Here is a 101,672-nt window from a genome sequence, read left to right as displayed (position 1 = left end):
GATATGATGCCGTCAATCCGATACTGACACCTATCATTGCAATAGGAAACCATGCTGGAGCAGAACCAGCAACAGCAATTCCAACACCTATCCCAACGATGCTTAGATTGCCACCAATAGCCAGATCTTGTGATACACCACCACTAACTTCTTCCACTTGCTCAAATGTTAACTCTTTCATGGTATTTATCCTTGAGTTAAGTAAAGCCTGCTTAACAGGTTTTTGACAGACCAAAACAACTCTGTTTTGGCTCCTTATCTGCGCTCTCCAACTCATGTCCGACGGCAATGGACTAAATCGACCATAAGCGCCGATTCCTTGCATCCGACAAATTAACTTTAAATTAAATATAATTTAACAATAAAAATTAACAAGCCATCTCTAAACCTAAAACCGGGATTGGTTTTAAAAGTTTGATGAATAAAGAAATTTAAATTTGAAAACTGTAGGGGATTAAGGCGTTTGGAGATCAGGGGGAGAAAATCAAGCAGGGACTCTTTGGCCCTGCTCGTTAAATCAGCATGGCCTACAGCACGTCCACTTTAATTTTCGCTATCACATCCAATGCTTTTTGTTTGGCGTGCTCGACGTTGCCGCCTAAAGCCAAAGCCACGCCCATACGGCGTTCGCCTTGCACTTCTGGTTTGCCAAACAGGCGCAGGTCGGTGTCGGGTTGCATTAATGCCTGGGCTAAATTGCCATAGCCAATTTGCTCCGAGTTGCCAGGAACCAGCAGTACAGCTGAAGCGGCTGGGCCGTATTGGCGAATGAGCGGAATAGGCAAACCTAAAATAGCGCGGGCATGCAAAGCAAATTCAGAGTAGTTTTGAGAAATTAAGGTCACCATGCCGGTATCGTGTGGCCGTGGTGAAACCTCACTAAACCAGACTTCGTCACCTTTGACAAAAAGCTCGACGCCAAATAAACCAAAACCACCTAAAGCTTCGGTCACTTTAGCTGCGTAATGTTGGGCTTTTTCTAAAGCAATAGCCGACATGGCCTGAGGTTGCCATGATTCGCGGTAATCACCTTTTTCCTGCCTATGACCAACAGGTTCACAGTACTGGGTGCCGGACACAGAACGTACTGTTAATAAAGTGATTTCATAATCGAAGTCGATAAAACCTTCCACTATCACCCGGCCTTTACCGGCACGGCCGCCTTCTTGTGCATAAGCCCAGGCGCTTTCTAAATCGGCATCGGATTTCAGTACAGACTGGCCTTTGCCCGAAGACGACATAATAGGTTTCACCACACAAGGGTAACCAATATGTGCCACTGCAGCTAAGTAGCTGGCTTTGTCATCGGCAAAACGGAAAGGTGAAGTTGGCAGTTGTAACTCTTCAGCCGCTAAACGGCGGATACCTTCGCGGTTCATAGTTAAATTGGCGGCTTTCGCGCTTGGGATCACAGTAAAACCTTGTTGCTCCAGCTCAACCAAAGTACTAGTCGCTATGGCTTCCAGCTCAGGTACGATCAACGCAGGCTTTTCTTTGATCACAATCTGGCGCAAAGTCGCACCATCCAGCATAGAAATCACATAACGACGGTCTGCAACCTGCATAGCGGGCGCATTGGCGTAACGGTCGACAGCTATCACTTCACAACCTAAACGTTTGAGTTCAATACATACTTCTTTACCTAGTTCACCGCTGCCTAATAACAGCACTTTGGTGGCGTTGGCGGCGCCCGGAGTTCCTATCTGGCTCATATTCTGCAATTCCTAACCCTGATCTGATGGCAAAGAGCATACCAAAAATCAGTTGCCAACACTTAATGATTTCAACCAGATCAGACTCACTGAGGTATAGTAAAAGGAAGTAAAAACAGAGAATTGTTATGTCTGAGCAACTATGCCCTTTATGCCAGCAAGCCAATTTATGCAAAGCCGGCACGGCAGAACAAAACCAATGTTGGTGTATGCAGCAGGAGTTTCCGGCTGAACTGCTGGCACAAGCGCCTGATCAAAGCAGCTGCATTTGTGCAGACTGTTTAGCTCGTTTTCAAAAACAAACAAAACCGGTGCAGCTGTTTAAACCCGCCTGACTTATTTGCTGTTTTGCCATTTACCTGAACGTTTCATCGTGCCCCAGGAACTTTTGCTATTGCGCGCCCACAGCCATAAACCTTTTAAACGCCACCAGGAATTCAGCTGGCGATAACCGAAGTTTTCCAGTACCGCCATTAAAAATAACCGCATAATGCTGCGCCCACCCGGATACACCGGATACGACATTTCTTCCAGTACCAGCGCCACTACTGAAATCAGTATGCCAAAACCTATAGTCACCACTAAAAAAGCCAATAAAGCTGCTGGGTCTAACCAACCGGCCAGCCAGGTAAATAACATAAACAAATACCCCAGCACTTCCAAGGCAGGCCCTAAAGCTTCAAATAACAAGGCAAAAGGAAATGCTAACCAGCCAACAGCGCCGGATTTTCGGTGGAACAACAACGACATATTTGCGCCTAAGCTTTCCAGCAAACCACGCTGCCAGCGCACCCTTTGCTGTGCCAAAGTGGCCAAATCTTCCGGCGCTTCAGTCCAGCAGACAGGGTCAGGAATAAAATAAATCCTGTATTTTCGGTTGTTCAGCCGCATATATTTATGCATCCGCACCACCAGCTCCATATCTTCGCCTATGGTTTTATGCCGATAGCCACCTACTTCAATCACCAAATCTTTTTTAAACAAACCAAAAGCACCACTGATGATCAGCAAAGCGTTTAGAGACGACCAGCCCAGTCGACCAAATAAGAAACCGCGCAGGTATTCGACTATTTGTAATTGCGGCAATAGTTTATTGGGTAAGGCCGCTTTTAATAACAAACCATCTTTTACCTGACAGCCGTTGGCGATGCGTACAGTGCCGCCGGCAGCAATAGCGTCAGGGTCTTCCAGAAAAGGCCGGATAATGCGCAATAAGCTGTCACGCTGCAAAATAGAGTCGGCGTCGACACCACAAAACAGCGGAAAACGCGATAAATTCACCCCGGCATTTAACGCATCGGCTTTACCGCCATTGGCTTTGTCTATCACTTTTAAATTCGGGTAACGGCTGGACTGATAAATACCGCGAATCTGCTGACAAGGTAAACGCAAAGGGCAAGTGGCTGAGGACAAAGTTAAAGAAAAACTGTCTTTGAGCACCTGTAAAGTATCGTCTTTTGAGCCATCGTTGATGACGATCACTTCGTATTCAGGGTAGGTCAGTTGCAATAAGGACAAGACCGAACTGGCAATAGTTTCCTGCTCGTTGTAGGCGGGCACCAGCACAGAAATAGGAGTTAAAAAGCTGGCATAACTGGCAGGTAACAGCTCAGTGCGGGCAGACTGAATATGACTGCGCATCACCAGCAAGGCGACTAAATTCAGTATCAGGTAGCCTGCAGATAAACAGACAAAATAGCCTACCAACAACCATTGCAAAGGCACCAGCCAGGGGGCCAGATCCAACTGCTGTATCCACTGATGTGTCAGATCTATCGTCTGCTGTAACCAGCCATTTTCCATCAGGTTCTCCCTTGCTGCTGACGCTGTTGTTCTTCCTGCACTTGCGACAAAATAGCAATAGCAAAAGGGTCTGTCAGTTGTTGCTGCCATAGCTGTAGCTGGTCAGCTTCAATGCCGGGCAAAGCCATCAGGCTTTGAGCTGCACGATAGCGCACCCACCAGTTGGAGTCCGATAACATCTTCAGTAATAAAGGCGCATCTGAACTGTCGCCCAATCGGGCCAGAGCTTTGGCAAGCTGCACCCTAACTTCCCACTGTGGGTTATTCACCTGCTGGCGTAATAATGGTAATAAGTCGGGGGACACAGCGCTGGCAAAAGCTGTAGTTAACAACTCCATTTCATCCGGGTATTGCATCAAGGCTTGCTGGATCAGCGGCTGACTGTCGATGGGCGATAAGATATGCATCAGCTTAATTAAACGTCTTAACTCTTTGGCTGTCGCCTTTTCGGCACAGTCTGTAATAGACCTTACCATCAGATCATGAGGCAAGCGCACCAGCAAACCAGCCAGGCGGCTGACAGACCAATCGTCCCGATGAATTTGGCTTAAGATCACGGGTAAACCCAATTTTGGATCTATGGCTAATAAAGCTCTGGCTGCCACCAGTGAGAAAATAGTCCGCTTGTCCAATACATGAGGGATCAAGTCAGAAAAAGCGGACTTTTCCTGCACTATCCCCAGCGCCATAATGGCGGTGAGTTTTTTATCTGTGCTATAGCCATGCAGCCATTGCTTCATGACCGGAATTAAATTCAGGCGTTGTGCCAGTTCAGCCAGCCGGTTAGATGCGCTGCCACGCACTGTTTGTTCCAGTTGTAACCATAACTGCACGACAAAACCAAAACCTTCAGCATTTAGCTCTGGCAAAGGCCCTGCATTTTCGTCCGGAGAGTAAATCCAGGAAAACAGAATAGGAGTCCACTGTTCCGTAGCCTGCTGGCGACTTTTGTCACGCTGCCGTCTTTCGTAATGCATAAACAAGGTCAGCACTAACAACAATAGTGTCATCAGCAATAACACAGCGCTGCTATACCAAACCAATTGCACTATCACATCAGAGTCTGTACCTGACACCTAAACCCACCTCAGTTTTTTCGTATAACACATCCTGTTCAGACCAGCTCAGGTTGTACAACAGGCTCCAATCCGTGGCAAAAGAAAATTGGCCAAATAAACCGATGCGGGTAACGTCCATGACCAGGACACGGTTGGGTAAACGTTCCAACTCTTTACCTTTGACGAACAAAGCAGTGAGCGAATCCGTATCGTTAAAGTAATAGCTAGTCTGCAATACATGAGTATTGGCTGAGCCCGTATCTTCAGGTCTGGAGTGGTACAAGGTATAAGCATAACGCCATGAACCGCTGTAATGCTCGTTCATCAGGCTGTAGCTGCGACTGTCCTGCTGATCATCATTGGAAATAGCTATTCCGGGAGTAACAACCCAGCCTTTGGTCCACTGCCAGGCTAATTGATTGCCAACAGATAATTCAGGACGCACTCTGTTTTGTGGGCTATAAGCGGCTTGCCCCAACCAGGTCAGATTATCACTGATTTTATAATAAGCATCTGTCAGCCATTCCTGATCTTTTAAATCAAAACGCTCGCTGCGCTGCCAGCGTGCACCCCAACCGTAATCTGTGCCCGCATGACGTAGCCCGGCATAATAAAATGAACCATCGGCAAAGCTGTCCGACAATTGCTCATATCCCGCCCCGGTTTCCAGTTGATAACTACCGGCAGCGAGACAAACAGTTGGCACTAAAGCTGCGAGCAGCAAGACAGAGTTTTTGATCATCCCTGCTTTCCTATAAGGCGGCGCAAACGGGCACTCAGCTCAGGCGGCTGAAATGGCTTGACTAAATAGTCATCTGCACCTTTTTTCAGCGCAAGGGCTATATCTTCTTCACCCATTTTGGACGTGAGAATTAGTACGGGTACTGTGGCCATGGCCGCTTGATTACGGATCAATTCGAGTAAAAATAATCCATCAAAAAATGGCAGCATTAAGTCCAGTACCACAGCACTAAAGTCGCGACCCGATAAAACCAATTCCTGAGCCTGCTGGCCGTCTTTCAGCCACTCCACCTGATAACCATCTCGCTGCAGAATAAATACTAACAACTTGCCAATCAGTTCATCGTCTTCAACCAGCAATACAGTTTTCGTGCCCATCAATACTCCATAACTCCGGCTGTCCTTGCTACTTTCTTAAGCTAATTCGCCAGCTTGTTCAAGTTGTAGAGAAAAAAAAGACATCACAGGACTATAAATTAAGCACCTGCCCTTGAAATTTGTATACAAATTAATTTAATGTATCCAAAAATATCTGTTCAGGTGACATCAGATGTGGCGCGACTTTAGCTTATCAGCCATAGCTGCTGGTTTTGTGGCTGTATTAGTGGGGTTTGCCAGCTCAGTGGCTATTGTATTTCAGGCCGCTGCTGCTGCGGGTGCCGATCAGGCTGTGATGGCCTCCTGGATTTTAGCCTTGGGTCTTGGCATGGGCCTGACCTGTATTGGCTTGTCTTTGTATTTTAAAGCACCTGTTCTCACAGCATGGTCAACTCCGGGTGCCGCACTTTTAGTCAGTAGTTTGCAGGGACTCAGTTTGGCCGAAGCTGTAGGTGTCTTTATCTTCGCTGCCGCTTTAAGTTTGTTGCTGGGCCTGACTGGCTGGTTTGAAAAACTCAGCAATAAAATTCCACTACAAATTGCCTCTGCCATGCTGGCCGGTATTTTATTTAACTTTGGTTTATCGATTTTCACCTCCTTACAGCAGGATTTATGGTTAGTGGGGCTAATGTGCGCTACTTATCTGGTGACTAAACAGTATCTACCCCGTTACGCTATTCCATTGGTGTTAGTGGTCGCTGTGCTTTATGCCAGCCTGCAAGGTCAACTCAGCCTGGCACAGGTGCATTTTGATTGGCCAGCTCCGGTCTGGGTTTGGCCAGAATGGTCCATCAGCGCTTTAATAGGTGTAGGTTTACCACTTTTTATTGTGACTTTAACCTCACAAAATATTCCGGGTTTAGCTGTATTTAAAAGCAGCGGTTACAACCTGCCAGTATCACCACTGATCAATGCCAGCGCCCTTACTACTATAGTGCTGGCACCACTGGGGGCTTTTTCTATCAATTTAGCTGCTATTACGGCAGCTATTTGTGCCAGCCCTGAAGCTCATGCTGACCCAGCCAAAAGATACAGCGCAGGTGTAGCTGCAGGTATTTTTTACGTGCTGACAGGTTTAGCTGGCGCAGCCGTTGTGGCTTTATTTGCCGCCTTTCCAACTACTTTGGTCACTGCTTTGGCAGGTTTAGCTTTGCTTGGCACTATAGGCACTAATTTAGCCTTGACCACACAAGCTGGCCCAGACAGAGAAGCGGCAATAGTCACTTTATTAGTGACAGTATCTGGCGTCAGCTTTTTTGGTATAGCATCAGCCTTTTGGGGTTTAGTGGCTGGATTAGTGTGCATGCTAGCGTTAAAACTGCCACAGAAAAAGGCGGCTTAATATGACCAAAGCCAGTTTGTATCAACAGTTAAAGCAGGATATTCGTCAGGGCCTTTGGCCAGCGGGTTCAGTGCTAAATCAGCAAAAGTTATCGGAATATTATCAGGTCAGCCGTATTCCGGTGCGGGATGCTTTGCAGCAACTCAAAGCTGAAGCCTTGCTGGTGATGGCAGGCAAAGCCAGTTTAATGGTGCCACCTTTAACGGCAGCAGAGGCCGAAGAGTTGTATCAAATCCGTTTGCAGTTGGAACCTATGGCGCTTCGCCGTGCTTTTCCCCATCTCACTTTTAGCCTGCTTGGCCAGGCTGAAGATTTATTGCATCGGATTGAACAGGATCAGAATTTATCAGCCGCAGACAGAGGCGCACTCAACTGGCAGTTTCACCTGATGTTATATCAGGCCAGCAATTGTCCGCATTTACTACGTTTACTACACAGCCTGCACCAGCAAGTGGAACGTTATTTAGGTTTTCAGGAAATCAGTATGAACTACGCAGATACCAGTCATCAGGAACACTGGCAGTTGCTGGAGTTATTAAGAGCCCAGCAACTGGATGCTGCCGTAGCTTTACTACAGCAGCATATTCAACAGGCAGGTGAGTTATTGGTGGCCCACCTGCGTCTCTTAACCAAATAGTTTTTACCCAAAGTAATTGATGTTGCAGCGAGGCGACAAGAGCGTAAGACCCCAGGAGCATAGTTTACCTATGTGACTGGGGCGAGAGCATGCAGTCAACAAAGCTGCAGCTTCAAGTACAAAGGGCTTATACCTTGCGACGACGCCAGAAAGCCAAACCAGCCAAAACCATCAATAAAGTTGGTGCTGAAGAGCCGCTGCTTGAACCTTCGTTTTTACCCACCAGAGTATTTGGCGTTGGATTTAAGCTAGCCGCTGTAGTGGGGCTGTCGTTAATCACAGTGATACGTTCAATGGTCACTATATTAGCTGCAGTCACCGGCACATTATTCGCCAGATCTGTAGCGCTGTAATTACGCAGCGGCGTTTCTCTAAAAAGCCCTGTTCCTCCAGGCACATACAAAGTGTTAATACTGTCAACAATAGACATACCAGTGCCAGTCACTACACCAAACACTGTATAACCCCCATTGTCTTTGTCCAGATTCGCTGAGTTATCTTTAACATTCACATACCAATGGGTTGTTGCACTGTTTGGGCTGTTTGGTTTTTTGGCCATAGCCACAGTACCACGCACATTCGATAATTTGGGTTCGTTATCGACTGGGCCCCGTGGTGTAATTTCAATAAAAGGTGCTGCATTATTACCGGTATAACGTTTGCCGCCTCCCTGTATCACAAAGTCTTTTAATGACCGGTGAAACACAGAATTGTCAAAAGTTCCGGCTTTAACGTAAGTTAAAAAATTAGTCACGGTTTCTGGTGTGGTCTGATCAAACAGGTTGATTTCAAAATCACCCATATTGGTTTCTACCAAAACAATAGTGGCAGCAGCGTTATGACTAACAGCTAAAGCAGCGGTAAAAGTGGCCGCAAGCACAGATTTTTTCAACATGGTATGGCTCTCTGATTTTAAAGTGCTCCGACTTTAATCTAAGAGCCGGACCTCAAGCCAGCGTCATTACAATTGGTAACGAACTAACTAACTTTGTTAACTCTTTTGCCCGCTGATCCAGCTGCTGAAAAACGTCTTTTTTTCTTATAGACTGGCTTTTGTTGAGGGGCAGTTTTAGCGATTTCAGCGGACACCTGTGCCTGCTGTACCAGACTGATAATTTCGGGCTGCAGCTGCGCCATAAAGTGCGGATAATCCTGCTGCTGATGACAAATTTGCTCTAGTTGGGCTTCCCATAAAGCTGTTAAATCAGGTGCAGTGATACGTTGTGGCAAACTTTGAATAAAAACACGCCCCAGCTGGCTGGCCCGAATTTGTTTGCCCTGACGCTGCAAATAACCCCGCTTAAACAACAACTCCAGAATACCAGCCCGGGTAGCTTCAGTGCCCAAACCGGCGGTTTCTTTTAAGATACGTTTTAATTCAGGATCAGTCACAAAACGGCTGATCCCCGTCATGGCTGCTAATAAAGTGGCATCCGTAAAATAAGCTGGTGGCTGAGTTTGCTTCGACAGTAATTCTGATTGACCCGACTGCAACTGCTGGCCTTTGGTTAAAGGCGGCAAACTTTGTTGCTCGTCAATATCCTCGTCTTGATCCTCTTTCTGACTGGCTTTATAAAAAGCCTTCCAGCCCTGAGACTGCACCAGCCTGGCCTGAGCTTTAAATAAACCTCCGGCAATTTTAATCAGCGCCTGCTGTTCCAGATAACAAAATGGCGGGAAAAACTGCCATAAAAACTGCCGCGCTATCAGCCAATAGAGTTTAGCTTCAGAGCTATTCAGGCTGGCTGATTTCAGCGCTTTATCTGTAGGAATAATAGCGTGGTGAGCGGTAATTTTGCTGTCATCCCAGGCTTTGTTGCGTTGGCTCATACTGGCTTGCTGCTGCATATCAGCAAGCTCCGGGCTATTGGCTACTATAGCCCGGCAGACAGCACCCGATTGGCTAAATTGTTGCTCTGGTAAATGCCTGCAATCCGAACGAGGATAAGTAATAAGCTGATGGCGTTCATACAATTGTTGGCAAGTATCCAGCACCTGCTGTGCTGTCATGCCATAAAGTTTTGCTGCTTCAATCTGCAAAGCTGACAAACTAAAAGGCAAAGGCGCATACTGCTTTTTCGGTAGCTGCTGCACTTGCTCTACCACCGCGGCTTGATGGCTGGTTTTGCGTTGTACTAGTTCAGCCAATTCACGATTGAGCACACGGCCTTCTTCGTCCTGATAAGGAGCACAAGCTTCACTGGATTGCCAGATAGCACTAAAAGGCCAGTCGGCACCTGTTAAATGCGCCTTCACCTGATAAAAATCACGGCTGACAAAGTTCTCGATGTGTAAGTCACGCTGCACTACTAAACCTAAGACCGGGGTTTGCACCCGGCCGACAGACAACACCCCCTGATAGCCTTGTTTCTGGCCATGTAAGGTATAAGCTCTGGTTAAGTTAATACCATATAACCAATCGGCTCTGCTGCGGGCCAAGGCGCTTTGCGACAAAGGCGCAAACTCAGAATTCTGCTTTAACTGCTGCAACGCCAGGCGCACAGCAGCTGGGGTTAAATCGTTTAACAGCAGTCTTTTAGTTTGCTTCAGTTTAGTTTGGCTGACTTTACTATGCTGCAACACTTCATCGACCAGCAACTGACCTTCCCGATCCGGATCGCCGGCATGCACCAGTTCTGTCGCCTCTTTAATCAGTTGGGTCAGAATTTTCAGCTGGGCTTTGCTTTGAGTTTTGGCCACCAGTTTCCACTGTTCAGGCAAAATAGGTAAATGCTCCAGCCGCCAGCTTTTAAATACCGGATCATAAGCTTCTGGTTCCGCCTGCTCTAACAAATGCCCAAGACACCAGCTGACTTTATCGCCATTACTAAGTTGCAGATAACCCTGCTGTTTTTGATGTGCCCCAAAGGCGTCGGCAATAGCACGAGCCATACTGGGCTTTTCGGCAATATACAATCTCATCGGCAGATCACTGTATGAAAAAACAGTTAATTTAACCGCAGTTTTCCTAAAAAAGCAAAGGCTGGAGCATTTGTTTTCTGTCAGGCACGGAGTAAGCTAAGGTTTTGCCGGGAAAAACCGGAACCTGCTTTGGTGAACTGTCAGCATTGATTAAAATTTCAGCTCCAAGTTTAACTCTGTTGCGGATCTTCCTGCTGGCTCTTGCCTATTTTGTGTTTGGTCAGTTGGCTATTTTGCTGGCTATAGCGCCAGGTATGGCAACATCTGTCTTTCCATCCTTAGGTGTAGCTATTGCCGCCGCCTTGTTATGGGGTTATCCCATGCTGGCAGGTGCCTTTTTAGGTTCACTGCTGTTTAAGCTGGTTCAGCCTGACTGGCCAGAAGATTTAACCTGGCCTGATAAAGTGATCTATAGCCTCAGCATGGCCACTATTACCGGCTTGACTGTCGCTTTTGCTTGCTGGTCCATTCGTCGTTTTGCCAACTTTCATAGCGCTCTGACCTTTGAAAAAAGCATTCTCTGGCTGTTTTTCCTGGCTGGCCCTTTGGCCTGCTTAATTAGCTCAGCCTTCTCCACTTTGGTGTTATATCGCTATGGCATAGTCACGACCCACACTGCCGGACTGAACTGGTTTACCTGGTGGGTTGGCGACATAATTGGGGTGATGATTGCCATCCCTCTGGTGTTTATGGTGTTCGCCAAACCTCGCCCTTTGTGGCGTGCACGTTGGCTGACCGTAGGTTTGCCTTTATTGGTCTGTACAGCTCTGGTGGTAGCTTTGTTTGTGCTGGCGCGCTTTCAGTACAATCAAAGTTTGCAGCAAAAGTTCTTTGATCAATCGGAACAAATCAGCGCGACCTTTCAATTTCGAGTCAGTAAAGTACTGCAACAGATGCAGATGCTTGAACGCTTGTTTTCCACTCAGCCTGAAGTCACAGACGTGATGTTTCAGCAGTTTTTGAAAGACTACCCATGGCAGGAAGCTGGTGTATTATTTTTTGATTGGATAGAACAAGTTCCGCATCAACAAAGGGCTGCAACAGAGGCTCAACTTCATACCAGCTTTAAAGAATATGCCAACCCAGGGGTCAGGCTTGCAGCACAACGCCCACATTACAGTGTGATCCGCTATATGGCCTCAGCCTCTGGCGATAAGTCTTTGGCTGGGCTGGATTTAGCTGCAGACCCAGCACGAAAAGAGGCCATGGATTATGCAGTAGATTCAGGCAGTATCAGCATTACAGCACCAGTACGGCTGGTCAGCGGAAATGCTGCTTTGATGTTTTTTATCCCTGTGTACCACCAGGGTATTATTCCAGAGAGTGTCGAAGATAAACGCAAACAAATCCGTGGTTTTATTTGTGGCATTTTTGAAACAGAGCAATTAGTACAGACCAGTTTAAGCCAATACGATACGTCAGAGTTTCATCTGCAAATCAGGGATTTAGGCACGGGATTGTCTTATTACGGCTCTTTGCCGGATCTACCTGCTCAGGCCCGTTATCTAACCTGGACCCGGCATTGGTCACATGCCGGACGCTCATTAGAGCTGCAACTGGTTCCCAGTAAATCGATGCTCAGTCTGAATTCAGGCCAACAAAGCTGGTATGTTTTAACTGGCGGTCTGGTGCTGTGTAGCTTGCTGGGGATTTTCTTGCTGGTACTGACAGGCCGCTCAGCACGCATTGAGCATTTAATCACTCAGCGTACCAAAGAGCTGAGCTCTATTCTGGATAACGCTATTGAATCTATTGTGATAGTGGATCAACAAGGGCTGATCGAACGGGTCAACAAAGAAACCTCCTTGTTGTTTGGCTATGCGATGCCAGCGCTTCTGCGCCAACCGGTCAGTAAGTTATTGGCGTGTTTGCCTGAACATAAAAATCATCAATTGCTGCAGCCTTTAACTGTAGAACAACTGAATTTATGGGTAGGTCATACAGTTGAAGTCACTGGACTGGGTGAAGATGGCCAACAAATTCCGCTGGAAATGGGCTTAAGCCGGGTGGATACCGCAGATAAACATTTATATACCCTGATGCTGCACGATTTACGTGAACGTAAAAAAATAGACAGAATGAAAAGTGAGTTTATCTCAACCGTCAGCCATGAACTGCGTACGCCACTGACTTCGATTAATGGCTCTTTAGGTTTATTGGCTGGTGGCGTAGTAGGTGAATTACCTTCGGCAGCACAACAATTGGTGCAAATAGCTAAAACCAATACAGACCGTTTGGTGCGGCTGGTAAACGATATTCTGGATATTGAAAAACTAGAGTTTGGCCAGTTGAAATTACAACCTTCAGAAGTAGAAGTTTCAGCCTTATTGCAGGAAGCCAAACTGCAAAATCAGGCTTATGCCGATAAGTACTTAGTACGGCTGGATTTGCTCACAGCACCAGAGGCTACACCTGTATTTTTGTATCAGGATAAATTCCGCTTGCTACAAATTCTGTCGAATTTAATCTCCAATGCTATTAAATTTTCACCCAGTCACTCTGTGGTGAAATTAAGTTATCAACTCAAAGATGGACAGCTGGTGATACAGGTCAAAGATCAGGGTGCCGGTATAGCCGAATCCTTTCGCAGCAAAATTTTCCAAAAGTTTGCTCAGGCCGACAGTTCAGACAGCCGCAGCAATCAGGGTTCTGGTTTGGGTTTAAATATCAGTAAAACCCTGGTAGAGATGATGCAAGGCACGATCGACTTTGAATCAGAAATGGGCAAAGGTACCTGCTTTAGCCTGACCTTTCCGTATTATCAGCAGCCGCATCGTCACGAAAAAAGTCAGGTGCAAGATTAAAGAGCTTGTTTATACTCAAAACCGCTGTATCCGGATAAAACTAAAACCAAACAAGGTAAATCCATGAAACCTATCTATAAACTCAGTCTGACCGCTATGCTGGTCAGTTCAGCCTTACTACTGACTGCTTGTGGCGAAAAAGCAGCAGCTCCGGCAGAAACCAAAGCTGTTGCAACTCAAGCTACAGCTGAAGAAGCCAAAGCTTTTGTCAAAACGGCCAGTGATGAATTCAGCACATTATTACTCGAAGTTAATCGCGCCGACTGGATAGCATCGAACTTTATTACCGAAGACACTGAAGCTTTATCTGCTGCTGCAGGCCAGAAGCTGACAGAAATGGTGGTGCGTTTAGCTAATCAGGCCGCCCGTTTTAATGACACTGAAGTGGATTACGACACCCGCCGTCAACTGGACAAATTAAAACAAGCTCTGACTTTAGCAGCGCCGCAAGACAAAGCCAAAACTGAAGAGTTATCCGGCATTGTCGCCAAATTGAATGCCATGTATGGCAAAGGTAAGTACTGTAAAACGCCGGATAATTGTCTGGATTTAGGTCAGATGTCCAGCACTATGGCAAGCTCACGCAGCTATGACGAGCAACTGGAAATGTGGACTGGCTGGCACAATACAGCGGCACCTATGAAGCCTATTTATGTACGACAGGTGGAACTGGCGAACGAAGGAGCCAAAGAGCTGGGTTATGCCGATACCGGAGCTATGTGGCGTTCGAAATACGATATGGATCCTAATGCCTTTGCGCTTGAGCTGGATAAACAATGGGGCGCAGTCAAACCTCTATACGACGCTTTACATTGCCATGTTCGGGCTAAGTTATCGGAAAAATACGGTGCCGACAAAGTGCCACTGAACAAGCCTATTCCAGCGCATTTATTGGGCAATATGTGGGCTCAGACCTGGGGCAATATTTATGATTTAGTCGCACCAGCAGATGCCGATCCGGGCTATGACGTCACCAAGCTGCTGGCTGACAAAGGTTATGACGAGCTAAAAATGGTCAAAGGGGCTGAAGGCTTTTTCACCTCGTTGGGTTTTGCGCCTTTACCTGAAACCTTCTGGACCCGATCCTTGTTTGTGCAGCCAAAAGATCGGGATGTGGTCTGCCATGCATCCGCCTGGGACTTAGACGCCAAAGACGATTTACGTATTAAAATGTGTATTCAGCGCACTGGTGAAGAGTTTTCAGTGATCCACCACGAGCTGGGACATAACTTCTATCAACGCGCCTATAAAAACCAGCCGGTGTTTTATCAGGAAAGTGCCAACGATGGTTTCCACGAAGCCATAGGTGACACCATAGCCTTGTCAGTCACGCCAAAATATTTACAACAAATTGGTTTGCTGGAGCAAATTCCGGACGAGTCAAAAGACATTGGTTTATTGCTGAAACTGGCGCTGGATAAAGTGGCTTTCCTGCCTTTTGGTTTATTAGTTGACCAATGGCGCTGGCAGGTATTTTCCGGCCAGGTGAAACCAGAGCAATACAATGAAGCCTGGTGGAAATTACGTGAACAGTATCAGGGTGTGGCCGCACCTGTTGCCCGTACTGAAGCCGACTTTGACGCTGGTGCTAAATACCATGTACCGGGCAATACACCTTATACCCGTTATTTCCTCGCTCATATTCTGCAGTTCCAGTTCCACAAAGCTTTATGTGAAAAAGCCGGTGACACAGGCGCAATTCACCGCTGTTCTATCTACAACAGCAAAGAAGCAGGTGCTGCATTAAACGAAATGCTGGAAATGGGTTCTAGCCGGCCCTGGCAGGAAGCTTTAGCCAAATTAACAGGCAAACCAGAAATGGATTCCAGCGCCATTCTGGCTTATTTTGCGCCGTTAAAAACCTGGCTGGATGAGCAAAACAAAGACAGACAGTGCGGCTGGTAACAGCACATTGATCGGATTGAAGGGTAGCGTTAGCTGCCCTTTTTTTAAAAAACATCTGTAGCTCTGAAATTTAAAAAAATTTCTTATCTGTTGTCGATTTTAATAAACCTGAACCGACTAAGCACAGAGACAGTGAAACAGGCATTGTCAGTTTATAGCCAACAGGAGGGCCCCATGGCCAAAATGCTTTTTGTGAACTTACCCTGCAGCAACTTAAACGCTGCTATCGAATTTTATCAGGCGCTGGGTTTTAGCCAGAATATGCAGTTCAGCGACGACACAGCGGCTTGTATGGTCTGGAGTGAGCATATTTTCGTCATGTTATTAACTCATGCCAAATGGCAAAGTTTTACCCAAAGACCAATACCTGATAAAGGCAGCAGTGAAGTGATGCTGGCTTTAAGTTGTGATGATAAAGAAGCAGTGGATCAAGTGTGTAATGCAGCGGCTAAAGCTGGTGGTACCGCCGACATCAATGCAAAGCAGGATTTAGGCTTTATGTATGGCCGCTCTGTGCTGGATTTAGATGGTCATATCTGGGAGTTTTTCTGGATGGATCCAACCGCAGTGGCTGGTTGATTCAAATCATAAGGCGATAACCTATCCCTGCCTCAGTTTTCAAGTACTTGGGTTCGGTGGGGTCGTCGCCTATTTTCTGCCGTAAGTGACTGATCACAATACGTAAATAATGGGTGTCCTGACCATGGGTTGGGCCCCAGATTTGTTCCAGCAGCTGTTTTTGTGTGATCACACATTGCCGATGCTGAGCCAAAGTAGCCAGCACCGCATATTCTTTTGGGGTGAGCTCCACTTCCTGCGTCTTGCAGGTCACCAGACGGCGGGCGAGGTCTATATGCAGATAGCCATCGTCCAGCACAGCCGGGGTTTTATCCGGCAAACGGTCGCGTAATTGTGCCCGCACCCGCGCCAGCAACTCTTCAACACTAAAAGGTTTAGTCACATAATCCTGAGCACCTATATCCAGCGCTTTGATTTTGTCGGAGTCACCATTACGCACAGACAAAACAATAACAGGAACCTTGGAAAAGCTGCGCAGTTCGCTTAATAAATCCAGACCGTCGCCATCGGGCAAACCTAAATCCAGCACCAATAAATCCGGCTGCTGGCGCACTAAAGCCGCCAGACCTGATTCGACTGAATCAGCTTCAGTCACGTCATAACCGACACTTTTTAACGCAATCCGCAGCATTTTGCGGATTTGCATTTCGTCATCAACAACCAGAATTCGAGCGGACAATAGGGTTAGTCTCCTGCTTGGATTTCAGGCAAAGGCAAGTCGACGATAAAACGTGAACCTGTGCCAACACGGGCTGAGGTGGCTTTAACCGAACCTCCGTGCGCACCAATCATGCCACGACAAATCGCCAGCCCCATGCCGGTATTGTGCCTTTTACTGTCGCCATCGGCCACCACATAAAACATATCAAAGACTTTTTCCCGCAGCGCTTCCGGAATACCAGGGCCACTGTCTTCAATTTCAATGCGGCAGACTTTGTCGTGCTGACTAACCCAAACCCGCACAGGTTCGCCGTCAGGGCTGTATTTAGCCGCATTTTCCAGAATATTGAACAGCCCTTGTTCCAACAAAGCGGCATGAGCATAAAGTAAAGGTAAATCCGGTGCAGCTTCGTATTCCACCTCCACTTGCGGGAAAAAGCGCTTTAAGCGTTGTTTGGCACTGCCAATAATATCGGCCACTGACACCCAATCCCGTTCCAGCTTTAAGGTGCCATGACCTAAACGCGTCATATCCAGCAGGTTTTGGATATATCAGTCCAGCCGCTGACTTTCCAGCAGGATAGTGCTTAACAGCTCATTCCGATCCTCTTTGGATAACTGCTGGTCCAGCACCTGTAAACTCTCAGCAGAGCCCATCATGGCGGCTAGCGGTGAGCGTAAGTCGTGCGACACAGAAGACAATAAAGCCGAACGCAATTGTTCCATTTCAGCTTTTAGTTTTGAGCTCTCCAGTTCCGTATTCAGACTAATGCGCTGCCAGACACTGACTGCCTGCTGGCTTAACGTCGCTATTAAATCTCTGTCGTCCGGCCTTAGTACCTGCACAGTGGCGGGAAACTGCAGCACTATGACGGCAATAGTTTTACCTTGCACAACCAATGGCAAAGCTGTCCACTGGCTGGCATTAAGGGTATCGCTAAAACGACCTGCCATTTGCTGATGTCGTCTGGACCAATCAATCATCGCCTGATCCAAGGTCAGCAACGGCTGATTTAGCGCAGGTAGAAGCTGTTGCTCTGAATCAAAACTAACCAGATGCACAGGACAGCGCAGCGCCTGAGTCAGCTGAGCAGCCAAAATAGTCCAGAGTTCATCGGTTTGGTGGATCACTGTCAGCTGCTGAGCAAAATCCCGTTGTAATTCTGAGTATCTGTTGGCTTCTTTCAGTAGCAATAATTGCTGCCGGATACGAGAAGCAGCCGGGCCGCAGGTCATACCTATCACCAGCATAAAAATCAGCGTGGCGACATCATCGTTTTTATTCACATTAAAGGTGAAATAAGGCTCGGTCAGGAAAAAGTTAAAGCTGAAAAACGACAACAAAGCGGTAAAAATAGCGGGGCGGGCGCCGTATTTCAGACCACAAAGCACCACAGCCAACACAAAAATTAATACCAGATTGCCACTTTGCAGCCATTGGTCCAAAGCCAATGCCAAAGCACTGGCGGCTGCGGTAAAAAGCACACCAAAAGCATAACCGGCTTTCTGGCCAAAGGTGCCTGAAGCGGGCGCTGACACTCTGGCTTGTTGGGTCGATTCGCCAGAGCGATAGACTGAAACTTCCAGTGGTAAACCGCTATTAATCAGTTGTTGGTACAAGGGTTTACGCCATGGCTGCATTACACGTTTTGTACCAGCACCAACCAGCACAGCGTTAATACGATGTTCTGTGATATAAGGTAAAATGGTCTGTAAAGTAGAAGGGCCACGTAAAATATCGGTCTGAGCGCCAAGTTCACGCGCCAGAGCAAAAGCCGACTGCAATCGTTGTTGTGTCGACTGATACTGCATCTGCCCCGTGTCGACCCAGACCACCACCCAAGGCATCTGACGTTTTTCGGCAACCCGGCGACCAATGCGGATCAGGTATTCATGGTCGCGGCGATTGGAGATCAGCACCAGCAATTTATCCTGGATCAGATAATCACTGCCACGGGCTTTGGCGTCCTGCTCCGTTTTTAACTGCGCATCCACATGGCTCATCACCAGCTTCATCGCCATTTCACGCAGCGCTGTTAAAGTTTCCAGCTGGAAAAACTGTTTCACCGCCAAAGCGGCATAATCAGCGACATAGACTTTGCCTTGCTGTAAACGCTCCAGCAGGTGATTGGGCGCTAAATCAACAAAAACTAATTGCTGTGCGCTGTCGATAAACTGATCAGGCACTGTTTCTTTCACCCGAATGCCACTGATTTGCAGCACTAAATCGTTCAGACTGGCGATATGCTGCACATTGATCGTGGTGTAGACATCTATGCCAGCGGCCAATAACTCAGCGATATCCTGATAACGCCTTTTATGCCGGCTGCCCGGAATATTACTGTGCGCCAGTTCGTCCACCAGCAACAGGGCTGGCTTAGCGGCTAACGCAGCATCTAAATCAAATTCGGTTAACTGTTGGCCCTGATAATCCAACTGACGCCGTGGTAACAACTCAAAGCCTTGCAGCAACGCTTCTGTGTCGGCGCGGCCATGAGTTTCCACCAGCCCCACCATCACTACTGTGCCTTGTTGCATGCGCTCGCGGGCAGCATTGAGCATGGCGCAGGTTTTACCTACACCAGGCGCAGCACCTAAAAAGATCTTTAGCTGGCCACCCTGCTGCTGTTGCAGGTTTTTTAACAGCGCATCAGCTTGTTGTCTGCGGGAGTCTGTTACCACGGATTCTTTCCTTTAGAAGTTTTTGCCGACGCTGATAAGCACACGATTATCACAAAGTTCGCTGCACGCCGCACTGCTGACGGACGTTCCTGCATAACCCACAGACCAATTCAGACCCAGCTGGGTGGTGTTTAGCCTGACACCCCAGTCGGTGTAGCCAGAACCATCTTCGCTTGCTGAAGCTAAAAAGTTTTTAAATTCCAATGCATTAGCAAACTTATTGTAGCCCAGATGCCATTGCAGCTGCAGCTGCTCTGTGAGTTGCTGATTCCAGTCCGCGCTTAAATACCAGAATTTACCCACACCGGCGCCAAAATAATCGTCGGTCAGTGCCAGCCCAAAAGTCCAGTCCTGATAAATCAACTTGCCGTAGCCTTCGATAAAGTTAAATTGATCGGTGCTGTTATCGCCCTTAGGGTAACGGTATTGCATCAGGCCCAGATCCACTGTCCAGTCCGGGGCTACAGCAAAGCTGCGGCCAGCAGAAATATCCAGCTCCATGCTGCCTTGACCAAATTTAATATTGGAACCCCAGGCACTGGCATACCAACCCGATTCGGTGGCCAACGTCAGGCTACCCTGCAACGCAGGACCTTCATCGGTTTGTGAAATACCGCGGTATAAATAATCTGAAATCAACAGCACAGAGCCCGTACTATTAACTGTTTCAGCCTGAAGCGGGCTGACGAATAACAGGCCTGAACTCAGAATGGCCGCACTAGCTACACGAACAGTCGATACTAGATAACGCATAATAGGTCCTGTTTATTTCGTTGGAAATTGCTGATCTAAAGCCAGATTAAGCAACAGCACATTCACTCGTGGCTGGCCAAAAATGCCCCACTGTGGCGCTTCAGTTTGTTGTTCCACTAATTTACTCAGCATATCTGCAGGGATGCTGCGTGCAGCGGCCACCCGCTTTAACTGCAAAGCTGCAGCTTCAGGCGAAATATGTGGGTCGACACCAGAGCCAGAGCTTGCCAGCAAGTCAACCGGCAGTTCAGTGGCAGAGAGCTGATAACGTTCTGTCAGTATTGCGCTTTCTGTCGCTACTCTGTCGCGCAAAGCAGGGTTTGAAGGTGCTAAGTTACTGCCACCAGTCGACATAGGGTCGGTATTGACGCTGCTTGGACGGCCATGGAAATATATATCGCCACTAAAAGGCTGGGCTACTAAAACCGAACCTACAGCTTTGCCGTCGACCAGTACCAAAGAGCCTGTAGCTTGCTGTGGAAATAACATTCCGCCTAAACCTGTGACAGTGGCGCTATAGACCAGACCACAAGTCACCAGCATCACAGCAGCTAAACCCAAAGCCGGACGCCAGATGGTGTGGTGTGACGAAAGGGCGGTGTCAGAACCAGCTCGGGAAACTCCAGAACGAGAAATTGAAGTAGTGTTCATAGTTAAAACATCCAGTTCAGTAAAACATCAATCAATTTGATCGCGGCAAAAGGCAATAGCACACCACCTAAACCGAAGATCAACATATTGTTGCGTAACAGTTTTTCAGCACTAATAGCACGGATTTTTACGCCTTTGAGTGCCAGCGGAATTAAGGCCGGAATAATCAGCGCATTAAATATCAGCGCAGATAACACCGCCATTTTTGGATCCGGCAGCTGCATAAAATTCAGAGCAGCAATACCAGGCATAGCGGCCGCAAAAACGGCTGGCACTATGACAAAGTACTTAGCGACATCATTGGCTAAAGAGAAGGTGGTTAAAGCGCCACGGGTGATCAGCAACTGTTTGCCTACTTCCACCACGGCCAGCAGCTTAGTTGGGTCTGAATCCAGATCCACCATATTGCCCGCCTCTTTGGCGGCCTGAGTACCGGAGTTCATGGCTAAGCCGACGTCGGCCTGAGCTAAAGCGGGCGCATCGTTGGTACCGTCACCAACCATAGCCACTAAGCGACCTAAAGCCTGCTCGCGACGAATAAGCGCCAGCTTGTCTTCAGGCCGGGCTTCAGCCACAAAGTCATCCACACCAGCAGCAGCGGCGATAGCACCAGCCGTAATAGGGTTATCTCCCGTGACCATAATGGTGCGTACACCTAAAGCACGCAGCTCGGCAAAACGTTGTGCTACACCAGGTTTAATCACATCAGATAACTGGATCACACCCAAAATACGTTGCTGATTAGCAACCACTAAAGGCGTTGCACCTTGTTGCGCCACCTTGGTGACTATAGGGTCCAGATTGTTGGGTACAGCCAGACCACGGCTTTGCGCCCATTTCTTTACCGCATCAGCAGCGCCTTTCACCCAATGTTCACCGTTATCCAGTTGCACACCTGATAAGCGGGTTTGAGCGCTGAATGGAATAAACTGAGCATTGTCTGGCAGAGTTTCAGCCGCAGCACCTTGCTCCTGCGCCAGACGCACCACAGACTTACCTTCAGGCGTTGGGTCTTGCACTGAGCAAAGCACAGCCCCCTTTACCAGTTCAGATTGAGCCACACCTGGCAGCGCAAAAAACGCAGTCGCCTGGCGGTCACCAAAAGTGATGGTGCCGGTTTTATCCAGTAATAAGGTATCGATATCGCCTGCGACTTCAACAGCTTTACCTGACTTGGCAATCACATTTGCGGCCAAAGCGCGGTTCATACCGGCAATACCTATGGCAGGCAATAAACCGGCAATAGTGGTTGGAATTAAACAGACCACCAGCGCTATCAGCATCAACAGGTCGAGTTCGATCCCAACAAAAGCGGCCATTGCTGGCAAGGTCGCTACAGCTATTAAGAACACTAAGGTCAAGGCAGCTAACAGCACTGTCAGCGCCAGCTCGTTGGGTGTTTTTTGTCTGTTGGTGCCTTCCACCAGGCTGATCATTTTATCAAGGAAACTATGACCAGCTTCTGCCGTCACCATCACAGTAATAGTACCGTTTAATACCTTGGTACCGGCTATGACACCTGAGTGATCGGTGCCAGCTTCACGCAGCACTGGCGCTGATTCGCCCGTTAAGGCCGATTCATTGATAGTGGCAACACCCACTACAATTTCACCATCTGCTGGTACAAACTGGCCAGCTTCAACCAGCACTTTGTCACCGGCTTTGAGCTGACTGGCGGATACTGCTATAGGTTCTTCGGATTCACGCAGCAACTGAGCTGTTAAATCTCGACGGGTGGCTTTTAAGCTGGCAGCCTGACCACGGCCACGGGCTTCGGCTATAGCTTCAGCAAAGTTAGCAAACCATAAGGTGAAAAACAGGATCAGACTGCTGGCCAGTTCAAAGCCATAGTCCAAGCTTTTGATTACACTGTTGGCTGTCATACCCAGCGCCAGCACTGTACCCACCCATACCACCAGCATCACAGGGCTTTTAATCGCCAGTTGTGGCTGTAGTTTTACAAAAGCCTGTACGCTGGCCTGAGCTAAGGCATTACTCATTTTAAATCACCTGCAATAGAAGTTAATTCCAGTGCTTCGCCAATTGGACCCAGCACCATCGAAGGTAAAAAGGACAGGAAATTCAGGATTAAAATCACTGTGACCAAAGTGACACCAAAGGTCAGGTTATGCAGAGGTAAGGTACCGTTGCTGACCGGGATCTGACGTTTTTTCGCCAATAAACCTGCAATCAACAGTGGGATCACCAGCGGTAAATAACGGCCCAGTAATAGCACTATCACACAGCTGATATTCCACCACGGCGTGTTATCACCTAAGCCTTCAAAACCGGAACCGTTGTTGGCAAAAGCTGAAGTGTATTCATAAAACACCTGGGCAATACCGTGCAAACCAGGGTTACTGTTGCCGGTAATAGCAGGGATAGCCACTGTGATAGCGGTAAAAGTTAAAATCACAGCACTAGGTAACACCAGTAATACACCCAGCCAACTGATTTCAGTTTTTTCCAGCTTACGGCCAAAGATTTCAGGCGTGCGGCCTATCATCAGACCGGCAATAAACACCGCTATCCAGACGTAGACAATAAAGTTCACGAAACCACAACCAATACCACCCCAGATAGCATTGATCAGCATGCCAGAACGGGTGACCAAACCAGCAACCGGATTTAGCGAATCGTGCATTGCATTGACTGAACCATTGGAGGTTTGAGTGGTAAGAGTTGCCCAGAGTGCAGATAAGTCGGTGCCAAAACGCACTTCCTTGCCTTCCATATTGCCCGCCTGCTCTGCTAAGCCACTAAAAGCAGCATTCGGCTGTTGTTCGCTGTAAATGGCTGCACCTACACAAAACAGACTTAAAAAGCCCATTACAGCCAAAGACATTCTGGCAAAACCACGTTGACGTAACAGACCACCGGCCATAAAAACGATAGCAATAGGGATCAGCACCAGCGCTATGGTTTCAATGGCATTGGCAACAGGAGTTGGGTTTTCCAGCGGGTTAGAACTGTTAGGGCCATACCAGCCACCACCATTGGTACCCAGTTGTTTAATAGCGACCATAGCGGCAACAGGGCCTAATGGGATTTTCTGCTCTGTAAGGCTCTGACCTTGTTCAACTACTGGTACTGTTGGGCTAGCTTGATAGGTAGAAGGCACACCCTGACTGGCTAATAACAGTGCCACCACAGCGGCTAAAGGCAACATCAAACGCAGCACGGCACGTACTGTGTCCTGATAGTAGTTACCTAAATCACGTTCTTCGCCTTCTGCTGCGTCCTTAGCGTTACGACCGCCCATCAAACCACGCAATACCGCCAGACAAACCGCCAAACCCATAGCTGGAGTGACAAACTGCAAAGTGACAATAACAAAACCCTGGCTTAAATAACTCAGTTGAGCCTGACCAGAATAGTGTTGCTGGTTGGTATTAGTTAAAAAGGACACTGCGGTATGCAGCGCTAAATCCCAACTTAATGGCCCAATGCCATCCGGGTTCATCGGCAATAGATGCTGAAACATCAACAACAAAAAGGCGATCACACCCAGCACCAGGTTACTGATTAAAAAAGCTATGCCATAACTTTTCCAGTTCATGCCTTCACTGGCCTTTACGCCCAGAATTTTAAAGATCCCGTTTTCAACAGGACCAAACACCTTGTCACTCCAATGCTTTTGACCGGAGAAAATCCCGGTCATATAAGCGCCCAAAGGCCATGCCAACAGCAAAGCCAAAGCTAAAATCAACATAACGTCCATCAATGGCTCCTCAGAACTTTTCCGGTGCCAACATGGCGTAAATCAACAAAGCGCTTAAGGCGCCAATCAACATCAATAACAACCAGCCCATCTCGGCATCCTCAGTGGTATAAATCCGCTGCAAAGCTTAGAAGCCAGAGGCGTAAAGTCTCCAGATGGATAAAAAGGAAGGGCGTAAAGAGATCGTAAAGATTGGGTTTGCTTGATATTCAACAAGACCAAACCGCGAGTTGTAGAGCTATGCAAGAGCATGGCACACTGAGGAAAAGTAAATCAGGGACAGACGATGGCAGAACATACAAAGTTAAATTTTGATTGGTCAAAAGCAGTGTGCTGGCCTACGGGTGAAACGCCGCAAATCATTAAAAATGATGGCTATACACCGACAGTAGGCATGTTAAAACGAGCAGAGGAATTACCTGTCGACCAGTTGGGACGGTCAGATATAGCGAGATTTCTTACTGGCTTAGCCGACCAAAAGAAAAATGGTTATGTGCTAAACCTGAACTGCCCTTGGGGCACGGGAAAAACCTGGTTTTTAAAACGCTGGTATTTAACGCTAAAAAGCCAACACCCTGTGGTTTATATAGACGCCTGGAAATATGACCACAACGACAGTCCTTTGCTGATTATTCTAAAACAGATCATTAACGAGCTTGAAAAACAATCGCCTCAAGCCACTCAAGGTTTTGCTCAAAAGATTAAGTCATCAAAACTTTTTGCAACGCTGAAAGTGTTAGGACCTGAATTTATCAAAGTCGCTCTGCGTGTTGACACTGAACAGCTAATGGAAAAAGCAGAGCTGGCTTTTGAAAAATCTCATATTGACGATTTGGCATCAAAAGCGACTACTTTACTGCTTGATAACATTGATAAAGAAACGCAAGCCGTTGAAGAGCTAAAAGAGGCCATGGCGACCTTGCTGGATGGCATAGTGGGAAGCACAGCTAAACCTAAACTCATTTATCCATTATTTATTTTTGTTGATGAATTAGACCGTTGCCGCCCAACATTTGCCATTGAAATGTTGGAGGCAATCAAACATGTATTTGGTATTCCTCAGATATTCTTTGTAATTGCCACCGACTCAGAACAACTGCAGCATTCGATTAATGCCGTTTATGGTGAAAAATTTGGTAGCTATAACTACTTAAAACGCTTTTTTGATGCCAGTTTTCAGTTATCTATACCAACAGCACAAAACTTTATTTTAGCGCAACCAGAATTTAGAACTGTATTTGATGCTTACAACTCTGATGATGATATTTACTGTAAGGCAGACGAGTCAGGTTATGCGGCAATTGTTGCGGATCTCGCGCACGATTTGTCATTCGACTTGAGAACCATAAAACAATGGTTATCCCGACTTGAAATCACACTTAAGCTTTCCGATGCGGAAAGTAAGAAACTTCCATTTATGCCAATCCTTCTAGCCTCTGCCATCCAAGCAAAAGATGCAATGGCCTACAGAAGCATAAGCAAGAGTAAGCTAGATGACGACTTGCTGGGGTCGCAATTAAATGAGCTGTTTGTAGGGTTCGCAAAATCAAGGACTATAAATCTTTCACCCAAGCAGGATATTTTTAAAAGAGCAGAAGGCTGGAATGATTCACTCACACAAAGTCACCGCTTAATTTTTAAGGACTTGGCTCGTCAAACACTTAAGCTTTCAATAAAGAAAACGGATATCAAGAAACTCCAGCACGAAGGTCAGAACTTTGCGAACTGGGAAAAAATCCAAGGCATTCACTACACACAATTCTTTGATGATAAGAAAACTCTGCTAGAAAAAATTGACACTATGCTGGAGCTTGCGGGCAAATTTAATTTGGAGGAAGGCTGAATAAGTAACCCCTCCCAGGGAGCTGATCTGACGGGTAGCTGGAGGGGTGTTGTTGCAGCTTAGTATAGCGGCAGTCAATTTATCAGCCAAGCACGAAAAACCACTCCTCACTCCCAACTCACATTACTATGCCCAGCAACCGCCTTTTGCAGTAGTTCCATTAACGGCAAAGCGCGATGATGCAGACTAACTGAGGAGTCCGGGCTATGGCCGGTTTTGGCCATAATGCTTTCTTCGGGCCAGTACTGCATTTTTTCCTGCAGGCTGGCCAAATGTTTAGCTACATCTTCAGCATACAAAGCACCTGGCACTTTGCCGCTGTGCCCCATCATATGCAGCAGCTGCACTGCGACCTGACCAAATAAAGTGACAGGGGCTGAATCTTTGGAATGGAAAGTCACTAACATAAGCTAACTCCTGACTGCGGCAACCTGACTTAAGTATATGCAACGACGTAGAAATTGCCTGTACATAAAGGCTGCTACTCCCAGCTGACGCCTTTTTGCTCCCTCACGGCCGCCTGCATTAATTGAATAAGTGGCAAGGCTCTGTTACGAAGCGGGATGGCTGCCGGATTGTCTCCCTGCAGATCGGCAGAGGCTGGTATTTGTTCTGTGGATTGTAACGCCAAACCCTGTTGCAGTTGGGCCAAAGCCGTTGCTACATCTTCGGCATACAAGGCGCCGGGAGCTTTAGGCTGGCGGCCCATCAGCTCTAACAACTGCAAAGCGACATGACCAAACATCTGTACTGGCGCGCTGGCGGTGGATTTAAATGTAATTAACATAACAATCTGATCTTCCGGAGAAATGAAGGTTCAGCATGCGCTGTTCAGCCACAAACTACAAGCAAATGCCGCAGAGCTAAACTGAGCCTATACAAAAGCCCCGTACCTCTTTAGAATTCAGTAAAATCTGCAAATTTTTACATAAGCTAACGATCTGGTTACAAGGATGATGTATGACAGTGTTGCCGCGTTTTTTGTCTGGTCTGTTTTTTGTTTTTTCTCTACTACTTTTATCTGCCTGTGGTGGTTCCAATAAAACTGAAGACGCTACTGCTGTGACAGTAGGCGCCAGCACGGCAAGTCTGGATATTGGTTTTCCAGAGCGTTTTACTACTATTTCGGCCACTGTCAGAGACGCTGACGGCGAACTGTTGCGTAATGCAACAGTGCAATTCAGCACTAGTTTAGGCAGCTTTAGTGCGACAGAAGTAGTGACCCAAACAACAGCTGAAACTGGCCGTGGTGGTTCTAACGATGCAGGCAATGGCGTGGCTGCAGTGCGTTTGTATCCAGGCCAAAGTGCCGGCACAGCCACTGTGACTGTTTATGTAAATGGAGTACAGACCACTACCACTGTCACTATCGCTGGTACTGCTGTGGAACCTGAACGACCAGTGCCTGCCAGTATCAGCATTGCCGCCAGTGAACGCGCCATTTATGTTGCTGGTGTAGGCCAAATGGAAAGCAGCACTATTACAGTGCGTTTACTGACATCTACTGGGGGCGCTGCACAGGATGCTCCAGCTGGCATAAATAATGTGCGGGTTAGTTTTGTTACCCAGCCTAATGGTGGTGAGTTGTTGCTGGGAACTCAGGCTTCTGGTCAGTTGGTGCAAAACACTAAAACTCTGGATGTAGCCACTTCAAATGGCGTTGCTACTTTAACCCTGAACTCAGGCCAGTTACCCGGAGTGGTAGAACTAACAGCTGAAGCTTTGGACAACACAGGAGCCAGTTATAGCCCTGCGATCCAGACAACAGCTTCGATACTGAGTATAGCCTCAGGTCCGGCTCACTCTATTGTATTCAGTTATCCTATCGAAGCCGGTATTCAGAATATGGGCAATGGCACCTACAGACGTGAGGGTGGTTTGCTGGTCACCGACAGATACGGCAACCCTGTGGCTGACGGTACTGTGATTAATCTGGGTGCGATCGACAGTGTCTTGTTATCTAACCGAGCTCCGCAAATTAACTACGGTTTTGGCAGTAGCATCATTGATGGCAATGCCTCTACTGCGGCTAATTCGACAGTCTTTACCGACCAAAGCAACTCCTTATTCCAAAGTGCGGTAATCACCCGTAACAACACCAACCGCTTTATCGAAGCCCAGGACAGGGTGTTGATTTTTAACGCCCAGGCTGAAGATAAAAGTCGTTTTGTCGCCGCCTTACCTAATCAGGCAAACAGTGTGACAGTGAATAAAAACTATCTGAATACAGAAACTAAGCTGGAGTACCTGATTGGAGCTTCACTTTTAGGTATGCAGGTTGCTGGTGTTGATCCTGCGAAAGAAGGTCTGGTTAGTGGTCAAGCTGTTACGCAAGACGGTGCAGCCAGCTTCTACCTGACTTATCCGGCTAATCAGGACACTATTTTAACCAGTTGTATTTCTTCCGGCATAGACACCCGCCATTCGCCTCAAGGCTCAGCTCAGGTCTTTGTTGTGGCAGAAGCCAGTGGCAGCAGTGCTACCACTATTGATGACAGAGCCTGTTTTTCCTATATAAGTCCGGCAGTTATCACATCAGGTATCACCAATATAAGTGGGGACACTATTCTAAGTTTAGAAATAAAAGACCAGGGTCTGGTGCGGTTACCTTTCCTTAACTTTGAAGCTGGAATTAATTACGATCAAGGCAATACCGGAAACCTGCAGGTGTCAGTTGGCAATTGCTTGGCTACAGGCAGCTTAAGAACAGATTTATATGGTCAATGTGAGCTACAAATCACCACCACCGGTGGTACTTCCGGAGACCTAGCCACTGTCACTTTAGGAGTTACAGATGGCACGCCTTTAGCTATAACAGTCACAGTACCTTAAGCTTTCAAATCCAGCGGTAAACTAATCACCGCCTGAAAACCACAGACTATACCTGAAGCTGCATAAAGGTTATGCAGCTTCATTTCTCCGTTACAACTTTCCACAGCTCTTTTGGCAATACTTAAGCCTAAGCCGACACCGTCCTTTTTGCTTTGACCACGAAAAAAGGGCGTAAAAAGTTTGGCTAAATCAGCATGAGCTACACCTGGGCCCTGATCGGAAATACAGATTTGTACTTGCTGCGCTTGCTGCTGTAACTCAACTGTCACCACTGTGTTTGCCGGAGTAAATTTGATGGCATTGCGGATCAGGTTTTCCAGCGCACGGTAGAGTAAATCAGGGTCAGCCAGCACACGCACTTTTGCATCTGCTTTTACCAGAAGTTGTTTTTGCTGAGACAGCGCCTCAAGCCGACCGTCTTCAGCGACGGACTCCAATAACTCCAACAGATCCACTTGCTGCAACTTCACTGCGGCTGCACCACTTTCCAAACGTGAATAAGTCAGAATTTCTTCCACCAAAGCATTGAGTTTCTGGGTTTCTGCTTCAACTTTATCCAACACCATAGCGCTTTCAGACGGTGTTTGCCGCGCCAGACCCACCAGTATTTGTAAACGGGCTAAGGGTGAGCGGAATTCGTGAGAGACATCATGTAATAAACGGCGCTGACCACTGATAGCTTGCTCGACACTTTTGGCCATGTCGTTAAAACTGCGGGCTACAGCACCAAACTCATCGCGCCGCCCTGTGACTTTAGGACCGAGTTGAGTCAGCCAGTGATCGGACGCCAGTGACTGCAAAGCTCGTTTTAATTGCCTTACCGGTGAAGCAAAATACCAGGCCAGCCACAAACTGACAGATAAGCTGGTGACCAGAATAGCAGCCAGTAAGAATGCCGGATGAAACCAGACCGGTGGCATAGCCATGGTGGCTCTTACCGCTATGCCACGCATTTCTGGAGGTGGACCTTTGTCACCAAAACCAGTGGGGCCAAAAGGCTGCACAGCCTCACCAGGAGGAGGACCATGGGGTCTTGCAGCTTGTGGATGTTGAACATCAATACGTTGTGCAGGCATGGATGCAGTCGCTATCAAGCCTCTGCCACTTCGCAGCCAGTCCAGTAAAAACTCGTGACGTGGTACCGCCAATAAAAACCAGCTTTGGCCAGATTTATCCTGCACCTTGTATTCAGGTTGGTCTTTCAGTAATTGTGCCCAGTCACCCGGCACATCTCGCTGTAAATAATCTTCACCCTGGTTATTCAGCAGCAGAATCTTGTCGCGGGACATAGGATCTTGTTCCCAGCGCTGCAATACATCGCCGAGCAACTTTATACCACCAGAGTCCATCATCAGTTGAGCTGAACCTAACACCAATCTGAGCTGCGGGCCTATCCAGACAGGTTTGGACTCATCGTCCGCAGAGCGACTGACTTCGTTGACAGCCCAGACTAAAGTGCCGGCCAGAATCAACGCGCCCCAAAAGGCTAATAAGAACTTCCAGAACACCTGACCCATAATGGATACCCAAATTAATTGAAGTTGCAGGGAAGCGACAAGTGTGCGAGTCCCCAGGAGCATAGTAAACCTATGTGACTGGGGCTAGACCACGCAGTCAACAAAGCTGCGGCTTCAAGTAGGAAGGTTATCACTCCGTTGCATCAGCTGATAACCCTTGCCACGAACAGCTTCAATCCAGGCTTGTTGATCTGCTCTTTTGCCAAGCTTTTGACGGATATTGCTGATATGCACATCCAGACTGCGGTCATATTGAGTTAAGGTTTTGCCTAAAGCCTGTAGCGATAATTCTGCTTTGCTGACCAATCGGCCTGCCTGACAGGCCAGCACCCAGAGCACACTGAATTCAGCCCCTGTCAGTTGAATTTGTTGGCCATTAACCCAGGCCTTACGTGAGCCGGGCTCGAGCGTTAAAGGCCCAACTTTGACTTCGGTGGGTTCGTCTTGCTGCTGTTGCACACGGCGTAAAATAGCCCGGATACGCGCCACTAATTCGCGGGGTAAACAAGGTTTGGCGACATAGTCGTCTGCACCAAGTTCCAAACCCAGTACTTTATCTATGTCGTCACCTTTAGCTGTGAGCATAATGACCGGAACTTTAGAGTGCTGACGAATTTGCCGTAACAGCGATATGCCATCTAAACCCGGCATCATCACATCCAGCACCAAGAGTTCGTAATGACTGGAAATGGCTTGCCGTAAGCCTAACTGACTATCATTGGCTACCTGCACCACAAAACCCTCGCGTTGTAAGTAAGTACTTAACATCGAGGTGAGTTCCTGGTCATCATCAATCAGCAATAAAGGGTTCAAGGGCTGGTACTCCGGATTCAATAGTCCGCAGTTTAACCTTAAGCTGCTCAGTAATAGAGCAGCTTTACATTTCTATACACAGCCCTTTGCTTACACTGCGGTTTTTAGTCTAATCCGTAACAAATAGCTGGAGGCTGTAATGTATAAATACTGGCGGTCCAGACTTAAAGCTGCATTAGCCGCTGCAACTCCGGTTTGAATAGTACCCAGATGTTCGCCTTTGGCATTAAACACCAGCACACCACCAGGGCCTGTCGCCAGCAAATGGCCTGAAGCTAGTACTTTTAAGCCATCAGGCAAGCCGGCTTTACTGCCAACCCAGGCTGTCGCATCAAAAAATAGCTGACCTTCGCCTACAGTGCCATCTGCAGATAGAGGATACTTCCACCACTGCGCCGCTTTTGGATCTGAGTTAGCAACATACAACCACTTTTCATCCGGTGATAAAGCCAAACCATTTGGGCGGGTCAGTTGATCGGTAACCAGTGTGACATCGCTACCTTTGAGCCAATACACACCATTAAAAGCCAGCTGCTTTTGTTTGGAGTCATCCGCATCTTTTAAACCATAAGGCGGATCGGTAAATAAATAGCTGCCATTGCTGTGCTGCACCAGATCATTAGGACTATTAAATAACTTGCCCTGATAGCTGGTCGTCAGGCTTTGATACTCCGGGCCTTTTGCACTGACTGACTTCAGTACAGCTAAACGCCGGTCGCCATGCTGCGCCAACACTAACTGATTGTTCTGGTTGAAAATCAAACCATTGGAACCTTCTTTAATGGAAGGCTCGTCAACAAAACCTGTATGGCCAGAAGGGCTTAGATACAAAGTTAAACCGTCTTTTGCATTCCAGCGCCAGATTTTATTTTCCGGTACATCGGAAAACAAAATATCGCCGGTTTTAGGTTCAGCCACAGGACCTTCAGCCCAGCGAAAACCTTCAGCCAGTATCTCCAGCTGAGCGTCTGCAGCAATCACCTGACTAAGCTCAGGTTTTAATTGCTGTACCGGATTGGCCGGAATAGGGGATGGATTGGCAAAAGCCAGAGAAGAGGTTAAAAAAAGCAGCGCTGTACTATGTCGCATCCTTGTCACCTTTGTTCTATTGGAATGACCTCAATGTAGCATTGTTAGCGCAACCAAAGCACTGCCTGCGCCTGATAAACTTAAATTTCAGCTTTATTTTTTTTCAGACATGGTGCTGGCATCGCCGAAAATATGCTCCGGCCATCGCCACAAGCGAAGGCGTGATATCGGCGAAATGCCAAACTGTTGGCATTTCGAAAGACCGCCATCACCCTGCATTTTCGGCATACCGTCCTTCCATGGACATCGCCGAAAATATGCTCCTGCATTTTCGGCATACCGTCCTTCCATGGACATAAAAAAACCGCAGAATCATCTGCGGTTTCTTCAAACACTCGCCTTACGACAAGTTTAGAAGCTTACGTTCACACTCATCCATAAGTTACGGGCTTTGTCTTTGTTATTGAAATGATCGACATAGCTGGCCTGATAGCCGTTTGCGCCATTTGCATCCAGAATACAGCTGGTACCGCTGTCACACTCTACAAACTCTAAATCGTAGGTTGTGAAGTCCTGATCAAATAAGTTGTTGATCCGCGCAGTAAAAGTGACTGAATCGCTGGCTGCATAGCTGGCACCTAAGTGGTACACATCATAGGCTTTGTAGTTCAGCGGTGCATTTTTAATAGTGTCCCAGGCGCGGAAACGTTTGGTACGGATTTCTGACGTCAGGAAGACTTTTAACTCATCGATTGCATTCCAGTCTATGGTCAGGTTCGCCATATGTTTGGCTGTGTTCGTCAGAGGCTGGCCTTTATTGGCACCACTTTTCTGTTCGCTGTCTGTGTAGGTGTAGTTAGCACGGAAAGCGATATTGTCGATAATCTGCCAGCGTCCTGCGACTTCAGCACCTTTGATAGTCACATTGTCAATATTGACTGTTTTGCTGCTGGTGGCATAACCCAGATCGGCATATTCACCAGTGCTGCTACAGACCAGTGCAGTGGCACCACCACATGGCTGAGAAGCAATTTTATCGTCAAATTCATTATTAAAAATGGTGATATTGAAGTTGTGATTATCCGGGTGTTCCCAGTAAGCCGCAATTTCAGTCGAGGTGCTGGTTTCTGGTTCCAGATCCGGGTTGCCAAACATAGGGGATGTGCCCTGACCACCAAAGCCTACGACACCATCATACAACTGAGTTGTTTTTGGTGTTTTAAAGCCGGTACTGACGCCCCCTTTGATAGTCCACTGTTCTGTTAATGTATAAACACCATACAGACGTGGGCTCATTTCACTACCAAATATTTCATGATCGTCGCGACGTAAACCTGCAGTGATGGAAAATTCCTGAGTGGCATCCCAGGTATCTTCAGCAAACACAGACCACATATTGTGTTCCTGCACGCCGCCTGGAGTGCCGCTTTCCATACCAAAGACACCATCTTCCAGCTCACCACGGATCACTTGAGTACCAAACACAGCTTTGTGTTGGCCTGCCAGTTCAAATGGCATATCCATTTTGGCATCCAAAGTATATTGATTACTGGACATTTTACGGGCAGATCTTGGCAGGAACGTCTCTTTTGCTATGGCTTTACGCTCATCGACAGTCAGACCTGCATAAGCACCAGTGGCGTCGATCATGGTCAGTAACTGTGCACGTTCTGCCAAAGTAAAAGGCAAAGTACGGCCATGGTTTTGGGTATCAACATAAGATAAAGACACAAAACTGTTACCCAGGTCCCATTTACCTTCGTGATTTAATGACCAGGTATCACGGGTAAATTCCTGAGTTGGGCTGTAACCCACCTGAGGGTTAGCACGACGGGCCCAGGTACCACCATTAGTGGTACAGGCATTCGCATTATTGCCTGTGGCGCCCCGGCAGAAACTGCCTGCGGCCCAGATACTGTCGATATTGTCGACTGTACCTACAGGGTATTCCCGGCTGCCATCATCGTTAATTACAGGGCTGTTATCGTATTCCTGAGTCGAAGTGTCGATATCAAACCAAATGGCCTGGTTTTCGACCGGAGTCCAGCTCAGGCGGGCACCTAATACAGAGCTATCGTTATCTACTGTTTTACCGCCAGCACCAAAGCCTAATGAACGGCTACGTACTTCGCCATTTGGATAAACTACGTCAGCATATTCCGGAGTAGATGCCATACGGTTGTATTCACTGCCACGGATAGACATGCCAAGCACGCCTGGGATCAAAGGACCCATCACGTTGAAGTCCGTGGTGATCTCTTCACCAAAGCTGTCATCCGTTTGTGCTGTGCGGCTGTGACTGACTGAGCCAGCCCACTCGTTAGTGACTTTTTTGGTGATGATATTGATCACACCACCTAAAGCGTCGGCACCATACAAAGTAGAAGCTGGGCCACGCACCACTTCAATACGCTCGATGGTATCCAGAGGTGGCATATGACCAAACTGATTACCGCCAAAGTTATTTGGGTAAATATCACCATGGTTATTCTGACGTTTACCGTCGACCAGGATCAAAGTGTAATCCGACCCCATACCGCGCATACTGATAGTACCCTGACCTGTTTTATCGCGGGTTTCACCAATATCGACACCTTCCAGATCACGTACTGCATCGAGCAAGGTAGTGTAAGGGCGGGTACGCAGTTCTTCTGCTGTAATGATGGAAATACTGGCAGGAGCATCCACCAGCTTTTGTTCAAAACCTGAAGCCGTAACCACAATGCGCTCAATAGCCTCATCTTTAACAGCTGCTGCATCTTCTGCCTGAACTGTAGCAATCAGACCTAAAGCGAGCTGGGTGGCTAACACCAGTTTGGCTGGGCGAGACTTGAACATAAACACTCCTGTTGTTCGAACAGATCATCGCAAAGCGGATAAAATCTGAGCTCGATTTGTAAAGATAAGTTAATAAATTCCAATGGCCGACAATGATAGTGATTCTCATTAGAAGATCAATAGCAATTGCGAACTATTTGCACTATCAGTTGTCGTGTTACGGGCCTGAACACAGGAGCGATCAATAAACAACTAAATCAGCCAGTTGTGAAAACCTTGCAAATAAGAACAATTCTCAGTAGCATGACAGCTGATTTTTAGGGGGTACTGTGAAGAGTTCAGCTTTAGCTCGTTGGATGCGTTGGTTACATACCTACAGCGCTATGTTGGTATTGTTGCTGTTGTTATTTTTTGCCATCACGGGCATCACCTTAAATCACCCTGAAATCAACAGTAGCATGGGCAAAACCAGTCAGCAGTTGCAGTTGGAACTGCCAGAACAATTGCCGGATTTATTAAACCTGCCAGATGATCAGCAACAAGCCGCTATGGCTTTGTATGTCGACTGGTTAAAGCAGGAACATCAGTTACAGGGTGGTTACAACCTGAATTTTTCGCCTGAAGACGAACTGCTGGAAATCGACTTTAAACGCCCTGCCGGTTATGCCGCTGTGGTGATTGATTTAGCAGAGCGCACTGCAGAGTTAGATACTGAATTTGGTGGTTATCTGGCCTTGGCAAACGACTTACATAAAGGTCGTTACGCAGGCAGCAGCTGGAAATGGCTGATCGATATTACCGCTGTATTTTGTGTGTTGTTTGCCTTGTCTGGCTTTTATTTATTGTGGCGTCAGCCGAACAGAAGAGATTTTGGCAATGCCACAGCTATAGCTGGTGTGGTGTTGGCTTTATTAGCTTATATAGCGTCGTTTCACTAATTTAGAGTCGTTTCACTAAGAGGAAAGTGTATGTACAAGTATTTAGTCGCTGCATTGCTGTTTTGTTGCGGCTCTGCCATGGCACAACAGGAACTGGAAATTCAGGTCGAACTGCCAAAAATTGATACCGGCACTTATCACAGACCTTATGTGGCGGTATGGATTGAAAACGAGCAACAACAGCCTGTGCGCTTAGTCGAAGCCTGGTTGGAAAAACCGGATTGGATTAAAGACTTACGTCGCTTCTGGCGCAAACTGGGCCGTAGTGAACCTCAATTAGTAGATGCAAAGACAGGTGCCACTAAAGGTCCTGGCAGCTACAAAGTACGCTGGGATGGCAAAGACGAACAAGGTAAAGCAGTTGCTGCTGGTAACTATGTGCTTTTTGTTGAAGCAGCCCGTGAACAAGGCGGCCGCAATCTGGCGAAACAAGCATTCACATGGGACGGCAGCGCCGTTCAAATCGAAATAAAGGCCAGCAAAGAGCTGGGCAAAATTCAACTTACTTCTGTACAGGGAAAATAGTCCAATGAAAAAATCTATTCTGGCTTCATTATTGGTTGCAACAGCAGTGAGCGCTCCGGTTCTGGCTCACACTTTATGGGTAGTACCAAGTCACTTTGTGTTATCTAAAACAGGCAGCTGGGTATCGGCTGATGTCAGCGCCGCCAACATGACCTTTGTTGCTGACAAAGGTATTCCGGTAGATAACGTGTCTTTGTATACGCCAGACGGTAAAAAGCAGGCTATTGAGCATAAATACCAGGGTAAACGTAAATCTCAGGTCGATGCACAGTTAAATGCTGAAGGTACGTACAAACTGGAATTAGGCGGCCCTGTACGTTTTGGCACTATGTACAAAGTAGGTGATGAGCGCAAACGCCTGATGGCTGACAAAAAGACCCGCGCCAAAGAGTTACCGGCTAATGCAACAGATGTAGTGACCAGCCAAAGCCGCAGTCGTTCAGTCGCTTTTATCACAGTCAACAAACCAACGTCAGAAGTGCTGGCATTGAAAAACGAAGGTTTAGAATTTAAAAGCTCTGTGCATCCAGCTGACATAGTAGCGGGCGAGCCTGTTACTTTTACCTTTTTAGTCAATGGTAAAGCGCAAGCTGGGGTGGAGCTGGAAGTGTCATACGAAGGTGAACGTTACCGTGATGAGGCTGGTCGTATTCAGCATAAAACCGATGCAACGGGTCAGTTTACTTATACACCTGTTGAAGCTGGTGTATTTCTGATTGAAGCATCCTATTCAGCCAAAGCTGAATCTGAGTTAGCCGACCAAGTCCGTGAAGGCTTAACTTTAACTTTAGAAGCTGCTTTACCTTAAATCTCTGCCTCTGTGTTTTTAGCACAGAGGCTTTCCTTTTTGAAAAACTACAGCCTGATAGCAGAGTTACGCACCACCAGTTCAGGTTCAAATACATTTTCCACTTCAAGATCATGCTTATACAAGTTTTTCAGTAGCCATAAGGCCGCCATCTTTCCCATTTCATGAATAGGGTTATTCACTGTGGTCAGCTTAGGCGATACATAACGGGCAAAAGGAATATTGTCATAACCAACAAAAGATAAATCTTGTGGGATTTTCATGCCACGTTCCAGGCACACCGAAATAGCGCCGGATACCATCTGATCGTTAGCGCAAACCACAGCTGTAAATTTTTTGTCTTGGCCGAACAGGTAGTTCATACCCTCCACGCCGCTGTCTTCTTTGTAATCACCTTCAAAACACAGGGCAGGATCAAAGGAAACACCCACTTCTGCCAAAGCTCGTTTATGGCCTTCAAGACGCTCTATTGCATCGTGTTTTTTCGAAGGTCCGGAAATATAGGCAATATCCCTATGGCCTAAATCAATCAGGTGCCGGGTAGCCATATATCCACCTAACTCATTGTTCAGGTAAATACAGCAGTCGCTGATTTCAGCTATATATCTGTTGATCAGCACAATAGGAGTTGAGCTTTGACTAAGTTTAATCAGGTAGTCATCTGAGATAGCTTCGACATCCAGGATCAGCGCATCACAGCCTTTACTTAATAAAAACTCAACACTGTCTATTTCCTGAGCTGCATCGCTGTGACCCACGGCAATGATCACATGACGGTTATCAGCCCGCAGCGCGGCTTCAATTTCAGCCATCATAGGACCGTAATACGGGCCATCCAACTGTGAGACCAATACACCAACACTATTAGAACAATTCGACGCCAAAGACTGCGCAAAAGTATTAGGCCTGTAGCCTAATTCAGCCATAGCGGCCAACACCTTTTGTTTGGTCTTTTCGCTGACATTGGTGTTTTTATTCATCACTCTGGATACGGTAGCCAGAGATACACCTGCAAGCAGTGAAACGTCGTAAATGGTCGCCATATAGTGCTGTCACTTATTGTTAAGTCTAAGAGAATCGGGAACTACAAGAGTAATTCAGTAAAGACTGATTTGCTCTGTAGTCGCCATATTATCAGCTTTTACATCCGTCATCCTTGAAAATGCAGCTTTGTTGACTGCGTTCGCTCGCCCCAGTCACATAGTGTCTCTATGCTCCTGGGGTCTCCCTTGCTTGTCGCCTCCCTACAACTTTCAATGCTTTTGGATTTATTCTGCGGCTCTCTTCAATTCCACTGTGATTTCATCAACTTTTTGTGTGTTTAGTTTATAAGCGCCCATCACAAAAGCGACAATTAATGAACCAATGGCCGGATATAAGCTAAAAGCCAATAATAAACCTGCTTTGGTTTCTTCAGTTTGAGTGACATCAGCCTGATAACCTATACCTGCCAATAACCAGCCACCTAAAGCACCACCTACAGCTATTCCCATTTTGATAAAGAAAATAATGGAGGAATACACCATGCCTGTAGTTCGGACGCCAGTGCGCCACTGACCATAATCCACAGCGTCAGCCATTTTGGCCCACAGCAGCGGAGTACCAGTGTTGAACACCAGATTCCACAGCACATACAAAGCAATGGCAAGAGTGACATTGTCAGCAGACACAAAATAGCTACTGGCACAAAGGGCGGCGGCTAAAATCTGAATGCCTATGTAGAGTTTTACTTTGCAGTAACGTTTTGCCAAAGGCTGAGCAATAATGCACCCCACCATACTGCCAAGCATACCCAAAGTGATAAATAAGGTGATACTGTCCGGCATTTCCAGGTAATACTTCACGTAGTAAATAGCCAGCGTAGTACGTAAAACGTAACCACTCATCAGGCATAAAGCCACCAGCGCCAGTACACGCCACTGATCGTTTTTCCACAGTTGACGGAAGTTATCCATATAGCTGCGGCTGACCGCTTCTTTAGGTGGGTTAATCCGCTCTTTAGTACCGTAAAAACAGGCCAAAAACATCAACACACCTAATACGCTCATCGCCATAATAGTCAGTTGGTAGCCTTTGGCTCTGTCGCCCTGGCCAAAAAACTCCACCAAAGGCAAAGTTAAGGCGGTCACCATCAGACCACCTAGCATGGCAAATACAAAACGGTACGACTGCACCGACACCCGCTCTTTTGGATCGGCAGTCAGCACAGCGCCTAAAGCACAATACGGAATATTGATAGCGGTATAGACCAGCATCAGCAGGGTATAAGTGACGAAGGCGTAGATCATTTTGCCTTCTTCACCAAAGTCTGGTGTGGTAAACGCCAGCACGCTGATCAGGCCAAATGGCAAAGCGAACCAAAGCAAATAAGGACGGAATTTACCGTATTTACTCTGAGTGCGGTCGGCAATGGCCCCCATCAATGGGTCTGTCACTGCGTCGATAATACGCACAGCCAGGAACATGGTGCCAACAAAAGCCGGCGAAATGCCGTAGATGTCGGTATAAAAAAACGTCAGAAACAACATGACGGTCTGGAATACTATATTGCTTGCCGTATCCCCCAGGCCATAAGCAATTTTTTCCTTAACACTAACCATGGTGAGCGCACCCTATATAAATTGTTGATTTGAAATTATTATTTTTTATAAATTAACGATTACTAATTAAGCGCTTATAAGCCAGACCGCTGTTTTTCACAGTTCTTTGTTGGCTGTTGTAGTCGACATACACTATACCAAACCGCTTTAAGTAGCCTTCAGCCCACTCAAAGTTATCCATTAAACTCCAGGCAAAATAACCCTGAATATCTACACCTTGTTCGACCGCCTGATGTACTGCACTCAGATGCGACTGGTAGTATGACAAACGCAGTTGGTCGTCGACTTCACTATTGTGCAGTTGATCGGCTGCTGCTGCACCATTTTCGGTAATGTAAACAGGAGGCAGTTTATATTTCTGATGCAAAGACACTAACAGATCGGTAAAGGCCTGTGGATAAATTTCCCAGCCAATATCTGTTTTAGGTGCATCGACCATATCGACTTCAATAAAGTCACGGCCTTCAGCGGCTTTATACACAGTGCGGGTGTAGAAATTGACGCCTAAAAAGTCCAACGGCGCTTTGATAATGTCGAAGTCACCTGCTTCAATCACTGGCTTGTCTTCATCCGCCAGTAAGGCGAAAGAATCCGGATAAGCACCATCAAACACAGGTTTGATATACCACTGGTTAAAGTACTCGTCAGCCAGCTGTGCAGCTCTTTGATCGGCAGCGCTGTCGGTTAGCGGATAAGCTGGTGTGAAGTTCAGCACTATACCGTTCATGCTGTTTGGGCTGTTTTTCTGCAGTACCTGCATTGCCAGACCATGAGCCAACAATAAATGGTGCGCTGACTGACGGCCATAGGCTTTTTTAGTTAAGCCGGGCGCATGAATACCGGCCTCATAACCTAAGTAAGAGCTGCAAAACGGCTCATTTAAGGTGGCGTACGAATAGACTCTGTCACCAAAGGCTTTACTTAACTTGTCGGCATAATCCTGAAACAAATAGGCCGTATTGCGATTCAGCCAGCCGCCTTGATCTTCAATATGTTGAGGTAAATCCCAGTGATACAAAGTGACAAAAGACTTAATATTTTTTGCCTTCAGCTCATCTAAAATGCCGATGTAGAAATCTACACCTTGCTGATTCAGGCTGCCGTCTTTATTCATTACCCTTGCCCAGGCAATAGATAAACGATAAGCATCGACCCCTAAAGAGCTTATCAGCGCGATATCATCACGCCATAAGTGATAGTGATCACAAGCCAAATCGCCGTTTGAAGCATCTTTTACTTTGCCCGGTGTAGCGCAAAAGGTATCCCAGATACAAGGCAGGCGATCCTCAACTCCACCTTCAATCTGGAAAGATGAAGTGGCCACACCATAAGTAAATTCTTTCTTCAGCAGTCTTGAGCCTTTTGGCAATTCATAGTTCATCGTTATCTTCTTTTCATCTTTAAAATTGGAGGGTAAAAGTGGTCTGATTAACGCAACACTGGTCATGTAATCGCTTTCATTTTTAGTGCTGTCGTGACCATATTCAGTTCCTTTGTGTTATGAGTTCATAAGGTTTGGGTTATACGAAATCTATAAACATATTGGCGGTTAAACGCCCACTGACCGGCGAACCGTCTATATCAGTAACGACATCCACCAGTGAAGAGTGCAGCAGATTGCCAGGGTAAATAATAAGTCTGTTCGCCTGATAGGGGATCTGATGGTATAGCTCATAATGCTCATTACTTTGCACCTGATAACGCTGAGGTGGCGCACCATAGGTGTCTACAAAGTGCTGAGCAGACTCAAAGTAGTGCGGTCGACGCTGATCAGTTATCCGTTCAAAACCCGTAGGTTTATGCCGGAAAAACCCTGTGCTGCCATGAGGACTATCATTCAGGTAATGCAAGAGCGCAAAATAAAAAGGTGCACTGGTATCAAAATGCGGCATACATTGCAGCGGGTTCAGGCTGTTTTCTGGCTGAGTGATCAGCGCATAAAACAGCATTTTGGGTTTTAATCGTAGTTTTTCAGGGATCTGATACACCTGATAAATCAGTTGATAAACGGCATTCAGACTGGCGGCTATATAGTCTTTAGGTAATACGGCACGATGACCTGGATAATAAGTCTGGTTTTCCTTCATAAACTCAAGCTGCCAAGCCTGTTGACGTAAACCAGACAGGTCCAACGCAAAGTTATCAATCATAATCAATGGCGTTTTTTCCAGCCCAAGATAGATAATTTCGGGCCGGATGGCGGTATTAACCTGATAATTCAGTTTATCCATCATGCTCAGCTCAGACTAAGGACGACTTACAATACTGCTGAATAAACTCATGGTGAGTCGGGAACTGACTCACAGTGCGTTTCACATTCTGTTTAATGCTCATCAGGAAATCATTCAGTTCAGAGTCCGGCATTAAATCGACAATAGGATGATACTGTTCTGGCATTAAACCCTGACCAATCAGCACTTGTAACCAGGAGCTTTCACCAAACAATTCCTGAGCAAACTTATACACTTTACCGGACTGTTTAAACAATTCCATTCTGTGGGCCAGCGTGTCTGGGATCTGCATATCTTTGCAGTAACGCCAAAACTTGGTATCAGTTCGCTCGGTAGCTTTGTAGTGCAGGATGATAAAGTCGCGGATATTATCCATTTCGATTTTAGTCTGGCGGTTAAACTCAGCTACATCCGCAGGCACTATGCCGTGAGACGGAAACATCTGCAGCAAACGAATAATACTGCGATGGATCAAATGAATGCTGGTCGATTCTAAAGGCTCAAGAAAACCACTGGATAAACCAATGGCGACACAGTTTTTATTCCAATGCTGACGGCGGGTGCCGGTTTTAAACTTAATTAAGCGTGGCTCAAACATCATCTCACCTTCGACATTGTCGATCAGTGTTTGTTTGGCTTCTGCTTCTGTCATAAACTTGCTGCAGAACACCAGGCCATTACCCACCCGGCTTTGCAACGGGATTTTCCATTGCCAACCAGCATCACGGGCTATAGCGCGGGTGTACGCTACGGGCTCTTGTGTGGTTTTGGTTTGCACTGCATAAGCGCTGTCACAAGGTAACCAGTGACTCCAGTCTTCAAAACCAGTATTCAGTGTTTGTTCAATTAACAAAGCCCTGAAGCCAGTGCAATCGATAAATAAATCGCCTTCAATCAGCTCGCCGGATTCCAGCAATAAAGCACTGATATTGCCGTCCATATGCTGCTGAACTTCACGAATTTTACCTTCAATACGTTTAATACCATGCTGCTCAGACATACGGCGCAGAAACTTGGCATACAAGGACGCATCCATATGGTAAGCGTGGTTCAGGTCCTGATTCGGCAAAACGGCAAAACGGCCCTGGCGGGCGCCTAAATGCTCGACACAGTAGTCACCGATTTCAGTCGCTATGCCTTTTTGTCGACCTTTCACCCAAAAGTGCTGAAAACCACAGGCCCAGCAGTCTTTGCCTAAAAACCCAAAGGAGTGAATATAGTCTTCGCCTACTGTTTTCCAGTTTTCAAACTGAATACCCAGCTTAAAAGTGGCATTGGTGGCCGCCATCACTTCAGATTCTTTGATATTCAGTAAGCGGTGGAAGATATGCATAGTGGGGATAGTAGCTTCGCCTACTCCCACAGTGCCAATATCATCAGACTCCACTAAAACCACTTCAAGGTTTTTACCCAGTAATTTGGTCAGGCCAGCAGCAGTCATCCAGCCAGCTGTGCCGCCGCCGGCTATCACGACCTTTTTGATTCTGTTTTGTTCGTTGTTCATCTGTTCACCCTGTTGATTGGTGCTTTTCTGGTTTTAGTTGGTTGTCAGCGCTTTAATTTATTCAGTAAATCAGCCCGGATCTGGCGCGCATTCAGCTCATCCAGCGGCTTAGTTAACATCTTTAAGGCCTCTGGCTGAATATGATCTTGTGATACTTCATCGTGCTCAAAAATGTAGTAGTCAAAAATAGCTTTCCAGGCCTGACGCTGCGCTTTAGGCAAACTGCGTAAGCTCAGCACCGCCATAGACAAGGCATTATTGGGTCGACCCAAATAGGCTGGCGTATCGCGCCACCAGTGGCTGATCAGCACATTAAACCCGTCCAGCGCTTGCACGTGGTGCCACCACATGCTCGGAATAAATAACACATCGCCAGGTTCCAGCTCTGCCCGTTGTGCATGCTGCAGAGCTTCGGCAAATTTAGGGAAACGCTCAAAATCAGGCGCGGCAAAATCCACCATGCTGACATCCTGGCCGCCTGGCGCAAACTCCATAGGGCCCGGATATAAATTGGTGATTTGTTCTGGCGGAAATAAGGTAAAAGTGCGATGTCCGACTGCATTACAAGCCAGGTTCTGCGGAAAATCATAATGAGCAGCGATGCGGGATTGATTACCAAGCCAGACACTGGTCAGTGGGCTGATGCCATCCATTGGTAACGTATTGTGCTCTGCCAAACCCGGAAACCAATGATTGATCTCCGTCGAACCCATGTAATAGGTCGGCACTTGAGTTTGGCTGTTTAACGCAAAAAGGCGGTCCAATAACTGATTAAAGTCTATTTTTCCGACCTGATAATTAAAGCCATTTTGCTCTGGGTTATAAAAAACTCTGCCCTGATGTTCTGGCTCTATATAACAGGCAGTGACAGGAACCCCCTGATAAAACTGTCGGATATAATCTGCGGCGGACGCAGCTGAAACAAGACCCGCTTTAACCAGCGGCCATTCTTTACACAAACCTTTGAATATCAATGGTTGAGTGGCATTAGCTATTAAACTTAACGCATCAGCTAAGTCGCATCCTTCCAGAGTTTTTACTTGTGCTAATGGCGTTATGCTATTCATGGTTAGTCAGACCTTACTCAAACTGCTTATTTTTTAACTGCAGCAAATGGCGAATATTGGACTGAGAAGCGATGGCCATATAAATCGCCTGCAGATAACCTTTCTGATGTAGCTGCACTAAAAGTTCAGGTGGTAAAGCGGCAAGGTTTTCTTCATGGATAGTGTAGAAACCCGCCAGTTGCTGCTTCTGTCCGTTGCTGAAGGTTAAATCCAGGGTAAAGGATTCCAGCAATTGATGCTCAAGCAACACGTCGATAAAGGTTTTGCTGTCGAGCATGCCATGATGAATAGTTTCCAGCATGGAAGCGACCTCATCCAGATAAGGGCTGCTGCCACCATAAGGTAAAAACAGAGCTTCGCCTTCAGTACTGCTGACTCGAGGATTATTTAAGTCGATATGAATCACACGTTGCGGGGTTTCAATACCGTCTTCACGGACCAGTTGCTGGCCAATCAAAAACGGCTGACGTCTTAGCATCAGCGGCACATAACAACCACGCCAGTTATCCTGTTGTAAAAACAGGTTTTCCTGATCCTGGAAACCAAAAAGAGTCACAGCAAAAAACTGATTGCTGTTGTTGTCTTTATGAAAAAAAATCGGGTAGTGGGCCTGAACTGTTCGGAATTCTTTAGGAAAAGTGACAGCAAACCAAACTGCGTCACCATATTGTGCGCCTCTGGCCGTAATGACCTTCAGGTCTCTGTGCTCAACGCTGTTTAATAAAACATTTTTACTCATGCTATATCCCGACCGTTACAGTGTATTTTTTAGTTATAGTTTGATTAAACCTGTCGCCTGATACGAAAGCTACTGGTTTTTTGTTTAAGTGCGAAGCTATAGAAAACATCAAGATATAGCATCTTCAGCCAGGGCTGAAGATGCTGCTTCAAAAAATGGAAACAGAATGGGCCATATCCTTATGGCCCTGTACAGCTTAGAAGCTGTAACGAGCACCCAGACTATAGCGGGCACCTGATTCAATCAGGCTTAACACTTGCTCTTCAGCACGACCATGCACCCGAATATGTTCATCAGTTACGTTCAAGGCTTCAACAAAAATGGTTAAACCTTCCACTTGTGGTAAGTCGTAGCTGACAGACATATCAATTTGGTGATAGGCCTCAGTGTATTTAGGGTTGGCTCCTGTATCCTGACCTTTAGAGTTCAGGAATTCATCACGCCAGTTGTAAGCAACGCGAGCCTGGAAACCGTCCATTTCATAAAACAGAATACCGTTGGCTGTGTCACTTAAACCAATCAGAGCAGCCTGGTCCATCAACAGGAAATTGTTATAGGAAGTTTCGCTGTCTACCATGGTGTAGTTGGCAATAACACCAAAACCAGTTTCACCAAAGGCATGTTGAACCGCCAATTCCCAGCCATCAATGACTTCTGAGTTCGCACCATTGGATGGAGTATTGATATCAAACACCAGATCATTATCTTCACCTGCTACACCATCAATAGTGCCCGCAGCAACGTCAACACCTGGAGCAGTTGGATAATTAGCAAAAATCCAGTTACGAATATCGCGACCATCCAAACCAACAGCAGCCACAGCTTCAGCATATTTTTTGCCATCTACAGGGTTAGCAATATTGTAGATAGTCGATTCGACAACAGTGTTACTGATAAAGTTACTGGTGTCCTTGCGGAAATAACCAACAGAAGCATAACTAGCTGGTGCGTAGTACCACTCAGCCGATAAGTCGATATTTTTAGACTCTAAAGGCAATAAGCTTGGGTTACCTGTTGAGCCACCACCACCGGCACGGTTAGCAATAGTGTTCACAACGGTACCACCCTGAATAGATACATAATCAGGACGACCTATAGTTTCGCTATAAGCCGCTCGCAGCATTACATCGTCTACCACTTCAATATTGAAGTTTACATTAGGCAATACATAGTCGTAATCGCCGGTTTGTGTCTGGAATTCACGCTCACCACTGGCTTGTAATACGATTTCAGTTTCAGCGACCCAACGAGCGCCATTGTATGCAGCCACAGCAGAAGTAGAGGTCACATCTGTTGTTTCATAACGTACGCCTACATGAAGATCGTACGGCATACCGGAGATTTCATTTTCGTAGTTATACTGCACATAAGCTGACTGTGATTCTTCCAACGTATAGCGGTTTACATCGCTGTCGTAATCGGTTGAAGGACAGAAGTTTGTGCCACAGTCACCAGCGCCAACAAAGCCGTCTGGCGTATATAACTCTTCGGCACGAGCACGAACTGTATTGAAATCCCAGAAGAAAATGGTATCCAGCACTTCAAAGTTACGATCTGGCATTAAGGAGAAATCACCTTTACCAGCGTTGAATTTGTCATGGATAGTGCCAGCCGGGAAATAAGAATCGTCGAAATCACCGGCCTGGCCTACTCCGCCCCAGTCGTTACGTTGTACGTTGACTGATTTTGAGTGGTTGTCCACGTCAGTCAGAGCAATACCGAAGTCGATGCTGCTGCCATTTTCGAAAACATATTCACCATCAAACTGGTACTGATCAATTTCAGACTTGTTGGTCGAATTACCAAATACGCTACCTGTCACTATCATGTCTGAAGGTTTGACCGAGTTACCGCCCTCGACTGCCAGTAAAGGTAATTCACCGGTAAAGTCTGTTGCCGCACTACGGCGGACAAAAGCTGCTGTACTTAAGGTATTGCTGGAGCCCAGTACATGGTTTGGTTTGAATTCGGCATCTGATCTGTGAGCGTCAAAGCTCAGCTTTAAGTTATCAGTAGCTTGCCATTCCAGATTCAGACCTAAAGAACCACTTTCGTTACGTACACCTGAATCACCGGCACCCATAGATAAATCTGCGAATGTTGTGCCGTACTCTTCAGAGTAAATCAGTGGCGAAGAAACCGGACCATCAGTCCAGATACTTTGACTTGTGGCACCAAAGGTATACCAGGCTGACACGTCGTTGTATTGAGTGTCGATGTCATTGCGCATGTAGGTATAGTCAACCGATGCGGTCAGATTATCAGTAGGCGCATATTGCAACACTAACTGACCATTGGTGCGGGCACGTTGTTGTTCTTCAAATTTATAAATTGTGGTTTGTGGCACTGAATAGACGTCATCAGCACCAGGACGATTGACCTGATTCTCTAACGGAATACTCCCCCAATCGCCAGATGAGTGGTCTTTAGTTCCTGGGAAGCTGCGCCAGCCTGTACCTACGTTGGCTTGTTGGCTTCCGCTTTCACGTTCCTGATAGCTGGCGGACACTAACACACCAAACTTATCATCGTTAAAGGTAGTGGAATACAAACCTGCTAACTCAGGTGTAGCACTGCCTTCTTCAGTCGATCTGTCATCGACCATAGCGGCACTGAATACAGCTTTTTCGCCGCCAGCGCTTAAAGGTTTTAAGGTTTGTACATCAATAACCGAACCTATACCACCGGTAGGGTTTTTAGCAAAACTGGTTTTATTGACTTCAACACCGCTGATGGTATCAGCAGAAATATTGGCGAAATCAAAAGAACGTGAACCTGTAGTTACAGGCATTTGACGGCCGTTCAAGGTCACTAAGTTAAAGTCCGGACCAAAACCACGGACAGATACTTTACTACCTTCACCGTTTACACGGTCAATAGACACACCGCTGATACGCTGCAGAGATTCTGCCAGGTTAGTATCAGGGAATTTACCTATATCTTCAGCAGAGATTGCATCCACAATACCAGTGGACGAACGTTTGGTGTCCATAGATTTAATCAGACTACCGCGAATACCGGTGACGCTGATCACTTCAATTTTTTCTTCGGCTTTCTGGGTGTTTTGCTCCTGCGCGTCATCCGCGAAGGCAGGCATAACAACGCCCACGCCAAGCACTAACGACAGACTGGTGGCGAGTCTGGTCTTTTTGAACGTTTTGGATTTCATGTGTAGTTCCCTGTCGACTGTTTTTGGTTTTTTACTTGCAACGAAATTCGATAACGCCGGACAGGTAGTTTATTTACTCCCCAAAACTAACTGTAAGCGCTTTCACAAACTTAGGTGATTTTTTTTAACTCGTCAATACAGAAAAACTAAATCTTACATTTTGGTTAAAAAACAGTTGGCAATAATCACTTTATCAGCTAAAAATGAAACCGCTTACAATTGCATTATTGCTGAAGAAATTGCGCAAATTCAGTTTTAATGACAGGAAAAATGCAAAGTAGCTAAAAACAATAATAAGCAAATCAAAGATTTGCATGCCGGCACTTTAGATAAGTCCGGAGGACACGGGGACAGAAGACCAAGCATCCATCAGAGCTTTTGTATGCGTTTGATCATACAAACCGCTGATTTGCCTGCCAGCCCCGCCGATAAAAACTCTGCTGACACAGTGAAAAGACCCGACTTTCCAACAGAAGCGGACACAAAGGCAGACAGAGCTCAACAGGATACCCATTATGTTTCGATACACCCCATTGGCGTTGTTGTGCAGTGCTGCCCTTGTGACGACTTTATCTGGTTGCGGCCAACAAAATACGGCCACTGAGAAAACGACAGAAGTCAAAGCAGCTCCAGCTGAAAGTCTGAATCTGTGGCCAGAATTAAAAAGCCCTTTAGCCAACAAGGATACAGAACAAAAAGTGCAGCAACTGCTGTCCGCTATGACCATTGAGCAAAAAGTGGCTCAGTTGATCCAGCCGGATATCCGTTGGATGACAGTGGAAGATATGCGCCAGTATGGTTTTGGTTCTTATTTAAATGGCGGTGGTGCTTATCCAAATGATAATAAAAACTCTACAGCAGCAGACTGGGTGGCTTTAGCTCAGGCCTATTACGATGCTGGTGTGGATGCAACTAAAGATGGCAGCAGCATTCCACCGATTTGGGGCACTGATGCAGTGCACGGTCACAACAATGTAATTGGCGCCACAGTGTTTCCACACAATATCGGTTTGGGTGCAGCCAACAATGCAGAGTTAGTCGAAGCCATAGGTAAAGCCACAGCAGTGGAAGTGGCAGCGACTGGCATTAACTGGATCTTTGCACCCACTGTTGCAGTAGCCCGCGATGATCGTTGGGGCCGCAGTTACGAAAGTTATTCGGAAGACCCTGCTGTGGTAAAAGAACTTGGTGCAGCTCTGGTCAAAGGTATTCAGGGCAAAGTTGGTTCTGACTTTATGCAGAGCGGCCGTTTAATTGCCACAGCCAAACATTATCTGGGTGATGGCGGCACTGAAAACGGCAAAGATCAGGGCAATACATTAACCAATGAAGCCGATTTAGTCCGCTTACATGCTCAGGGTTATATCAGTAGCCTGGATGCTGGTGTGCAAACTGTGATGGCGTCTTTTAACAGCTGGCACGGTGAAAAAATGCATGGCAATCATTACCTGCTCACCACTGTTTTAAAGGAACGTATGGGTTTTGATGGATTAGTGGTCGGCGACTGGAACGGCCATGGTCAGCTTCCGGGTTGCACCAATAATAGCTGTGCCGCTGCTATCAACGCTGGTGTTGATATTTTAATGGCACCGGAAGATGGTAAAGCGCTGTACAAAAATACGCTGGTTCAGGCCAAAGCAGGTGAAATATCAGCAGCTCGTTTAGACGATGCGGTAAGCCGCATTTTACGAGTTAAAATCCGTGCTGGTTTATTTGAACACGGCAACCCTGCTCAATCTGCACTGGCGGGTAAAGCAGAACTTATTGGTCATGCTGATCATCAGGCTATTGCCGCTCAAGCCGTACGTGAGTCTTTAGTGTTGCTGAAAAACAATGCTCAATTATTGCCATTAGCGCCAAAACAAAAAGTACTGGTGACAGGCGACGGTGCTGACAATATTGGCAAACAAAGTGGTGGCTGGACTTTAACCTGGCAAGGCACGGGCAACGTCAATGCTGACTTCCCGAATGGTCGATCCATTTATTCAGGCATACAGCAGCAAGTCGAAGCGGCGCAAGGCACAGTCGAGCTGAGTGCTGATGGCTCTTATCAGCAAAAACCTGATGTGGCTATTGTGGTGATAGGTGAAAATCCATACGCCGAATTTGATGGCGATATTCGCACTCTGGATTATCAGGCAGGTAAAAATACCGATCTGGAAGTACTGAAAAAACTCAAAGCCGATGGTATTCCTGTGGTGACTGTATTTTTAACGGGCCGGCCTTTATGGGTAAACCCTGAGCTGAATCAGTCTGATGCTTTTGTAGCGGCCTGGTTACCTGGTACTGCAGGTCAGGCTGTGGCAGAGGTGTTATTCAAAACTGCCGCTGGGGAAATACAACATGACTTTAAAGGCAAACTGCCATTCTCCTGGCCAAAAACAGCAGATCAAACACCGTTAAATCAAGCTGACACTAACTACGATCCACTTTTCGCTTTGGGTTATGGCCTGACTTATCAGGATAAAACCACTGTTGCCAATGACTTATCCGAGCAAATCAACAGTGTGAAGAGCACCAGCAACGACAGCTTAAGTTTATTTGAACGCCGTCCGGCTTCAGGTTACAGCCTGATTTTGCAGGACGAAACTGCTGTGGTCACTGTCACAGGTAATAAAGCCAAAAGTGCCGACCAAAGCCTGAATTTAGCCGCAGTAAACTGGCAAAAACAGGAAGACGCTTTACTGTTGGACTGGGCTGCAAATTCTAAAGCCAAACTGGTACTGCAAGCTGCTGTGCCGCTGGATGCCAGCGGTTATGGTCAGTTGGTGGTGGATATGAAATGGAATACAGCACCAACAGCAGCAGTCACCTTGGCTCAGTCTTGTGGTTCGGGCTGCGGTGGAACTCTGGATTTGGCTGAACTTATCGGCAGCAAAGCCGCAGGCCAATGGCACAAAGTGGTGATTGATTTAAGTTGTTTTGCAGCCAAAGGCGCAGCGCTGAATCACTTACAGCAACCTTTTGTGCTGCACAGCGAAGCCGCTTACCAGTTAAGTATTTCGAACATCCGATTAACCCCTGCCACAGCAACGGCCGATTTAAGTTGCCCTGCAACTTAACACTTTAAATACAGGATCAGACCATTATGCAATCCATGCCATCGGCCGAAACACAGAGCACCAGCACTGCAGTCAGCAGCTGGGCTCTGCCTACCTTGACGTTTTTATTTTTTATCTGGGGTTTTATTACTTGTCTGAACGACATTTTAATTCCGCATTTAAAAGCCGTGTTTGACCTGACTTACACCCAGGCCATGCTGATCCAATTCTGCTTTTTTGGCGCCTATTTTGTGGTGTCTTTACCTGCAGGTGCACTGATTAACAGACTGGGCTATCAGAAAGGTATAGTGATAGGTTTGGCTATTGCAGGTTTTGGCACACTGAACTTTATTCCGGCCGCCAGCTTTCACAGTTACCCATGGTTTTTAGCCGCATTATTTGTGCTGGCATCCGGTATCACCATTTTACAGGTTGCGGCCAACCCTTATGTCACAGTACTTGGTGATCCAAAAACTGCATCCAGCCGCCTGACCATGACCCAGGCCTTTAACTCCTTAGGAACCACAGTTGCCCCTCTGATTGGTGCAGCGTTGATCCTGAGCCAGCTCGATAGCACTGAAGGCGCAGACGCTGTTCAACTGCCGTATCTGATACTGACTGTCGCCTTATTTGCCGTAGCCTTTATTTTTTCCCGTTTGAATTTGCCTGTCGTCGAAAATGCGACTGCAGCGGAAAAAATCTCTATTAAAACGCTGCTGCCTTTTACCCATTTGTGGCTTGGTGCCTTAGGTATTTTTATGTATGTAGGCGCTGAAGTAGCTATAGGTTCAGTGATGGTCAACTTTATTGCCTTGCCTGAAATTACAGGACTGGCAGAAGCGGACGCCGCACACTATGTCGCCTGGTATTGGGGTGGTGCTATGGTGGGCCGTTTTGTTGGGGCTTTGCTGATGCAACGTATGAACGCTGGTTTATTGCTGGCCATTCACGCTGCTGCGGCCATGTTATTGCTGGTACTGGTCATTACAGGTCAGGGTCAACTGGCGTTATTTGCACTACTGCTCGTCGGTATCGCCAACTCCATTATGTTCCCGACTATTTTTAGTCTTGCTTTACATGGCTTAGGCAAATACACCAGTCAAGGCGCAGGTTTATTGTGTCTGGCTATAGTTGGCGGAGCTTTAGTTCCTTTGGCTCAAGGCAAACTGGCGGACACTTTTGGTCTGGCCCTGTCTTTTATTCTGCCGATCTTTTGTTACATCTATATCTGCTACTTCGGTTTACGCAGTCGCAAAGTGACAAGTTAAGGCGAAAGCCGGGGCAAAGTGACAAGTTAAGGCGAAAGCCGGGGCAAGGCGTGTATTCCCGGTTGGCCTTGCCCATTTTATTCGCGCCATCCGTGGCGCTCATCCGGACATTGCCAAACTGTTGGCAATGTTTTATCCGGCTTCGCCCTGACGGGCCAGCTAAAGCTGTTTAAAAACATTCCTGGTACTGGATGAGTATTCATCCTTTAAGGCTGAGCTAAACCTCAGCCTTTTTTTCAGCTGCCGCGCCCGATACCAGCAGCTCTGCTGATCTGGTACTGCGGAATTTACTTAACACCAGATACACAGCTGGAGTGCTGTACAAAGTCAGCAACTGACTCACCAGCAAACCGCCAACTATAGTAATGCCTAAAGGCTGGCGCAGCTCTGAGCCTTCGCCCATACCAAAGAGCAATGGCACAGCACCTAATAAAGCGGCAAAGTTGGTCATCAGTATTGGACGCAAACGTTGCGCTGCCGCTAAAGCGACCGCCTCTTTGGGAGATAACCCCAAATCACGTTCGGCATGTAGTGCAAAATCGACCAGCAAGATGGCGTTTTTCATCACTATACCTATCAGCAAAAACAGACCCAGCAGAGCTATCAGGTTAAAGTCGGTATTGCTGAAATAAAGCGCCAGCAAAGCTCCTAAGCCAGCACAAGGTAAAGTCGATAAAATAGTAATAGGTTGAATAGTGCTTTCATACAACACGCCGAGCAGCAGGTACACAGTTAAAATCACGCCAATAATCAGCCAAAGCTGATCGCCACTTTTAAACATGGCATTGCGCTGATCTTCACCATTGATGGTATGAATGCCACTGGGCACCATGGCCCGGGCCAGCACCTGATCAATAGCAGCAGATGCTTGCTGCAAAGTCACGCCGGGGGCCAGGCCATAACCTATACCAACAGAGGCAAACTGACCATCGCGGCGAATGCGGTCATTGGCCAGACTGTACTGATAGCTGGCAATACTGGATAAAGGCACTCTGTTACCGTCAGCAGTCACCAGTTGCAGTTGCTTTAATACTTCAGGCTGAGCTGTATAACCTGGTATCAGCTCCATCACCACACGGTATTGGTTCATCTCATCGTATAAAGTTGCGACCTGACGCTGTGAGAAAGAGTTATTCAGCAAAGTCGCCACAGTGCGCATATCCACACCTAAACGTTGTGCCGCTTCGCGGTCTATGGTCAGTGCAATTTGCTGCGTATCTTCGCCACTGGGAGTATCCACATCCACCAGCTCCGGCAATTCCTGCATTTTTTCCGCTACTTGTTTGCTCCATTTGCGCAGCAGCTGTAAATCACCGGATAACATCAACAGCTCGTAATCACTTCGGCCAAAGGGTGATGATAAACGGATATCCTGATCCACATTCATAAACACCATACCACCCGGTACTTTAGGGGCTGTAGCGCGAATACGGTCTACCACTTGCTGAGCTGATATTTTACGTTCAGCCAGAGGTTTTAACCGTACCCTCATCCAGCTGTTGCTGATACCCATATCGCCACCGCTGGAGCCTGTCACATCGGCTATAGCCGGGTCTTTTAATAAATGCTGACGGAAAGCTTCAATTTTTGGCTGCATGATATGAAAAGAAAATCCATCGTCACCACGCACAAAACCATTCAGTTGACCTGTGTCCTGATCCGGTAATAAACCTGTTGGCACTTGAGTGTACAACCAGGCGTTGGCAGCAAAAAGCAGCACTAATCCGGCTAACAACCAGCGGTAATGGCTTAAGCTCCAGGTCACGCTCTGGTGATACTTCTGCTGAAACTTCTGAAAAGCGCCGGCTTCTGTGTCACCCGGCTTTTTGGCCTTCAGCAGTAACGCCGATAAGCTTGGCGTTAAGGTCAGCGAAATCACCAGACTGATCATCATGGCGGCAGCCAGCGTGATAGAAAACTCGCGGAATAAACGCTCGACCAAGCCTCCCATAAACAAAATTGACAGGAAAATCACTACTAAAGCCAGGTTCATTGCCAGCAAGGTAAAACCGACTTCGGACGCACCTTGTCGCGCAGCTTGTAAAGGCGTTAAGCCCCTTTCTATATGACGTTTAATGTTTTCGACTACGACAATGGCATCATCCACCACTAAACCTGTGGCCACAATCAGAGCCATCACCGATAAGTTATTCAGTGAAAAATCACAGAGATACATCACAGTAAAAGAGCCAACCAAAGACACTGGGATAGCCAGACTGGGGATCAGTGCACTGCGCAGGCTGCCTAAAAATGCCCAAACCACCAGCACTACCAGTGCCACAGCAATCAATAAACTGATTTGCGCTTCAGTTAAAGTGGCGCGGATCACAGGGCTGCGATCCATCACCACTGCTAAATCTGCATCTGCAGGTATCAGCGCCTGCAACAGCGGCATCTGTTGATAAATAGCATCTATGGTTTCAACAATATTGGCACCGGTGCGGCGGCTGATCAGCAATATCACCGCATTTTTGTCGTTATGAAAACCTGCGCTGTAGCGGTTTTCTGTCGAGTCTGTCACTAAAGCCACATCCGACAAACGGATAGGTGCGCCGTTGACGTATTTCACGACTAAATTCTGGTAGTCCGACGCCTGACGTAAAGTCTGACTGGTCGCCAATTGCCAACGTTGATCGCTACTTTCCAGCACACCCAAAGGCACGGAGGCATTAGCACCACTGATAGCTGCGCGTACTTCATCTAAAGCCACACCATATTGAGTCAACATGCCAGGATTCAGTTGCACCCGAACTGCAGGCAAAGACGCACCTGTCACTTCAACCTGACCCACCCCTGTAATAGCAGCCAGTTTTTGTGCCAATACAGTAGAGGCCGCATCGTATAAAGCACTGGAGGCTAAATGTTCAGAGCTTAACGCCAGCGCCATCACCGGAGCTTGGGACGGGTTAAATTTGCGGTAACTTGGATTACCCGGCATACCGGAGGGCAACTGGCTACGGGCCGCATTAATAGCAGCCTGCACTTCACGGGCCGCTTCATCGACATTACGGTCCAAGTCAAACTCCAGCCGTATTTGCGCTGAACCCTGATTGCTGCTGGAACTGATACGGTTAATACCAGCAATACTACCCAAAGCCCGCTCCAGTGGAGTAGCCACAGTAGCGGCCATACTTTCAGGGCTGGCACCAGGCAAACTGGCCGTGACTACTATCATTGGAAAATCGACAGCGGGCAGAGGCGATACCGGCAATAAACGCCAGCACAGCATGCCAAGCAGCAAAATAGCAGTGGCAATTAAGCCACTGGCCACAGGGCGCTGAATAAAGGGCTGAGCTAAATTCATAGCGCTTTGGCCTCGGCTTCGCTCAGGTTTTCCTGTTGACCTTCTTTACTACTAAAGTGACGATCAAACCATAAATACACCACAGGCGTAGTAAAGAGCGTCAGCACCTGACTGACTAACAAACCACCGACCATTACTAAACCTAAGGGTTGACGCAATTCTGCACCTGAACCGCTGGCTAATAACAATGGCACAGCACCAAATAAGGCCGCTAAAGTCGTCATTAAAATGGGCCGGAACCGCATTAAAGCTGCCTGATAAATAGCTTCTTGTGGCGATAAGCCCTGATGCCGCTGCGCTTCCAACGCGAAGTCGACCATCATAATGCCGTTTTTCTTCACCAAACCTATCAGCAACACTATGCCTATGACCGCAATTAAATCCAGCGGCTGGCCTGTGATCAGCAGCGCCAATAAAGCCCCTACAGTGGCTGAAGGTAAAGTCGACAATATGGTGACCGGGTGAATTAAGCTTTCATACAAAATACCCAACACTATATACATGGTGACTACAGCGGCCAGCACCAGCCAGAGTGTATTGCTCAGTGATGCCCGGAAAGCTTCAGCCGCTCCCTGAAAGGTCAGTTCCACTTCGGCAGGCAGTTGTAATTGTTGCTGCACCTCTTCAATAGCAGCCACAGCTTCACCCAGCGAATAACCGGCAGCCAGGTTAAAAGACAAAGTCACAGATGGGAACTGGCCCTGATGATTAATCAATAACTTGGCAGGGCGTTGTGTCACTTTAGCCACAGCGGATAAAGGCACAGGAGTACCGGAGCCAGAACTGATATAGAGTTTATTCAGCGCATCGACACCGTTAATCTGATCCGGGTCCACTTCCAAAATCACCCGGTACTGATTTGATTGAGTAAATAAGGTGGTGATCTGGCGCTGACTGTACGCACTTTGAAGCACAGTACTGATTTGCGACACATTAATGCCTAAACGGGCAGCTGCAGTGCGGTCTATATCAATATAGGCCTGTAAACCCTGTTGCTGTAAATCATGCGCCACTTCGGATAATTCAGGTCGTTGTTGCAAGGCTTCAACCAAATCCGGCAACCACTGATTCAATACATCCTGATCCGGTGTGGTTAAGCTAAATTGATACTGAGTACGGCTGACACGGTCTTCAATACTCAGCTCCTGCACTGGCTGGAACCAGCCTTTAATACCTGGCACGGCTTGCACTTGCTGCTCCAGCTCGCGGATCACGTCCACCGCAGACAAATCGCGCTCAGCATGTTGTTTCAAATTGATCTGAATACGGCCACTGTTAATGCTGGTATTGCTGCCATCGACGCCAATAAAAGACGACAAACTGCTCACCGCTGGGTGCTGCAAAATATTTTCAGCCAACTCCTGCTGCCGTGACGCCATCGCCTGAAAAGAAATATCCTGCGGCGCTTCAGTCACTACCTGGATCACACCACTGTCCTGCACAGGGAAAAAGCCTTTAGGCACCGCCAGATACAACAGCGCGGTTAAGGCCACAGTCGCCAGCATGCTGAACATGGCTAAGCTTTGATGGCGTAACACCCACTGCAAACCACGGCCATAAGCAGCAATAATGCGGTCCATCAAGCCATTTTGATCATGATGCTCGGGCAGAGTTTTCAGTAAACGTGCGCACAACATAGGGGTGAGCGTTAAAGACACCACCAGGGAGATCAGAATAGCCACAGCCAAAGTAACGGCAAATTCAAAAAACAGCCGGCCGACCACATCCGCCATAAACAACAGAGGGATCAACACGGCAATCAGCGAAAAGGTCAAGGAAATCAGCGTAAAGCCAATTTCTTTGGCGCCTTTCAGTGCAGCTTCCATAGGCGAGGCGCCTTGTTCACGGTGCCGCGCCACGTTTTCCAGCATGACGATGGCGTCATCCACCACAAAACCTGTGGCTATGGTCAAAGCCATTAAGGTCAGGTTGTTAACAGAGAAATCCAGTAACACCATCACGGCAAAAGTACCAATCAAGGACAAAGGTACGGCCAGACTAGGGATAATAGTGGCAGGAATACTGCGTAAGAATGCGAAGGTGACCAGTACCACCAGCACTATGGCGAAGATCAGCTCTTTTTGCACATCACGCACTGAAGCACGAATACTGTGAGTCCGGTCTGTTAACACTTCTACTTTCACAGCGGCAGGCATAGTGGCCGTAAGTTGCGGCAATAATTCCTGCACTCTGTCGGCTACATCAATCACATTGGCGCCGGGCTGGCGCTGAATATTAACCAGCACAGCGGCTTTTTGGTTGGCCCAGGCAGCAAGAAAACGGTCTTCAGCGCCATTTTCAATTTTAGCCACGTCTTTTAAGCGGATAGGTGCGCCTTCACGATAGGCAATAATCAGCTCTTTGTATTCGTCCGTGCTGCGAATTTGATCATTGGCTTCAAGCATAGTGGAGCGAAAAGCGCCGTCAAAACTGCCTTTAGGCTGATTGGTATTGGCCGCCGCTATGGCAGTACGCAAGCTTTCGACACTTAAATCCAGACTGGCCAAAGCGGCGGGATTGGCTTTGACGCGAATGGCAGGGCGCTGCCCACCCGCCAGACTGACCATACCCACGCCCGTCAGCTGAGCGAGCTTCTGTGCCATACGGGTATCGACTAAATCATAGACGGCAGGCAAAGGTAAAGTATCGGAGCTGACGGCTAAGGTCAGAATGGGCGCATCAGCCGGATTGACTTTGCGGTAGACAGGCGGAGTAGGTAAATCATTAGGTAACAATGAAGAGGCCGTATTAATAGCAGCCTGCACTTCCTGTTCAGCCACGCCCATATCCACCACTAAGGCAAATTGCAGCGTTATAACAGATGCCCCGGCCGAGCTATTGGACGACATTTGTTTCAGGCCTGGTATCTGGCCTAATCGCCGCTCTAAAGGCGCAGTGACAGTGCGCGCCATAATGTCAGGACTGGCACCGGGGTTAAAGCTAAACACCTGAATAATAGGGTAATCGACTTGAGGCAAGGCAGCCACAGGCAATAAACGCCAGCTTAAAATACCGGCAATTAAAATCGCCAGCATTAACAACGAAGTCGCGACAGGACGTAAAATAAAAGGCTTGGACAGGTTCATCATTTACCCCTTAGGCGCGTCCTGGATCACCTCAACTTCTCGGTCAGGTCTTAAACGATCTAACCCTTCCAGCACCACTTTATCGCCTGCCTTTAAACCTTCTTCAACAGCCACTAAGCCGTTATCTACAGCACCTAACTTCAACAAACGGATTTGCGCTTTGTTATTGTCATCGATCATATAAACATAAGTGCCCTGAGCACCATATTGCACAGCGTCTTGCGGAATAGTCACAGCACCACTTTGCACTGCCACATTTAAACGTACATTGACAAACTGGTTCGGGAATAACTCTTCGTTCTGATTAGCAAACTCCGCTTTCAGCTTCAAAGTGCCAGTGGCTATATCAATCTGGTTATCCAGGGTGGTTAAAGTACCGCTGGTCAGCTGCATTTGTTCCGCTCTGTCCCAGGCCTCAACTGACAAAGCTGCTCCGGCACGAAACGCCGTGCGCACTTGCTGCAACTGAGTTTCAGGAATAGTAAAGACCACAGCTATAGGTGAACTTTGGGTAATAGTGACTAAACCTTCAGCGCTATTGGCCTGAATTAAGTTGCCTGGGTCGACAGCACGTAATCCCAGACGACCACTGATAGGCGCTTTGATTTGAGTATAAGACAACTGCAAAGCAGCAGCATCAATAGCGGCCTGATTGGATTTAATAGCGCCTTTGAGCTGGCTGACTAAAGCCTGCTGCGCATTCATTTGCTGCGCAGCTATCGTGTTTTGCTCTTTGAGTTTGGCAAATCGCTCTAAGTCCTGTTCGGCACTTTTCAGCAGCGCTATATTTTGTTCTTTCTGGCCCTGAGCCTGCGCCAATTCTACTTTGTAATCAGCCGGATCAATCTGAGCCAACAACTGGCCAGCTTCAACTTTTTGGCCTTCTTCGAAAAACACTTGCTGCAAAGGACCTGCCACCCGGCTTTGCACCAGCACAGTATTCAAAGGTGTCACAGTGCCTATGGCTTTAATCTGCACTTTTAAATCAGTAGAACCCGCTTCAATCACCCGCACAGGAACAGGCATAGCCCAGGGATTATTAGCAGCGCCGGCAGGTCGTGGGCCTCCGGGTCTTTGCCCCGCCGGTTTTTGTCCGGCTCCGGGTTTGCCTGCAGCAGCTTGTCCTGCTCCAGCGGCAGGTTCAGCACTTGGCCAGAACCAATACAGAGCAGCAATAGCAATAGCCAGACCAGCAGCTAACACAACAGGCTTTTTCAGCAAAGACATAACATAAATCCCTATAACAAAACTATAAATGAGTAAAACGGGCCTACTCTAATTCAGCCTGTAAAGCGCTGCAATGAAGCGAATGTCAAGATTGAGTAAAGATGGTCTGACATTCGGTCAGACGTCTTTTTACAGCGACAAAAATCAAAGTGCCGGACAACATACAGCCATAAAAGGCAAAAGGATCAATTGAACAGCCAATGCCTTGCTACTGACATCAGGCTTGTGGCTCAAAACAGCTAATACTTTAACTGCGAACAGATTTTTCTGGATTAAAACTTCAGGCTACTGACATAAGGTTGTCAGTCTGAGTTGCTAAGCTGACAGGGTCAAGTAAAAGGAGCGCATCATGACTGTGTTAGATACTACTATTGATCGTTATTTTTCAGCGACTAATGCCCAAAATAACCAACTGGCGGCCGAGTGTTTTGACCCGGACGCATCCGTCTTTGATGAAGGTCAGCACCTGACAGGACTTGAGTCCATCCGCGGCTGGTTGCAGCATACCCAACAAAAATATCAACCCGAAGTTCAGGTACTAAAAGCAGAACGTAGCTATGGCGAAATCTGGGTGAAAGCTAAGGTATCAGGCCAGTTTCAGGGTAGCCCAATTCAGCTGAACTATGTATTTGCCTTGCAGGATGGCAAAATCAGTCGTCTGATGATCCGTTAGCTATAGCCTATTCCAAGAGAAACTGATGAATCGTATTGATCGACTGCTGGCGCTGATTTTGTATTTACAAAGTCGCCGCACCTGCACAGCCGAAGCCATGGCAGAACACTTTGGTTTAAGTGTGCGCACTATTTACCGGGATATTGCGGCTTTGGGTGAGGCTGGTGTGCCTATTCTGGCCGAAGCTGGCATAGGCTATAGCCTGATGAAAGGCTATTTATTGCCACCAGTTAATTTCTCCGAACAGGAAGCTTATGCACTGTCGACCGGCGTGATGCTGGCGCAGCGTATGACCACCCACAGCTATAACGAAAAAATGCAGTCGGCTTTAGATAAAATCAAAGCTGTATTGCCCAATGAGGCCAAACACCGGCTGGAACTGCTGGCCAAAGGCATGGCCACTCCACAGACAGAACATCCACAGCAGGCGGATTTATCCGTATTACAACAAGCTATAGCACGACAACAGCTACTGACTTTTGATTATCAGAATGCCAGTCAAACTCATAGCCAGCGTGAAGTAGAAGCTGCTGGTTTAGTGTTTTACCTGGGGCGCTGGCATTTGATTGCCTGGTGCAGACTACGACAAGACTACCGTGATTTTCGCACCGACCGTATCCACAACTTACAGCTTCAGGCTGAACAGTTTCAGGCCAGAGGCGACTTTAACGCTAAAGACTTTTTGCAAAGCGGTACTCCGCCAGCACAACTGAAAGCACAGATCCTGTTTGCACATACAGCAGCAGACAGAGCCAGACGGGAGTGGTGGCAAGGTATAACGAATGAGCAACAACATGCTGAAGGTGTGGTGATGACGCTGAACTGCAGCGACTGGACTTCGTTGGCGTGCTGGGTATTATCGCTTGGCATAGCAGCTAAAGTGCTGGCACCTGATGAATTAAAGCAGGAAATGCGCAGGCAAAGCGGTGCTGTTTTAGCGCTCTATTCCTGATGCGCTTAAGCTTTTAATTCAGCCTTTAAGCTATGGCAATAAATCCTGCAGCTGCTTTAGTTTGAGCTGAGTTTTGATCCTGTGTTTTAAAGTGACCGCATGCACAGGCTTGATCACAAAATCAGCACCGCCCGCTTCCCAACATAAAGTTTCATCTTCCTGACTCTGCATACCAGTAACAAAGATCACCGGAATGCGAGCCAGCTCTGGTTGTTGTTTCAGTAAACGGCAGGTCGCTAATCCATCCAATTCAGGCATGACCACATCCAGCAGGATCAAGTCAGGCGGGTTGTTTTGGCACAAAGTAATAGCTTGAGCACCGGAGGTGGCCATAAAAATCTGATACTCAGCATTCAGCATCTGATGAATGATTTGAATATTCACCGGCTGGTCGTCTACTACCAGTATTTTTATTTTGTCAGCACTGTGTAACGGGGTGACACTCATCAATAACTACCTTTTCAGTAATGTCTGGTACTGCTCTGTGTACTGCAGAGCCTGAATAAAATTCAATTGGTCTAAAGCGCTTTCCAGTTTACTGACCCACTCTGGGTTCAGGTTTTGCAATGCACCTTTCAGCTCTGAAAACTGATCCAAAGCATTCATATTAAAACTCTGCAAAGAAGATTGTAGCTGGCCAAGCAGTTCTGACAATTCAGTGTCACTGGGCATCAGAGCTATAGGTTCTTCTTCTGCAGGCGCGGTTTCCGCCAATAACACAGGTGCAAAACTAGCAAAAGCTTCAGCGTCGGCAACAAAAGTTGATAAAGCTTTAGGTAAATCCAACGCCGTTTTTTGTTTGATCGATTGCTCAATAGCAGCTGCAGGTTCGGATAAGCGCACTATGCCCAAAGAACTGGCTGAACCTTTCAGAGAATGCGCCAACAGATACAATTCTTTTTCTGTTAAGGCTGAGGCTCCGGCTTTTAGTTTAATCAGCGCAGCGTCGAGCTCAGTGACAAAAGACTTCAGGGTTTTATGATACACAGAGACCGAGTTGCCCAGACGGTTTAATGCTGAATTCAGTTGCACACCTTGCTGTAAAGCCGCATCCACCAGAGCCGGACTAAGTAATGGCTGTTGAATTACAGCGGCAGGCAAACTGGGGTCAACCGGAGTTTTTGACCACTTCAATATGGTTTGCACCAGGGTGTCGATGGCAAAAGGCTTAGCAACATGATCGTTCATACCTGCGTCCAGGCAAGCTTGTTTGTCCGATTGCATCGCATTGGCAGTCATGGCCACTATAGGCAAGGTCAACATAGCGGCTTTGCTGCGAATACGTTTGGTGGTTTCATAACCATCCATATCCGGCATTTGAATATCCATCAGCACCAGATCGTATTTATCCGGTTGCTGCTCCAGCATCGCCAGCGCAAAAGTGCCACCCGGCGCTATATCCACTAAAGCGCCTTCGTTGCCTAACAATTCCGAAGCAACGATCTGGTTGGTTGGATTGTCTTCCACCAACAGCAGTTGTAAGCCATTTAAGCGACTTTGACGTGGCGCAGCCTCTTGCTGCGCATTAGAAAACATCTGTTTACCAGCCAGCGCATCCAACACCGCATCGAGCAACCGGCTTGGGGTGACAGGTTTGACAATAAAACCGTTCAGTAAATGCTGACTTTGTTCTTGCTGTTGTTTTTGCGCCAGACATTCACGGCCATGAGCTGTCACCATAATCACCAGTGGCATATCAGGGCCTTGCACTAACTGACGGATTTTTTCCGCGGTCTGCCAACCATCCATACCTGGCATTAACCAGTCGAGTAATACCAACTTATAACCATTTTGTTGCTGTAACAGCTGCAATGCTTGCTCGCCACTACTGGCTAAATCAACCTGACAACCATAATGCCGCATCACTTCAGATAAAATCTGTCGGGATTGCTGGTTATCGTCTACCACCAGCACTCTTAAATCCTGTAACAAAGACAGGTCGGCTTGAGCTGCATTCAGGCTTAAACAGTTAAACCAGAGATCAAACTCAAAACAGCTGCCAGAGCCCCACTGGCTATCCACCGACAACTGCCCGCCCATCAGTTCAACCAGACCTTTACTGATGGCGAGGCCTAAACCTGTGCCGCCATAACGACGGCTGATAGAAGACTCTGCCTGACTGAAACTCTGGAAAATCACCGCCAGTTGTTGTTCTGTCATGCCGATGCCAGTGTCCGTGACTTTAAACTTAATTTTGGCCGCTTCTGCAGTGCGTTCTGTCACCTCCAGGCTCACCACTATTTCACCTTTTTCGGTGAACTTGATGGCGTTGCCAGTCAGATTTAACAGCACCTGTTTCAATCGCAAACTATCACCCACCACCAGCTGCGGTAAATCTTCAGCAAACTGATACAACACTTCCACATCTTTGCTGCCCAGATTGGCCGATAAAATAGTGCCCAAATCTTCCATCAGCGACGCCAGTTCAAAGCTATGGCTATCCATCTCCAGCTTGCCAGCTTCCACCTTAGAGAAGTCCAGAATGTCGTTCAGAATAGCCAATAAGGACTTCGCTGCTATTTCAGTCTGACGGATATAATCTTCTTGTCTGCTGGTTAAACTAGTTTGCTGCACCAGCTGTAACATACCCAGAATAGCGTTCATTGGGGTGCGGATTTCATGGCTCATATTGGCCAAAAAGGACGATTTCGCATCATTGGCTGCATCAGCCAGTCGCCGTGCATATGCCAGCTCCTGCTCCCTTTTGTGTTGCTCAGATCGATCACGGGCCACCAGATAAAAATAATCCTGCTGTTCAAAACGGATCCAGGACAAAGTTGCCGACAAAGGGATCAAAACACCTTCTGAGTCTTCAAACTGGGTTTCAAACTGCACACTGCGTTTTCTCTCTGTGCTCAGAATAAGTTGCTGCAACCTGTCGCCCACCAGTTGCAAAGCAAGATCTGCCAGACTTAACTTGTCGGCGCAACAGGCTAAAGCAGCCGGATTGGCTTTAATCACATCAGCGGCATCATTTAACCAAAAGACGAGATCCGGGCTTTGCTCTGTGGACACTTTCGCCAGAGCCAGCTCAAACTCCAGCTCTTTTTGTAGCGTTAAATCCCGTGCAATGCCCAGATAACCCACCACTTGTTTTTGCTGATCCAATAAAGCTGTGACCGCAACCTGGACAGGAAAGCGACTGCCATCTTTACGGACATAAGTCCACTCTCTGTTATCGGTTTGGCCTTGTTTGGTTTTTTCAACCAACACAGTGATATCCGCATCAACCTGATGGCCAAGCTGTGTTGTAAGTTGCTGTGAATACTCCGCCATTTCATCCGCATCATGGATGATATCCGGGCCATAACGACCAATCACTTCAGCTTCTTTGTACTGCAACATCGCTTCTGCTGCTGGGTTAAAAGACGTAATCATGCCATCTAAATCAGTGGTGATAATGGCATAGTTGGCGTTGCGTAAAATGCTGCGCTGTAAGGTGGAGACCCGTTCAATCTCAGCAGTGCGCAGTTCAACCTGATGCTCCAGCTCTTCATTGGCTTGCTGTAACTTTTGCTCTGCCTGCTTGATATGACTGATGTCATTAACCGTCAGGGCTGAACCGATAAACAGGCCTTTTTCATCCAGAATAGGCGACAGGTTTAATGACACAGGATACTGCTGCCCTGATTTATGCTGTCGCACACTTTGCCTGTAACGCACTTTTCGGCCAGCCCTCACCTCTTGCTCCAGTTGCAGCTGTTCCGCCTGGTGCGAGGCAGGCACAATCAGTTCGCTAATGGTTTTTCCTATAGCTTCCGCTTCGCTGTAACCAAACATTTGTTCTGCAGCCGGGTTCCAGCTGTTAATCAGTCCTTGTTTATCAGAACCAATCACGGCCTCGTTGGCATTTTCCACTATCGCAGCCAATACAGCTCTGTGTCTGGATAACTGCAGACGGCGGGAGAAGGTCAACTGCATAAAAGCGACAATCACGATCAGTAAGGCACTGATACTCAAGCTGATGTAAAACACGTTTTGCGGTCTTTGCAAATTCAGGGCTGCAACAAAATGCTCTGTCGCCTGCAACCTGACTTGCCAGTTGCGGCCAAAAATAGACAGCTGACGCTCAGCCTTGTACCCGGTTAAAACCGAGTTTGTCCCTACAGTTTTAAAAAAAGCCTGCTGTGGATTAAAGGCAATATCTATAACCTCCAGGTGCACTTCTGCATCCGCAGTTTGGATACTGGATAAAATCTCATCAATGGTTAAAGGCGCATAAGCCAGACCATAAAGTTGCTGATAACGTTCTTCTTCAGTTTGCGGTGCTGTGCCCTGCAGATAAATTGGCATTAGTAACAAAAAACCCTGCGATTTTTTACTTTGAGCCTGCACCAAAGTAACGGGCTCAGTCAGCACGGCTCTGTTTTGCTGCACAGCCTGAAGTGCGGTTTGATAACGGATCTGCTCCGAAGCAATATCAAATCCTATGGCTTCTTCATTATCAGCCATAGGTTCAATGTACTGGATCACCAACAAGTCATTTGGATGCGGGTTTTGTTGGCGAAATAAAAATGGATGGTTGCTGTCCGCTTCCGCTTTTTGCAAAAACTCGGCGACATCAGCAGGAGCTACTTTGCGGATAATGCCAAAACCACGGGCTCCGGGGAATTCAGTCGTCAGATCACGACTTTGACTGTAAGACAGCATATTGGCATAACCAAAATTCTCTGCACCAGCACTTAACACGGCCCCCCGAACACCACGCAAACCATATTGATAAATAGTCATTTTTTCGACTATTGCATCAGCCAGCTGATTGGCTTTAGTATCTAAGCTTTGTTGAATACGTTGCTGATTTTGCTGCTGCTGACGTTGTTCAAAATGGGCAGAAAGATAGAATCCTATAGCTGCAAATAACAGCGCCGGAACCAAAATTGCAGCTAGATCCTGCAGGTTACGCTTAAGCCATACCATTAGTCTGATCCCTTTCCTTGTGTGCTGAGGCGCTGTTTTAAGCGCTCTGCCGCCGCGATAAAGTTTAACGTCATGATGTCCTGCTCCATCAGCACAAAGTCTTCGGGCCCAAGATAGGCTATCCAGCCCGCTCGTTGTACCTGAAATAAGCTATAGGCCTGCATATCATTATTTTCAAGGTACTGGATATACAGCAATACGTCAGGCAAGCTGCTGTCTGAGCTGTAGTTAAACTGGCTCAGCCATAAATTTAAAGCCGCTGAAGTTTGCTCCAGACATTCCAGATAGCTCGTAAATGCGCTAGCACAAGGTAATAGACCTTGTTGTAACTGCATTTCCAGCGGACGTGATAATTCAGGTAAAGCCGTTGCGCCTAAAGTGGCGTAACTGCCACGCAACTTATGTAAAGAGTGCTCAATGGCTTTAGAGTCTTGCTGCTGATAGGACCTGGTAAGCTGCTGTATTTCGCCAGGAGTTGATGCAATCAGCTGAGCTATAGCAGGAGAAAGATGCACAAACGCATCCTGAGAAAAGCCAATTAATTGTTCGAGCACACTAAAATTAAACAACATAGAAAGCTACCCGGATGATTTCTCACAGCATAATGGGCTTTAGCTGAAAAATCCCGTGCTTTGTCCAGTTAATTTCATCTGGTTAATTTTTCCGTCTACACTAAAAAAGTGGACAGAAAACAGGGAAGTGCCAGATGCAGATAACACCATCCGCCGCAAAGGCTGCGCAAATCTTATTGGTTGATGATCAGGCATCATCCTTGTTGCTATTACGTGAGTTACTGCAGGATTTGGCCACTTTGTATTTTGCTACCGATGGCTCTCATGCACTGGAGCTGGCGCGTAAACACCACCCCGAACTCATTGTGCTGGATATTGAAATGCCGGGTATGGATGGTCTTGCCGTCTGCCGAGCTTTAAAAGCCGACCCGGCTACCCGCGATATCGCTATTGTGTTTATTACCTCTCATATAGATATAGAACACGAAATATCCTCTTTATCTGAAGGGGGCATCGACTTTTTACGTAAACCTTTGCATGCAAAGTCCTGTCGTATCCGCATCAAAAATCTGCTGGATTTAAGCCGCTATAGCCGTCAGGTAGAGGCAGAAAAAGAATGGCTGAGAGTGACGCTGGATTCTATTGGTGACGCCGTCATAGCCACAGATCTGGATGGAAAAATCAGCTTTATGAACCCTATAGCTGAGCGTATGACAGGCTGGCTGGCGAAAGAGGCATTGTTTCGCCCTATCGAAGAAGTGATGCAACTGCGGGATGCTCATACTTTAGAGCCACACTGGAACCCAATTTATTTTGCGTTAAAAGAACAACGTGTAGTGGCTATGGCGTTAAATTGCCAGTTAGTATCGCGCACAGGACAGTTGTTTCAGGTGGAGGATTCTGCCGCCCCTATAATTGATCACAAAGGTCAGTGCCTTGGCAGCATAGTGGTGTTTCATGACGTCAGTGAAAGTATGGCTCTGGCGCTGAAGATGAGTCATCTGGCCAATCACGACCCTTTAACCAATTTACCCAACAGGGTACTGCTGTACGATCGCATCGAACAGGCCATCAAAAGAGCAGAGCAGTTGCATCATAAATCGGCTTTGCTGCTGATTGATTTGGACCACTTTAAATATGTGAATGACTCTATAGGTCATAACTTCGGCGATTTGCTGATCAAACAGGCTTCAGAGCGGCTGAACTCTATTTGTGATGCCGGCACCACACTGGCTCGTTTAGGCGGTGACGAGTTTGTGCTGGTGCTGCCCGAGCTATGGTCTATTGAAGAAGTGGGGTTGTTCACCAGCCAGGTGCATAGTCAGTTCCAGCAACCTTTTGTACTGGAAGATAAAAAGTACCAAATGGCCGTCAGCATTGGCGTAAGTATTTATCCGGACGACGCCCAAACCATAGAAATGTTTATGCGCCATGCCGATGTGGCTATGTTTAAAGCCAAATCTGAAGGCCGCAACAGAACCAGCTTTTTTTCCGACGAACTGGAACAGCAAATAATTCATCGCCATCAACTGGAATTGCTATTGCGTGAAACCTTAACCAATCAGCAACTACAAGTCTATTACCAGCCAAAGCTTTGTTTAGAAACAGGCAAGTTATTGGGTGCCGAAGCTTTGGCACGAATGCAAAACCATCAGGGTCAGTGGGTTTCTCCTATGGAATTTATTCCGCTGGCAGAGGAGACAGGTTTAATTGGCGAACTGGGGCAGCAAGTGTTGCGTCAGGCCTGTAAAGAATGTCTGATCTGGCAACAATTGGGTTATCAGGTGCCGGTATCGGTTAATATTGCCGCAGCTCAGTTTGCAGACCCACTGCTGGTGAAACAAATCTGCAGTCTGATGACAGAATTACAAATGCCAGCCCGCTTATTAGAGCTGGAAGTGACAGAAAGCGCGCTGATGCTGGATGTCAGTAAAACCCAAAGCATGTTGAGTCAGCTCAAAGCCGCCGGCATTTGTATTTCAATAGACGACTTTGGCACTGGCTACTCGAGCTTGTCTTATCTGAAAAAATTCCAGGTCGACGTGCTGAAAATAGATAAATCCTTTGTCCATGAAATGCTGACCGACAGAGGCGATATGGAAATAGTCAAAGCCGTGATCTCCCTGGCTCAATCGATGAATTTGCAGTTAATAGCCGAAGGCATTGAACTGGAAGCGCAAAAAGACAAGCTACTGCAGCTGGGTTGCCAGATGGGCCAAGGCTATTTTTTCAGTAAACCTTTGTCGGCAGAAGCATTTAAAGCTTATATGACTGCTCAGCACTACAACTAACAACGCATAAGTAAAAGCACCACCACTTATCCTTCTGAAATAGCAGGGAAAACAATCTGCTCATTGCAGTTGGTCGCAAAATACGACGGCCTGAACAACCTTGTATTTACCTCAGACCAACACGCAAGATATAATGACAACAATTCTCATTTAGATAAAGTCGTTATTCTGTCGGAATCCTGATCACCCTGTTGATCATGGGACAGTGGAAGGAACCTGCTAATGAAGCCCCGATTTCGCGATGCTATGACCTGGTTACATACCTGGACCGGCCTGTTGGTTGGCTGGATACTTTTTGCCATTTTCCTGACGGGTACCCTGTCTTTTTTTCAGGATGAAATCAGCAGCTGGATGCAACCCGAACTCAAAACTGCAGCAACTCAAATACAGGCTATTGCTCAGGCTGAACAGTTCCTGCAGCAAAAAGCGCCGGATTCTGAACGCTGGTCCATCACCTTACCCAACTCAAGGGCTCAGACTACAGAGTTGTTCTGGCGTACTGAAGGCCAGAATGGGCGTCGTTTTGAACGGGCAACATTAGATGGCAGCGGTCAGGCTGTGGCGTTAAGAGACACCAGAGGCGGTAGTTTTTTATACAGATTCCATTTTGACCTGTATTACATGCCGGTGATTTGGGCTCGCTGGCTGGTCGGCATTTGCAGTATGTTTATGCTGTTAGCGATGATGACCGGTGTGGTGATCCATAAAAAAATCTTTAAAGACTTTTTCAGCCTGCAATTTTTTAAAGACCATAAAAGCTGGTTAGATGCTCACACTATTACGTCTGTACTGGCCTTGCCTTTTCATTTGATGATCACCTACACAGGCCTGGTCACACTGATGTTTCTCTATATGTTTTATGCAGTGTCGGTGAATTTTGGCGACAGCGGCGCCTTGTTTGACCAAGTTTCCGGACAGGAAAATAAAATTGTCGCTACTGGTATAAAAGCACCACAAGTGCCACTGGATAGCATCTTGCGTCAGGCCCAGCAGGAACTGAATGGCGCAGAGATCAGCTTTATTTCCATCCATTATCCAGGCGATCAGTCGGCCATGATTGAAATACGAGAAGCAGCGACCAGTGCATTGGTTTCAGGTTTTCGAGTACTGCAATACTCAGGCTCTACAGGTCAGCTAGTGCAGGAAACTACCACTGCCTTTAGCTCTGAGAAAGTCCGCCGCACTTTAATTAATCTGCATTCGGGTCGTTTTGCCGATCCTGTCTTACGCTGGCTGTACTTTTTATCTGGCGTAATGGGCACTGTCATGGTGGCCACTGGTTTATTGCTCTGGTCGACACGACGTAAAGCCCGCTTGCCTGCAGGTAACAGAGTGGGGCTGAACATGAAGCTGGTCGACTGGCTTAATGCAGGCGCTGTGATAGGGCTCACTTTAGCAGTTGCCGTCTATTTCTGGGCCAACCGTTTATTACCATTACAACTGGCTGATCGGGCTGAATGGGAAATCCGCTGCTTTTTTATCAGTTGGGGCCTGACTTTTATCTATGCCGCAGTACGAGGTGCACAGGCTGTCTGGCTGGATGGCTTTAAGTTAACAGCTGCCCTTTTACTGGGCTTACCACTACTGAATTATCTGACCACAGACCGGCATTTACTGAACTCAATGCTGCAGTCTGACTGGGTGATGGCAGGTTTTGATCTGACGTGTTTTGCTTTTGGCTTACTAAGCCTGCTCGCTGTCAAGCATCTGAAAAACCGCGCCCAAACTAAAGCGCAGGCCACACAAAATCAGCACAGATTACAGGAGCATGCCGGATGAAAGCTTCACCATTTCAGCCAGATAGCCAGTTGTACAACATCCTTAGCATGCTAAGCCGGCTGATGCTGGCCATAGTTGGAGGTTACCTCTGCACCGTGGCCCTCATCACCCTGACATCCAGGCTGATCAGCCTGCTGTTTGGTATTGAACTGGCTGGAGCACTAATGGGCATGCTGCTGCTTAGTTTTTTATTGTATAGCCTGATCATTATGGCGGTGTTTGCCGCCACCCGTTTAGGTCGCGCCTGGCTGCTGCTCACCTTAATCACAGCGGCCTGTGCACTGCTGTCTATGCTGCCAGCCCTGAATGCCGGAGTAATACAATGATCTCCGTTCTGGCCTGGTTGTTATGCCAAATCGCTTTTGTGTTGTTGTGTCAGGCCATGCCGCGCCATGCCAAACAGATCTGGGGCAAGGTGCTGTCTGACCAACAGGAAATCATCAGACGCCGCAGCGGCTTTTTTTTGTTAGCGCTGTCCTTGCTGGTGCTGCTTAACAAGCTGCAGCTTGCAGGGGCCATTTTAGTCTGGTTCGGATTACTCAGCCTGACCGCCATCACTGTCGCCATAGTTCTGACGATGAAACCCACTGTATTGCGCTGGTTCTGATCAGCATTCAGTAAGAACAACAAACTTATTTTCAACGACTTGTGTTTTGCGATCCATTTTGAGAAAGGAGAAGTTTTCATGCGCTTTAGCAAAAAACACAGCCAGCAGCTGATTGTTACAGCTTTATCGACACTGACTGCGCTTGCGGCACAACAGGCGACAGCCCAACAACAAAACACCAAAAAAGAGCCGGAAATTGACCGTATTCTGGTGGTTGGCCATACCGAGAAGTATCAGGTGAGCGAAACCAATACCGCCACTAAACTACCACTGTCGTTAAAAGAGACGCCACACGCTATTACTGTGTTTACCCGTGAGCGTATTGAAGACTTTAACCTGATCACTATTGCCGAAGTGATGGAGCAAACCCCGGGCATTACGACCCAATCTTACGATAGCAACAGAACCCGTTTTCAGGCCCGTGGTTTTACTGTAACCAACTTCCAGCTGGATGGTATTCCGTCCAACTTTAACGTTGGCGCCAGCGGCAACAGCATTATGAGCGACACCTCCGTCTATGAAAGAGTAGAAGTGGTGCGTGGCGCTGCAGGTTTAGTCACAGGCACAGGCGACCCTTCTGCCACAGTCAATCTGGTGCGTAAAAGACCTGGTTATGATTTTTCTGCCAGCACAAATCTGACTTATGGCTCATGGGATTACCAAAGAGCCGAGCTGGATCTTGGTGGCCCTCTGACAGACAGCGGTACGCTGCGGGGTCGTTTTGTAGGTGCTTATACCGACCGCGGCAGCTATGTAAATTACCAGAAAGATAGCTCTCCCAGCCTGTATGGCGTAATGGAAGCAGATTTAACCGACAGCACCCGGATCCGTTTTGGCGTGGATCAATTAAGTACAGATTCCAAAGGAGGAGCCTGGAGTGCCACGCCGTTGTTTTTCACTGACGGCACAGCCACTGACTTATCACGCTCCTGGAGTGGTGGCGCTAAATGGAACCGTTGGGAGAGGGATAATACCAATGCTTTTGTGGTAGCTGAGCAGGAGCTCGGCGACTGGGTCGGTCGTTTTGCCTATAACAAACGCTGGACTGATACCCGCAGCTTGCTGATGGCGGGTTCAAACAGCCAAACCTTCCCGGATAAAACCACCGGCTTAGGTTTATATCTGGTGGATACATTCAGTGTGGGTGAAACCACAGAAGAGTCTTTTGACGGTTATCTGACCGGGCCTTTGACTTTGTTTGGCCGCGAACATCAGGCCATGTTGGGTGCAAACTATTACGACCAACAACAAGACACTATGGCCACTACTTTGCAGCGCAACTATGGTTTGCCCACTAAAGGCACTGCTATTTTATTCCCCAGCATTTATGACTGGGATGGTGATATTACTGCACCTACAGTCAGCGAGCGTGGTTTTCCTTCCCGTGTAGAGAATGGCGATCAATCAGGTTTGTATGGAGCCATCAAACTAAACCCGCTGGATCAACTGGACGTACTGCTGGGTGGTCGTTACACCGAAGTGAAAACAGTGACAGATAACTTCAGTACCTCCACTAACCCAGCGCTGGCAGGAGCCTTAACCAGCACGGCCGAAGTATCGGATGACAAATTTACGCCTTACAGCGGTCTGATGTATCAGCTCACAGAGCAAATCTCAGCCTTTGCCAGCTATGCCGAGGTGTTTAGCCCTCAATCGGTGCGAGACATCAACGACCAGCAACTGGACCCGTTAACGGCCACTAACTATGAGTTTGGTGTAAAAGGCGGGTTTTATGATGATCAGCTTTACCTGGCCTTAAGTGGTTTCCGTATGTTGCAGGACAATGTAGCTGAACCTATTGATGGCGCCGATCCGCTGCCAGATGGCTCAACGCCTTATCGTCAGGTGGATGGCATTAGCACCAAAGGGGCCGAGCTTGAGGTATCAGGTGCTTTAAACCCGCAATGGAATATCACCGGGGGTTACACCTTTGTCAGCAGCAAAAATGCCGACGGCAGCCGCTATTCAACAGACACAGCCAAACATCTGTTAAAGCTGAATACAACCTATCAGCTGGACAATTGGATGCTGGGTGGCGGCGTGACAATACAAAGTGATATTTCCCGTCTGATGACTATTCCGACCGGAGCATTTAAAGCAGACGGTTCACCTTTGACAGCCACAGGCCTGGCCAAACAGGGCGGTTATACGCTGCTTGATTTAATGTTAAGGTACAACCTGAGTAAAGACCTGAGTTTGTCCGGTAACTTCACCAATGTGCTGGATAAAAAATACTACCGCAACATTGGTTTTTTTAATGGCGGTTATTATGGTCAGCCAGCCAGAGTATTAGTGAGTTTGCGCTGGAGTTATTAAGCCAAGCTATTGAAGTAAAGGATTAAAAGGCCTTACCACTAAGGCCTTTTAATCAGTCCAACAGAACCTGTTGCACAAGGAATAAGCTCAAATACAGCATCTGCAGTTAAACCAATTTCAGCCCGGTGTGAGATATACACAATAGCGCAGGTTCTGGCCGATGCCATGCGGTTGATCAGCGCTATCAGCACCGCACTTTCTTCGTCATCTAACCCGACCAGGGGTTCATCCAGCAATAACAAAGGCGGGTGTTTCACCATAGCACGCATCGCCAGAATTAAACGTTGTTGTCCGGCGCCCAGATGCGCAAAAGGCAGTTTGGCATAAGCAGTCATACCGACTAGCTCAAGCCACTGTGCCGCCAATCTTTGATGAATAGCTGAAGGCTGTTGATACAAACCGACAGAGTCAAAAAAGCCAGAGATCAGCATATTTTCCACACTGTCGTGGCTGCTGAAATTCTGTACCATCACCCGGGTAAAACAGCCAATGTTTTTCTTAATATCCCAGATACTTTCGCCACTGCCTTTTTTCCGGCCGAATAAATACAGCTGCTGGCCATAGCCCTTCGTGCTTTCGCCGTTAATCAGCTGTACTAAAGTACTTTTACCCGCACCATTTGGGCCATGTAGTTGCCAGAATTCACCGGCGCGGATATCCCAGTTAATACCGTTTAATACAGCTTTGTCGCCATAACTGACCTGCAAATCCCGCATACTGATCAACAAAGGGTCCAACAGTGCAGGCTGATCCGCAGCAGGGGGAATATTGCCTTTTAGCTCTGGTAGTGCGGCGTTGACGCCCTCATCCGGCACAAGCTGCTTGTTCTGCAACCGGAACTGAGAATGAATAAAAGCCAGTTTGTCCCGGCGGCGACTCAGCAATTGAACCAAAGGAATTTGATGCTGCAGCTGGTGCAGGCGCTGTTCTATCATCTGCTGCCCGGCCAAATCCAGGCTATCAAACAGGTTGTCGAGGATCAGATAATCAGGTTTAGATGCCAGTAAATAATCCAGCAAAAGGCGTTTTTGTTCCCCTTCAGACAAAGACGCCAGAGCTTGCGGTTGGCCTGCAGTTAAGTCATCCCGGCCATGCCGGTATTCTTCCGCCAGAAATTGCTCCAGTGTTAAAGCCGAATACAAAGCCCCCTGACCGGTCAGTTGCAGGCCCATAGCAGCGCCAGCACCATCATTTTGTAACTGCTGGATCAGCAGCTTTTTATCATCCGAACTTTTCAGGTAAATAGCGCAATGCATGGGTAGTCAGGCTCAGCTTTTACGGTTTGAAGCTTGTGGAAAGGCAGTCTTTTGAATACCTTTTGCTTTTTACTTGTACAGTCGCATAACTGGTTTTGTTCGTCCAGCAGATCACCTTGCCTGAACGTAATCCACCAGCCGGATCCCCATCAGCATAAACACAATAAAAACCAGGCCTTCGACAGAACCTGTGCCAGCCAGCACTAAAGCAGGTCCTGGGCATAATCCGACTAAACCCCAACCTAAGCCAAACAAAGCACTGCCAGCCAATAAAGGGCGGGTAATAGCAGTTGCTTCAGGCCAGTGAAATTTCGTTTTTAACAGGCTCTGCGGCATGGTTTTACTCACCCTAAAAGCGATAAAAGCAACAGCTATAGCGCCAAGCATGACCAAAGCTAAAGACGGATCCCAAAGGCCTGCTATATCTAAAAACCCCAGAACTTTGGCCGGGTTCGCCATACCAGCCATTAATAACCCCAACCCAAACAGCAAGCCGCAGATAAAAGCGCTTAGGGATAAAATCCAGTGTTTTTTCATACAGCACCTCCATGTGCAGCACCCTGAAGGGCAGCCTGCGGCTGTGAAAATTGTCTATCCTGCCAATTTTTCATCACTTTCCCCTTAAACGACATGACGCACAATAAAAACTGTGGCCACAGCAACGGCCATAAAGGTAACAGTAGCGACCAAAGAACGTCCTGACAGACGGGATAAACCACAGATGCCGTGACCGCTGGTACAGCCAGAGCCTAAACGAGCACCAAAACCAACTAATACCCCTGCAATAGCTAATAACCAGTAATTGCTCGTTACCTGAGAGACAGGCAAGGGAGCCAGCAGCAACCAAACCCAGGAAGACAATACCAGCCCCAGAACAAAAGCCAGCCTCCACTGCCGCTCAGCGCCGGAAGAGCTCAAAACTCCTGCCGTAATACCACTGATCCCAGCGATACGACCGTTCAATAACCACAACAAAGCACAGGCGAGCCCAATCATCAGCCCGCCCGTTAAAGCCGATTGCGGCGTAAATTGAGACCAGTCAATCATAAGTAACCTCTATTTCAGATAACGCTGAAGTGGCACGCTAGCTTATTTTGCAAGCAACAAACTGCGATATAAGTATAAGCATATACCTTTTTGATATATTAGTGAACACTAAAAAACAAAATTAAAGATACAGAGAATAAACCCTGAGTTGCAGCTATGCAGCCATAAGGTGAGGTAGGTAAGTCAGGCTTTTGTTGCGGATAAAAAAAGCCCGGGGAACACCCGGGCCTTAACAAAAATTAATTTTAAATCAAAAACTTACTCTACAGTCACCGACTTCGCCAGGTTACGTGGCTGGTCTACGTCTGTGCCTTTGATAATGGCGACGTAGTAGCTTAATAACTGCAGCGGGATGGTGTAGATGATTGGTGCAATCAACGGGTGCACGTGTGGCACGCTGATCACACGCTGCGTTGCGTCTGATTTAAAGTGAGCATCCACATCAGCGAAGATGTACATGATGCCGCCGCGGGCACGTACTTCTTCCACGTTTGACTGCAGTTTTTCCAGCAGTTCGTTGTTTGGCGCTACCACAATAATTGGCATATCAGCGTCAATCAGCGCTAATGGGCCGTGTTTCAGCTCGCCTGCGGCATAAGCTTCAGCGTGAATGTAAGAAATTTCTTTTAACTTCAGCGCGCCTTCCATAGCGATAGGATACTGGTCGCCACGGCCTAAGAACAAAGAGTGGTGCTTGTCGGCAAATTCTGTCGCCAAAGCTTCGATTTTTGGCGCTAGCGTTAAGGTTTCTTCCAGTTTAGCTGGCAGAGTTTTTAATGCCTGCACCATATCCTTTTGCTGCTCAACAGTTAAACCATTGTATTTACCAATAGCCAGCGTCAGCATAGACAAACCAACCAGCTGAGTGGTGAAAGCTTTAGTGGAAGCCACACCAATTTCAGCACCAGCACGGGTCATAAAGGCGAGATCCGATTCACGTACCAGTGAAGAACCGGCTACGTTACAAATAGTTAAGCTGCCGATATAACCTGCTTCTTTGGCTAAACGTAAGGCCGCTAATGTATCTGCAGTTTCACCAGACTGGGAAATGCTGACCAACAAGCTACCTGGTTGGACAAAAGATTTGCGGTAACGGAATTCAGATGCAATTTCCACGTTACAGGAAATGCCACCTAAAGACTCCAGCCAATAACGGGCTACCATGCCTGAGTGGTACGAAGTACCGCAGGCAACGATTTGCACGTGACGTACTTTTTTGAACAGTTCAGCTGCGCCGTTACCAAAAGTTTCGTCCAGCACTGAATCAGAACCTAAACGACCTTCTAAGGTGTTGTTGATGGCATGTGGCTGTTCGTAGATTTCTTTCAGCATAAAGTGACGGTACTGACCTTTGTCACCTGCGTCGTAGCTGGCGGTGGATTCAGTAATAGTGCGCTCTACTTGTTTGCCGTTTTTGTCGTACACAGTCACGCTGGTACGGGTAATTTCGGCCACGTCGCCTTCTTCTAAAAACATAAAACGACGGGTCACTGGTAACAGAGCTAACTGGTCAGAAGCGATAAAGTTTTCGCCGATACCAAAACCTATCACCAATGGGCTGCCTGAACGGGCCACAACTAAATGGCTTGGGTCGTTTTGGTCCATCAATACAGTGCCGTAAGCGCCGTTAAATTGTTTTACCGCAGTTTGTACTGCAGCTAACAAAGAACCAGCGGTTTTCATTTCTTCAGCCACTAAGTGCGCAATAACCTCAGTGTCAGTGTCTGAATTAAACACATAACCTTTGGCTTTTAACATTTCACGCAGCGGGCCATGGTTTTCGATAATGCCGTTGTGCACCACAGAAATATTGCCGGAAACGTGTGGGTGAGCGTTACGCTCTGAAGGTTCGCCGTGTGTAGCCCAGCGGGTGTGTGCTATACCAGTGCCGCCAACAACAGGGGTTAATTTTACTGCGTCAGACAGTTCTTTTACTTTACCTAAACGGCGGATACGTTGTAATTCGCCTGTTGGGCTGATGATGGCCACACCGGCAGAGTCATAACCGCGGTATTCCAGACGGCGTAAGCCCTCGACCAGAATGTCTACTACGTCACGTTGTGCTACAGCACCTACTATTCCACACATAAAGTCTTACTCCACTGATCCAAGGGGGGCGCAAATCACCTTTACGCCTTGTTGTTCTATTTGTTGTTTTGCGCTGGCGGGTAACTTGTCGTCTGTTACCAGTATTTTAATAGACGACCAGGGCAATTCTAAGTTGTGGATTTTCCGACCTATTTTGTCGGACTCCACCATCACCACCACTTCACGCGCCACTTCGGCCATTACCCGGCTTAAGCTGGTCAGCTCATTAAAAGTAGTAGTACCACGCTGCAGATCAATGCCATCGGCACCAATAAACAGCTGATCAAAATCGTATGCACGCAATACCTGTTCCGCCAGCTGGCCCTGAAAAGCCTCAGACTGAGGGTCCCAGCTGCCACCTGTCATCAGCAGCGTAGGTTCGTTTTCCAGTTCACGTAATGCATTGGCAATAGACAAGGAATTGGTCATCACCACTAAACCTTGTTTATGCGACAGTTCTGGCAATAAAGCTGCTGTGGTGCTGCCGCTGTCGAGAATAATGCGGTTGTGATCACGAATAAGCTCTGCAGCGGCTTTGGCCAGAATTTGCTTTCGTTCTGAAACTTTTTCGACTGCAGCTTCCTGGATCAGTTCATGTGGAACTTGCACAGCACCACCATAACGGCGCAATAACAAACCGTTATTTTCCAGCGCAGCTAAGTCTTTACGAACCGTAACTTCAGAGGTTTCAAAGTGATGGGCCAACTGCTCAACACTAACTTCTCCCTGCAGATTCAGCAGGTCAAGAATAGCGCGGCGGCGTTGTTGGGTGTTTCGTTTGTTCATCTGCCAGTCATTTAAGTTTCGTTTCGAAAGATATTTTACAGAAACGAAAGATAAGTGCAAGAGTGAAAGTTAAATTTAGCTTTTGCTGGAGAGATCCGTGGAGAATGATGTATAGGGACTCTATAGGGGGATGTTAAAAAAAAGCGTAGGGGCGGGTCTTGAACCCGACCGTCTAATGGGTGAATCAAAACGAATGCGTGCCGCCCTCAAGTGCGACGGCTATAGCCTAAGTAATTGATGTTGCGGCGAGGCGCGCAGTCAACAAAGCAGCAGCTTCAAGTACGACGGCTATTTAATGTTGATGTGAAGCTTCTGGGCCAATCAATAACAACATCAGTAAAACACCAAGCCCCATCATCAGGCCATGTAACCAAAGGGGTTGTTCGACATTTTTGCGCAGCAGCGGCATTAAGTCGGCGCTGGCCAGATATATAAAAGCACCGGCTGTAATAGCCAATAAAATATTCAGATTCGGCGTTAACCAGTGACTGATGGTTAAGGTGGCTACTGCACCTAAAACACAAGCGCTGGCCGATAACAGGTTATACAACAAAGCTTTTTTACGGCTGAATCCGGCATGCAGTAATACAGCAACATCGGCAATTTCTTGCGGAATTTCATGGATCAGAATAGCCACAGTGGTAGTGACCCCCAATAAAGGGTCGACCAGAAAACTGCCTGCTATCAGTACACCATCAATAAAATTGTGAACTCCATCCGCTGCCAGATTCACTTTTCCGTAGCTGGCTGTGTTTATAGCCTGGTCCGGCAGCTGCGGATGACCATGTTGCAGTGCACGTTCCAGAAAATAAAAACCTAATAAACCCGCTAATACCCAGCCAAAGAGCTGACGATGCGACTCCTGATGCTGCAGCGCGTCCGGCAATAAATGCAAAAAGGCATTAGCCAGCAATACGCCCACAGCCAGGCTTAAAATCAGCGGTAAAAAACGTTGCAGTTTGCTTTGCGGCAGCAGAAATAACACGGCCCCGGACAGGGACACCAGCATCACCAAAAAGGCAGCCAGCAGGATAAACAGAGTTAACATAAAAAATCCTGTCCTATGGGAAATAACAGCGGATAAAAATAGTCAGGTTCAGGCAGCAGCAGCCAGTCGAAAAACCTGTGACATTATAACGTTTTTTCCCCGATCGGATCTTTGTTTTTTAAAGAAAAAATCGTCAGGAACGATTTTTAACAATGCGAAGCATTGGCCCGAAAGGTGAGCGCCATGGATGGCTGCGAATAAAAAATCGTCTGGAACGATTTTTAACAATGCAAAGTATTGGCCCGAAGGGCGAAGCCGGAAATAGCATTGCCAACAGTTTGGCAATGTCCGGATGAGCGCTAGTGGCTCTGTCCACTGGCCGAAATGCGCCAAGGATGGTGGCGACATAGTCGCAACAACCATCCGGCCTTCGCCAGAGGTGAAGGCGTGATAAAGGCGAAATGCCAAACTGTTGGCATTTCGAAAGACCGTTATCACCCAGACAGTTGCGACATACCGTCCTTCCCTGGACATAAAAAAACCACCTGTCTTCCCAGCAGGTGGTTGAGCATGATCTCAAAAGACCAGGGTAAAGCAGTTTAGAAACTGTAACTGACACTCAATTTGGCATAACGGCCCGGTTCGCTGTAACGCTGAATACCGTCGGCACTGATATTGTTTCTACTGCTGGCGGCATAACGAATACGCTCCCAGCGGTAGTATTCTTTATCAAGCAGGTTATAAACACCGAGGTTCAGTAACCAATTGTCGCCAAACTCCATATTGCTGACTAAATCCACCACACTAGCACTTTTTGGTAGATAGGTGACTAATTGAGTTTGAGTACCGTCTTCTTCCGTTTCGTAAGCATCTTTAGCTTTCACTTCTGAGCTGTAACTTAAGTTAGCCGCCAGACTCCACCAGTCGGTTGCGCGGTAGCTGACCCCAGCAACCAGTTTGTCCGGGCTTATGGTGATCAGCGGGTCGCCATTGTCTTTTTCACCTTCATGATGGCTATAAGAGAACTGAGCACTCCAGCTTTGATTAAAGCGCCAGGCACCCTGCAACTCGACGCCTGTGACATCTACATCACCAACGTTTTCGTTCACTGTGTACGGATTACCTTGCGTAGTGTTACAGCCAAAACTGGAGCAGTCTTCATACACAGTGCCCGGGTTTTGTACTTTGGTAACAGTAGCAATCATGTCGCGGTAGTTATCTTTAAACACCGCCACTTTGATCCTGCTGTTATCACCTTGCCATTGGTAAGCCAGTTCCAGGTTGGTGCTGTATTCAGCTTCTAAGTTTGGGTTGGACAACGAACTGTATAAACCCGGCACGACCACGCCTGTGGCTTGTTCAGTGCGGCTGGTCAACGCAGTCTGGAAGTACATTTCTTCTGTACTTGGTGCACGGAAACCACGGCCCAGCTGCAGCGCTACACTTTGCTGTTCTGTCAGCTGATAGTTACCCACTAACTGACCTGTTACTGCGCTGAAGCTACTGTCCTGCACTGTACCTGTCACATCGGTAAAGCCATCATTTAACTGGGGTTTGTACGACACATGATCGTAACGCAGACCGCTGGTTAAGCTAAAAGCACTATCGTTAAATTTAATGCTGTCGCGTATGTAAAGATGCCATAAGTCAGCGTCTGTTTCAGGCACAAAATCCGGGTCTATATCTTGCCGGGCAATTTCCATGGTCTGGCCAACGTAGCTGGTATCAATGGCAGAAAAATCGACAGACTTTTGCTCCAAAGCACCGCCGTACACCAGTTGATGGCTGCTGCCCTGAGTTTGTAGTTCTTTATCCAAGGCAAAAGCCCATTTCAACAAATCCTGCTGGTAATCGCGGTCTTCACTGCGGTAACAAGGACCCGTAGTACATAAACGGGCTGCACTGGCTGGGGCCAGCATCAAAGTGAAAGCGTCGTTATTGGTTTTCTGATAATCCAGGCTGGTTGAGAAGGCATCAAATAACTGATGACCAGCTAACCAATTGTATTTCAGGCCAATACGGCTGCGCTCCTGCTGATCGTCACTGGTACGGGTCAGGTAGCTGCGGCTTAACCAGGATAAGTTGTTGGTGTCGATATCTGCTTTGAATAACTCAGCGGTCAGGCCAATATCCTGAGTCTCAGTCAGCTGGTACTTTAATTTGGTCAGTATATTGTGGCTGCTGTTGTCCTGCGGATCGGCAACAGGGCGGCCTGAACCTGTAATGGCCTGACGTTCGGCTGAGTCGGCATAGTTTTCCATTTCGTGGCCTTCCCTTTTGGTCAGCACGGCCAAAGCTTCCAACTTGCCACTACGGTTTGCCACTGTCACAGTGCCCTGAGTTTCATCATTGGCACCACTGTAAGCCGCTTTTAACCGGACAAAAGTATCGTTGCCTTCCGGTTCTAAATAGTCAGCAGCATCTTTAGTGACAAAAAGCACGGCGCCACCTAAAGAGCCACTGCCTGCAGCTATGGCATCAGCACCTTTAACAATTTCAATTTGTTTCACCGCATCCGGGTCTATACCACCACGGCCGGCCGCAAAGAAATCATAAAAAGCATAAGTGGGCGGGTTTAAGGTTTCACCTACAGACAAACCGTCAACCGTAATAGCCACCTGATTGCCTTCCAGACCACGGATGTTAAAGCCGGCAGAACCAAAACGGCCCTGATCAGTCAGGCTGACACCTGGGATATAACGCACCATATCTTCTAAACGCTGCACCTGCTGCTGTTCCAGCTGCTTAGCTTTAATCACTGTGCTATTAGCTGTGGTCGATTTTTTATCTTCAAGCGCAGTAGCAGTGACAGTCACAGCATCCAGTTGCGACAAATCTTTTGCGGCCTCTTCAGCTGCAACTTCTGCCAACAGGGAGGTGGAAAATAAGCTGCTGATAGCAACAGCAATTAAAGTTTTAGAACAGGGCATGACGCTCTCCTTGACGAGCTAAAGACTTGTGGTAAGTCCACAGGATGGCGTTATGCTAGATCAAATGAGAACTATTCTCAACAACAAAGTTCAATTTATTTTTATATATATCAATGACTTATAATTTTAAAACACAAAAAACTCCCTATCCAGAGAATAGGGAGAACAGCAGGAGTTGGGAGGCAACTCAACAGGAATTTGATTTTAAAAACTTAGCCGTCTTTGCTCTGAAGCTGCAGGCGCACCAGCCCGAGTTCAGCTTCACCTTGTAGCTCCACCGGCTTCAGATCGGCTTGCCAATTCAGCGGCAGAGTTAAATGTTCATGGCCACCATGTTCACGCGCCACTTCCAGATGCAACTGGTACTGACCCCATGGCACCACAGCACCTTGTTGATCACGACCATCCCACTGCAGCTGATAAGTGCCAGGCTTTTGGGTAGCTCCGGCAATCTGATCAATTTGTTCCGGATTTTTCCGACCCAACCGACGCCACCAGTGATTCAGCTCCTGATACCAGCGGCTTTGCTGGCCGACCAAACTGATTTGGCGCACAGGTTTTTTCTGCTGATCGGTCAGCCATACCGAAACATAAGGTCTTTTGTAATTGCCATCAGTAAATTTGGGTAACTGATAGCTGATCTGCAGCCCCTGCTGCTGACTTTGGCTTTTATCCGCCAGATAGTGATACCAGGAGTTGGACGCGTACCAGTTGGCCGAATCAGTTTTGATTAAAGCTGCGGCCTGCTGTTGCTCGGTGAGCTGTTGGCCCTGTTTCAGATCCAGCACCGCCAGACTTTGCGCCAGTAAATAAGCTGTGACTGCATCTTTAGCCAACACTGTGGCTGTTGGGCCGTATTCCACTGGCCAGCCTTCTGCCGGGTTCAATAGCGGGCTAAAAGTCCGGTACGACACTTTGTACCCTTGCTGAGTATCAGCAGTTTCAGTCTGAGCTAAAGCTACTGAACTCAGTTGCAATTGCTGTAACAACGGCTGTTCAGTGCCCAGACTCAGCTTTGTGCTAAGTGCATCAGACCATAACAGGCGGCTGACACCAGATTGTAAATCCATCTGCTTTAACCCTGGGAACCAGCTTTTTAGCAGTGCAGCGGTATCGTCCAGCAAGCGGGCATTGGCTAACCCGTCCAACTGCCATACCACAGTATTGTAATTAGCTACTGAAACGACTTGCTGCTCTATGGCTCTGGTTTGACGGCGTAACTCCACTCTGTCCGGTAACACTTGGGTTTTTGCGGCTTGTTGCCATTGTTGTGCTATAGCTCCTAAACGGCAGCTGTAACTTTGCTGACTTAGCGCTCGCCATTCTTCACAGAGCTGAATTAACTCATGCAGTTTTGGTTTAGCAGCAGCTAACCAGTGCTGAAACTGGGGTAGTCTGGCCTGCCAGTCCTTTTGGCTGACGCCTTCCAGCTGCAGTTTCAGCTGCTTCCCTGCAACATCCTGCTGATAGCTGACAGGCTTTGCCAGCACCAGCACAGGACTTAACGATAACAGCGTCAAAGGCCAGACAAAGTGTTTCATTACTCAGCCGTACCTTTGGTTTGTTCGTTCTTAATAACAGGCAGAGCTTCAGCCATAGTCACTTGCTGGTTTAAATCTGTATCCCAGCGTTTGAACATACGTTCGCCTGAGGCATTAAACTCAGTCGCGCTGATTTGCTGACTGTTGTCTTTATCCAGGGCTTTAAAGCGCACTGCAGCCTGCTTTAACTGAGCGGTACGGGTTTTAGCGATTTGACGATCCAGACGGTCCACAAACTCATTCAGGTATTCATCGCTGCTCAGCTCGCCATTTTTATTCAGATCAGTACGGGCAAAAGCGGCATCACGTTGTTGTTGGTATTCAACCTTGTCGACCTTACCGTCGCCATTCTGGTCATACATATCCAACATACCAACCACACTATGGGTCGTTGGCATCACTAAAGCCGGACGGGCACGCACTGTTTGTTTAGCATCAGGTTTACGCTCACGCTCTGGCAGAGGGTCAGCGGAGCTTATGACACCATCTTTATTGGTATCTATATAGACAAAAGCTTTATCACCAGAGGCCTTGTATTCGTTTTGGCCTATGGTTTTACTTTTGTTTTTATCCAGCGCTTCAATACGCACCAGCGTTTGTTTGATTTGGCCTGTGCGTTCGGTATCGAGTTTTTTATCCAAACGACCCGCATATTCATTAACGTACTCGTCCACCGACACCTGACCATCTTTGTTCTCGTCCATAGCGCTGTAACGCTGCTGGCGCACCTGCTCAAATTCGGCCTGACTGACAGTGCCGTCTTTATCCAGATCGTAATCCTGAATAAAACTGGCTTTGCCCTGAGCTGTAGGCTGATGAGCCGGTTTTTTTGGTGCTTTTTCATCTGCTGCTAAATAGCAGCTGGTGATGGCTAAAAATAAAGTAAGGGCTGTGCTTCTGCGTTGCATCATAAACTCCTGTTATTCAGTGACTTCAACTACAGCGCTATAGCTGTAACTGTAGGTTGGGGCTTTGGCACCTGTTGGTGCATCGGTACGAAAACGGGTCAGCAGCAAATAGGTACCGGCTTTATCCAGCTCGAAATTCAGCTGACCTTGTTTGTCCGTCATGAGCTCTTTTGAAGCTTTGGTTTCGGCTTCTGCCGAATTGGCTGGATACACTTGTACTTTTTGTTCGGCCAAAGCTTTGCCGTTATAAAGCACAGTGGCTTTGATTGGGCTTTGGATATACAAGTCGTTTGGATGGCTTTGGAACACTAGCTCCAGCCCTTTGTTGCTTGCTTTTAATGCGGTTTGGCTTGGTGCGCCTTTGCTGACATAAGTTTCAGCCAAAGTCACTGACTGGAAATGCGCCGTTAACTTAGCACCAGCAGGAATTTGTTCCTTTGGATCTCTGCTGTTATGAGTTTTACCGTCTTGCTGCCAGCTACGAAATACAGCACCGAATCGCTGGCCCGTGCTGAATTTATAAGTGCCATCCTGTTCCAGCTGGTGCGCCACTGCAGTGCGGGTTTTGCCGGAAAACAACTCTTTTGGTGCAACTGCTTTGCCATCGGGTTGCAGCACTTTAAATTCACTTTGGTCGAAGGCCACTTCGGGTACAAAAAACTTCTCAGCAAAAGCAGCGTCCAGCGTGACCCAGCCACCTAAGGGTTCAAAACTGGCTGGTGCCAGATAAGGAGTGTGAGCAGTAGCAGTAAAAGTCAGCAACAAAGAGGCAGAACAAAGCAGGGGTTTGAGTTTAAACATAAAGCGCTCCAGTTAATGAGAATAGATCTCATTTAATTATTGGGCGCCACTTTAGATCAAATGAGAATCGTTTGCAACTAGATCGTTCCATCTTTACATTAAACAGGTAAAAAGGCCCTGCAACTGAGAGCCTTACTACTGAAAACGGTGATTACTGAGCAGAATAATTCGGTTTTAATAACAGCTCGCCTGGTTGCAGCACTAAAGTTAAAGGCATGCCACATAAGACTTTTTCCGTTACTTTGCTGCAGTCAAGCTTATACATAGGCTGACGATTCAACACTTGAGTCAGGATAGCTTTGGCTTCGTTGCTTAAAGGTGCCAGTTTGAGTTGCGAGCTGCCACTGCCGACACTGGAATCCAGAATGGTTAAGTTTTTCAGATAAATTGCGTTTTTCTCGTCGTCAAAATATGGCAAAGCCGACAGGTGTAAATTCAGATCTGTATTCAGTGGTTTAAATAACGCATCCACTTCAGCTCCCAGCGCCAGTTTGAGTTCAATCTGCTGTTTGTTATCCGGTGCTAATTGCAGCTCCAACTGACGTACAGTTAGTGTCAGTGGCAGGCCCAACATTTTACCTTTGCCTTGCTGTTGCTCTAATTGATCCAGCAATAAGCTCTGCAATTCCTGCTGCTTCAGGCTAAAAATATCCAGATGATTCAGCTGAGTACAAGAGGCCAGTAGCAGCAAGCCAAGTCCCAGAATTTTGTGTTTGGTGATCATTTTATTGTCCTTAGAAGGCAGTTTGGCGCGAACTTTAGCAAGTTTGAATGAACCTTGGCTGATTTTATTTCGTATTGCTTCCAACTATTTCGCCACTGCATACGACTTAGTATAAGAACTTCAGGGAGAGCGGCGATGAATACACAAGACTCAATTCAATTACCAGGCCTGCGGCAGCTTATTACTGCCTTTATTGTGCTGGTGCTGCTACTGCTGGCTTTCGATTCAGCATTGCAGTGGCTAAGTTTTAGTTTGCACCAGCAGCCATTAATAGCGCCAGAGTTATTGTTTCCTATGAGCTGGTTGTCGGTTTTGTTTTAACTCGGCTAACCATAGTCACAACGCTGTTCCCGACAGTTGCGACATACCGTCCTTGCATGCACATAACAAAAACCCGCCAACAAGGACGGGTTTTTGTTTGTGATCAGCAGATCATTATTTCTTAATCTTTACCGGTCTTTTCCAGCCACTGATATGACGCTGCTTCGAACGTGCTACCACCAGCTCATCTGGTGCTACACTGGCTGTCACTACAGAACCAGCGCCCACAGTGGAGTTTTGGCCTAAAGTGATTGGTGCCACTAAAGAGCTGTTGGAACCAACAAAAACGCCGTCTTCAATAGTGGTAACCGACTTATTAGCACCATCGTAGTTACAGGTAATAGTGCCGGCACCTATGTTCACTTTGCTGCCAATCACCGCATCGCCTAAATAGCTTAAGTGGTTGGCTTTAGAACCCACGCCTAAAGTGGCTTTTTTCAGTTCAACAAAGTTACCGACATGACTATCGTCAGCCAGCACTGAATCAGGGCGAATACGGGCATAAGGGCCAACAGAACAGCCGATGCCAATAGTGGATTTTTCAATCATGCTATTGGCTTTCACTTCAGTGCTATCGCCTATGACTGCATCTTTAATCACACAGTTAGGGCCTATCACCACGCCATTGCCCAACACCACTTTGCCTTCAAAAATCACGTTGATGTCGATCATCACATCGTTGCCGACAGTGACGTCACCACGAATATCAATACGGGCAGGGTCGCGCAGATTAGCGCCGTTTAACATTAGATCTTCTGCTTTACGCGCCTGATAAGCCCGCTCTAACTGAGCAAGTTGCACGCGGTTATTCGCGCCTTCAGTTTCAATGGCTGTGGCAGGATGAGCCGTCGTAATGTCCACCCCTTCTTTATGCGCCATAGCGATAATATCGGTCAGGTAGAATTCACCCTGCGCATTGTTGTTCTGTAGCTGGCTTAACCATTTTTTCAGTTGTTTGCCAGGTACAGCCATAATACCGCTGTTTACTTCAGTGATTTTCAGCTGTTCGGCGTTGGCATCTTTTTGCTCAACAATACCCACGACTTTGCCGTTTTCGCGCACCATCCGGCCATAACCCATAGGATTGGCCAGATGCACAGTCAGTACAGCTAAACCATCGGCAGATCGAGCTGCTAATAGTTGCTCTAAGGTTTCTTTGCGGGTTAAAGGCACATCACCGTACAGTACCAACACTGTGTCATTATCAGCGATATGAGGCACAGCCTGCTGTACTGCATGGCCGGTGCCTAATTGTTCGGCTTGTAGCACCCAGTGTAAATCCTGTTCGCCTAAAGCGGATTTCAGCTGATCGGCGCCATAACCGTACACCAGATTAATAGACTCTGCGCCCAAAGAGCGGGCCGTGTCGATCACATGTTGTACCATAGGACGTTCAGCCACTTTGTGCAGTACTTTAGGTAAATCTGATTTCATCCGTGTGCCTTTACCGGCCGCCAGGATCACAACATTTAAAGCCATAAAAAAATCCATGTAATTTCGATGCGGTTATTCTAATAGATAATGCAGCAGATTACAGGAGCAGGGTGAAATTTTGCTGAACAGTGTTTAACTGAAAACTCTCTATCTAAAAAATATCAGGCAATGTAATAAGCTCAGATTTGCACTGACCCAAAGACTCAACCAGATCCCACTGACGATCAATATGTTTTTGTATTCTTGTACTGACTTATTGCACCAGGTCACAACATTGCTCATAGCTACCAACCTATATCTCTTAAACCTGATTGGTTACCCCCAGTCGCATACATTGTTTATGCTCGTGGGGGTTGTTTTATTTACCACCTGATTAATCTCCAATGGCCTCAGGCTATGCTTACAGACTTACTTGCTCCAGCTTGTAACCAGCCTGTTGCAATAAAGCCAGTACACTATGCTCGCCAGCTAAATGGCCACCACCAATCAAAACCAGCTCTTTATTGCTATTACCAAACATATTCTCAATTTGCGGCAACCAGTTTTGATTACGCTGAACAAACAATGCCTGATACAACATAGGGTCCATTTGCCGCGCTGGTTCAACGGCAAGAGTATTTAGTCTGGCCATGTCACCGGCGCGCCAGGCATCGATCATCGCAGAAAAATACTGTTTAAAGTCGCCAAACTGTTCCAGGTTCATTTTCATAAAAGCATCTTCGTACCCATCACCCATATTAGCCAACAAATTAATCTGGCTTTCTACCGACTCCAGATAAAGCTGTGGTTTACCATCAATTTTTGCCTGCTTATCGAAGTGGCTATCGACGCCTTCTCCGTTCATCTGTGCTTTCATCATTTCCAGCGCCAGCATCTGGATCATAATGAAGCCGGGTTTATAACCGTCTAACTGTTGCAGCTGCACACCGTAAGGGGCGAAATAGTCGCTTACCTGTTTGTACACTTCAGGTGATAACACCTTAGACAAGCTGCGACTATCGCTGTAAGACATGGCTTTTAACATTGCAGCTTGTAATTCAGTATCAGTGGGTTCAGGTATTTTTGTCTCCAGCACCAAAGTGTCCGAATCGGTGTAAGCCTTATCAAACTCCGCAGGTAAAGGGAAAGCAGACTCAGGCAACAAATGTACTGTGCCAGCTACATACAGGTAGTCCCCGCCTTTACTCACTTTCCACACTGAGGTTTCAGCCAAAACTGCTGGCGATACCAAAGCAGAGCTGAGTAATAATGTGCCAAAACTTGCTTTAAACAACGTTGTTAATTTCATAGTGATAATCCTAATGTTGTACTTTTAGTTTTTGCAGACGGATCTCGCCTTTCATCATTAACGCAGCGAGTTTTTGATTAACTCAGCTGAATGGCTCAGAGCTAATTTAACCTGATGCTTAATGTTATGGTTCAATTGCTGTCTTAACTCTTGCACGAATGAATCGCTCATTGCCTTGGTCGGTACAATTACTTCCGTTTTCGGCTGCGCCACTTCAGAAGTTGGCTTAGCTTCCTCTGCCAACGCTGCAGCGCTAGTGAATAAAGTTGCAACGATCAGGATACGTACGCTCGTTTGTTTTACTGTTTTCATTTTGACATTCCTTTTATTGGTTCATTAAGTGCTGTTCAGTCACTCGCATTTTGTCTGTTGGCAACCACGAACTGAGTTCTTGTCCGTCAGGTTGTTGAGCTCAATCTAGCCAACAGCTGACAAAAAGTCGCTTATCAGAACCTAAGCAATTTATTGGTAAGGAGCTTTAGATTAACCAATTGTTTTTAAAGGAATAAAAAAACATTATTGAAACCTTATGATGGATTCATAAGGTTTAGTAACGACTAATTTATTTAACTTGAATCAAAAATAGCTTCTGTTAAAGTTACAACTGGTTAAAAAATGGAAGAATAATTAACAGATGGATAAGATGCAGCTTGGCCCATGGACCTTTACACCTGGAGATTACAGTATTCATGACAAGGTTCAGCGGATAGAGTTGGAACCTCTGTTGTGTAAGATATTGCATTATTTTACTGAACATCCCGGCAAAATAATCTCCCGCCAGCAGCTTGTCGACTCTATATGGCAACAAGCTTATGTTGATGATAATGCGATAAATCGCGCCATGTCTGAACTTCGTAAAGTATTGCAGCACCCAGAAGTGCAACAGTCACTGATTAAAACCCATCATCGTAAAGGTTATAGTTTACAACTGCCTAATCAGTCAGAAGCAGCAATGACTCAACCAACCAGCACTGAGTTCAACGCCTCAACATCTCCCACTGGGTTTAAACGTCTGCCACTTTGGTCAGGTCTACTGGCAACCTTACTGCTTGCTGCTGTAGGTGCTGGTTATTTTTATTCGGGCAAAGAACCTGTTTTAACCGTTGAAAATTCAAAGCTGGAGGACAAACCCCAGGTTCAACAGATGGATATTGTGGCCAGACAAAAAATAACCTGGTTTAAAGGCATTGAATCACGGCCTTTATTGTCGCCAGATAAGCAACTTCTGGCTTATAGCCACTCACAGCCAGACGGCACTGTGCGTGCCATTGTACGAAAATTAGGTATGGGAACAGGCAGTGCATTGCAGGAAGTGGTAATTGAAGGCAATGACAATTTGTATAGCATTCAGACCTGGCAACCAACAGCCCGTAATCTATTAGTCCAGACTATTAGTAAAGATGGCCAACGCTGTGAATACCAGAATTATGATTTCAGCCAGTATCCTCAGTATCAGGTCAAAACACTAACCTCTTGTGCAGGCCTGAGCTTTGGCACGGCACAACAAAGTGCAGATGGACAATGGCTGTACTACAGCAAAGGCAATGGTGGCTTATATTCCAGCAACGCGCTGCTAGCAGAAAACCTGACCACCGGAGCGATACAAACCTTATTGGCAGCACCCTCTGCAGGTCTTGGCGTCACCATGCTGGCTTTATCTGCCGACGGCAGCAAACTGGCCTATATTCTGATGCCTGAATCGAATAAACCTGATATTTACCTTTATGATCCCATAAGCAGGGAACATACCAGACTGGCCAGCCTGCCATTTCCAACGATTTTGCTGGGGCTGGAGTGGAGTATCGATCAGTCCAGCCTTATTTTGCCAGGCGGTGATGGCATATTGCAGCTTAAAGTGGCTGATAAAAGTAGGAGCCTGCTAAAGTTTCCTCAAGGCGTTACCATAGGTGAGTTAACTTTGCTGACTGAAGATCAGGCCTATATTTCCAACTTCACTGCAGGCAGTGCCACGCAAAACGCTATGCAACTTATTAAAATTGAGCAGCCATTTAATGCCACTGAACGGAAAATTACTGTGCTCAGTGATACAGAAGGCAGCACGGCAGATTTAGCTGTATCCCCTGTAGATAGCGACAGCTATGCTTTTTCCGCCAATTGGACTGGCAGTTGGCAGCTATGGCTAAACAATAAGGGGCAAAATGTTCAATTGACAGAACTTACACCTGATGACAAACGGCTTAGCGGTATCAACTGGTCAGGCGACGGACGCTATATTGCCTTTCATAAACAAGGTAACTTGTATTTATACGATACCCAACGTCAGCAACTGATCAACAAACTCGAAACCAATGACCTTGGACAGGCCGTGTGGTTACCCGATAACAGCGGTCTGGTGCTAACCAGGTTGCAAGGCAATAGCCAGAATCTATGGCAACTGGATTTAGTCAGCAATGAGTTAACTCAACTGACTTTTTCAGCCGGAACTTTTGCACAGTTCGATGCTCAGGGCCAATTACACTATCACCGTGACGGCAAGCTGTTACGTTATGTTGATGGCGGTAAAAATGATGTAGAACTAAAGACCAACACAGACAATAACTTTATGGCCCTTTGGTTAATGCAGGGTCAGAAGCAATACCGTTTTGGTATGTTAGGGCATCTGGAACTGCATGATATCGCCACAGGCGAAACACGAGGCAGCCAGCTGCCTTATCAGCTGCTAGGAATATATCCGGATCCACACAATCCGGACCAACTTTACGCAACTGTCTTTGTGACGCCAGAACTTGCGCTGGAGTTTATTCAATGGAAACCCCAGAACTGAAGATCCTTTAAAATTACAGCAACAGTCTCATTGACTACACTCATGCAATTTAGCCAAGAAACGACAAAATCCTGGTCAATGAGACATATAAAAAAAGCCACCCGAAGGTGGCTTTTTAGTATGCAGTAATCCGCTTATTTTTTGCGAAGTTTCTGAATTAAACGTAACTGGGCAATAGCTTCAGCCAATTGAGCTGCAGCTTCTGCGTAGTTGAAGTCAGCGCCTGCATGTTGCATCGCTTCTTCTGCACGTTTCTGAGCAGCTAAAGCAGCTTGCTCGTCCAGATCTTCAGCTCGTACCGCTACGTCGGCAAGCACTATGACGCTGTGCGGCTGAACTTCCAGCACACCACCAGCGACATAAATCAGATGCTCTTCGCCAAACTGTTTGACGATACGAACCATACCAGGCTTGATTCCAGTAAGAAGCGGAATGTGACCAGGTAAAATACCTAATTCACCTTCACTACCTGTTACCTGAATGGATTCCACCAGACCAGAAAAAATCCGCTCTTCGGCGCTTACCACATCCAGTTGTACTGTCATTGCCATTTCGCTCTCCTAAAGCTGTAGTTGATTACAGCTTCTTCGCTTTTTCGATCGCTTCGTCGATAGAACCAACCATGTAGAAGGCTTGTTCTGGCATGTGATCGAATTCACCTTCCAGAATGCCTTTGAAACCACGGATAGTTTCTTTCAGCGGAACGTATTTGCCTGGAGAGCCAGTGAATACTTCGGCTACGAAGAATGGCTGAGACAGGAAACGTTGGATTTTACGTGCACGGTAAACCACAGTTCTGTCTTCATCAGACAATTCGTCCATACCTAAGATGGCGATGATGTCTTTTAATTCTTTGTAACGTTGCAGTACTGACTGCACGCCACGGGCTGTATCGTAGTGTTCTTTACCGATCACTAACGGGTCCAGCTGACGTGAAGTAGAGTCCAGTGGATCGATTGCCGGGTAAATACCCAGTGAAGCGATGTTACGAGACAATACAACTGTCGCATCTAAGTGAGAGAACGTAGTAGCTGGTGACGGGTCAGTTAAGTCGTCCGCTGGTACGTAAACCGCTTGTACAGATGTGATAGAACCAGTTTTGGTTGAAGTGATACGCTCTTGCAGTACACCCATCTCTTCGGCCAGCGTTGGCTGGTAACCTACTGCAGATGGCATACGGCCTAACAGAGCTGATACTTCAGTACCGGCCAGTGTGTAACGGTAGATGTTGTCCACGAAGAACAGAACGTCACGGCCTTCGTCACGGAACTTCTCGGCCATAGTCAGACCGGTCAGAGCTACACGTAAACGGTTGCCTGGCGGCTCGTTCATCTGGCCATACACCAGTGATACTTTGTCCAGTACGTTTGAATCGTTCATTTCGTGATAGAAGTCGTTACCTTCACGAGTACGCTCACCTACACCGGCGAATACAGAGTAACCACTGTGTTCGATCGCGATGTTACGGATCAGTTCCATCATGTTTACGGTTTTACCAACACCGGCACCACCGAACAGACCTACTTTACCGCCTTTAGCAAACGGACATACCAGGTCGATAACCTTGATGCCTGTTTCTAACAGAGCGTTTGAAGCGGCTTGATCTTCGTAGCTTGGTGCTGCACGGTGAATAGGCATACGCTCATCTTCACCGATAGGACCAGCTTCGTCGATTGGCTCGCCTAATACGTTCATGATACGACCTAAAGTCGCTTTACCTACTGGTACGTGGATGGCTTTGCCAGTGTTAGACACTTCAGCGCCACGACGTAAACCGTCGGTTGAACCTAACGCGATAGCACGTACAGTACCGCCGCCTAATTGCTGTTGTACTTCAAGTACTAAACCAGCCAGGTCGCCGCTTGTTACGTTTAACGCGTCATAGATACCAGGTACCGATTCTTGTGGAAAGTCGATATCCACAACGGCGCCAATGATTTGGACTACCTTACCTTGACTCATGTTTAATCCTCTAATTTCTGTAACCTAAGCCTTAAACGGCAGCGGCCCCACCGACGATTTCGCTCAGTTCCTGGGTAATAGCTGCTTGACGTGCTTTGTTGTAAACCAACTTCAGGTCATCCATTAAGCTACCAGCGTTGTCTGTAGCGGCTTTCATCGCCACCATACGGGCAGCTTGTTCGCTTGCCGCGTTTTCAACTACACCCTGGTATACCTGAGACTCTACGTAACGGCTCAGTAATTTATCTAAAATTACCTTTGGATCCGGTTCGTAAATGTAATCCCAGCTATGGCTTTTCGCTGTTACGTCTGCTTTTGGCAAAGGTAAGAGTTGTTCGATCACTGGCTCTTGTTTCATGGTATTTACAAACTTGTTGTACACCAGGAACAAGCGGTCGATACGGCCTTCTTCGTATGCTTTCAGCATCACCTGAACCGAACCAATCACATCAGCCAAACGTGGGTTATCACCAGGACCAGTTTGTTGTGCCAGAACTTTACCGCCAAAACGTTTGAAAAACGCTGTAGCTTTGTTACCGATCACCGCAATCTGAGCCGTAGCTCCCTGCTCTTTCCAGCTTTTCAGCTCCAGAGCAATACGTTTGAACTCATTGGTATTTAAGCCGCCGCAAAGGCCACGGTCTGTCGATATCACAATGTAGCCTACATTTTTTACCGGACGTTCCGTTAAATACGGATGACGGTATTCGATGTTGCCGTTTGCGATATTGCCGATCACTTTGCGCATACCTTCAGCGTATGGACGGCTATGTGCAACCCGCTCTTGCGCTCTGCGCATTTTGCTGACTGCTACCTTTTCCATTGCGCTGGTGATCTTACGAGTATTATTAATACTCCCGATCTTACTTTTTATCTCTTTTGCGCCGGCCATGACTAATCTCCGAAAGTTTCAACGACCGGGTGCGGTTTCCCACACCCGATATGTTTACCAAGTCTGAGTTGCTTTAAACTTCTCAATAGCGCCTTTTAATGTCGCTTCGATTTGGTCGTTGTAGTTACCGGTTTTGTTCAGATCAGCCATAAACGCTGCGTGCTCTGAGTGCATGTAAGCAATTAAAGCAGCTTCAAAATCAAGAATTTTGGCAACTTCGATGTCTTTCATGTAGCCTTTTTCGATAGCGAAAATAGACACACCCATGTCAGCCACGCCCATTGGCGCGTATTGTAACTGTTTCATCAGTTCAGTAACTTTCTGGCCGTGGTCTAACTGCGCACGAGTCGCGTCATCCAGGTCAGAAGCGAACTGAGCGAATGCCGCCAGTTCAGAGTACTGAGCTAAGGCTAAACGGATACCGCCACCCAGCTTTTTGATGATTTTGGTTTGAGCAGCACCACCAACACGAGATACCGAAATACCAGCGTTTACTGCTGGACGGATACCGGCGTTGAATAAACCAGATTCTAAGAAGATCTGACCGTCAGTGATCGAAATTACGTTGGTTGGAACGAACGCAGAAACGTCGCCAGCCTGAGTTTCGATAATTGGCAGTGCAGTTAATGAACCAGTTTTGCCTTTCACTTCACCGTTGGTTAAACGCTCAACATAATGCTCGTTTACACGAGATGCGCGCTCTAACAGACGGCTGTGGAGATAGAATACGTCACCTGGGTAAGCTTCACGGCCTGGTGGACGACGTAACAACAGAGAGATTTGACGGTAAGCAACAGCTTGTTTAGACAAGTCATCGTATACGATCAGTGCATCTTCACCGCGGTCACGGAAGTATTCACCCATAGTACAACCAGAGTATGGCGCCAGGAATTGCAGTGCAGCTGCTTCAGAAGCAGAAGCTACAACAACAATAGTGTGGGCCAGAGCGCCGTGCTCTTCCAGTTTACGTACTACGTTAGCGATAGTAGAAGCTTTTTGGCCTATAGCTACATAGATACATTTCACGCCAGAAGTTTTCTGGTTGATGATTGCATCGATAGCTAAAGCCGTTTTACCTGTCTGACGGTCACCGATTAACAATTCACGCTGACCACGACCGATAGGGATCATGGAGTCAACTGACTTGTAACCAGTTTGCAGAGGTTGGTCTACTGAACGACGATCGATAACGCCCGGAGCGATTTTTTCTACTGGTGCGAAACCAGCAGCATCGATTGGACCTTTACCGTCGATTGGCTCACCTAAAGTGTTTACCACACGGCCTAACAGACCTGGGCCAACTGGTACTTCAAGGATACGGCCAGTAGATTTAACTTTTGTGCCTTCACGCAGGTCCGCATAAGGACCCATAACTACAGCACCTACTGAATTTCTTTCTAAGTTCAGTGCGATAGCGTAACGGTTGCCAGGAAGCTCAATCATTTCGCCTTGCATACAGTCAGCAAGGCCGTTGATACGGATAATACCGTCAGTAACAGCGACGATAGTACCTTCGTTGCGAGCTTCACTGACAACTTCGAACTGTTCAATACGTTTTTTGATCAGTTCAGAGATTTCAGTGGAATTCAGTTGCATGCTCTAATCCCCAATTATGACTGCAGTGCAGTAGCTAAACGGTCTAACTTGCCACGAACCGAGCCGTCAATCACCATATCACCGGCTTTGATTAACATACCGCCAACGACGGTCGGATCTACACTACAGTTCAATTTCACTTTACGTGCTAAACGTTGCGATAAAGCCGCAGCCAGTTTGTCTTGTTGTGCTGCGTTGAGTGTCGTAGCAGAAATCACTTCAACAGTGGCTTCCTTTTCGTACTCAGCTTTTAATGCAACATAACCGTCAAACACTGCAGGCAACGCCAGCAAGCGATTATTTTCCGCCATGAGCTTAATAAAGTTCTGGCCATGGGCATTTAACTGCTCACCGCACACTTTTAAAAAGAACTCAGCTTGCTTTTCAGCTGCACCGGCACTTTGCAGTTGCTCGGAGACAAAATCATTTTTTGCTACTTCAGCAGCGAAAAATAACATGCCAGTCCAGGCTTCTAATGCATTGTGCTCTACTGCAAACTCAAACGCCGCTTTGGCGTAAGGACGAGCTAAATTAGTCAGTTCAGACATGGCTCATCCTCAATTAAGTTCTGCGACCAGTTTTTCCAGGATGTCGCTGTGAGCAGCTTCATCTATTGAACGCTGAAGAATTCTTTCTGCACCAGCTACAGCTAAAGCTGCAACTTGCTTACGCAATTCTTCTTTAGCTCTGATCCGTTCAGCTTCGACTTCGGCTTTCGCCTGAGCCAGGATTTTTTCCCGCTCTGCCTGGGCTTTAACGGCAGCTTCTTCAATAATCTGCTGTTCGCGTTTTTTAGCCTGGTCAATCAAAGCAGAGGCTTGCGTCTTTGCTTCAACCAGATGCTGTTTTGCTTTCTCTTGCGCTAAACGCAGATCTTGCTCGGCGCGATCAGTCGCGGCCAAACCGTCTGCAATTTTTTGCTGGCGAGTTTCAATAGCATTGATGATTGGTGGCCATACATACTTCATACAGAAAAGTACGAACACCAGGAAAGCTATTAATTCACCAATGAGAGTGGCGTTAATATTCACAACCGCTTCTCCTTAATTTTACAAAGTAAATGGTTCTGTTCAGAAACCGAATTAAGCGAGTGCGAACAGCATGTACAGACCGATAGCAACACCGATCATTGCGATAGCATCGATTAAGCCTGCAACGATAAACATTTTACCTTGTAAAGAACCGGCCAGTTCAGGTTGACGAGCAGCTGATTCTAAGAATTTACCACCTAAAGTACCGAAACCAATTGCAGTACCTAAGGCACCGAAACCGATTAACAGGGCTACTGCGATGTATTTTAAGCCTAATACCATTTCCATGATTTTCTCCAAGTTTCTAAGTTAAAGTTAAAGTTAAAACGAAATCAGTGTTTCTCGTGCGCCATACTCAGGTAGACCACGGTCAGGATAGTGAAAATAAAGGCCTGAAGTGGGATAACCAATAAGTGGAACGCAGCCCAGACAAAATGCAAACCAAAGATCTGGTAAATGCCTGTCATAGCGATAAGGATAAAGATCAGCTCACCTGCGTATAAGTTACCGAACAGACGCAGTGCCAGTGACAATGGCTTAGCAAGCAGAGCTACAACTTCCAGAATAAAGTTGAACCAGTATAACCAAGGCGTATTAAACGGCTGAGTCGTCAGTTCTTTGATAAAGCCGCCCACACCTTTAATTTTGATTGAGTAGTAAATCATCAGAATAAAGACACCCAACGCCAGAGCAATAGTCATGTTCAGGTCGGTGGTAGGTACAATTTTCATGTAGACATGATGTGGGTCATAACCCATAGACGCGCCGATCATTTGGGCTGCATATGGAATGAAGTCCACAGGGATCAAGTCCAGCAGGTTCATCAGCAATACCCATACAAAAATGGTTAATGCCAGTGGGGCTATAACGGCACTTTTACCATGAAAGGTATTTTTGACTGTACTGTCGATAAACTCGACCAACATTTCAACGGCGCATTGCCATTTGGTTGGAACACCGGCGTTGGCTTTTTTTGCCACAGCACGGAAAGAAAACAGGAACACAAGTCCCATTAGAATTGACCAGCCTAAAGTATCAACGTGAACGGTCCAAAAACCTTCGCCGACACTCCAGTTGGTCAAGTGGTGAGTAATATACTCTTTGCTTGTAATCTCAGCACCTGATGCCATCGTTAGTCCCAATTATCGTAGTTAATTAAAATCGGTATCAGAATTTGTAACAGCAATGCCACGCTAAAGGCCGTGATAAAAATCCAATGCACTACTGCGACAAATTTAAGCACTGCTACGACCAGCAATGCCACGACAAAAAATTTGATGGCTTCGCCCCGGTAAATGGATTTCAGGATCAATTGAACCTGATCTGCACCGTGAAAGCGGAACACATACCAGGCAAAGATGGAATGAGGAAGCATGCCACAGAGCAGCCCCAACAAAGCAGATTTTGCGGATCGTCCATCCATTGCCAGCCAAACTATAGTTGTCATTACGGCTGCGGCCACAAGCTGGCTCAGCAACAACTTAGGAATTAGCGATAAAGGGCCTTTTTTTTGAGTTTTCAGCACTTTTTATGGCCTGCTAATCCTGTCAATATTGAATAGTTTAAAGCCAGCGCAAGTATACTTATCTGCCTTTTTTTTGCAAGAAAAAGCGGCCTTACTCTAACTTTTGTCTGAGATAATGAAAAATTACAGCCTAGGATTCAGAATACTCTGACTGTAATTTGCTCAGTATGCCTTCCAGCTCATCTAAGCTGCTGTATGAAATCACCAGATTGCCTTTGCCCTTTTTGTTGTAATTAATCTCAACAGGGGCGGCAAAACGTTCACTTAAGCGTTGCTCCAGCGAACTGACATCCGGGTCTTTTACTTTTGGAGTGGTTTCAGGGGCAGGTTCTAGCAGTCGGCGCACCAGATTTTCAGTATCACGTACCGTCATCTGCTTTGCAGCCACAATACGGGCTGCATCGGATTGCGCCAGGCCATCCAGTGCTAATAAAGCTCGGGCATGGCCCATTTCGATATCACCATGTTCCAGCAATAACTTCACATCGTCATTCAACTGGTTCAGTCGTAATAAATTAGTCACACTGGCGCGTGATTTACCAACAGCATCAGCCACTTGCTGATGCGTCAGTTCAAATTCGGACAATAAACGCTGCAGTGCAATGGCTTCTTCCATTGCATTCAGATCTTCGCGCTGAATGTTTTCAATCAGGGCAATAGCAACAGCAGCTTCGTCTGGTACGTCTTTAATAATACAAGGAATAACATCCAGTTGTGCCAACTGGCTTGCACGCCAGCGCCGCTCACCAGCGATGATTTCATAGGACTCTTCACCAATTTGACGCACAACAATAGGCTGAATAATGCCTTGGGAACGGATTGAACTTGCTAAATCTTCCAGTGCATCCTGCGACATATCTTTACGCGGCTGGTATTTACCCGGCTTGAGCCATTCAATCGGCAGTTTTTGCAATTCGCTGCGCTGCGCTGAAGAAAAGTTGGCGTCATTCTGTTGATCAGACACAGGTTTAGTAGTGAGTAAAGCGTCTAAGCCCCGGCCTAAGCCACGTTTTTTTACCGACATCTTCAGTTGTATTCCTTGTCAATTAGGCGGG

Annotated in this window: 84 protein-coding genes (1 of these 84 only partly in view); 22 read left to right on the top strand and 62 right to left on the bottom strand. The window is 47.1% G+C overall.

Annotated elements, in window-relative coordinates; all coding sequences use genetic code 11:
* Together LSG34_RS16110 and purT are read right to left on the bottom strand one after the other, a co-directional pair.
* Positions 1–181, bottom strand: a 181-nt coding sequence (locus tag LSG34_RS16110) for a class IIb bacteriocin, lactobin A/cerein 7B family (RefSeq protein WP_233010131.1), incomplete at its 3' end; no start/stop codon positions are given.
* 346 nt (positions 182–527) lie between these two features.
* Positions 528–1,712: a formate-dependent phosphoribosylglycinamide formyltransferase gene (purT, locus tag LSG34_RS16105; protein ID WP_233010130.1), complete on the bottom strand. Its 1,185-nt coding sequence runs from the start codon at positions 1,710–1,712 to the stop codon at positions 528–530.
* A gap of 128 nt (positions 1,713–1,840) precedes the next feature.
* Here purT and LSG34_RS16100 point away from each other — a divergent pair, with 128 nt between their 5' ends.
* Positions 1,841–2,047, top strand: a complete 207-nt coding sequence (locus LSG34_RS16100) for a cysteine-rich CWC family protein (RefSeq protein WP_233010129.1) — start codon at positions 1,841–1,843, stop codon at positions 2,045–2,047.
* Between the two features lies 1 nt (position 2,048).
* On the opposite strand, the gene LSG34_RS16095 is transcribed toward LSG34_RS16100, so the two are convergent.
* Genes LSG34_RS16095 through LSG34_RS16080 form a run of 4 tightly spaced genes read right to left on the bottom strand, consistent with a single transcriptional unit; the run spans position 2,049 to position 5,692 of the window.
* Positions 2,049–3,515 (bottom strand): glycosyltransferase family 2 protein, encoded by a 1,467-nt coding sequence (locus LSG34_RS16095; protein ID WP_233010128.1) that lies wholly within the window; start codon positions 3,513–3,515, stop codon positions 2,049–2,051.
* On the bottom strand, positions 3,515–4,591 hold the full coding sequence (locus LSG34_RS20860; protein ID WP_233010127.1) for a HEAT repeat domain-containing protein: 1,077 nt from the start codon (positions 4,589–4,591) through the stop codon (positions 3,515–3,517). Before LSG34_RS20860 ends, LSG34_RS16095 begins: the two co-directional genes overlap by 1 nt.
* Positions 4,572–5,315, bottom strand: a complete 744-nt coding sequence (locus tag LSG34_RS16085) for a YaiO family outer membrane beta-barrel protein (RefSeq protein WP_233010126.1) — start codon at positions 5,313–5,315, stop codon at positions 4,572–4,574. The genes LSG34_RS20860 and LSG34_RS16085 overlap by 20 nt, the downstream gene beginning before the upstream one ends.
* Positions 5,312–5,692, bottom strand: a complete 381-nt coding sequence (locus tag LSG34_RS16080) for a response regulator transcription factor (protein WP_233010125.1) — start codon at positions 5,690–5,692, stop codon at positions 5,312–5,314. The genes LSG34_RS16085 and LSG34_RS16080 overlap by 4 nt, the downstream gene beginning before the upstream one ends.
* 172 nt (positions 5,693–5,864) lie before the next feature.
* Between LSG34_RS16080 and LSG34_RS16075 the strand changes: the two genes are divergently transcribed.
* Positions 5,865–7,034, top strand: a complete 1,170-nt coding sequence (locus LSG34_RS16075; RefSeq protein WP_233010124.1) for a benzoate/H(+) symporter BenE family transporter — start codon at positions 5,865–5,867, stop codon at positions 7,032–7,034.
* Between the two features lies 1 nt (position 7,035).
* Positions 7,036–7,671 carry a GntR family transcriptional regulator gene (locus LSG34_RS16070; RefSeq protein ID WP_233010123.1) on the top strand — a complete coding sequence of 212 codons (636 nt, stop codon included), beginning with the start codon at positions 7,036–7,038 and terminating at the stop codon, positions 7,669–7,671.
* 127 nt (positions 7,672–7,798) lie between these two features.
* Here the strand turns inward: LSG34_RS16070 and LSG34_RS16065 are convergent, their stop codons facing one another.
* Both LSG34_RS16065 and LSG34_RS16060 read right to left on the bottom strand, forming a co-directional pair.
* Entirely contained in the window at positions 7,799–8,566 is a 768-nt protein-coding gene (locus LSG34_RS16065; RefSeq protein WP_233010122.1) for a peptidylprolyl isomerase, read from the bottom strand.
* Positions 8,567–8,649: 83 nt separating this feature from the next.
* A complete protein-coding gene (locus tag LSG34_RS16060; RefSeq protein ID WP_233010121.1) occupies positions 8,650–10,593 on the bottom strand; it encodes a DNA topoisomerase III in 1,944 nt (647 codons plus the stop codon).
* Positions 10,594–10,739: 146 nt separating this feature from the next.
* Between LSG34_RS16060 and LSG34_RS16055 the strand changes: the two genes are divergently transcribed.
* The 3 genes from LSG34_RS16055 to LSG34_RS16045 all read left to right on the top strand — a co-directional run bounded on the left by LSG34_RS16055 (position 10,740) and on the right by LSG34_RS16045 (position 15,881).
* Entirely contained in the window at positions 10,740–13,397 is a 2,658-nt protein-coding gene (locus LSG34_RS16055) for a CHASE domain-containing protein (protein ID WP_233010120.1), read from the top strand.
* 63 nt (positions 13,398–13,460) lie between these two features.
* Positions 13,461–15,302, top strand: coding sequence for a M2 family metallopeptidase (locus LSG34_RS16050; protein WP_233010119.1), 1,842 nt, complete (start codon positions 13,461–13,463; stop codon positions 15,300–15,302).
* 174 nt (positions 15,303–15,476) lie between these two features.
* Positions 15,477–15,881 (top strand): VOC family protein, encoded by a 405-nt coding sequence (locus LSG34_RS16045; RefSeq protein ID WP_233010118.1) that lies wholly within the window; start codon positions 15,477–15,479, stop codon positions 15,879–15,881.
* Between the two features lies 1 nt (position 15,882).
* Here LSG34_RS16045 and LSG34_RS16040 read toward each other — a convergent pair whose 3' ends face one another.
* Genes LSG34_RS16040 through LSG34_RS16005 form a run of 8 tightly spaced genes read right to left on the bottom strand, consistent with a single transcriptional unit; the run spans position 15,883 to position 24,472 of the window.
* Positions 15,883–16,560, bottom strand: coding sequence for a response regulator (locus LSG34_RS16040; RefSeq protein ID WP_233010117.1), 678 nt, complete (start codon positions 16,558–16,560; stop codon positions 15,883–15,885).
* Between the two features lie 5 nt (positions 16,561–16,565).
* Positions 16,566–17,072 carry a sensor histidine kinase gene (locus LSG34_RS16035; protein ID WP_233010116.1) on the bottom strand — a complete coding sequence of 169 codons (507 nt, stop codon included), beginning with the start codon at positions 17,070–17,072 and terminating at the stop codon, positions 16,566–16,568.
* Positions 17,073–17,093: 21 nt separating this feature from the next.
* Positions 17,094–19,223, bottom strand: coding sequence for a DUF4118 domain-containing protein (locus LSG34_RS16030; protein ID WP_233010115.1), 2,130 nt, complete (start codon positions 19,221–19,223; stop codon positions 17,094–17,096).
* A gap of 12 nt (positions 19,224–19,235) precedes the next feature.
* Entirely contained in the window at positions 19,236–19,976 is a 741-nt protein-coding gene (locus tag LSG34_RS16025; RefSeq protein ID WP_233010114.1) for a TorF family putative porin, read from the bottom strand.
* Positions 19,977–19,988: 12 nt separating this feature from the next.
* Entirely contained in the window at positions 19,989–20,627 is a 639-nt protein-coding gene (kdpC, locus tag LSG34_RS16020; protein ID WP_233010113.1) for a potassium-transporting ATPase subunit KdpC, read from the bottom strand.
* A gap of 2 nt (positions 20,628–20,629) precedes the next feature.
* Entirely contained in the window at positions 20,630–22,627 is a 1,998-nt protein-coding gene (gene kdpB, locus LSG34_RS16015) for a potassium-transporting ATPase subunit KdpB (RefSeq protein WP_233010112.1), read from the bottom strand.
* Positions 22,624–24,348: a potassium-transporting ATPase subunit KdpA gene (gene kdpA / locus LSG34_RS16010; RefSeq protein ID WP_233010111.1), complete on the bottom strand. Its 1,725-nt coding sequence runs from the start codon at positions 24,346–24,348 to the stop codon at positions 22,624–22,626. Before kdpA ends, kdpB begins: the two co-directional genes overlap by 4 nt.
* A gap of 10 nt (positions 24,349–24,358) precedes the next feature.
* The gene (locus tag LSG34_RS16005; protein ID WP_233010110.1) at positions 24,359–24,472 is read right to left on the bottom strand and encodes a potassium-transporting ATPase subunit F; all 114 of its coding nucleotides are present in this window, start codon (positions 24,470–24,472) and stop codon (positions 24,359–24,361) included.
* Between the two features lie 162 nt (positions 24,473–24,634).
* Between LSG34_RS16005 and LSG34_RS16000 the strand changes: the two genes are divergently transcribed.
* The gene (locus LSG34_RS16000; protein WP_233010109.1) at positions 24,635–26,191 is read left to right on the top strand and encodes a KAP family P-loop NTPase fold protein; all 1,557 of its coding nucleotides are present in this window, start codon (positions 24,635–24,637) and stop codon (positions 26,189–26,191) included.
* 107 nt (positions 26,192–26,298) lie between these two features.
* On the opposite strand, the gene LSG34_RS15995 is transcribed toward LSG34_RS16000, so the two are convergent.
* Together LSG34_RS15995 and LSG34_RS15990 are read right to left on the bottom strand one after the other, a co-directional pair.
* The gene (locus LSG34_RS15995) at positions 26,299–26,598 is read right to left on the bottom strand and encodes a DUF1840 domain-containing protein (protein ID WP_233010108.1); all 300 of its coding nucleotides are present in this window, start codon (positions 26,596–26,598) and stop codon (positions 26,299–26,301) included.
* Positions 26,599–26,672: 74 nt separating this feature from the next.
* Positions 26,673–26,978 carry a DUF1840 domain-containing protein gene (locus LSG34_RS15990; protein ID WP_233010107.1) on the bottom strand — a complete coding sequence of 102 codons (306 nt, stop codon included), beginning with the start codon at positions 26,976–26,978 and terminating at the stop codon, positions 26,673–26,675.
* A 173-nt stretch (positions 26,979–27,151) separates the two neighbouring features.
* Here LSG34_RS15990 and LSG34_RS15985 point away from each other — a divergent pair, with 173 nt between their 5' ends.
* Positions 27,152–29,023, top strand: a complete 1,872-nt coding sequence (locus LSG34_RS15985) for an Ig-like domain-containing protein (protein ID WP_233010106.1) — start codon at positions 27,152–27,154, stop codon at positions 29,021–29,023.
* Here LSG34_RS15985 and LSG34_RS15980 read toward each other — a convergent pair.
* From LSG34_RS15980 to LSG34_RS15965, 4 genes are all read right to left on the bottom strand, one after another.
* Positions 29,020–30,540 carry a sensor histidine kinase gene (locus LSG34_RS15980; RefSeq protein WP_233010105.1) on the bottom strand — a complete coding sequence of 507 codons (1,521 nt, stop codon included), beginning with the start codon at positions 30,538–30,540 and terminating at the stop codon, positions 29,020–29,022. The two genes, LSG34_RS15985 and LSG34_RS15980, sit on opposite strands and share 4 nt — an antisense overlap.
* A gap of 114 nt (positions 30,541–30,654) precedes the next feature.
* Positions 30,655–31,353, bottom strand: a complete 699-nt coding sequence (locus LSG34_RS15975; protein ID WP_233010104.1) for a response regulator transcription factor — start codon at positions 31,351–31,353, stop codon at positions 30,655–30,657.
* Positions 31,354–31,443: 90 nt separating this feature from the next.
* A complete protein-coding gene (locus LSG34_RS15970) occupies positions 31,444–32,442 on the bottom strand; it encodes an SMP-30/gluconolactonase/LRE family protein (protein ID WP_233010103.1) in 999 nt (332 codons plus the stop codon).
* A gap of 351 nt (positions 32,443–32,793) precedes the next feature.
* The gene (locus LSG34_RS15965; protein WP_233010102.1) at positions 32,794–35,220 is read right to left on the bottom strand and encodes a TonB-dependent receptor domain-containing protein; all 2,427 of its coding nucleotides are present in this window, start codon (positions 35,218–35,220) and stop codon (positions 32,794–32,796) included.
* Between the two features lie 269 nt (positions 35,221–35,489).
* On the opposite strand from LSG34_RS15965, the gene LSG34_RS15960 reads away from it, so the two are divergent.
* Genes LSG34_RS15960 through LSG34_RS15950 form a run of 3 tightly spaced genes read left to right on the top strand, consistent with a single transcriptional unit; the run spans position 35,490 to position 37,431 of the window.
* Positions 35,490–36,098, top strand: a complete 609-nt coding sequence (locus tag LSG34_RS15960; protein WP_233010101.1) for a PepSY-associated TM helix domain-containing protein — start codon at positions 35,490–35,492, stop codon at positions 36,096–36,098.
* Between the two features lie 30 nt (positions 36,099–36,128).
* A complete protein-coding gene (locus tag LSG34_RS15955) occupies positions 36,129–36,623 on the top strand; it encodes a DUF2271 domain-containing protein (protein WP_233010100.1) in 495 nt (164 codons plus the stop codon).
* A 4-nt stretch (positions 36,624–36,627) separates the two neighbouring features.
* Positions 36,628–37,431: a DUF4198 domain-containing protein gene (locus tag LSG34_RS15950; RefSeq protein ID WP_233010099.1), complete on the top strand. Its 804-nt coding sequence runs from the start codon at positions 36,628–36,630 to the stop codon at positions 37,429–37,431.
* Positions 37,432–37,478: 47 nt separating this feature from the next.
* On the opposite strand, the gene LSG34_RS15945 is transcribed toward LSG34_RS15950, so the two are convergent.
* The 8 genes from LSG34_RS15945 to LSG34_RS15910 all read right to left on the bottom strand — a co-directional run bounded on the left by LSG34_RS15945 (position 37,479) and on the right by LSG34_RS15910 (position 48,741).
* A complete protein-coding gene (locus LSG34_RS15945; protein WP_233010098.1) occupies positions 37,479–38,474 on the bottom strand; it encodes a LacI family DNA-binding transcriptional regulator in 996 nt (331 codons plus the stop codon).
* A gap of 225 nt (positions 38,475–38,699) precedes the next feature.
* Positions 38,700–40,031 (bottom strand): glycoside-pentoside-hexuronide (GPH):cation symporter, encoded by a 1,332-nt coding sequence (locus tag LSG34_RS15940; protein ID WP_233010097.1) that lies wholly within the window; start codon positions 40,029–40,031, stop codon positions 38,700–38,702.
* 52 nt (positions 40,032–40,083) lie between these two features.
* Complete coding sequence (locus tag LSG34_RS15935) at positions 40,084–41,412, bottom strand: GH1 family beta-glucosidase (RefSeq protein ID WP_233010096.1); 1,329 nt, start codon at positions 41,410–41,412, stop codon at positions 40,084–40,086.
* 139 nt (positions 41,413–41,551) lie between these two features.
* Positions 41,552–42,262 (bottom strand): DUF6445 family protein, encoded by a 711-nt coding sequence (locus tag LSG34_RS15930; RefSeq protein WP_233010095.1) that lies wholly within the window; start codon positions 42,260–42,262, stop codon positions 41,552–41,554.
* 10 nt (positions 42,263–42,272) lie between these two features.
* Positions 42,273–43,766 (bottom strand): tryptophan halogenase family protein, encoded by a 1,494-nt coding sequence (locus tag LSG34_RS15925; protein ID WP_233010094.1) that lies wholly within the window; start codon positions 43,764–43,766, stop codon positions 42,273–42,275.
* A gap of 44 nt (positions 43,767–43,810) precedes the next feature.
* On the bottom strand, positions 43,811–44,833 hold the full coding sequence (locus tag LSG34_RS15920; protein ID WP_233010093.1) for a cupin-like domain-containing protein: 1,023 nt from the start codon (positions 44,831–44,833) through the stop codon (positions 43,811–43,813).
* A gap of 13 nt (positions 44,834–44,846) precedes the next feature.
* On the bottom strand, positions 44,847–45,572 hold the full coding sequence (locus tag LSG34_RS15915) for a SapC family protein (RefSeq protein WP_233010092.1): 726 nt from the start codon (positions 45,570–45,572) through the stop codon (positions 44,847–44,849).
* Between the two features lie 196 nt (positions 45,573–45,768).
* Positions 45,769–48,741, bottom strand: a complete 2,973-nt coding sequence (locus LSG34_RS15910; protein WP_233010091.1) for a TonB-dependent receptor — start codon at positions 48,739–48,741, stop codon at positions 45,769–45,771.
* Between the two features lie 515 nt (positions 48,742–49,256).
* Here LSG34_RS15910 and LSG34_RS15905 point away from each other — a divergent pair.
* Both LSG34_RS15905 and LSG34_RS15900 read left to right on the top strand, forming a co-directional pair.
* Entirely contained in the window at positions 49,257–51,803 is a 2,547-nt protein-coding gene (locus LSG34_RS15905) for a glycoside hydrolase family 3 protein (protein WP_233010090.1), read from the top strand.
* A gap of 26 nt (positions 51,804–51,829) precedes the next feature.
* Entirely contained in the window at positions 51,830–53,050 is a 1,221-nt protein-coding gene (locus tag LSG34_RS15900; protein WP_233010089.1) for a sugar MFS transporter, read from the top strand.
* A gap of 217 nt (positions 53,051–53,267) precedes the next feature.
* Here the strand turns inward: LSG34_RS15900 and LSG34_RS15895 are convergent, their stop codons facing one another.
* From LSG34_RS15895 to LSG34_RS15885, 3 genes are read right to left on the bottom strand one after another with little or no spacing between them, the layout of a single operon-like run.
* Positions 53,268–56,354: an efflux RND transporter permease subunit gene (locus LSG34_RS15895; protein WP_233010088.1), complete on the bottom strand. Its 3,087-nt coding sequence runs from the start codon at positions 56,352–56,354 to the stop codon at positions 53,268–53,270.
* Positions 56,351–59,440, bottom strand: coding sequence for a multidrug efflux RND transporter permease subunit (locus LSG34_RS15890; RefSeq protein WP_233010087.1), 3,090 nt, complete (start codon positions 59,438–59,440; stop codon positions 56,351–56,353). The genes LSG34_RS15895 and LSG34_RS15890 overlap by 4 nt, the downstream gene beginning before the upstream one ends.
* Before the next feature lie 3 nt (positions 59,441–59,443).
* Positions 59,444–60,667 carry an efflux RND transporter periplasmic adaptor subunit gene (locus tag LSG34_RS15885; protein WP_233010086.1) on the bottom strand — a complete coding sequence of 408 codons (1,224 nt, stop codon included), beginning with the start codon at positions 60,665–60,667 and terminating at the stop codon, positions 59,444–59,446.
* A 349-nt stretch (positions 60,668–61,016) separates the two neighbouring features.
* On the opposite strand from LSG34_RS15885, the gene LSG34_RS15880 reads away from it, so the two are divergent.
* Together LSG34_RS15880 and LSG34_RS15875 are read left to right on the top strand one after the other, a co-directional pair.
* Complete coding sequence (locus LSG34_RS15880; protein WP_233010085.1) at positions 61,017–61,340, top strand: nuclear transport factor 2 family protein; 324 nt, start codon at positions 61,017–61,019, stop codon at positions 61,338–61,340.
* A 25-nt stretch (positions 61,341–61,365) separates the two neighbouring features.
* Positions 61,366–62,292, top strand: coding sequence for a helix-turn-helix transcriptional regulator (locus tag LSG34_RS15875; RefSeq protein WP_233010084.1), 927 nt, complete (start codon positions 61,366–61,368; stop codon positions 62,290–62,292).
* 30 nt (positions 62,293–62,322) lie between these two features.
* On the opposite strand, the gene LSG34_RS15870 is transcribed toward LSG34_RS15875, so the two are convergent.
* From LSG34_RS15870 to LSG34_RS15860, 3 genes are read right to left on the bottom strand one after another with little or no spacing between them, the layout of a single operon-like run.
* Positions 62,323–62,739 carry a response regulator gene (locus LSG34_RS15870; protein WP_233010083.1) on the bottom strand — a complete coding sequence of 139 codons (417 nt, stop codon included), beginning with the start codon at positions 62,737–62,739 and terminating at the stop codon, positions 62,323–62,325.
* 6 nt (positions 62,740–62,745) lie between these two features.
* On the bottom strand, positions 62,746–67,209 hold the full coding sequence (locus LSG34_RS15865; RefSeq protein WP_233010082.1) for a CHASE domain-containing hybrid sensor histidine kinase/response regulator: 4,464 nt from the start codon (positions 67,207–67,209) through the stop codon (positions 62,746–62,748).
* On the bottom strand, positions 67,209–67,781 hold the full coding sequence (locus LSG34_RS15860) for an Hpt domain-containing protein (RefSeq protein WP_233010081.1): 573 nt from the start codon (positions 67,779–67,781) through the stop codon (positions 67,209–67,211). The genes LSG34_RS15865 and LSG34_RS15860 overlap by 1 nt, the downstream gene beginning before the upstream one ends.
* Positions 67,782–67,915: 134 nt before the next feature.
* On the opposite strand from LSG34_RS15860, the gene LSG34_RS15855 reads away from it, so the two are divergent.
* The 5 genes from LSG34_RS15855 (at position 67,916) to LSG34_RS15835 (ending at position 74,714) form a co-directional block, all read left to right on the top strand.
* Positions 67,916–70,012, top strand: a complete 2,097-nt coding sequence (locus tag LSG34_RS15855) for a putative bifunctional diguanylate cyclase/phosphodiesterase (RefSeq protein WP_233010080.1) — start codon at positions 67,916–67,918, stop codon at positions 70,010–70,012.
* Between the two features lie 222 nt (positions 70,013–70,234).
* Complete coding sequence (locus tag LSG34_RS15850; RefSeq protein WP_233010079.1) at positions 70,235–71,791, top strand: PepSY-associated TM helix domain-containing protein; 1,557 nt, start codon at positions 70,235–70,237, stop codon at positions 71,789–71,791.
* A complete protein-coding gene (locus tag LSG34_RS15845; RefSeq protein ID WP_233010078.1) occupies positions 71,788–72,117 on the top strand; it encodes a hypothetical protein in 330 nt (109 codons plus the stop codon). The genes LSG34_RS15850 and LSG34_RS15845 overlap by 4 nt, the downstream gene beginning before the upstream one ends.
* Positions 72,114–72,398, top strand: a complete 285-nt coding sequence (locus LSG34_RS15840) for a DUF3325 domain-containing protein (RefSeq protein ID WP_233010077.1) — start codon at positions 72,114–72,116, stop codon at positions 72,396–72,398. The genes LSG34_RS15845 and LSG34_RS15840 overlap by 4 nt, the downstream gene beginning before the upstream one ends.
* Positions 72,399–72,476: 78 nt before the next feature.
* Positions 72,477–74,714 (top strand): TonB-dependent siderophore receptor, encoded by a 2,238-nt coding sequence (locus LSG34_RS15835; RefSeq protein ID WP_233010076.1) that lies wholly within the window; start codon positions 72,477–72,479, stop codon positions 74,712–74,714.
* 38 nt (positions 74,715–74,752) lie between these two features.
* Here the strand turns inward: LSG34_RS15835 and LSG34_RS15830 are convergent, their stop codons facing one another.
* The 12 genes from LSG34_RS15830 to LSG34_RS15775 all read right to left on the bottom strand — a co-directional run bounded on the left by LSG34_RS15830 (position 74,753) and on the right by LSG34_RS15775 (position 87,783).
* The gene (locus tag LSG34_RS15830; RefSeq protein ID WP_233010075.1) at positions 74,753–75,970 is read right to left on the bottom strand and encodes an ATP-binding cassette domain-containing protein; all 1,218 of its coding nucleotides are present in this window, start codon (positions 75,968–75,970) and stop codon (positions 74,753–74,755) included.
* A 111-nt stretch (positions 75,971–76,081) separates the two neighbouring features.
* The gene (locus tag LSG34_RS15825) at positions 76,082–76,507 is read right to left on the bottom strand and encodes a DUF6691 family protein (protein WP_233010074.1); all 426 of its coding nucleotides are present in this window, start codon (positions 76,505–76,507) and stop codon (positions 76,082–76,084) included.
* An 84-nt stretch (positions 76,508–76,591) separates the two neighbouring features.
* Positions 76,592–77,017, bottom strand: coding sequence for a YeeE/YedE family protein (locus LSG34_RS15820; protein WP_233010073.1), 426 nt, complete (start codon positions 77,015–77,017; stop codon positions 76,592–76,594).
* 258 nt (positions 77,018–77,275) lie between these two features.
* The gene (gene glmS / locus LSG34_RS15815) at positions 77,276–79,105 is read right to left on the bottom strand and encodes a glutamine--fructose-6-phosphate transaminase (isomerizing) (RefSeq protein WP_233010072.1); all 1,830 of its coding nucleotides are present in this window, start codon (positions 79,103–79,105) and stop codon (positions 77,276–77,278) included.
* Between the two features lie 6 nt (positions 79,106–79,111).
* Positions 79,112–79,891, bottom strand: a complete 780-nt coding sequence (locus tag LSG34_RS15810; RefSeq protein ID WP_233010071.1) for a DeoR/GlpR family DNA-binding transcription regulator — start codon at positions 79,889–79,891, stop codon at positions 79,112–79,114.
* A gap of 292 nt (positions 79,892–80,183) precedes the next feature.
* Positions 80,184–80,939 (bottom strand): ZIP family metal transporter, encoded by a 756-nt coding sequence (locus LSG34_RS15805; protein ID WP_233010070.1) that lies wholly within the window; start codon positions 80,937–80,939, stop codon positions 80,184–80,186.
* A 48-nt stretch (positions 80,940–80,987) separates the two neighbouring features.
* Positions 80,988–81,413, bottom strand: a complete 426-nt coding sequence (locus LSG34_RS15800) for a hypothetical protein (RefSeq protein WP_233010069.1) — start codon at positions 81,411–81,413, stop codon at positions 80,988–80,990.
* A 65-nt stretch (positions 81,414–81,478) separates the two neighbouring features.
* Positions 81,479–83,809, bottom strand: coding sequence for a TonB-dependent hemoglobin/transferrin/lactoferrin family receptor (locus tag LSG34_RS15795; protein ID WP_233010068.1), 2,331 nt, complete (start codon positions 83,807–83,809; stop codon positions 81,479–81,481).
* Between the two features lie 212 nt (positions 83,810–84,021).
* Entirely contained in the window at positions 84,022–85,350 is a 1,329-nt protein-coding gene (locus LSG34_RS15790; protein WP_233010067.1) for a DUF2271 domain-containing protein, read from the bottom strand.
* Positions 85,350–86,258, bottom strand: a complete 909-nt coding sequence (locus LSG34_RS15785) for a hypothetical protein (RefSeq protein WP_233010066.1) — start codon at positions 86,256–86,258, stop codon at positions 85,350–85,352. Before LSG34_RS15785 ends, LSG34_RS15790 begins: the two co-directional genes overlap by 1 nt.
* Positions 86,259–86,270: 12 nt before the next feature.
* Positions 86,271–87,059 carry a DUF4198 domain-containing protein gene (locus LSG34_RS15780; protein WP_233010065.1) on the bottom strand — a complete coding sequence of 263 codons (789 nt, stop codon included), beginning with the start codon at positions 87,057–87,059 and terminating at the stop codon, positions 86,271–86,273.
* 151 nt (positions 87,060–87,210) lie between these two features.
* The gene (locus LSG34_RS15775) at positions 87,211–87,783 is read right to left on the bottom strand and encodes a DUF1439 domain-containing protein (protein WP_233010064.1); all 573 of its coding nucleotides are present in this window, start codon (positions 87,781–87,783) and stop codon (positions 87,211–87,213) included.
* Positions 87,784–87,918: 135 nt separating this feature from the next.
* Here LSG34_RS15775 and LSG34_RS15770 point away from each other — a divergent pair, with 135 nt between their 5' ends.
* Positions 87,919–88,104 carry a hypothetical protein gene (locus tag LSG34_RS15770; protein WP_233010063.1) on the top strand — a complete coding sequence of 62 codons (186 nt, stop codon included), beginning with the start codon at positions 87,919–87,921 and terminating at the stop codon, positions 88,102–88,104.
* Positions 88,105–88,218: 114 nt separating this feature from the next.
* Here LSG34_RS15770 and glmU read toward each other — a convergent pair whose 3' ends face one another.
* The 3 genes from glmU to LSG34_RS15755 all read right to left on the bottom strand — a co-directional run bounded on the left by glmU (position 88,219) and on the right by LSG34_RS15755 (position 91,138).
* A complete protein-coding gene (glmU, locus tag LSG34_RS15765; RefSeq protein ID WP_233010062.1) occupies positions 88,219–89,583 on the bottom strand; it encodes a bifunctional UDP-N-acetylglucosamine diphosphorylase/glucosamine-1-phosphate N-acetyltransferase GlmU in 1,365 nt (454 codons plus the stop codon).
* A 355-nt stretch (positions 89,584–89,938) separates the two neighbouring features.
* Complete coding sequence (locus LSG34_RS15760; protein WP_233010061.1) at positions 89,939–90,826, bottom strand: TraB/GumN family protein; 888 nt, start codon at positions 90,824–90,826, stop codon at positions 89,939–89,941.
* A 57-nt stretch (positions 90,827–90,883) separates the two neighbouring features.
* Positions 90,884–91,138 (bottom strand): hypothetical protein, encoded by a 255-nt coding sequence (locus LSG34_RS15755; RefSeq protein WP_233010060.1) that lies wholly within the window; start codon positions 91,136–91,138, stop codon positions 90,884–90,886.
* 322 nt (positions 91,139–91,460) lie between these two features.
* Here LSG34_RS15755 and LSG34_RS15750 point away from each other — a divergent pair, with 322 nt between their 5' ends.
* Positions 91,461–93,611, top strand: a complete 2,151-nt coding sequence (locus LSG34_RS15750; protein ID WP_233010059.1) for a winged helix-turn-helix domain-containing protein — start codon at positions 91,461–91,463, stop codon at positions 93,609–93,611.
* 134 nt (positions 93,612–93,745) lie between these two features.
* Here the strand turns inward: LSG34_RS15750 and LSG34_RS15745 are convergent, their stop codons facing one another.
* The 11 genes from LSG34_RS15745 to LSG34_RS15695 all read right to left on the bottom strand — a co-directional run.
* Positions 93,746–94,162, bottom strand: a complete 417-nt coding sequence (locus tag LSG34_RS15745; protein ID WP_233010058.1) for a F0F1 ATP synthase subunit epsilon — start codon at positions 94,160–94,162, stop codon at positions 93,746–93,748.
* Positions 94,163–94,187: 25 nt separating this feature from the next.
* Positions 94,188–95,573 carry a F0F1 ATP synthase subunit beta gene (gene atpD, locus LSG34_RS15740; protein WP_233010057.1) on the bottom strand — a complete coding sequence of 462 codons (1,386 nt, stop codon included), beginning with the start codon at positions 95,571–95,573 and terminating at the stop codon, positions 94,188–94,190.
* Positions 95,574–95,604: 31 nt separating this feature from the next.
* A complete protein-coding gene (gene atpG / locus LSG34_RS15735; RefSeq protein ID WP_233010056.1) occupies positions 95,605–96,465 on the bottom strand; it encodes a F0F1 ATP synthase subunit gamma in 861 nt (286 codons plus the stop codon).
* Positions 96,466–96,519: 54 nt separating this feature from the next.
* Positions 96,520–98,061 (bottom strand): F0F1 ATP synthase subunit alpha, encoded by a 1,542-nt coding sequence (gene atpA, locus LSG34_RS15730; RefSeq protein ID WP_233010055.1) that lies wholly within the window; start codon positions 98,059–98,061, stop codon positions 96,520–96,522.
* A gap of 14 nt (positions 98,062–98,075) precedes the next feature.
* Entirely contained in the window at positions 98,076–98,609 is a 534-nt protein-coding gene (gene atpH / locus LSG34_RS15725) for a F0F1 ATP synthase subunit delta (protein ID WP_233010054.1), read from the bottom strand.
* Positions 98,610–98,618: 9 nt separating this feature from the next.
* Positions 98,619–99,092 carry a F0F1 ATP synthase subunit B gene (gene atpF, locus LSG34_RS15720; protein ID WP_127026380.1) on the bottom strand — a complete coding sequence of 158 codons (474 nt, stop codon included), beginning with the start codon at positions 99,090–99,092 and terminating at the stop codon, positions 98,619–98,621.
* A 51-nt stretch (positions 99,093–99,143) separates the two neighbouring features.
* A complete protein-coding gene (gene atpE, locus LSG34_RS15715) occupies positions 99,144–99,380 on the bottom strand; it encodes a F0F1 ATP synthase subunit C (RefSeq protein ID WP_127026381.1) in 237 nt (78 codons plus the stop codon).
* 44 nt (positions 99,381–99,424) lie between these two features.
* Positions 99,425–100,222 (bottom strand): F0F1 ATP synthase subunit A, encoded by a 798-nt coding sequence (atpB, locus tag LSG34_RS15710; RefSeq protein ID WP_233010053.1) that lies wholly within the window; start codon positions 100,220–100,222, stop codon positions 99,425–99,427.
* 2 nt (positions 100,223–100,224) lie between these two features.
* Positions 100,225–100,617 carry an ATP synthase subunit I gene (locus tag LSG34_RS15705; RefSeq protein WP_324078421.1) on the bottom strand — a complete coding sequence of 131 codons (393 nt, stop codon included), beginning with the start codon at positions 100,615–100,617 and terminating at the stop codon, positions 100,225–100,227.
* A 130-nt stretch (positions 100,618–100,747) separates the two neighbouring features.
* A complete protein-coding gene (locus LSG34_RS15700) occupies positions 100,748–101,641 on the bottom strand; it encodes a ParB/RepB/Spo0J family partition protein (protein ID WP_233010051.1) in 894 nt (297 codons plus the stop codon).
* A gap of 22 nt (positions 101,642–101,663) precedes the next feature.
* Positions 101,664–101,672 carry the final stretch of a ParA family protein gene (locus LSG34_RS15695; protein WP_233010050.1) on the bottom strand. The gene runs 786 nt beyond the window's last position, so only the last 9 of its 795 coding nucleotides appear in the window; the start codon falls outside the window, past its right edge; it ends in the stop codon at positions 101,664–101,666.

Origin of the sequence: Rheinheimera faecalis, assembly GCF_021290965.1 — a bacterium.
Classification (GTDB): domain Bacteria; phylum Pseudomonadota; class Gammaproteobacteria; order Enterobacterales; family Alteromonadaceae; genus Pararheinheimera; species Pararheinheimera faecalis.
The sequence above is the reverse complement of the archived record's forward strand: the minus strand, read 5'-3'. Positions and strand labels throughout refer to the sequence as shown.

Coding starts and splice junctions, on each gene's coding strand:
- purT (WP_233010130.1), bottom strand. CDS start 1,712: ATGAGCCAGATAGGAACTCCGGGCGCCGCCAACGCCACCAAAGTGCTG.
- LSG34_RS16100 (WP_233010129.1), top strand. CDS start 1,841: ATGTCTGAGCAACTATGCCCTTTATGCCAGCAAGCCAATTTATGCAAA.
- LSG34_RS16095 (WP_233010128.1), bottom strand. CDS start 3,515: ATGGAAAATGGCTGGTTACAGCAGACGATAGATCTGACACATCAGTGG.
- LSG34_RS16085 (WP_233010126.1), bottom strand. CDS start 5,315: ATGATCAAAAACTCTGTCTTGCTGCTCGCAGCTTTAGTGCCAACTGTT.
- LSG34_RS16080 (WP_233010125.1), bottom strand. CDS start 5,692: ATGGGCACGAAAACTGTATTGCTGGTTGAAGACGATGAACTGATTGGC.
- LSG34_RS16075 (WP_233010124.1), top strand. CDS start 5,865: ATGTGGCGCGACTTTAGCTTATCAGCCATAGCTGCTGGTTTTGTGGCT.
- LSG34_RS16070 (WP_233010123.1), top strand. CDS start 7,036: ATGACCAAAGCCAGTTTGTATCAACAGTTAAAGCAGGATATTCGTCAG.
- LSG34_RS16065 (WP_233010122.1), bottom strand. CDS start 8,566: ATGTTGAAAAAATCTGTGCTTGCGGCCACTTTTACCGCTGCTTTAGCT.
- LSG34_RS16060 (WP_233010121.1), bottom strand. CDS start 10,593: ATGAGATTGTATATTGCCGAAAAGCCCAGTATGGCTCGTGCTATTGCC.
- LSG34_RS16050 (WP_233010119.1), top strand. CDS start 13,461: ATGAAACCTATCTATAAACTCAGTCTGACCGCTATGCTGGTCAGTTCA.
- LSG34_RS16045 (WP_233010118.1), top strand. CDS start 15,477: ATGGCCAAAATGCTTTTTGTGAACTTACCCTGCAGCAACTTAAACGCT.
- LSG34_RS16035 (WP_233010116.1), bottom strand. CDS start 17,072: ATGACGCGTTTAGGTCATGGCACCTTAAAGCTGGAACGGGATTGGGTG.
- LSG34_RS16025 (WP_233010114.1), bottom strand. CDS start 19,976: ATGCGTTATCTAGTATCGACTGTTCGTGTAGCTAGTGCGGCCATTCTG.
- kdpC (WP_233010113.1), bottom strand. CDS start 20,627: ATGAACACTACTTCAATTTCTCGTTCTGGAGTTTCCCGAGCTGGTTCT.
- kdpB (WP_233010112.1), bottom strand. CDS start 22,627: ATGAGTAATGCCTTAGCTCAGGCCAGCGTACAGGCTTTTGTAAAACTA.
- kdpA (WP_233010111.1), bottom strand. CDS start 24,348: ATGGACGTTATGTTGATTTTAGCTTTGGCTTTGCTGTTGGCATGGCCT.
- LSG34_RS16000 (WP_233010109.1), top strand. CDS start 24,635: ATGGCAGAACATACAAAGTTAAATTTTGATTGGTCAAAAGCAGTGTGC.
- LSG34_RS15995 (WP_233010108.1), bottom strand. CDS start 26,598: ATGTTAGTGACTTTCCATTCCAAAGATTCAGCCCCTGTCACTTTATTT.
- LSG34_RS15990 (WP_233010107.1), bottom strand. CDS start 26,978: ATGTTAATTACATTTAAATCCACCGCCAGCGCGCCAGTACAGATGTTT.
- LSG34_RS15985 (WP_233010106.1), top strand. CDS start 27,152: ATGACAGTGTTGCCGCGTTTTTTGTCTGGTCTGTTTTTTGTTTTTTCT.
- LSG34_RS15980 (WP_233010105.1), bottom strand. CDS start 30,540: ATGGGTCAGGTGTTCTGGAAGTTCTTATTAGCCTTTTGGGGCGCGTTG.
- LSG34_RS15970 (WP_233010103.1), bottom strand. CDS start 32,442: ATGCGACATAGTACAGCGCTGCTTTTTTTAACCTCTTCTCTGGCTTTT.
- LSG34_RS15965 (WP_233010102.1), bottom strand. CDS start 35,220: ATGTTCAAGTCTCGCCCAGCCAAACTGGTGTTAGCCACCCAGCTCGCT.
- LSG34_RS15955 (WP_233010100.1), top strand. CDS start 36,129: ATGTACAAGTATTTAGTCGCTGCATTGCTGTTTTGTTGCGGCTCTGCC.
- LSG34_RS15950 (WP_233010099.1), top strand. CDS start 36,628: ATGAAAAAATCTATTCTGGCTTCATTATTGGTTGCAACAGCAGTGAGC.
- LSG34_RS15945 (WP_233010098.1), bottom strand. CDS start 38,474: ATGGCGACCATTTACGACGTTTCACTGCTTGCAGGTGTATCTCTGGCT.
- LSG34_RS15940 (WP_233010097.1), bottom strand. CDS start 40,031: ATGGTTAGTGTTAAGGAAAAAATTGCTTATGGCCTGGGGGATACGGCA.
- LSG34_RS15935 (WP_233010096.1), bottom strand. CDS start 41,412: ATGAACTATGAATTGCCAAAAGGCTCAAGACTGCTGAAGAAAGAATTT.
- LSG34_RS15930 (WP_233010095.1), bottom strand. CDS start 42,262: ATGGATAAACTGAATTATCAGGTTAATACCGCCATCCGGCCCGAAATT.
- LSG34_RS15925 (WP_233010094.1), bottom strand. CDS start 43,766: ATGAACAACGAACAAAACAGAATCAAAAAGGTCGTGATAGCCGGCGGC.
- LSG34_RS15920 (WP_233010093.1), bottom strand. CDS start 44,833: ATGAATAGCATAACGCCATTAGCACAAGTAAAAACTCTGGAAGGATGC.
- LSG34_RS15915 (WP_233010092.1), bottom strand. CDS start 45,572: ATGAGTAAAAATGTTTTATTAAACAGCGTTGAGCACAGAGACCTGAAG.
- LSG34_RS15910 (WP_233010091.1), bottom strand. CDS start 48,741: ATGAAATCCAAAACGTTCAAAAAGACCAGACTCGCCACCAGTCTGTCG.
- LSG34_RS15905 (WP_233010090.1), top strand. CDS start 49,257: ATGTTTCGATACACCCCATTGGCGTTGTTGTGCAGTGCTGCCCTTGTG.
- LSG34_RS15900 (WP_233010089.1), top strand. CDS start 51,830: ATGCAATCCATGCCATCGGCCGAAACACAGAGCACCAGCACTGCAGTC.
- LSG34_RS15895 (WP_233010088.1), bottom strand. CDS start 56,354: ATGAATTTAGCTCAGCCCTTTATTCAGCGCCCTGTGGCCAGTGGCTTA.
- LSG34_RS15890 (WP_233010087.1), bottom strand. CDS start 59,440: ATGAACCTGTCCAAGCCTTTTATTTTACGTCCTGTCGCGACTTCGTTG.
- LSG34_RS15885 (WP_233010086.1), bottom strand. CDS start 60,667: ATGTCTTTGCTGAAAAAGCCTGTTGTGTTAGCTGCTGGTCTGGCTATT.
- LSG34_RS15880 (WP_233010085.1), top strand. CDS start 61,017: ATGACTGTGTTAGATACTACTATTGATCGTTATTTTTCAGCGACTAAT.
- LSG34_RS15875 (WP_233010084.1), top strand. CDS start 61,366: ATGAATCGTATTGATCGACTGCTGGCGCTGATTTTGTATTTACAAAGT.
- LSG34_RS15870 (WP_233010083.1), bottom strand. CDS start 62,739: ATGAGTGTCACCCCGTTACACAGTGCTGACAAAATAAAAATACTGGTA.
- LSG34_RS15865 (WP_233010082.1), bottom strand. CDS start 67,209: ATGGTATGGCTTAAGCGTAACCTGCAGGATCTAGCTGCAATTTTGGTT.
- LSG34_RS15860 (WP_233010081.1), bottom strand. CDS start 67,781: ATGTTGTTTAATTTTAGTGTGCTCGAACAATTAATTGGCTTTTCTCAG.
- LSG34_RS15855 (WP_233010080.1), top strand. CDS start 67,916: ATGCAGATAACACCATCCGCCGCAAAGGCTGCGCAAATCTTATTGGTT.
- LSG34_RS15850 (WP_233010079.1), top strand. CDS start 70,235: ATGAAGCCCCGATTTCGCGATGCTATGACCTGGTTACATACCTGGACC.
- LSG34_RS15845 (WP_233010078.1), top strand. CDS start 71,788: ATGAAAGCTTCACCATTTCAGCCAGATAGCCAGTTGTACAACATCCTT.
- LSG34_RS15840 (WP_233010077.1), top strand. CDS start 72,114: ATGATCTCCGTTCTGGCCTGGTTGTTATGCCAAATCGCTTTTGTGTTG.
- LSG34_RS15835 (WP_233010076.1), top strand. CDS start 72,477: ATGCGCTTTAGCAAAAAACACAGCCAGCAGCTGATTGTTACAGCTTTA.
- LSG34_RS15830 (WP_233010075.1), bottom strand. CDS start 75,970: ATGCATTGCGCTATTTACCTGAAAAGTTCGGATGATAAAAAGCTGCTG.
- LSG34_RS15825 (WP_233010074.1), bottom strand. CDS start 76,507: ATGAAAAAACACTGGATTTTATCCCTAAGCGCTTTTATCTGCGGCTTG.
- LSG34_RS15820 (WP_233010073.1), bottom strand. CDS start 77,017: ATGATTGACTGGTCTCAATTTACGCCGCAATCGGCTTTAACGGGCGGG.
- glmS (WP_233010072.1), bottom strand. CDS start 79,105: ATGTGTGGAATAGTAGGTGCTGTAGCACAACGTGACGTAGTAGACATT.
- LSG34_RS15810 (WP_233010071.1), bottom strand. CDS start 79,891: ATGAACAAACGAAACACCCAACAACGCCGCCGCGCTATTCTTGACCTG.
- LSG34_RS15805 (WP_233010070.1), bottom strand. CDS start 80,939: ATGTTAACTCTGTTTATCCTGCTGGCTGCCTTTTTGGTGATGCTGGTG.
- LSG34_RS15800 (WP_233010069.1), bottom strand. CDS start 81,413: ATGTCCAGGGAAGGACGGTATGTCGCAACTGTCTGGGTGATAACGGTC.
- LSG34_RS15795 (WP_233010068.1), bottom strand. CDS start 83,809: ATGCCCTGTTCTAAAACTTTAATTGCTGTTGCTATCAGCAGCTTATTT.
- LSG34_RS15790 (WP_233010067.1), bottom strand. CDS start 85,350: ATGAAACACTTTGTCTGGCCTTTGACGCTGTTATCGTTAAGTCCTGTG.
- LSG34_RS15785 (WP_233010066.1), bottom strand. CDS start 86,258: ATGCAACGCAGAAGCACAGCCCTTACTTTATTTTTAGCCATCACCAGC.
- LSG34_RS15780 (WP_233010065.1), bottom strand. CDS start 87,059: ATGTTTAAACTCAAACCCCTGCTTTGTTCTGCCTCTTTGTTGCTGACT.
- LSG34_RS15775 (WP_233010064.1), bottom strand. CDS start 87,783: ATGATCACCAAACACAAAATTCTGGGACTTGGCTTGCTGCTACTGGCC.
- LSG34_RS15770 (WP_233010063.1), top strand. CDS start 87,919: ATGAATACACAAGACTCAATTCAATTACCAGGCCTGCGGCAGCTTATT.
- glmU (WP_233010062.1), bottom strand. CDS start 89,583: ATGGCTTTAAATGTTGTGATCCTGGCGGCCGGTAAAGGCACACGGATG.
- LSG34_RS15760 (WP_233010061.1), bottom strand. CDS start 90,826: ATGAAATTAACAACGTTGTTTAAAGCAAGTTTTGGCACATTATTACTC.
- LSG34_RS15755 (WP_233010060.1), bottom strand. CDS start 91,138: ATGAAAACAGTAAAACAAACGAGCGTACGTATCCTGATCGTTGCAACT.
- LSG34_RS15750 (WP_233010059.1), top strand. CDS start 91,461: ATGGATAAGATGCAGCTTGGCCCATGGACCTTTACACCTGGAGATTAC.
- LSG34_RS15745 (WP_233010058.1), bottom strand. CDS start 94,162: ATGGCAATGACAGTACAACTGGATGTGGTAAGCGCCGAAGAGCGGATT.
- atpD (WP_233010057.1), bottom strand. CDS start 95,573: ATGAGTCAAGGTAAGGTAGTCCAAATCATTGGCGCCGTTGTGGATATC.
- atpG (WP_233010056.1), bottom strand. CDS start 96,465: ATGGCCGGCGCAAAAGAGATAAAAAGTAAGATCGGGAGTATTAATAAT.
- atpA (WP_233010055.1), bottom strand. CDS start 98,061: ATGCAACTGAATTCCACTGAAATCTCTGAACTGATCAAAAAACGTATT.
- atpH (WP_233010054.1), bottom strand. CDS start 98,609: ATGTCTGAACTGACTAATTTAGCTCGTCCTTACGCCAAAGCGGCGTTT.
- atpE (WP_127026381.1), bottom strand. CDS start 99,380: ATGGAAATGGTATTAGGCTTAAAATACATCGCAGTAGCCCTGTTAATC.
- atpB (WP_233010053.1), bottom strand. CDS start 100,222: ATGGCATCAGGTGCTGAGATTACAAGCAAAGAGTATATTACTCACCAC.
- LSG34_RS15700 (WP_233010051.1), bottom strand. CDS start 101,641: ATGTCGGTAAAAAAACGTGGCTTAGGCCGGGGCTTAGACGCTTTACTC.